This is a genomic window from Caulobacter sp. RHG1, assembly GCF_013181195.1.
In the GTDB taxonomy this organism is placed as follows: Bacteria; Pseudomonadota; Alphaproteobacteria; order Caulobacterales; family Caulobacteraceae; genus Caulobacter.
Window position 1 is genome coordinate 167,384 of record NZ_SMZP01000008.1, and the last position, 111,737, is coordinate 279,120.

General features: G+C 67.7%; 103 protein-coding genes and 5 pseudogenes (2 of these 108 running past the window's edge). 49 read left to right on the forward strand and 59 right to left on the reverse strand.

The genetic code is table 11. From position 1 onward, the window contains the following. From E1H18_RS21130 to E1H18_RS21185, 12 genes are all read left to right on the forward strand, one after another. On the forward strand, window positions 1–443 hold the 3' portion of the coding sequence (locus E1H18_RS21130) for a hypothetical protein (protein WP_172272285.1). Its footprint begins 421 nt before the window's first position; only the last 443 of its 864 coding nucleotides appear in the window; the start codon falls outside the window, past its left edge; its stop codon occupies window positions 441–443. A gap of 85 nt (window positions 444–528) precedes the next feature. Beyond that, entirely contained in the window at window positions 529–1,086 is a 558-nt protein-coding gene (locus E1H18_RS21135; protein WP_172272288.1) for a recombinase family protein, read from the forward strand. A 1,154-nt stretch (window positions 1,087–2,240) separates the two neighbouring features. Continuing rightward, window positions 2,241–3,065: a hypothetical protein gene (locus E1H18_RS21140; protein WP_172272291.1), complete on the forward strand. Its 825-nt coding sequence runs from the start codon at window positions 2,241–2,243 to the stop codon at window positions 3,063–3,065. Window positions 3,066–3,103: 38 nt separating this feature from the next. Further along, window positions 3,104–3,634 carry a hypothetical protein gene (locus E1H18_RS21145; protein ID WP_241736146.1) on the forward strand — a complete coding sequence of 177 codons (531 nt, stop codon included), beginning with the start codon at window positions 3,104–3,106 and terminating at the stop codon, window positions 3,632–3,634. Between the two features lie 80 nt (window positions 3,635–3,714). After that, window positions 3,715–5,214, forward strand: a complete 1,500-nt coding sequence (locus E1H18_RS21150) for a class I SAM-dependent DNA methyltransferase (RefSeq protein WP_172272297.1) — start codon at window positions 3,715–3,717, stop codon at window positions 5,212–5,214. After that, window positions 5,204–6,388 (forward strand): restriction endonuclease subunit S, encoded by a 1,185-nt coding sequence (locus tag E1H18_RS21155; RefSeq protein ID WP_172272300.1) that lies wholly within the window; start codon window positions 5,204–5,206, stop codon window positions 6,386–6,388. The genes E1H18_RS21150 and E1H18_RS21155 overlap by 11 nt, the downstream gene beginning before the upstream one ends. Next, the gene (locus E1H18_RS21160) at window positions 6,385–7,209 is read left to right on the forward strand and encodes an abortive infection family protein (RefSeq protein WP_172272303.1); all 825 of its coding nucleotides are present in this window, start codon (window positions 6,385–6,387) and stop codon (window positions 7,207–7,209) included. Before E1H18_RS21155 ends, E1H18_RS21160 begins: the two co-directional genes overlap by 4 nt. Continuing rightward, window positions 7,206–10,250 (forward strand): type I restriction endonuclease subunit R, encoded by a 3,045-nt coding sequence (locus E1H18_RS21165; protein WP_172272306.1) that lies wholly within the window; start codon window positions 7,206–7,208, stop codon window positions 10,248–10,250. Before E1H18_RS21160 ends, E1H18_RS21165 begins: the two co-directional genes overlap by 4 nt. Beyond that, window positions 10,250–11,062 carry a M48 family metallopeptidase gene (locus E1H18_RS21170; protein ID WP_172272309.1) on the forward strand — a complete coding sequence of 271 codons (813 nt, stop codon included), beginning with the start codon at window positions 10,250–10,252 and terminating at the stop codon, window positions 11,060–11,062. The genes E1H18_RS21165 and E1H18_RS21170 overlap by 1 nt, the downstream gene beginning before the upstream one ends. Before the next feature lie 38 nt (window positions 11,063–11,100). Then, window positions 11,101–12,288: a DNA methyltransferase gene (locus E1H18_RS21175; RefSeq protein WP_172272312.1), complete on the forward strand. Its 1,188-nt coding sequence runs from the start codon at window positions 11,101–11,103 to the stop codon at window positions 12,286–12,288. 971 nt (window positions 12,289–13,259) lie between these two features. Next, on the forward strand, window positions 13,260–14,150 hold the full coding sequence (locus E1H18_RS21180) for a DUF5677 domain-containing protein (protein ID WP_172272315.1): 891 nt from the start codon (window positions 13,260–13,262) through the stop codon (window positions 14,148–14,150). 75 nt (window positions 14,151–14,225) lie between these two features. Then, on the forward strand, window positions 14,226–15,083 hold the full coding sequence (locus tag E1H18_RS21185) for a hypothetical protein (protein WP_172272318.1): 858 nt from the start codon (window positions 14,226–14,228) through the stop codon (window positions 15,081–15,083). On the opposite strand, the gene E1H18_RS21190 is transcribed toward E1H18_RS21185, so the two are convergent. The 5 genes from E1H18_RS21190 to E1H18_RS21210 all read right to left on the reverse strand — a co-directional run bounded on the left by E1H18_RS21190 (window position 15,076) and on the right by E1H18_RS21210 (window position 20,223). Continuing rightward, window positions 15,076–16,947 carry a recombinase family protein gene (locus E1H18_RS21190; RefSeq protein ID WP_172272320.1) on the reverse strand — a complete coding sequence of 624 codons (1,872 nt, stop codon included), beginning with the start codon at window positions 16,945–16,947 and terminating at the stop codon, window positions 15,076–15,078. The two genes, E1H18_RS21185 and E1H18_RS21190, sit on opposite strands and share 8 nt — an antisense overlap. 71 nt (window positions 16,948–17,018) lie before the next feature. Then, entirely contained in the window at window positions 17,019–18,413 is a 1,395-nt protein-coding gene (locus E1H18_RS21195) for a glycoside hydrolase TIM-barrel-like domain-containing protein (RefSeq protein WP_370526565.1), read from the reverse strand. A gap of 9 nt (window positions 18,414–18,422) precedes the next feature. Then, entirely contained in the window at window positions 18,423–18,863 is a 441-nt protein-coding gene (locus E1H18_RS21200) for an NlpC/P60 family protein (protein ID WP_194248143.1), read from the reverse strand. A 113-nt stretch (window positions 18,864–18,976) separates the two neighbouring features. Beyond that, complete coding sequence (locus E1H18_RS21205) at window positions 18,977–19,603, reverse strand: DUF2163 domain-containing protein (RefSeq protein WP_172272323.1); 627 nt, start codon at window positions 19,601–19,603, stop codon at window positions 18,977–18,979. Beyond that, window positions 19,603–20,223: a DUF2460 domain-containing protein gene (locus E1H18_RS21210; RefSeq protein WP_172272326.1), complete on the reverse strand. Its 621-nt coding sequence runs from the start codon at window positions 20,221–20,223 to the stop codon at window positions 19,603–19,605. Before E1H18_RS21210 ends, E1H18_RS21205 begins: the two co-directional genes overlap by 1 nt. A gap of 156 nt (window positions 20,224–20,379) precedes the next feature. Between E1H18_RS21210 and E1H18_RS21215 the strand changes: the two genes are divergently transcribed. Further along, the gene (locus E1H18_RS21215; protein WP_172272329.1) at window positions 20,380–20,844 is read left to right on the forward strand and encodes a DUF805 domain-containing protein; all 465 of its coding nucleotides are present in this window, start codon (window positions 20,380–20,382) and stop codon (window positions 20,842–20,844) included. A gap of 12 nt (window positions 20,845–20,856) precedes the next feature. Here the strand turns inward: E1H18_RS21215 and E1H18_RS21220 are convergent, their stop codons facing one another. The 11 genes and pseudogenes from E1H18_RS21220 to E1H18_RS27405 form a co-directional block, all read right to left on the reverse strand. Then, window positions 20,857–21,351 (reverse strand): phage tail tape measure protein, encoded by a 495-nt coding sequence (locus E1H18_RS21220; RefSeq protein WP_172272332.1) that lies wholly within the window; start codon window positions 21,349–21,351, stop codon window positions 20,857–20,859. Then, window positions 21,348–21,527, reverse strand: coding sequence for a phage tail assembly chaperone (locus tag E1H18_RS21225; RefSeq protein ID WP_172272335.1), 180 nt, complete (start codon window positions 21,525–21,527; stop codon window positions 21,348–21,350). Before E1H18_RS21225 ends, E1H18_RS21220 begins: the two co-directional genes overlap by 4 nt. After that, a complete protein-coding gene (locus E1H18_RS21230; protein WP_172272338.1) occupies window positions 21,524–21,808 on the reverse strand; it encodes a GTA-gp10 family protein in 285 nt (94 codons plus the stop codon). The genes E1H18_RS21225 and E1H18_RS21230 overlap by 4 nt, the downstream gene beginning before the upstream one ends. Next, complete coding sequence (locus tag E1H18_RS21235) at window positions 21,808–22,224, reverse strand: phage major tail protein, TP901-1 family (RefSeq protein ID WP_172272341.1); 417 nt, start codon at window positions 22,222–22,224, stop codon at window positions 21,808–21,810. The genes E1H18_RS21230 and E1H18_RS21235 overlap by 1 nt, the downstream gene beginning before the upstream one ends. A gap of 15 nt (window positions 22,225–22,239) precedes the next feature. Further along, complete coding sequence (locus E1H18_RS21240) at window positions 22,240–22,629, reverse strand: DUF3168 domain-containing protein (protein ID WP_172272344.1); 390 nt, start codon at window positions 22,627–22,629, stop codon at window positions 22,240–22,242. Continuing rightward, window positions 22,626–22,889 (reverse strand): head-tail connector protein, encoded by a 264-nt coding sequence (locus E1H18_RS21245; protein ID WP_172272347.1) that lies wholly within the window; start codon window positions 22,887–22,889, stop codon window positions 22,626–22,628. Before E1H18_RS21245 ends, E1H18_RS21240 begins: the two co-directional genes overlap by 4 nt. A gap of 149 nt (window positions 22,890–23,038) precedes the next feature. Next, window positions 23,039–24,265 (reverse strand): phage major capsid protein, encoded by a 1,227-nt coding sequence (locus tag E1H18_RS21250; protein WP_172272350.1) that lies wholly within the window; start codon window positions 24,263–24,265, stop codon window positions 23,039–23,041. A gap of 32 nt (window positions 24,266–24,297) precedes the next feature. Then, window positions 24,298–24,708: an HK97 family phage prohead protease gene (locus E1H18_RS21255; RefSeq protein WP_172272353.1), complete on the reverse strand. Its 411-nt coding sequence runs from the start codon at window positions 24,706–24,708 to the stop codon at window positions 24,298–24,300. Next, window positions 24,698–24,952: a hypothetical protein gene (locus tag E1H18_RS21260; RefSeq protein WP_172272356.1), complete on the reverse strand. Its 255-nt coding sequence runs from the start codon at window positions 24,950–24,952 to the stop codon at window positions 24,698–24,700. Before E1H18_RS21260 ends, E1H18_RS21255 begins: the two co-directional genes overlap by 11 nt. Next, window positions 24,949–26,101, reverse strand: a pseudogene (locus E1H18_RS21265) (phage portal protein). Before E1H18_RS21265 ends, E1H18_RS21260 begins: the two are co-directional and overlap by 4 nt. Before the next feature lie 27 nt (window positions 26,102–26,128). Continuing rightward, window positions 26,129–26,197, reverse strand: a pseudogene (locus E1H18_RS27405) (hypothetical protein); the annotation flags it as partial. On the opposite strand from E1H18_RS27405, the gene E1H18_RS21270 reads away from it, so the two are divergent. Then, on the forward strand, window positions 26,196–26,591 hold the full coding sequence (locus E1H18_RS21270; RefSeq protein WP_172272362.1) for an endonuclease domain-containing protein: 396 nt from the start codon (window positions 26,196–26,198) through the stop codon (window positions 26,589–26,591). The pseudogene E1H18_RS27405 and the gene E1H18_RS21270 overlap by 2 nt on opposite strands. 104 nt (window positions 26,592–26,695) lie before the next feature. On the opposite strand, the pseudogene E1H18_RS21275 reads toward E1H18_RS21270, so the two are convergent. Continuing rightward, window positions 26,696–27,901, reverse strand: a pseudogene (locus tag E1H18_RS21275) (DNA-packaging protein); the annotation flags it as partial. Beyond that, on the reverse strand, window positions 27,834–28,268 hold the full coding sequence (locus E1H18_RS27410; protein WP_172272365.1) for a hypothetical protein: 435 nt from the start codon (window positions 28,266–28,268) through the stop codon (window positions 27,834–27,836). The gene E1H18_RS27410 and the pseudogene E1H18_RS21275, both read right to left, overlap by 68 nt. 239 nt (window positions 28,269–28,507) lie before the next feature. Between E1H18_RS27410 and E1H18_RS21285 the strand changes: the two genes are divergently transcribed. The 3 genes from E1H18_RS21285 to E1H18_RS21295 all read left to right on the forward strand — a co-directional run bounded on the left by E1H18_RS21285 (window position 28,508) and on the right by E1H18_RS21295 (window position 30,978). Beyond that, on the forward strand, window positions 28,508–30,079 hold the full coding sequence (locus tag E1H18_RS21285; RefSeq protein ID WP_172272368.1) for an aldehyde dehydrogenase (NADP(+)): 1,572 nt from the start codon (window positions 28,508–28,510) through the stop codon (window positions 30,077–30,079). A gap of 102 nt (window positions 30,080–30,181) precedes the next feature. Continuing rightward, window positions 30,182–30,517, forward strand: coding sequence for a metalloregulator ArsR/SmtB family transcription factor (locus E1H18_RS21290; protein ID WP_172272371.1), 336 nt, complete (start codon window positions 30,182–30,184; stop codon window positions 30,515–30,517). After that, window positions 30,514–30,978 (forward strand): SRPBCC family protein, encoded by a 465-nt coding sequence (locus E1H18_RS21295; protein WP_172272374.1) that lies wholly within the window; start codon window positions 30,514–30,516, stop codon window positions 30,976–30,978. Before E1H18_RS21290 ends, E1H18_RS21295 begins: the two co-directional genes overlap by 4 nt. A gap of 148 nt (window positions 30,979–31,126) precedes the next feature. On the opposite strand, the gene E1H18_RS21300 is transcribed toward E1H18_RS21295, so the two are convergent. The 3 genes from E1H18_RS21300 to E1H18_RS21310 all read right to left on the reverse strand — a co-directional run bounded on the left by E1H18_RS21300 (window position 31,127) and on the right by E1H18_RS21310 (window position 35,147). Continuing rightward, entirely contained in the window at window positions 31,127–31,543 is a 417-nt protein-coding gene (locus tag E1H18_RS21300; RefSeq protein WP_172272377.1) for a cytochrome c, read from the reverse strand. A gap of 3 nt (window positions 31,544–31,546) precedes the next feature. Further along, entirely contained in the window at window positions 31,547–33,142 is a 1,596-nt protein-coding gene (locus tag E1H18_RS21305) for a flavin monoamine oxidase family protein (RefSeq protein ID WP_172272380.1), read from the reverse strand. Between the two features lie 331 nt (window positions 33,143–33,473). After that, entirely contained in the window at window positions 33,474–35,147 is a 1,674-nt protein-coding gene (locus tag E1H18_RS21310; RefSeq protein ID WP_172272383.1) for an ATP-binding protein, read from the reverse strand. Window positions 35,148–35,512: 365 nt separating this feature from the next. Here E1H18_RS21310 and rutB point away from each other — a divergent pair, with 365 nt between their 5' ends. From rutB to rutA, 5 genes and pseudogenes are all read left to right on the forward strand, one after another. Continuing rightward, window positions 35,513–36,190, forward strand: a complete 678-nt coding sequence (gene rutB / locus E1H18_RS21315) for a pyrimidine utilization protein B (protein WP_172272819.1) — start codon at window positions 35,513–35,515, stop codon at window positions 36,188–36,190. Continuing rightward, a pseudogene (locus E1H18_RS21320) lies at window positions 36,187–36,302 on the forward strand (hypothetical protein); the annotation flags it as partial. The gene rutB and the pseudogene E1H18_RS21320, both read left to right, overlap by 4 nt. Before the next feature lie 24 nt (window positions 36,303–36,326). Further along, window positions 36,327–36,716 (forward strand): pyrimidine utilization protein C, encoded by a 390-nt coding sequence (rutC, locus tag E1H18_RS21325; RefSeq protein WP_172272386.1) that lies wholly within the window; start codon window positions 36,327–36,329, stop codon window positions 36,714–36,716. After that, a complete protein-coding gene (rutD, locus tag E1H18_RS21330) occupies window positions 36,713–37,513 on the forward strand; it encodes a pyrimidine utilization protein D (protein WP_172272389.1) in 801 nt (266 codons plus the stop codon). Before rutC ends, rutD begins: the two co-directional genes overlap by 4 nt. A 3-nt stretch (window positions 37,514–37,516) precedes the next feature. Further along, entirely contained in the window at window positions 37,517–38,575 is a 1,059-nt protein-coding gene (rutA, locus tag E1H18_RS21335; RefSeq protein WP_172272392.1) for a pyrimidine utilization protein A, read from the forward strand. 122 nt (window positions 38,576–38,697) lie between these two features. Here rutA and E1H18_RS21340 read toward each other — a convergent pair whose 3' ends face one another. The 13 genes and pseudogenes from E1H18_RS21340 to E1H18_RS27415 form a co-directional block, all read right to left on the reverse strand. Further along, window positions 38,698–39,201 (reverse strand): FKBP-type peptidyl-prolyl cis-trans isomerase, encoded by a 504-nt coding sequence (locus E1H18_RS21340; protein ID WP_172272395.1) that lies wholly within the window; start codon window positions 39,199–39,201, stop codon window positions 38,698–38,700. A gap of 204 nt (window positions 39,202–39,405) precedes the next feature. Beyond that, window positions 39,406–40,050 carry a response regulator transcription factor gene (locus tag E1H18_RS21345; RefSeq protein WP_172272398.1) on the reverse strand — a complete coding sequence of 215 codons (645 nt, stop codon included), beginning with the start codon at window positions 40,048–40,050 and terminating at the stop codon, window positions 39,406–39,408. Next, the gene (locus tag E1H18_RS21350) at window positions 40,047–42,212 is read right to left on the reverse strand and encodes an ATP-binding protein (protein ID WP_172272401.1); all 2,166 of its coding nucleotides are present in this window, start codon (window positions 42,210–42,212) and stop codon (window positions 40,047–40,049) included. Before E1H18_RS21350 ends, E1H18_RS21345 begins: the two co-directional genes overlap by 4 nt. Before the next feature lie 132 nt (window positions 42,213–42,344). Continuing rightward, entirely contained in the window at window positions 42,345–44,453 is a 2,109-nt protein-coding gene (gene flhA, locus E1H18_RS21355) for a flagellar biosynthesis protein FlhA (RefSeq protein ID WP_172272404.1), read from the reverse strand. A gap of 190 nt (window positions 44,454–44,643) precedes the next feature. Continuing rightward, complete coding sequence (gene flbD / locus E1H18_RS21360) at window positions 44,644–46,017, reverse strand: sigma-54-dependent transcriptional regulator FlbD (protein ID WP_172272407.1); 1,374 nt, start codon at window positions 46,015–46,017, stop codon at window positions 44,644–44,646. Window positions 46,018–46,041: 24 nt separating this feature from the next. Beyond that, window positions 46,042–46,374: a flagellar motor switch protein FliN gene (fliN, locus tag E1H18_RS21365; protein ID WP_172272410.1), complete on the reverse strand. Its 333-nt coding sequence runs from the start codon at window positions 46,372–46,374 to the stop codon at window positions 46,042–46,044. Between the two features lie 15 nt (window positions 46,375–46,389). After that, complete coding sequence (locus E1H18_RS21370) at window positions 46,390–47,028, reverse strand: flagellar assembly protein FliH (RefSeq protein WP_172272413.1); 639 nt, start codon at window positions 47,026–47,028, stop codon at window positions 46,390–46,392. 13 nt (window positions 47,029–47,041) lie between these two features. Further along, window positions 47,042–48,064: a flagellar motor switch protein FliG gene (gene fliG, locus E1H18_RS21375; protein WP_172272416.1), complete on the reverse strand. Its 1,023-nt coding sequence runs from the start codon at window positions 48,062–48,064 to the stop codon at window positions 47,042–47,044. Beyond that, window positions 48,064–49,719 (reverse strand): flagellar basal-body MS-ring/collar protein FliF, encoded by a 1,656-nt coding sequence (gene fliF, locus E1H18_RS21380; protein ID WP_172272419.1) that lies wholly within the window; start codon window positions 49,717–49,719, stop codon window positions 48,064–48,066. Before fliF ends, fliG begins: the two co-directional genes overlap by 1 nt. A 244-nt stretch (window positions 49,720–49,963) precedes the next feature. After that, window positions 49,964–50,245, reverse strand: a complete 282-nt coding sequence (gene sciP, locus E1H18_RS21385; RefSeq protein WP_047410412.1) for a CtrA inhibitor SciP — start codon at window positions 50,243–50,245, stop codon at window positions 49,964–49,966. Between the two features lie 169 nt (window positions 50,246–50,414). Continuing rightward, window positions 50,415–52,223, reverse strand: coding sequence for a flagellar hook protein FlgE (gene flgE, locus E1H18_RS21390; protein ID WP_172272422.1), 1,809 nt, complete (start codon window positions 52,221–52,223; stop codon window positions 50,415–50,417). 126 nt (window positions 52,224–52,349) lie between these two features. After that, a complete protein-coding gene (locus E1H18_RS21395) occupies window positions 52,350–53,063 on the reverse strand; it encodes a flagellar hook assembly protein FlgD (RefSeq protein ID WP_172272425.1) in 714 nt (237 codons plus the stop codon). Between the two features lie 14 nt (window positions 53,064–53,077). Then, window positions 53,078–53,563 (reverse strand): annotated as a pseudogene (locus tag E1H18_RS27415) (flagellar hook-length control protein FliK); the annotation flags it as partial. Window positions 53,564–55,156: 1,593 nt separating this feature from the next. On the opposite strand from E1H18_RS27415, the gene E1H18_RS21405 reads away from it, so the two are divergent. The 7 genes from E1H18_RS21405 to E1H18_RS21435 all read left to right on the forward strand — a co-directional run bounded on the left by E1H18_RS21405 (window position 55,157) and on the right by E1H18_RS21435 (window position 60,912). Next, window positions 55,157–55,288 (forward strand): hypothetical protein, encoded by a 132-nt coding sequence (locus E1H18_RS21405; RefSeq protein ID WP_172272431.1) that lies wholly within the window; start codon window positions 55,157–55,159, stop codon window positions 55,286–55,288. Next, a complete protein-coding gene (gene flgK, locus E1H18_RS21410) occupies window positions 55,278–57,413 on the forward strand; it encodes a flagellar hook-associated protein FlgK (protein WP_172272434.1) in 2,136 nt (711 codons plus the stop codon). Before E1H18_RS21405 ends, flgK begins: the two co-directional genes overlap by 11 nt. A gap of 3 nt (window positions 57,414–57,416) precedes the next feature. Beyond that, entirely contained in the window at window positions 57,417–58,343 is a 927-nt protein-coding gene (locus E1H18_RS21415; RefSeq protein ID WP_172272437.1) for a flagellin, read from the forward strand. Between the two features lie 46 nt (window positions 58,344–58,389). Then, window positions 58,390–58,716, forward strand: a complete 327-nt coding sequence (locus E1H18_RS21420) for a GIY-YIG nuclease family protein (RefSeq protein ID WP_172272440.1) — start codon at window positions 58,390–58,392, stop codon at window positions 58,714–58,716. Window positions 58,717–58,919: 203 nt separating this feature from the next. Then, the gene (gene mnmA, locus E1H18_RS21425; protein WP_172272443.1) at window positions 58,920–60,131 is read left to right on the forward strand and encodes a tRNA 2-thiouridine(34) synthase MnmA; all 1,212 of its coding nucleotides are present in this window, start codon (window positions 58,920–58,922) and stop codon (window positions 60,129–60,131) included. A gap of 191 nt (window positions 60,132–60,322) precedes the next feature. Continuing rightward, the gene (locus E1H18_RS21430) at window positions 60,323–60,772 is read left to right on the forward strand and encodes a DUF4126 domain-containing protein (RefSeq protein WP_172272446.1); all 450 of its coding nucleotides are present in this window, start codon (window positions 60,323–60,325) and stop codon (window positions 60,770–60,772) included. Then, window positions 60,772–60,912, forward strand: coding sequence for a hypothetical protein (locus tag E1H18_RS21435; protein WP_172271884.1), 141 nt, complete (start codon window positions 60,772–60,774; stop codon window positions 60,910–60,912). The genes E1H18_RS21430 and E1H18_RS21435 overlap by 1 nt, the downstream gene beginning before the upstream one ends. A 3-nt stretch (window positions 60,913–60,915) precedes the next feature. Here E1H18_RS21435 and E1H18_RS21440 read toward each other — a convergent pair whose 3' ends face one another. Further along, on the reverse strand, window positions 60,916–61,416 hold the full coding sequence (locus E1H18_RS21440) for a helix-turn-helix domain-containing protein (RefSeq protein WP_172272449.1): 501 nt from the start codon (window positions 61,414–61,416) through the stop codon (window positions 60,916–60,918). A 234-nt stretch (window positions 61,417–61,650) separates the two neighbouring features. Here E1H18_RS21440 and E1H18_RS21445 point away from each other — a divergent pair, with 234 nt between their 5' ends. After that, a complete protein-coding gene (locus E1H18_RS21445; RefSeq protein ID WP_172272452.1) occupies window positions 61,651–62,838 on the forward strand; it encodes an acetyl-CoA C-acyltransferase in 1,188 nt (395 codons plus the stop codon). A 158-nt stretch (window positions 62,839–62,996) separates the two neighbouring features. Further along, window positions 62,997–63,266: a GNAT family N-acetyltransferase gene (locus E1H18_RS21450; RefSeq protein ID WP_172272455.1), complete on the forward strand. Its 270-nt coding sequence runs from the start codon at window positions 62,997–62,999 to the stop codon at window positions 63,264–63,266. On the opposite strand, the gene E1H18_RS21455 is transcribed toward E1H18_RS21450, so the two are convergent. Both E1H18_RS21455 and E1H18_RS21460 read right to left on the reverse strand, forming a co-directional pair. After that, on the reverse strand, window positions 63,263–64,645 hold the full coding sequence (locus tag E1H18_RS21455) for a M20/M25/M40 family metallo-hydrolase (RefSeq protein ID WP_172272458.1): 1,383 nt from the start codon (window positions 64,643–64,645) through the stop codon (window positions 63,263–63,265). The genes E1H18_RS21450 and E1H18_RS21455 overlap by 4 nt on opposite strands. Window positions 64,646–64,692: 47 nt before the next feature. Then, window positions 64,693–65,031, reverse strand: a complete 339-nt coding sequence (locus E1H18_RS21460; protein ID WP_172272461.1) for a helix-turn-helix domain-containing protein — start codon at window positions 65,029–65,031, stop codon at window positions 64,693–64,695. An 89-nt stretch (window positions 65,032–65,120) separates the two neighbouring features. On the opposite strand from E1H18_RS21460, the gene E1H18_RS21465 reads away from it, so the two are divergent. Continuing rightward, window positions 65,121–65,915, forward strand: a complete 795-nt coding sequence (locus tag E1H18_RS21465; protein ID WP_172272464.1) for an SDR family oxidoreductase — start codon at window positions 65,121–65,123, stop codon at window positions 65,913–65,915. 170 nt (window positions 65,916–66,085) lie between these two features. On the opposite strand, the gene E1H18_RS21470 is transcribed toward E1H18_RS21465, so the two are convergent. After that, the gene (locus tag E1H18_RS21470) at window positions 66,086–66,655 is read right to left on the reverse strand and encodes an OmpA family protein (protein WP_370526566.1); all 570 of its coding nucleotides are present in this window, start codon (window positions 66,653–66,655) and stop codon (window positions 66,086–66,088) included. A gap of 193 nt (window positions 66,656–66,848) precedes the next feature. Continuing rightward, window positions 66,849–67,718, reverse strand: coding sequence for a LysR family transcriptional regulator (locus E1H18_RS21475; RefSeq protein ID WP_172272467.1), 870 nt, complete (start codon window positions 67,716–67,718; stop codon window positions 66,849–66,851). Between the two features lie 200 nt (window positions 67,719–67,918). Between E1H18_RS21475 and bla the strand changes: the two genes are divergently transcribed. Next, window positions 67,919–68,707, forward strand: a complete 789-nt coding sequence (gene bla / locus E1H18_RS21480; protein WP_241736132.1) for a class A beta-lactamase — start codon at window positions 67,919–67,921, stop codon at window positions 68,705–68,707. Here the strand turns inward: bla and E1H18_RS21485 are convergent. The 3 genes from E1H18_RS21485 to carB all read right to left on the reverse strand — a co-directional run bounded on the left by E1H18_RS21485 (window position 68,704) and on the right by carB (window position 74,797). Then, the gene (locus tag E1H18_RS21485) at window positions 68,704–70,239 is read right to left on the reverse strand and encodes a serine hydrolase (protein WP_172272473.1); all 1,536 of its coding nucleotides are present in this window, start codon (window positions 70,237–70,239) and stop codon (window positions 68,704–68,706) included. The genes bla and E1H18_RS21485 overlap by 4 nt on opposite strands. Window positions 70,240–70,330: 91 nt before the next feature. After that, window positions 70,331–71,326, reverse strand: a complete 996-nt coding sequence (locus E1H18_RS21490; protein WP_206679110.1) for a purine nucleoside permease — start codon at window positions 71,324–71,326, stop codon at window positions 70,331–70,333. Window positions 71,327–71,506: 180 nt separating this feature from the next. After that, the gene (gene carB, locus E1H18_RS21495; RefSeq protein WP_172272494.1) at window positions 71,507–74,797 is read right to left on the reverse strand and encodes a carbamoyl-phosphate synthase large subunit; all 3,291 of its coding nucleotides are present in this window, start codon (window positions 74,795–74,797) and stop codon (window positions 71,507–71,509) included. A 465-nt stretch (window positions 74,798–75,262) separates the two neighbouring features. Between carB and E1H18_RS21500 the strand changes: the two genes are divergently transcribed. Further along, window positions 75,263–81,247, forward strand: coding sequence for a hypothetical protein (locus E1H18_RS21500; protein ID WP_172272499.1), 5,985 nt, complete (start codon window positions 75,263–75,265; stop codon window positions 81,245–81,247). Here the strand turns inward: E1H18_RS21500 and E1H18_RS21505 are convergent. Further along, the gene (locus tag E1H18_RS21505) at window positions 81,244–82,404 is read right to left on the reverse strand and encodes a patatin-like phospholipase family protein (RefSeq protein WP_172272502.1); all 1,161 of its coding nucleotides are present in this window, start codon (window positions 82,402–82,404) and stop codon (window positions 81,244–81,246) included. The two genes, E1H18_RS21500 and E1H18_RS21505, sit on opposite strands and share 4 nt — an antisense overlap. 133 nt (window positions 82,405–82,537) lie before the next feature. Here E1H18_RS21505 and E1H18_RS21510 point away from each other — a divergent pair, with 133 nt between their 5' ends. Further along, window positions 82,538–83,353 carry a hypothetical protein gene (locus tag E1H18_RS21510; protein ID WP_172272505.1) on the forward strand — a complete coding sequence of 272 codons (816 nt, stop codon included), beginning with the start codon at window positions 82,538–82,540 and terminating at the stop codon, window positions 83,351–83,353. Window positions 83,354–83,433: 80 nt separating this feature from the next. Here the strand turns inward: E1H18_RS21510 and E1H18_RS21515 are convergent, their stop codons facing one another. Beyond that, a complete protein-coding gene (locus tag E1H18_RS21515) occupies window positions 83,434–83,643 on the reverse strand; it encodes a cold-shock protein (protein WP_172272508.1) in 210 nt (69 codons plus the stop codon). Between the two features lie 287 nt (window positions 83,644–83,930). Here E1H18_RS21515 and E1H18_RS21520 point away from each other — a divergent pair, with 287 nt between their 5' ends. Further along, window positions 83,931–84,119 (forward strand): hypothetical protein, encoded by a 189-nt coding sequence (locus tag E1H18_RS21520; RefSeq protein WP_172272511.1) that lies wholly within the window; start codon window positions 83,931–83,933, stop codon window positions 84,117–84,119. Window positions 84,120–84,182: 63 nt separating this feature from the next. After that, window positions 84,183–84,335 carry a hypothetical protein gene (locus tag E1H18_RS21525; protein ID WP_172272514.1) on the forward strand — a complete coding sequence of 51 codons (153 nt, stop codon included), beginning with the start codon at window positions 84,183–84,185 and terminating at the stop codon, window positions 84,333–84,335. Window positions 84,336–84,363: 28 nt separating this feature from the next. Here the strand turns inward: E1H18_RS21525 and E1H18_RS21530 are convergent, their stop codons facing one another. Then, window positions 84,364–86,145, reverse strand: a complete 1,782-nt coding sequence (locus E1H18_RS21530) for an SLC13 family permease (protein ID WP_172272517.1) — start codon at window positions 86,143–86,145, stop codon at window positions 84,364–84,366. A 206-nt stretch (window positions 86,146–86,351) separates the two neighbouring features. Further along, a complete protein-coding gene (gene pgsA / locus E1H18_RS21535) occupies window positions 86,352–86,969 on the reverse strand; it encodes a CDP-diacylglycerol--glycerol-3-phosphate 3-phosphatidyltransferase (protein ID WP_172272520.1) in 618 nt (205 codons plus the stop codon). A gap of 163 nt (window positions 86,970–87,132) precedes the next feature. Between pgsA and E1H18_RS21540 the strand changes: the two genes are divergently transcribed. Next, window positions 87,133–88,791 (forward strand): sensor histidine kinase, encoded by a 1,659-nt coding sequence (locus E1H18_RS21540; protein WP_172272523.1) that lies wholly within the window; start codon window positions 87,133–87,135, stop codon window positions 88,789–88,791. 71 nt (window positions 88,792–88,862) lie between these two features. Then, window positions 88,863–89,459, forward strand: coding sequence for an NAD(P)H-dependent oxidoreductase (locus tag E1H18_RS21545; RefSeq protein WP_172272526.1), 597 nt, complete (start codon window positions 88,863–88,865; stop codon window positions 89,457–89,459). A 132-nt stretch (window positions 89,460–89,591) separates the two neighbouring features. Here E1H18_RS21545 and E1H18_RS21550 read toward each other — a convergent pair whose 3' ends face one another. Then, window positions 89,592–90,356: an MOSC domain-containing protein gene (locus E1H18_RS21550; protein WP_172272529.1), complete on the reverse strand. Its 765-nt coding sequence runs from the start codon at window positions 90,354–90,356 to the stop codon at window positions 89,592–89,594. 93 nt (window positions 90,357–90,449) lie between these two features. Here E1H18_RS21550 and E1H18_RS21555 point away from each other — a divergent pair, with 93 nt between their 5' ends. After that, window positions 90,450–91,670 (forward strand): YihY/virulence factor BrkB family protein, encoded by a 1,221-nt coding sequence (locus tag E1H18_RS21555; RefSeq protein WP_172272532.1) that lies wholly within the window; start codon window positions 90,450–90,452, stop codon window positions 91,668–91,670. 154 nt (window positions 91,671–91,824) lie between these two features. After that, a complete protein-coding gene (locus tag E1H18_RS21560) occupies window positions 91,825–92,352 on the forward strand; it encodes a GNAT family N-acetyltransferase (protein WP_172272535.1) in 528 nt (175 codons plus the stop codon). A 150-nt stretch (window positions 92,353–92,502) separates the two neighbouring features. Here the strand turns inward: E1H18_RS21560 and E1H18_RS21565 are convergent, their stop codons facing one another. Then, window positions 92,503–93,885 (reverse strand): PLP-dependent aminotransferase family protein, encoded by a 1,383-nt coding sequence (locus E1H18_RS21565; RefSeq protein ID WP_370526567.1) that lies wholly within the window; start codon window positions 93,883–93,885, stop codon window positions 92,503–92,505. 107 nt (window positions 93,886–93,992) lie between these two features. Here E1H18_RS21565 and E1H18_RS21570 point away from each other — a divergent pair, with 107 nt between their 5' ends. From E1H18_RS21570 to E1H18_RS21580, 3 genes are all read left to right on the forward strand, one after another. Then, a complete protein-coding gene (locus E1H18_RS21570; protein WP_172272541.1) occupies window positions 93,993–94,658 on the forward strand; it encodes a LysE family translocator in 666 nt (221 codons plus the stop codon). A 165-nt stretch (window positions 94,659–94,823) separates the two neighbouring features. Then, window positions 94,824–95,297, forward strand: coding sequence for a molybdopterin-dependent oxidoreductase (locus E1H18_RS21575; RefSeq protein WP_172272544.1), 474 nt, complete (start codon window positions 94,824–94,826; stop codon window positions 95,295–95,297). Window positions 95,298–95,358: 61 nt separating this feature from the next. Next, window positions 95,359–96,198 carry an alpha/beta hydrolase gene (locus tag E1H18_RS21580; protein WP_172272547.1) on the forward strand — a complete coding sequence of 280 codons (840 nt, stop codon included), beginning with the start codon at window positions 95,359–95,361 and terminating at the stop codon, window positions 96,196–96,198. A gap of 114 nt (window positions 96,199–96,312) precedes the next feature. Here the strand turns inward: E1H18_RS21580 and E1H18_RS21585 are convergent, their stop codons facing one another. Then, window positions 96,313–96,840 carry a DUF1993 family protein gene (locus E1H18_RS21585; protein WP_172272550.1) on the reverse strand — a complete coding sequence of 176 codons (528 nt, stop codon included), beginning with the start codon at window positions 96,838–96,840 and terminating at the stop codon, window positions 96,313–96,315. Between the two features lie 154 nt (window positions 96,841–96,994). Here E1H18_RS21585 and prfA point away from each other — a divergent pair, with 154 nt between their 5' ends. Both prfA and E1H18_RS21595 read left to right on the forward strand, forming a co-directional pair. Next, window positions 96,995–98,065, forward strand: a complete 1,071-nt coding sequence (gene prfA / locus E1H18_RS21590; protein ID WP_172272553.1) for a peptide chain release factor 1 — start codon at window positions 96,995–96,997, stop codon at window positions 98,063–98,065. Further along, on the forward strand, window positions 98,065–98,829 hold the full coding sequence (locus E1H18_RS21595; protein ID WP_172272556.1) for a pseudouridine synthase: 765 nt from the start codon (window positions 98,065–98,067) through the stop codon (window positions 98,827–98,829). The genes prfA and E1H18_RS21595 overlap by 1 nt, the downstream gene beginning before the upstream one ends. Window positions 98,830–98,975: 146 nt before the next feature. Here E1H18_RS21595 and E1H18_RS21600 read toward each other — a convergent pair whose 3' ends face one another. The 7 genes from E1H18_RS21600 to E1H18_RS21630 all read right to left on the reverse strand — a co-directional run bounded on the left by E1H18_RS21600 (window position 98,976) and on the right by E1H18_RS21630 (window position 107,077). After that, complete coding sequence (locus E1H18_RS21600; protein ID WP_172272559.1) at window positions 98,976–99,422, reverse strand: MaoC family dehydratase; 447 nt, start codon at window positions 99,420–99,422, stop codon at window positions 98,976–98,978. Between the two features lie 9 nt (window positions 99,423–99,431). Beyond that, window positions 99,432–100,532 carry a glycosyltransferase family 87 protein gene (locus E1H18_RS21605; protein ID WP_172272562.1) on the reverse strand — a complete coding sequence of 367 codons (1,101 nt, stop codon included), beginning with the start codon at window positions 100,530–100,532 and terminating at the stop codon, window positions 99,432–99,434. 41 nt (window positions 100,533–100,573) lie between these two features. Continuing rightward, window positions 100,574–101,713, reverse strand: a complete 1,140-nt coding sequence (ispG, locus tag E1H18_RS21610; RefSeq protein WP_172272565.1) for a flavodoxin-dependent (E)-4-hydroxy-3-methylbut-2-enyl-diphosphate synthase — start codon at window positions 101,711–101,713, stop codon at window positions 100,574–100,576. A gap of 168 nt (window positions 101,714–101,881) precedes the next feature. Further along, complete coding sequence (locus tag E1H18_RS21615) at window positions 101,882–102,952, reverse strand: RodZ family helix-turn-helix domain-containing protein (RefSeq protein ID WP_172272568.1); 1,071 nt, start codon at window positions 102,950–102,952, stop codon at window positions 101,882–101,884. A 161-nt stretch (window positions 102,953–103,113) separates the two neighbouring features. Then, entirely contained in the window at window positions 103,114–105,378 is a 2,265-nt protein-coding gene (gene ptsP, locus E1H18_RS21620; protein ID WP_172272571.1) for a phosphoenolpyruvate--protein phosphotransferase, read from the reverse strand. 243 nt (window positions 105,379–105,621) lie between these two features. Further along, on the reverse strand, window positions 105,622–105,966 hold the full coding sequence (locus E1H18_RS21625) for a glycine zipper 2TM domain-containing protein (protein WP_172272574.1): 345 nt from the start codon (window positions 105,964–105,966) through the stop codon (window positions 105,622–105,624). Window positions 105,967–106,141: 175 nt separating this feature from the next. Continuing rightward, complete coding sequence (locus E1H18_RS21630; RefSeq protein WP_172272825.1) at window positions 106,142–107,077, reverse strand: DMT family transporter; 936 nt, start codon at window positions 107,075–107,077, stop codon at window positions 106,142–106,144. Window positions 107,078–107,224: 147 nt separating this feature from the next. On the opposite strand from E1H18_RS21630, the gene E1H18_RS21635 reads away from it, so the two are divergent. Further along, window positions 107,225–107,599, forward strand: coding sequence for a hypothetical protein (locus tag E1H18_RS21635; RefSeq protein ID WP_172272577.1), 375 nt, complete (start codon window positions 107,225–107,227; stop codon window positions 107,597–107,599). Window positions 107,600–107,606: 7 nt separating this feature from the next. Here E1H18_RS21635 and E1H18_RS21640 read toward each other — a convergent pair whose 3' ends face one another. From E1H18_RS21640 to E1H18_RS21650, 3 genes are all read right to left on the reverse strand, one after another. Next, complete coding sequence (locus E1H18_RS21640) at window positions 107,607–108,341, reverse strand: AraC family transcriptional regulator (RefSeq protein ID WP_172272580.1); 735 nt, start codon at window positions 108,339–108,341, stop codon at window positions 107,607–107,609. An 18-nt stretch (window positions 108,342–108,359) separates the two neighbouring features. Further along, the gene (locus tag E1H18_RS21645) at window positions 108,360–108,824 is read right to left on the reverse strand and encodes a hypothetical protein (RefSeq protein WP_172272583.1); all 465 of its coding nucleotides are present in this window, start codon (window positions 108,822–108,824) and stop codon (window positions 108,360–108,362) included. Between the two features lie 223 nt (window positions 108,825–109,047). Then, window positions 109,048–110,295: an aspartate kinase gene (locus tag E1H18_RS21650; RefSeq protein WP_172272586.1), complete on the reverse strand. Its 1,248-nt coding sequence runs from the start codon at window positions 110,293–110,295 to the stop codon at window positions 109,048–109,050. A gap of 168 nt (window positions 110,296–110,463) precedes the next feature. Between E1H18_RS21650 and ubiG the strand changes: the two genes are divergently transcribed. Together ubiG and E1H18_RS21660 are read left to right on the forward strand one after the other, a co-directional pair. Then, a complete protein-coding gene (gene ubiG / locus E1H18_RS21655; RefSeq protein ID WP_172272589.1) occupies window positions 110,464–111,225 on the forward strand; it encodes a bifunctional 2-polyprenyl-6-hydroxyphenol methylase/3-demethylubiquinol 3-O-methyltransferase UbiG in 762 nt (253 codons plus the stop codon). Between the two features lie 125 nt (window positions 111,226–111,350). Then, window positions 111,351–111,737: the start of a glycine zipper domain-containing protein gene (locus tag E1H18_RS21660; RefSeq protein ID WP_172272592.1), read on the forward strand. 624 nt of this gene lie beyond the right edge of the window; the window shows 387 of its 1,011 coding nt (coding positions 1–387); it begins with the start codon at window positions 111,351–111,353; its stop codon lies off the right edge, out of view.

The following is a 111,737-nucleotide window of genomic DNA, read 5'->3' on the forward strand; positions in this document are numbered from 1 at the left end:
GGATTCTGACCGGCGAGGAGATGTTCACCACTGGGATGCGGGGTGTCGCAATTAAGAAGATGGGGTGGGATGAGGATCAGTTCACCGCAATCTACGCCTATCTTTCTGCCCACGCCCATTCCGCCCCGGTAAGCTTCATGCGTATGCGCGAGCATCAGATTGATTACATGGCGCCGAGCGAGACGCAGATGGAGACCTTGGCAATCTCCATGCAGGTCGCGATTTCATGCCTTCGGCGCGTACTGGTGCGTCAGATCGATCTGCAACCGGATCAAGTCGGCGAGTATCAGCCAGACCTCCTTGCCGAAGCGCGGACGGAAGACGCGGCATGCCCCTTCTTCAATCGCCGCCCTGTGAGCATTAGCAGACAGCCCGACGCAGGCGCTCCAATACCGCCCGCTGTGCCAATAGACCTTGGCCGTGTGACAGGTAAGCAACCATGAGCAAGAGTGTGCCGCACGGGTCGAATTGACATTTTGGCACCATTGTGCCACAATATCTAACGATTTTTGGCACAAGGTTTAGGACATGGGAGCACTCATTGGTTACGCGCGGACATCGACGGCTGATCAACACGCCGGTCTCGATGACCAGATCGCTGAACTTCAGGCCGCAGGCTGCACAAAGATTTTCAGCGAGAAGGTGTCCGGTGTGGACGCTGACCGTCCACAGCTACGGGCCGCACTCGACTACCTTCGCGATGGCGATTCCTTCATCGTCTGCAAACCCGACAGGCTCGCCCGCTCGACTCTTGACCTGTTGAACATCGTCAAGAGGCTGAAGGAACGCGGCGTCAACGTGGTGATCCGGTCTATGGGTCTGACGACCAATACGGCCACAGGCGAGCTGATCCTGACAGTTCTTGCGGCCGTGGGGTCCTTCGAAAGGGCCATAATGCTCGAACGCCAGAGGGTCGGGATCGCAGCCGCAAAAGCCGCTGGCAAATATGTCGGTCGGGCACCCACGGCCCGTAACAAGTCCAGCGAAATCCTAAAGCTGAAGGCCGAAGGAAAGAGTGTTGCCGAGATAGTCAAGGCCACGGGGGTCAGTCGGCGGAGTGTCTACCGGATAACTGCGGACGGGTGATTTAGCGCCCAGAAGACGGGCGTTTCAGGCTGGGGCTGGCGAAGCGAAGAGCTCGGCCAGTCGGGTGAAGGACCTGTTCTCGTCACGTTGATTGTCATCGGCGCGGATAAATACCTGAAACCCCACAGCCGTGCCCCTTCATGTCCCCCTCCCCCGACTACCCGTCGCGAACCTACTACTTGATAGATTACGCCGATCTACGCCGGTCGCAGGTCGTCTACGCGCTGGGGCCGATGTGCTACGAGCAGGCTGCGCGCGCCGCAGAAGTCGCGCTTTGGCAAACCAGCGGCGTCGCCCCGGCGGCGGGAGAGCGAATTCGCGTTAGCGGCCCCTATCTGGTCGAGCAGGGCCAGAGCCGCGAGTTCGTTGTCGTCGAACCTGCGCGACCTCGCACGGAAACAGTGCCTCAGTAAGCCATGCTCGCCGTCTGGACCATCAGCCGCAGCGAGCCGTGCTGGCTGAACCGTTTGATTTTCGAGCCAAACGCAGGCCCAAGCCGAGAGCTTCACGCGCCCGATTGAGGTTAGTTTCCTTTACAAATGTGCCTGCATCGAACGCCATGATCGCGGCGGTTTGGGGTAGAAACCTTTACCGCGACGTTGCTCGCGAGGGTCAAAACACATCGTCCGGCCCAAACGTCTGCAGAACCTCACGCTGCGCTCTGCGCGCCCGTCGAAGTAGATCGGCAATCCACAAGTCGAGCTCCCCGTCCGGCAGGGATCGACTGGCATCTGGCCGATCTGGTCGCCCCCAGCCAACATTGGCGAACTGAGGATGTCGGCTCTCATGGCCGTTCGGATCGGGCGTCATATTGTTGCCCAAGGCAAGCGTCTGTCCGGGCGATCTGGCCAGAGGAGCATCCGCAGGACGCATGCGGCCAGAAAGTAGCGCCGGTGGTCAATCAGGAGCCGTATCAGCCGCACCATGGCGGCGTCTGATGGAAGGCGGTCGCCGCGTAAGCAAGCATAGTTGGGCGCGCCACCGAGCCAGAAAGTGCTGAAGTGGCGGTATGATTGAGTCAAACCCCGTGCTCGGAGCAAGGTGAAGAGCTGTTCCATGAATCTATTTATCTGAGGGCGTGGTAGCGGTTGCGACCGCTTCTGTCGAAGGCGCTACCGATAAGGCGAACTGCAGTTTTCCATGGGGGAAGAACGGTGCGGATCATTTTTAGCCGGAAGGGCTTCGACAGCGCCTCTGGCGGCTGTCCGAGCCCGATTATAGATGGCCGTCCGGTCTCGCTACCGATCCCGACGCGCCAGCCGACGGTGACGAGATATCGCGATCTGAGTGGCCCCTACGCCGCCTTGGTGACGGACCTGACCAAGGGGCGCTTGACGGGCGATAGCCCCTGCCACACCGATCCTGACCTCATCCACGACACCCTGCCCCGCGCGTCCGGCTGGCGCGGAGCACTGGGACAGATCGCGTCGTCGCAGGGCCATCTGGCTAAGCACGGTGTCGGCGCTGGCGATCTATTCCTGTTCTGGGGGCTATTCAGGCCTGTCGCGTTCAACGGCCGCTGGCGCTTCACCGGGAAGTCGGAACACCGCATCTGGGGCTGGCTTCAAGTCGACGATGTGATCACCCTTGGCGTCGATGGTTCGCATGCGGAAGCGACGCACCCATGGCTCAAAGGTCATCCGCACGTCAGCGACGGCTGGAGCCGGTCCAACACCCTCTACGTCGCAACGCCACAACTCCAGCTCAACGGGACCGAGATGAACTTGCCCGGATATGGCGTATTTCCGGCAGGTCTCCGACTGAGCGCCGATGAACCTCAATTGTCGATCTGGCGCGCGCCGGACTGGCTGCACCCCCAGACCGACGGGTGCGGCATGACCTACCACCCCGCCCATCGCTGGGGGGCGGACGGAAACGTCCGTAGCGCCGGGCGCGGACAGGAATTCATCGCAGCCCCAGATGGGGACCCGCGAGCGATAGGCTGGCTAAACGACCTGTTCGCGCAGGTCACCGCATGAGCCGCGTTTGGCGCTATGTTCTCGCCGCTGACAACGGCATGGCTCCGTGCGTCCACGGTGGCGTGTTGTCTTTGGCCTGCTGCAAGCCCGGCATACGGAAATCCGCCCAGAGGGGTGATTGGGTGATCGGCTTCATGCCGAAGTCGTATGGGCGCGGCCTTGTGGCTTGGGCGGGTGAGGTCGATGAAGTGGTCAAGCTCGGCGCCTATCAGAAAAGCCATGCCCGGCGGCCAGACGCCATCTATCGCCTCGATGGGCACACAACCGAGGGCGCTGAAATCCTGACACCGCTGCGTCACGACTATCATTGGGACGGCGTCAGTCGGGGGCGCGACAAGCGCGGTCAAAACGCCGTTCTGTTCCGGCGGTTTTGGTATTGGGGCGGTCAACCGGTCGCAGCGCCCGAGGAAATCGCTGTTCTCGCCCACTACTTCGTCGGCCAATCCAGCGCCGGTTCGTCGCCAGAAATGGTGGACAGCCTGTCGAACTGGCTGATGTCCGTGGCGACGCCGGGGGCTCATGGTAGCCCGCGCGACCAGCGGCTGACGCGGTCGATGTCGCGCTGCTGATGACTTGACCCTAGCGCGACATCTCGATCCAACACACTTTGAAGGCGCGCCAAAAGTGCGGCGCGATTATGGGGCGATCCGTGGCGACACTCTCTCAATCCGAGCTGGAAACCCACCTCTGGAAGGCGGCAGACATCCTGCGCGGCCACGTCGATGCAGGGAAATTCAAGGACTACATCTTCGGTTTGCTTTTTTTCAAACGTCTCTGCGACGTTTGGGATGAGGATTTCGAGAGGCTGCTCGCCGAGACGGGCGACCGCGAAGAGGCGGCCGAACCGGACGAGCACCGCTTCCATATTCCGGCCGAGCACCGCTGGGACGCGGTGCGAAAGCATTCCACGCAGATTGGTCAGCACCTCAACATCGCATTCAAGGCGATTGAAGACGCGAACATGCGGCTGCGCGGTGTGTTCGGCGACATCGACTTCGCCAATCAGGAACGCTTCCCGGACGCCCGATTAGAGTCGCTTCTCGCCCACTTCGAGAAGCATCGGCTCCGAAACGCAGACGTGCCAGCCGACATGCTCGGCAAGGCATACATGTATCTAATCAAGAAGTTCGCCGACAGCGCAGGCAAGGCGGGCGGCGAATTTTACACCCCGACAGAGGTCGTCCGCGTCATCATCGAATGCCTCCAGCCCCAGCCCGGCATGTCGATCTACGACCCGACGTGCGGCTCGGGCGGCATGCTGCTGGAAGCCGCGCAATACGTAAAAGACCACGGGGGCGACACCCGAAGCCTGTCCCTCTTCGGACAGGAGAAGGAACTCGACACTTGGTCTATCGCTGAGATCAACCTGTTCTTGCACGACATTGACGACGCCTTCATCGCCAAGGGCGACACGCTGCTGGCGCCGAGACGGTATGACCCAACGGCTAAGGAGTTCGTCGCGGGCATCGGCGCCTACGACCGAGTGTTGGCCAATCCGCCTTTCTCGGTGAAGGAATGGGGCCACGACATCTGGTCAAACGGCGACCCGTTCGGCCGCGACAAATACGGTTGTCCGCCGAAGGGATACGGCGACCTCGCCTTCGTCCAGCACATGGTGGCCTCGCTCAAAGATGACGGCATGCTGGGGGTTGTCGTGCCGCACGGCGTGTTGTTCCGGAGCGGCGCCGAGGGCCGTATCCGCGAGGCGATGTTGAAGGCCGACATCATCGAGGCGGTGATCGGGCTGGTGCCCAACCTCTTCTATGGCGCGGGCATTCCGGCAGCGATCCTCATCATTCGGAAGAGCAAACCAAGGGATCGGAAAGGCAAGGTGTTGGTCGTCAATGGCGACGCGACCTTCCAGCCGGGCAAAGCCCAGAACGCCCTCACCGACGCGAACGTAAAGACACTCGCCGAGGCGTTTCACGGCTTCGCCGACATCGAGAAGCTGGCTCGCGTCGTGCCTGTGGAGGAGATCGAGGCAAACGGCTTCAATCTCAACATCAGCCGCTACGTGCAAACCGGCGCCGACGCGGAGGTCGTCGATGTCGCCGCCGAAGTCGCCAAGCTGCAAGACCTGATCGCCAAGCGGAACGAGGCCGAGGCGGTTATGGTCGAGCACCTCAAGAGGCTCGGCTATGCGCGGTGATGGCCCAGTAACCACCAACTTCAACGTTGGGGAACTGACCGAGATTCTTTCGGGCTTCGCGTTCAAGTCCGAGCAGTTCACCACTGAACCCTCCGAGGGGATGCCACTAATACGAATCCGCGATCTCAAGTCCGATGAGACGGTTTGCCGATACGTTGGTGACTTCGACCCTGCTTACATCATCAGGAAGGGCGACATCGTAGCGGGGATGGACGGCGAGTTCTTGGCTGTTCGTTGGGCTGGCGAAGATGCGCTTTTGAACCAACGGGTGTTGAGGCTCAAATCGTCTCGACCAAACGTCTTGGACAACGAATACCTCTTCTATCGCATGCAGCCCGAACTTAAGCGCCTTGAGCAGGCGATCACAGGCACTACGGTCAAACATCTATCGACCAAAGACATTAAGCGCCTCGTGTGGGACCTCCCGTCGCTCGATGAGCAGCGGCGTATCGCCGAAGTGCTGCGGTCGATGGATGCCGCGATTGCGACAACGGGTTCGGTCTTAAGCGCGGCGTCAGCGGTTAGACAGAGCGCATTGGATGCAATGATGCAGGCCATCGTGGAAGCCGACGGGGGCGATCACGTGCTGTCTGACGTCGCCGAGGTTCGCACCGGCATCGCGAAAAACAAGAACGCCGACGGAAGACACGTTCAACTACCCTACTTGCGCGTAGCCAACGTGCAGGATGGCTGGTTCGACTTATCCGAAATGCAGGAGATCGCGGTCGAAGCCGATAAGGTGGACCGCTATTCACTCAAGGACGGCGATGTTCTACTGACCGAGGGCGGTGACTACGACAAGCTCGGCCGTGGTGGTGTTTGGAAAGCGCAGGTCCATCCTTGCCTTCACCAAAACCACGTTTTCTGTGTTCGAAGTGACCAAATGCGGCTTCTTCCGGCGTTCCTTGCGCTGGTAACTCAATCCTACTTAGGCCGCGCCTACTTCTTGTCCTGCGCGAAGCGCACAACAAATCTGGCATCAATCAATTCGTCTCAGCTAAAGGCCCTGCCCGTTCCGCTTCCCGATCTGGAAAGGCAGGGTGCCGTGGTTGAGGAGATCGGTTGCATAGACGCGCTGATCGAGCATGAGCAGGAAAAACTAAGGTCACTGCGACGGCTTCGCTCAAGCCAAGCGACCGAACTTCTATCAGGCAGAGTGCGCGTGCCCACATGAGGCTCGGAGAAGGTGCAATCGCCAACCTCGCTACGATTGCCTACGACACCGGCATGAACAGCACGCGGCTGATCGGGTTCTTCAACTCTTTCGGCCTCGATGAACCGGTCGTGCGTATGCTTGAGAACAAAACTTCGTTTGCCGAACAGGCTTGGCGAAAGCTCAACGGGACCGATCAGATCGCCGAAGCGATCAATCAAATCATGAGCCCGCATTTCTACCCCGGTGTGGGCGACCGCGAAAACCGGATCGAGGCTCTCCGCCGCTGTGTCGCTCGCGACGGCTTCGACCTAATCGATGACGGAAATAGGCTCGATTTCGTACCAAAGTCTGGTGCCGCTGCGACAAACGTTCTCCAACACCTTCGCGCGCATGGCGAAAAGATCAGTCACGAGAATGTCCTATCGCGCATTCGTAACATCGAGCGCACTTGCGAGAGTAGCCCGGCAGACGCAATTGGCTCGGCCAAGGAGCTAATTGAAGCGGTTTGTAAGGACATCATCGAGCGATCGGGCGAGGCTTTCGACAAATCAGCGAGCCCGTCGGCGCTCGTGCGGCAAACCCTGAAATGTCTGCACCTCGCGCCGGACGACATTCCTGAGCGAAGTCGAGGCTTGGACGCCATCAAAGCGACCCTCAACGGCCTCGGCAACATAGCCCATCAGATGGATGAGCTTCGTGCGCTGTATGGTTCGGGACATGGAAAGCCGAGTTCAGCCCGAGGCCTCACCTCTCGCCACGCCCGCCTCGCAGTTGGTGCCGCCGGAACGCTCTGCCTCTTCTTGATTGAGACCTATGAAGCAGGAGGCCGCCAGCCATGAGCGAATACCGCCTCGCCGAAAAGCCGACCCTCGATGCGCTCGCCACGCTCGGCTACCAGCCGCTCTCGCCCGAAGCGGCCATGGCGATGCGGCAGGAGGAAAACCGTGTCATCCTCAAGCCAGTTCTGGTCGAGGCGCTGCAATCCCTGAACGGTATGAGCGCGGCCGACGCCGACGCTATCTATGCCGAGCTCTCAACCCTTTCCGACAATGAGGAATGGCAGAAGAGGCTGCGCGGCGCCTACACGCGAAAGCTTACCGGCGAGGCTCAGGGGCGGAACATCGCCCTGATCAACTTCAAGCAGCCCGAGCGAAACCGCTTCCACGTCGTCCGCCAGTTCCGCGTCGCCGCCCAACGTTCGCGTATTGCCGACATCGTGGTGTTCGTGAACGGCATCCCGCTCGTCGTGATCGAGGCCAAGTGCCCGTTGAAGGCCACGGCCAAGGCCGAGGAGGCGTTCGAGCAGATCAAGCAATACGAACGCGACGTCCCGCGCCTGTTCTATTCCAACGCCTTCAACCTCGTGACGGACGGCATCACCACGCTATACGGCGCTACCGGTAGCCCTTCGCAGTTCTATGCCCCGTGGCCTGATGCGTGGCCCCGCCAGCGAGCCGACTTTCCCGATGACCTCGCCAAGGACCTCTGGTGCCTGCTGGAGCCTTCGCGGTTGCTGGACATCTTGGCTCACCTCATCGTCTTCGAAACCGACCCTGAGAGCGGCCGGAAGATCAAGAAGGTCTGCCGCTACCAGCAGTTCCGAGCAGTCAACAAGGCGGTTGCCCGTGTCGCCGAGGGCAAGCTGAAGAAGGGGCTGATCTGGCACACTCAAGGCTCGGGCAAGAGCCTGACCATGGTGTTCCTTGCCCTGAAGCTGAAGACCCACCTGACGCTGGATGCGGACACGCTTCAGAACCCCAACATCCTCGTCCTGACCGACCGCATCGACCTCGACGACCAGATTTCCAAAACCTTCGTTGCCTGCGGACTGCCCAATCCCAAGCAGGCGGCGTCGGTCGGCGAACTGCGCGAGGCCGTGGCGCGCGGCGGCAACGGCCAGATTTTGATGTCCACGATCTTCAAGTTCGCCGGATCGAAACACCCGATCCCGAACTCAGACAACTGGATCGTGTTGGTGGATGAATGCCACCGAACGCAGGAGAAAGACCTCGGCGCCTTCCTGTCGGCGACGCTGCCGGATGCCCGGTTTTTCGGCCTCACCGGCACGCCGATCAAGAGCACCGACAAGGACACCTACGCCCGCTTCAGCGAGCCCGGCGAAGGCTATCTCGACAAGTATGGGATCGACGACGCCGTGCGCGACGGCGCGACCGTCCCGATCCTTTATGAAGGCCGGAAGACCGACTGGTCGATTAACGAGGCCGAGCTCGACATCCTGTTCGACCGTTGGTTCGTCGATTTGCCCGACGAGAAGCGCGAGAAGCTGAAGTCCAAGGGGCTGACGCTCGCCACCCTCGCCAAGCACCCCGAGCGCGTTCGGCTGGTCGCCTTAGACATCTGGGAGCACTTCAAGCAGGTCTGCCGACCGGACGGCTTCAAGGCCCAAATCGTCGTCGTGGATCGTGAAGCGGTCGTCCTCTACCGCATGGCCTTGGCCCATGTGATCGCCGCCGACCTGATGAAAGGCGGCATGGACAAGGCTGACGTGAAGGCCAAGGCCGACGCCATGATCGCCTGCGTCTTCTCCAAATCGCAGGAGGACAACAAGCCGTCAGAAGACCCGGATGTCGCCGCCCTGCGGGCCGAGCTTGAAGGCTGGTATCTGGATGATGCGGCCGAAAAAGAGGCTAAGAAGCGGTTCAAGGCTTTCGGCGAGGAGCCATCCTTCCTGATCGTCTGCGACAAGCTGCTGACCGGGTTCGACGCGCCCATCGAGGCGGTGATGTATTTGGACAAACCACTGAAGGAGCATGGACTCCTTCAGGCTATCGCCCGCACCAACCGGACCTGTTCGCTAAAGCGACCGGACGGTGTGGAGATCGAGAAACCCCACGGCCGGATCGTGGACTACATCGGGGTCACCAATCACCTCGATGAGGCTCTGGCCTCCTACCGCGCCGAAGACGTGCAGAACGCTCTGCGCGACATCTCCACCCTTCGGAACGACCTAAAGGAAGCCCACGCCCGCTACGCCCGCCAAAAGCGGCTGATGGGCCTCGACGGCATGGACGAGAAGGCAGCGGCCTACGCGGTCGGCAAGTTGGCGGCCGAAGACCGCGAGGACGACTGGTTCGAGCTTCAGCGGCTCGCCCGCAATTTCATCCGCGTCTACGGCGACCTGTCGCCCGATCCGGCGATCTTGGAGTTCACCGCCGACGTGAAGTGGGCGGCGGCTTTCCTACGGCTGGCGACACAGGTGATCTCCAAAGACGAGAGCGTCGATCACAAGAGCTACACCGGGAAGATCAGGGACATGCTGGAAGAGCATGTCCACGTCACCGGCCTATCGACCACCATCCGCCTGCGCTCGATCACCGACCCAAACTTCGGCGACGACTTCGAGGTCGAGGAGAAGACCGAGGAAGAGCTTCAGGAGGCGTTTGTCCGCAAGTCGGCCGAACTTCGCCGCGTCACCCGTGAGCTGGTGGACAAGAACCCGGCCCAATACGGGCGGTTTTCAGAGAAGGTGCTGGAAATCATCCGCCGGTTTGAGGAGGGGCAGATCGCCGCCGCCGAGGGCCTGCGGGACTTCGAAGACCTGACCGGCGGCATCAACGCCGAACAAGGCGCCCACGCCGATCTTGGCATGGACGAGCGGGCGTTTTCGATCCTGCGGATCGTGGAAGCGTTGGCGCCAGATGTGGACCATGCCAGCCTGCAGGCCGCCGCCATTCAGATCGGCGACCTTTATGTAGCGGCCCTGCGCGACCAGCCCTCTTGGTTCTTCATGGATGGATACCGGAAGGACCTGCGGAAGTCCGTCCGACCCATCCTGCGCGCAAATGGGGTCGCGGACGCGGCGGCGGTTTGCGAGAAGATCGAAGAGTTCGCGATTCACGCCTACGCCGGATCGTCCTGATGCCCAGCCTCCGCATCGGCCAGACCGAGATCGCCTATGAACTTCGACGAACCGCCACGGCGGCGGAGCGCCGGATCACGGTGACGCCCGGCTATGTCGAGGTCTTGGCCCTGACTACGGACGACGACGCGGCCATTGAAGGCTTCCTCGACCGCAAGCGCCAATGGCTCTTCGAAACCATACGCGAGCTTGAAGAGCAGACCGCGACCCAGCACGTCGTGCCGCGTTTCATGACGGGTTCGAAAATTCCCTTCCGGGGGCGAATGTCTTCCCTGACGGTTCGGCGTCATGACGGCGCGGGTGTTCAGGTCACGCACAAAGCGGGCTTCCTCGTTGACCTACCCTCGTGGGTCGAGGCCGAGACGGCCGACGCCATCGTGGCCCTGCACGTCAAGCTATGGCTCAAGCGGCAAGTGCGTCAGGACGTAAACGCCATCGCTGCCGCCTATCAGAAGCGGCATGGTCTTAAGCCACGTGCGATCCGCGTCGCTGACATGAAATCCGGCTGGGGCTCGTGCGGCGCCGAGGGCGCTATCCACATCAACTGGCATCTGGCTTTCGCACCCAGACGGGTGCTGGAGTATGTCGTCGTCCATGAGCTGGCCCACCTGAAGCATCGCTCCCATGGCGAGGCGTTCTGGGCGTTCTTGGCATCGATCCTACCAGACTACCAACGCGCCAAGGCTTGGCTCGACCGGCATCAGGCGTCTTTGGATTCTGGGTTCTTGGATGCTCCAGCGCGCCGCACGGCACCGGCTCGATGCAAGCTTGAGGTCTCGCATTCCAGCCTGACAGAACCGCTGCCCGCATAACATTCGAGTAAAGGTTTTTGCTCTATTTTTGGCTCGACATGCCGTTCGACGCCGCCCAAAAAGTCAACGAAACTGCCACCCCCGTCGGGGCCGAGGGCCTTGGGGCGAGCCTGCGAGCGCTTCGACGCCACCGCCGCCTCACCCAGCTTCAACTGGCGACGTCCGCCGCCATGGACATCGCCACCGTCCGACAACTGGAGGCAGGCGGAGGAACTGTCGCTCCGCTCCTGCGCGCGACAGGCATTCTAAACGGACGCTTCGTCGGCCAGCCCCCTGAAATGGCGCTCGGGGCTTGGATCGCGGCCGCCCGGAAGGCCGCCGGACTGACCCAGTCCGCACTCGCCGCGCTCGTGGGCGTGAGTAAACCGACCGTTGTCCAGATCGAACACGGCCAAGGCTCTATCAGGAGCCTGACCGGCGCGATGACGTCGCTCGGGTTGGCACCGGAACTGACGCCTCGATCCGCGCTCGGCCTCGGTATGCAGCTCTACGAGGGCGATTGCCTCGACATATTGCCGCTCCTTCCCGACAGGTCGGTGAATACGATTATCACCGATCTGCCCTATGGCTCGACCGAGTTGGATTGGGATCAGCCTATCCCGCTCGAACCGTTGTGGGACCAGTTTCGAAGGCTGCTGACGCCTAATGGCACCGTGATAATGACGGCCAGCCAGCCATTCACGTCGCACCTGATCACCAGCAATTTGGCTTGGTTCAAATATAGTTTGGTCTGGGAGAAAACCCGGCCAACCGGCTTTTTGCATGCGAAGCATATGCCGCTAAAAAAGCACGAGGACGTCTGTGTGTTTTCGCCCGGCGTCGTTGTCGGCAGGCACCGCAGCGAGCGGCAGATGACCTACCATCCGCAAAATCTGGAACCGCTTCCGACGCCAAAACACAGAGCCAACGGCTATACCCACGGCACGTTCATCGGCAGGAAGCTGGGCGCGTCCACAGTCCAGACACATACCGGCTATCCGACGTCGATACTGCGGTTTGCCTCTGAAGCCGCGCCGATCCACCCGACCCAAAAGCCTATCGATCTCATGCGCTATTTGGTCCGAACATACAGCCACCCCGGCGACACGGTGATGGATGTTTGCATGGGGTCCGGCACTACCGGCGTCGCGGCCGTTCTGGAAGGCAGGCAGTTCATCGGCATTGAGCTTGATGCTGAGTATTTTCAGGCAGCATCAATGCGGCTGGCCCAATGCCTCAAGCCTTAGAAGTAGAGGTAATGAGGTCCGCCTGCCGGTTTTGAACTTAACCATCCAAATGCTCCCTTAGGGGCATACCGAGGAAACGTTTTAGCGCGCGAGCTTCGCTCACGCGGACCTCAGCGACCGCTTCGGCTGTCGCCTTCGCTTCTCGCCTTCGGTCGGTTTTCAATCAATCCAATCAAATATGGTGTGCAAGCGATGTTGTTGGCTTCTCTTGCGCTCAGATTAGCTTTTATCCCCCCTGTTCCTCACCCCCCTCTGCCTGAGAAGCGGTTCAGGCAGAGGGGGGTGAGGAACAGGGGGATTGTAACTTTCTCGGACGAGTCAGCTTCTGTAGGAGGCGTTTGGTTGTTACACCGCGAGTGGTTTCCCGAGACCTCGCAATTACCTCGACTTCCCGACCCCACAGCACCGACTTCGTTCCACCTGAAGGTTGGAGCTTTGGGGACTTGGACTGCGATGTCGCTTTCGCATTTTCATCGGCCCGCCTTGCACTCCCGGTGAACGATACATCTGGCCGCCCCATCGTGTGGGACGTTGCTGCTTGAACTGGGTCGAAACGGTTCGTTGCCACCGGCCACGGTGACAACTGCACTGCCGGGCTCTACAGACCGCACGGCAGTCGCCTTGGCTCCCATCGGTTCGGGTGGACCACGACTTCTATAATCTGGCGTGGATACCAACCCACACGTGGCCCCTTCGGGCCTTACGGACGACCGGGACCGATCCCGTTCCGGTGGCGCTCCCTACGCCATTCCTGTGCCGGTCACGAGTTTACGCCCAGCCTTTTCCAGTTTTGCGGTGGGGTCCGCTTCATGACCGCCGATGGCGATCCCCCGAGAGACACGGTCGCTGATTGAGCAGGGCCGCTGGGCGGTCCACATTGGTATTTAGCCAGCGACGGAAATTCCCGTCCATATCCGCGTCACCGGGAGCATGACGACACCACGCAATTTTCGGTAGAATTGCCGCATGCCATGACCTACCTCCACACGATGACCGACTACAAAGAAGCCTTCTCCAAGCACGGCTTTTTGGCAAAAGAAATCCAAGGCCACGTGCCCACGATCCGTGCAGCTAACGCGGATTGGTTCGCCTTTGCCGACAAACTGAACGACCGCCTCCAGATCATCGCTATCGACGGTTCAGAGCAGATCACCGGCGCCAAGCGCGGTGGGTCGCAGAGCCCCGAAACGGTAGCCACAATGTTGATGTGGCGTTGCCTTGGGAATTATCAGGGCATGGTCTTGATGGCTGAGCGCGGGATGAACGCCGAAGCGGGCATCCTTGCTCGCAGCCTGCTGGAAGCCTGCTTCCAGTTGGCAGCGATGACTGCCGACACGCCGGAGGCCTTGGACCTGATCTGGTTCGACGCCGCGAAGTCGCGGCGTGGGCTCTACAAGTTCATCCTCGAAATGGACAACGTGGACCCGATACAGCGAACCGCCATCGAAGCCAAACTGGCCGAACTCAACGCGCGGATCGACAAGCAACTTGCCGAGCGTGCCATCCGCCTTGCTTTGGACCCGACAGGCCGCAGACTTCCGGACACTGGCGTGAAGACATTCGCAGACAAGGGGCCACTCAATACGCAATATCTACACTACAAGCATCTATCCGATGAGGCGGCACACCCGTCTTTATCGTCTATGCACAAGCACTTGAACATCGCGCCTGACGGTAAGTCGTGGAGCAATTTTCTGATTGGCCCCAACGAGGATGGCGGCATCAAACAGACGCTCGCCCGCGCTTCCAAATTCATGTTTTACGTCGGCGTGGCTTACGCCGAGATCACGAACATCGACTTTGTCGATGCGTCGGACATCGGTGCCGAGTTGGAAGAGCTGAATAGCAAACTTGCCCGTTGAACTGCGGCGTCGCAGCTTGAGCGTGGCCGCGATCACTGGAACGACGTGTTTGGCCGACGAGGTAGGGACATCGCCGTGGAAGTTGACTTGATCGCGTTTGCGAAATGGCTGGGCATCCCGGTGTTCAGTGGACTGGCGGCATGGGTTGCGGCTTACAGCTACCTCAAGTTTGCGGGCGAGAAGGCTATCGAGAACGCCCTTCAGAAGGACCTAAAAAAGTTCGAGCATGGACTGACGAGTGACATCGAGAAGTTCAAGGCCGAAGAGGCCCTGAAGAATGAGGTCTTCAAGGCGACCCAGACCGACAAGATCGAGCACTTCCGGTTCGACGTACTGGTGTCATTGGATCGGACCACCAAGCTCCACGAGCAGGAGTTCAAGGTGCTGCCCCGAGCATGGCACCTTCTCCACGTAGCCGGTGGCGCCACAGGCAAGATATCGCCGCGCAACGTCGCAGGCCGCCCCATTGTCGAGAATCTGGAGCCCGACGTGTACTCGCGCTTCCTCGACACCTACCAGTTCTCGGAGATCGATAAGGACAGGCTGCGTACACTCGTCGGCAGAGAACGACAGGACGAGTTCGTAAAGGGGGTGGAATTCCTCGAACTTCAGGCCGCAAGAAAGGCCCACTCCAAGTTCAACAACTACCTTCTGTCGTTCGGCATCTTCGTTCAGAAGCCGTTGCGTGATCGGTTCAAAGAATTCTCCAGCCTGATCGGCGCGGCGAACTCCGAGGCGGCGTTTGAGCGCGAGCTGGGCCGGATACCGGGCGCTAACCAGCGCGAGGCCCGAGACGCCTTCACCGTCGAATGGTCCCCAAAGATTGCGGAATTCGAGGCCGACGTTCAGCGCCGTCTCTGGGAAGCACGCCTACCCAGTATCGATCAGCGCGATCCAGAAGTTGGCGTAACAGAGAACCCCGCAACTAACTGATGGCCCCAATCGGGATGCCCGCGAACCGAGACGCGATCTTGCGGCCTTCACGCCAGTCTGGGCCATAGGCCTCTTCCATCTCGGCGGCGTCCTGCTCATCCATCCGCCGCTTTTCTTCCTCAACATAGCGCTCGTAGAACAACCGGGCCTTTTCCCTATGCGTCGGTGTCGGCGTGTTGGGTGCGGCGAGCGCACGCGCAATCTTGTGAATGGCGCGCAGGCCCGAGGGATCATCACCCTCGCTCAGATCGCCGAACTCGTTGGCGCCGACCATCCGAACGATGTCGAGGGACTTGGTGACCTCGCCACGATTGCCGATCCAGAACACCGCAGCGCCACGAGCGACAACCATCCTGTACAGCCGCTCGCCACCGGCAACGTGACAGGTCACCTTCACCGGCATCGCCCTCAACGCCTCGGCGACCTTCATTCGCGCCTGTGTCCGGGTCTCCTCGTCGTCCACATCCAACAGGTCGCGGACCTCGAAAACGCGCCGCTGATGCTCGGCCGGATCGACCGCACCTCGTGCTCGATTCAGGCGCTTTTGGGCGTCCTCGACCGCAGCCTTCAGCTTGCCGATCTCCCGTTCCAGTTCATCGACGCGGACTTGATAGCCCGGAATGTGCGGGTTCTTAATCGACAGGTTGATCGCGGACGCCTGCTGCTCGACGGCATCCTTCAAATCCTTCTCGATTTGGGCAAGCTCGATCACCAGACCGATGGTCTCACTGCCCTTGGTGAAGTATCGATCATCCAGCGCGAGGTGCAGCACCTCTTTCAACGCCGATTTCTCGAACGGGGCGTAAGCGAACATCTGCCGCTGTGTGCAACCACGGCGCTGCATGGCATTCCGGCACTGGAACAGACCCTTCCGCAGGACGCTGGTCGGCGAAAGCTTGCTCGACTGGCGGGGGCGGAGCGTCATCGGCCCACCGCAGCAACCGCAGTAGATCGATTGGGCGAACAAGTTGGTGGACAGGCGACGATAACGCCCGCCCGTGCCGCGCCGACCATCGGATGCGGCCCGGGCCGCAGCAACAAGCGACGGGTCAACGATACGGTCGAAATACCCGACGATGCGCTCGCCCGTGCCGGTCTTGTTGCTGGCGCCGGGGATGTAATCACCTTCGACCGCCGGGTTGTGAAGCAGCAGGCCAATATACTTGTCGGTCCACTTCACACCACGCCCACCGAAGCTCGGGACCGCCTGATCGTTGAGGTAGGCGGCGATCATGCGATTGCCCTGCCCCTCAGCGCTCCAGCGGTAAATGTCGCGGACGATGTCAGCCTTCAGATCGTCGATCTTCCATTTGCCCTCGTCGGTGACAGTCATCCACGCCGGAGTGCGGCGGGAGATAATCTTGCCCTCTTTGGCGCGCTCGAATCGACGTTGCCAGTTGTCGCTGTTCAGGCGCGACTTGCGTTGCGAGTGCTCGTGCGCGACCTGAGCCTTGATCAGGATCATCAGGATATTGGTAATAGCGTCGGGGCCGCGTAGGGCGTGCTCGTCGTAGACCTTGTCGCCATCAACCGTGGCGATCTTCAGCCCGATCTCGCAGAGGTCTTCCATCCACCGTTGCGCGCTCCGAGGGTCAAGGCGCGACAGGCGGTCGAGTTGTTCGACAACGAGAATCGAGCCCGGCTCGATCTCTCCGTTGCGGACGCGGGCCGCGAACTTCCCCAGCTTGCCGGATCGAAGGTGGTCGCCCTTCCACGCCGACTTACCCTTGTCTTCCACGATTTCGGCTACTGTCCAGCCGTGGCGCGTGCACATGTTCTCGCACAGTTCGCGTTGCCTCTCCAGCGACGCGCCGTGCTCTTGTTGAGGCGTGCTGAACCTCGCGTATAGGTAGGCTTTCGGCATAGTTAGAACCCTCACTACATGCCTTAGCTGTCGATGCTTAACATCCACCTATTCGGACCAGTGCTACGGCGTTAGTCGCAGTAGCTAACAGCGAAATACTTGCTCCAGTCGGCAGCGTAGCCCAGCCGGGTCGCCGGACCGACCACCGCCCGCACCTCGGCCGCCAGGGCCTTCAGCTTGGTCACCGCCGGATAGGCCCCGCCCGCGCCGCGCACCGTGGTGACGCCGCGCAGCTCCGAGCCGATGACGAAGCCGTCGACGCCGCCGGCCTGGGCGGCCAGCGCGGCCTGGTGCAGCACCATGCGGCGCAGGCCCCATTCGCCGTCGAAGAAGGCGTTGACCTGGGTCGCCGCCGCGGCTGTGCCGTCCGCCCCCGCCGCGCAGGTGATCCGGCCACGCCAGGGATAGGTCGGCGTGTCCATCAGGATGAACGGATACAGCACCACGCGCAGCCCGCGCCGCTTCAGCTCGGCGATGGCCTGCAAGACCACCGCGTCGGCCGGCGTGCCGCCATAGGCCGGGGCGCCATCCTTTAGCGAGACCACATGCGCGCCGGCGCGATCGACGCCGGCTACGCTCCAGGAGAACGGCAGCGTCTCCTTGGCCAGGTGCTCGACGCCCGGCTTGATCTGGCACTGGCCGCAGCGCAGGTCGGTCCCGAACCAGCTGACGACCAGGGTCACCTCCTCGACGGCGGGCAGTTGGGCCTGCAGTTGATCCAGCGCCACCACCAGGTCCGGCCGCCCTTCGCCATTGTGGATGCTCTCGGACGCCGTGCGGGTCAGGCCTTCACGGCGCAGCACCGCCTGCGTGGCGTAGACGAACTCGCCCGCGCCAGGGATCAGGCAGACGCCCTTCAGCCGCTCCTCCAGCCCGACGGTCCCTGGAACGCGCGGCCGGCGGAAGACCTCGAACGACAGCTGCGGCGGGCGATTGCCATAGGGCTCGAGCGGCAGATCCTCGAACACCACATAGGCCACGCCGCGATAGGCCGGAGCGTCGCCCTGAACGGCGACGATGAGAGGGTCCGGCAGCTGATCCTCGGTCCCGCGATGCAGGCGCATAGTCACGCCGGTCATGTCCATGACCTTCCCGTCGGCCCAGATCCGGCCGACGCCGTCGATCGGCCCTTCGGCCACGGCGACGGCGAATGACAGGCTGTAGGCGTAGGCAGTCGTCTTCTGGCCCTTGGAGCCGCCGACGCGACCCTCGACCCGCTTCTCGCGAAACCGCGCCGCCCAGATCACCTGGCCGCCGACGCGCGCGCGACCGAAGACGCAAGGGATCGCCGCCCCCTCCGCCGCCCCAGTCAGGCGCAGTTCGGGGATGCGCGGCCCGATCTGGCGAGCCGGGCTCAGGGCGCTGACCAGCGCCTGGTCTGCCATCGCCCCCAGCGTGGCGCCGGCCACCGCCCCGAGCGGTCCGCCGATCGCCGCGCCGACGCTGGACAGGATCATCTGGGCCATGGCGGCCTCCTATGCGGGGAAACGAAAGACGGCGACCAGGCGCTCGCGCCACCAGCGGCCCAGGGCGCTCTCGACGCAGGCCCGGCCCCAATAGGCGTGGATTATCCGGTCGGGACCCGACTGGATCGCGCAGTGCTTGGCGACCGCGCCGGGGGCCATGCGGAAGACCAGGACGTCGCCGGGGCCGGCGGTGCTTGGCGCAACAGGCAGCAGCCAGCGACCGAACGCCTCCAGCAAGAGTTCCCGCCCGCCGGTCTCAGCCCAGTCGGGGCGATACGGCGGCGGGGCCTCAGGCTCGGCGCCGTTGAGCGCACGCCAGACGCCGCGGACGAGCCCCAGGCAGTCGCAGCCGGCCTGGAGGGTCGAGGCCTGGTGGCGATAGGGCGTGCCCAGCCAACGGCGGGTTTCGGCAACCACGAGCGCCCCCTCCGTCTCGCTGCGTATCCGCAGCGATCCACCTCCCCCGCACGCGGGGGAGGATGGGGCACCTTCTCCTCCCTCGTGAAACGGGGGAGGTGGCGCGGCGCGGATACGCGCCGTGACGGAGGGGGCGCTGACCGCCTTCACCGCCGCCCCCCATCATTCCGCTCGCCCTCGACGGGGTACAGGGTCAGGAAATCCTCGCCCGGCGCCGTTGGGAAGCCGCGGAAGTTCACGCCGTTGGCGAACGTCCCGACGCACGTCGCCCAGCGCTTGTCGCAAGCCGCGCCGGTCTGCGCCACGATCCCGCACCGTTCATCGCCCAGCCGCGCGTCGCACAGCCGGGTGAAGGTGCGTCCCGCCATCCGCTCCAGATCCGCCGCCGGTCCGGCCAGGGTCGCCTTGAAGGCCTCGCCCTCGCAGGCGACCGAAGCGATGCTGGCGGTCCACAGCCGCACCACGCGATGCGGCGCGCTCCAGTCCACCCGCAGCGCGGCCACCTGCGCCCCATCATAGAGACCCGCCGCGAGATCCGCCTCGCTGAGGCCAGCGTCGTCCAGAACGCCCAGCGCCGCCGCCTGCCCAGGCGCATAGCCGACCGCGGCGTCGCTGGCGCCAGGGCTCCAGCCGCCGCCGGCCCTGCAGGTCACGCCGTCGACCACCAGATCGCGATCGTGGTCGGTGAAGCCCAGTCGCGCGCCGTCGCTGCGCACCACGATCCAGGCCCAGCAAAGGCGGGCGACATCCAGCCCCTCGGGCAGGGCGCGCATCAGACCCGCACCTCGACCAGGGCGCAGGCCGTGACCCGGCCGGCGGCGAAGCCCTCCAAGGTGACGTCCAGGCGGTCGGTGTCGAAGCGCGCCGGCGCATCGAACTCGAAGCCGGCCTTGACCGCCGCGCCCGCGGCTGGCGCGACGTTCAGGGTCACGACGCCGGTCGTCGCCTCCACCGTGAAGGCGCTGGCGGCCAGAACCACGCCGGCCACCGAGACCTTGACCGTGCCGACGACCGGCTTGGCGATCGTCCGCGACACCGTCCCGTAGGCCTTGACCAGCTGGAACGCCTTGCGCGCGCCATCGCCCGCGCCGATCGCCTGATCGCCCGCCGTCGTCACGCCCGAGGGCGCGCATGACTTGAAGTCGGCCGGATCCCTGAACCGAAACCCCGCCAGCCGCCCGCCCCGCGCCTCGAAGAAGGCCAGCAGCTCGGCGATCTCATCCAGCGGCCGGGCGGCGGTGGCGATCAGCCAGCGGCGGCGGCCCTGGCTCCACGGACTGGTGCGGCGCTCGAACCCCGAGGCCAGGGTCACGACCTCGGTGCGCCGCTCGATCCCGCCCGTGCAGCCGAACGCCAGGCGCGCGGGCAGGCGCACCTCGTGGAACTCGCTCATGGCGATCTCTCCGGGTTCACGAAAAGGTTTGCAGAAAATTTGACGCGGAAGCGGAGCTGTTCGCGGCGAATGCGATTAAGTCTGCGTCATGACCCGCTTTTCACTTCATCGGCGGGTCGTCGGTCCCTACGTATGGGGTCGAGATTGGAGAACACGATGGATTGGAAGACCCTGTTCCTGTCGCCGGAAGGCCGCATCGGCCGCCAGGCGTTCTGGATCGGCTGGCTCGTCCTGCTGGGCGTCAACGTGGTGGCCGGCTGGCTCCCGCTGATCGGCTGGGCCATCTCGCTGGCCACGATCTACGCCAGCGTCTGCATCCATTCCAAACGCCTGCACGACATGGGTCAGACCGGCTGGTGGCAGGTGCTGCCGTGGGTGCTGGGCCCGATCCTGGTGTTCGGCGCCGTCGCTTCGGTCGGCCTCTCGGCCCTGGGTGCGGCCTTCAACGGCGGCGAGCCCAGCATGGCCATGCTGGCCAGCATCGGCGGCCTGCTGATGTCGATGTTCATCGCCTTCGCCGTCTGGCTGGCCTTCACGCTCTGGGTCGGCTGCAGCACCGGCTTGCCCGGCGACAACAAGTACGGCGCCGCGCCGATCAACACCGCGGCCGTGGTCCTCTAAAGACGCCCAATTCTACAGACGGCGGGCGCCAAGGCTCACGGCGCGCGCCAGGGCCTGGGCCAGCTGGGCGTCCGAGCGCACCAGGCTCGCGACCTCGCCGCCCTGGACGTTGACGGTCACGGACACCCCGCCGGCGGCTCCCGCCGGCTCGATGCTCCCGGCGCCGTGCGGCCGGAATACCTCCGGCCCGCGCTCGCCGACCAGATAGGCGCCGCCCGGCAGCACGGGGCCGCCATCGGCCCTCGCGCCCGAGAAGCTCTTCGACAACGCCGCCCCGAGCCCGGCGCCGGCCGCGCCCAGCACGGCGCGCGCCAGTTCGGCCAGCGACACCTCGCCGTCGGAGGCCGCGCGCGCCAGCGAGCGGGCCAACGACGTTCCGGCCCTGGCGAAGGCGTCGTCGATCGACCGCGCGGCCTGCTCGGCGGGGGCCTTCAGGGCCTCCAGCGACGCGGCGGCCTCGGCGGCGCGGGCGGGAACGGCGCCGAGGCCGTCGGTTTCCAGGCTCATGGGCAAGGCTCCTCGTCGGGATAGCGGGCGATCAGGTCGGTCAGGTCGGCGCGGGTCAGGACCGGTCCCGACGGCGCTTCGGTCAGGGCCCGCCATTCGACCAGCGACAGCCGCCAGAAGGCTTCGGGCGGAACGCCCATCTGCAGCGCCAGCCGCAGCGGCGACGTCCAGCTCATGCGCTGGCGGCCAAGGCGGCGGCCAGGGCGCTGGCGGCTTCGGCGACCGTGGCGCGCGCGGCGATAGCCGGATCCTCGCCGCCGCCGTCCAGCAGCGCGGCGAGCACGGCGGAAAGCTCGCCGGCGCTCAGGGTCGCGATCCGGTCCGGCAGTTGCGCCCAGTCCGTAAGCCCCAAGGCTCCCTCGATCCGCGCCAGGGCGCCGAGGGTCAGGCAAAGACGCCGCGGCGCTCCAGCCAGGCTCACCACGACCTCGCCGCGCGCGGGGTTGGCGGTCAGCATCAGAGCGCCGTGAACGTCACGGCGCCGGCGCTGGCCAGGCTGAGCGCGAACGCCGCCTCGCCATCGTGCTCGCCAGCATATTCCAGAGCCGCGACCAGAAACGCGCCCTCCAGCTGGCCGAAGTCGGGGATCACCAACCGCCACACGCGGGCCGACTGGTCGAAGAAACTGGTGCGCACCTGGGCGTCGGACGCGGCGTCGCGGAACACGCCCGCGCCCGACACGGCGACCGACTTGACCCCCGCCCCGGCCAGCAGCTCGCGCCAGCGGCCGGTGCTGTCGCTGTCGGTGGCGTCGATGGTCTTGGCGTTCAGGCTGATGGTCCGGGCGCGCAGCCCCGCGACGGTGTGGAAGGTCGGGGTCGCGGCCCCGTCGCTGATCTTCAGCAGCAGGTCCTTGCCGGCTTGGGCGGCCATGGGATTCTCCGGGATCTAGAGGGGTTCGGTGACCGCCCGCACGCGGACGATCCCCAGCGTGGTCTCGCGATCGGCGCCGGCGAAGACATCGGCATAGGGCGTGCGCAGGGTGACCAGGCGCCGTCCGGTCAGCGCGGGCCTGGCCTCGTGCAACGCCGCGCGGACGGCCGCGACCAGGGCGCGGGCTTCCTCGGGACCGCCGAAGCGGCTGGCGCAGGTCAGGGTCAACAGGTGCTCGATCGTCTCCCCCTCGACGGGGCGGCCTTCCGACCGGGTGACGACAACGCACGGATAGGTCGGCATGCGCGGCGCGGCGGCATGGATCCGCGCGCCGGCGATGGCGGTGACGGCGGGCGCAGCCTTGAGCAGCGCGACCAGGGCGTCGATCAGGGGCTTGTCGGTCACAGCCGCGGCTTTCGGTAGGGGGCCAGCCAGGGTTCCACGAGGGCCAGCGCCGGTTCGGCGCGATGTTCGTAGGCGTGGGCGACCAGGATCAGGATGGAGAGCCGCAGCGGCGCGGGGCTGGCGGGCGTCAGGGCGACGCCGGCGGCCGTGGCGACACGCGCCTCGGCGGCGTCGATCAGCAGTGTAAGGACCGCGTCTTCCGACGTGTCAGGCACGCGCAGGAACGCCCTGGCCTCGGCCAGGGTGAGGGATTGGGGCATGGGGGATTTCCTGGATGAGGATCACTTGCCCCCTCCGCGCTGCGCGCTCCTCCCCCGGAGGGGGAAGACGGGGGACGCCGTCTGTCCCCTCCGGGGGCGGACGACCTGCGCAAGCAGGTCAGGTGGGGGCAAGTGACCGGGTCAGACGACTAGCTCGCCGCGAACTTCAGCAGCTTCACGGCGTCGAAGTTCTGCACGCCGCCGCCGACGCGCTTGGTGGTGTAGAACAGCACGTGCGGCTTGGCGGAATACGGGTCACGCAGCACCCGCACGCCGGCGCGGTCGACGATCAGATAGCCCTTCTCGAAGTCGCCGAACGCCACGGCCAGGGCGTTGGCCGCCACGTCCGGCATGGCCTCGATCTCGGTGACCGGGAAGCCCAGCAGGCTGGCCGACTGGCCCGGCTGCAGCGCCGCGTTCCAGATGTAGTTGCCCTGCGCGTCCTTGAACTTGCGCACCGCGCTGACCGTGCGGCGGTTCAGCACGAAGCGGCCGTTCTGGCGGTACTGGGTCTTGGTCGCGTAGATCAGGTCGATCAGCTTGTCGGTCGGATTGGTCGCCGTCCAACCGCCCGCCACGCCGGTGGCCACATAGCCCAGTTGGCCCCACGTGTAGGTCGCGTCGGGCGCGGCGGTATAGGCCAGCAGGCCCTTGGGCTTGTTGACGCCGTCGCCGGTCACGAAGGCCGTGGTCTCCTGGGCGGCAAAGGCGTCCTGCACCTCCTCGGCCAGCCACTCGTCGATGCTGACATAGGCGTCGTCCAGCAGAGCCTGGGTGGCGGCCGGACTGGCGTAGAGCTCGCCGGCCGGGAAGTCGATGACGTCCAGGGTCGGGGCGGTGGTCTCCGGACGCACCGCCGTCTCGGCCACCCAGGCGGCGGCCAGACCGGTCGGCGACACCGGCTTGCGGAACGTGCCGGCGCCGATGGTGCGCACCTGACAGATCTCGCGCATCGGGCTGGTGGCCGCCAGGCGACGCAGGATCAGCCGCTCCAGCTCTGGCGGGGCGACGTAGCCGCCGGCGGTGGCCACGCCTTCCGACAGCCCCTTGGCCTCAAGCAAGGCGGCGGGCGTCTCGCCGGTCTTCACATAGCGATCGAAGGCGGCCTTGCGCTCGTCGACCGCATGCGCCAGCGGCGCATCACCCGAAAGCGAAGGCCTCCGCAGGTCGCTCATCAGACGATCGAGCCGGTCCTGGGCGCGGCCGACGGCCTCGTCGATGCGGCCGACCTTCTCTTCCAGCAGGACATCGGCCCGCTTGGTCTCGATGGCGGCCAGTCGCTGGTCGTTGGCGGCCTTGAAGCTCTCGAACGCCGACAGGACGTCCGCCAGCGCCGCGCGGGCCTCGGGCGAGGCCGCGTGTTTGGTTTCCTTCATGGGAATCTCCGGGTTTTGGGAGCAGAAATCCGCTAGAGAGCGGATCGGGTCAGCCGCGCGCCGGGAAGCATCGGGAAGGTCACGATCGACACCTCCCACAGCTCGACGCGGGACAGCACGCGCAGGCGGCCCTGGGTGCGGGCCTTGACCTGTCGGAAGCCGATGGAGAGGCCGTCCAGGGCGCCGGCCTCGACCAGCGCGGCGACCAGGCGGCCACGGGGCGTGGAGCGCAGGATCCGGCCACGGACGAACAGGCCCTTGGCGTCCTCGACCACCTCGTCCCAGACGCCGACGGGCTCGGCCTCGTCGTGCTGGTGCAGCATCACGACCGGCGCGCCGGCGGCCAGGCTCTCGGCGAAGGCGCCGGCGGCCGTGACGTCGTCATTGAGGTCGCGGGTCCAGAACAGCGACGCGTAGCCTTCGATCTTGAGATCATCGTCCATCGCGGCGCTCCAGGCGGGCTTCGATACGGATCAGACTCTGGCGCGAGGCTTCGGCCTGGGCCTCCAGCCGCGCCAGGCGTTCGGCGACCGGGGCCTGCGCCTCCAGCCGCCGCTGCATCTCGTCGATCCGGGCCGAGGCCTTGCCGGCCCACAGCAGGGCGGCGGCGGCCTGCAGGGCCACGGCGACCAGGACGGCGGCCGACACCTGGCGGTCCAGACGCCAGCGGTTGGCGGGAGCGCTCAATGCTCCAGCCCCGCCAGGCGCCGGCGTTCGTCGTCGGTCAGGAAGCTCGCCGCCTGCAGCCGGCTCCAGAGGGCGTCGCGCTCGGCCGACAGGGCCGGCACGGCGTCCAGGTCCGGGGCGATCCGCGCGCCGGGGAACTTGGCGGCGAGCCAGCCGGTCAAGGCGCGCGCCGCCCGCTCGGCCAAGGGCGCGACCGTGCCGCGCCAGAACGCGGCGTTGGCCTCGCGATAGTTGGCGTAGGTGTTGTCGCCGGGAATGCCCAGCAGCTGCGGCGGCACGCCGAACGCCAGGGCGATCTCGCGGGCGGCGGCGTGCTTGCCCTCGGTGAAGTCCATCTCGGCCGGGGTCAGCGACATGGCTCGCCAGTCCAGGCCGCCCTCCAGCAAGAGCGGCCGGCCGGCGTTGGCGGCCCCGGACTGGGCGGAGGCCAGTTCGGTCTTCAGCCGCTCGAACTGTTCGTCGGTCAGCCGGTCGCCGGCGTCCTTGGAAGAGTAGACCAGCGCCCCCGACGGCCGCGCGGAGTTGTCCAGCAGCGCCTTGTTCCAGGCGCTGGAGGCGTTGTGGACGTCGATCGCGAACGCCGCCGCCTCGAGGGGCGAGAAGCCGTAATGGTCGCTGGTCGGGTTGAAGAGCTTCAGGTGCAGCACCGGCAGCCAGCCATCGGCGTCCCGGGCGATCCGCACCGTGCGCCCAGCGGCCTGATAGTCATAGGCCAGCGGCCAGCCGCGCGGGCCCGGGACCAAGGTCATCCGGTCGGGCCGCAGGGCGTAGAGCTCGGTGGGCGCGGCGTCGCCGGCCGCTTCCAGATAGGCGTTGCCGGCGACCTGCAGGCCGCCGAAAAACGCCTCCATCAGGTCGGGTCCGCCCTGCTCGGGATTGGGCCGATCAAGGAGGCGTTTGAGCGGGTGATCATCGGCCCGCCGACCGTCGACGAACACGGCCAGCGGCGTGGAGGCGGCCGCCTCGGCGATCAGCCGCGTGCAACGATAGGCGACGGGGTTCTTGGCGAACCCTTCGGCCGCCAGGGCGCCGTAGTCGCGCGGCGTCCACTGCGGCCGACCGCCGGTGGTCAGGGCGATGAGGCGCGCGGCGCGCGAGTCTTTTCGCTCCGGCGCGCGGGGCTTGAAGAGGGGCATTGACGCCTCCCATGATTGAGAACAAATTGGGAACATTACTCCTCCTCCCCTTTGAGGGGAGGGGGACCGGCGAACGCCGGTGGAGGGGCCAGCACCGGAGATCCGGGATGGAGACTACACGCGAGACTGTGCTCAACGCCCGCCGCCTGCGACGGCGGATGTCACCGCCAGAAGCTCGGTTATGGAGCGCGTTGCGAGGTGGTCAGCTCGACGGTTTGAAGTTCCGACGACAGCATCCGATCGGACGATGCGTGCTGGATTTCTACTGTGCGCCCTTAAGGCTCGCGGTCGAGATCGACGGTTATGATCACTGCATCGATGGCAGACCGGAGCGCGATGTCGCGCGTGATCGGTGGCTGATGACACAGGGCGTTCGGACGCTGCGGATTCCCGCGCAGCATGTGATGACTTCGGTGGATGGGGCGCTCGGGCAGATCCGCATGTTCATCGCGGAGAACCTGCGAAGGCCCCTCCACCGCCGTTCGGCGGTCCCCCTCCCCTAAAAGGGGAGGAGAGACTTCTCCCCCGAACCGGAGGCGTGATTTCTCCACCCCCTCCGGGGGCGGACAGACCTGCGTAGCAGGTCAGGTGGGGGCTTGTACGGCGCCTAGAGACTTCGCAATCTCGGCCTCCCCCTCACCCCCAGCATCAACTCACTCACCGCCCACACCAGCGCGTCCGCGCGGTCCGGACTGTGCTCCAGATCCCCCGAGCCCAAGGCCATCAGCTCCTCCTCCAGCGCCGGAAACGCGCCGCAGTGGAGCACCCTGCCCTGCTCGTACAGGGCCGCCACCGGCTCGGCCCGCGCGCGCTTGCCGACGCTGGCGCGAACCAGCCTGATCCGGCACGGCGGCTCGGCCTGGGCCAGCACGCTCCGCACCATGTCGCCGCCCTGGTTGGCCTCGGCCACGAGGGCGTCGGCGGTCCAGGCTCGCGCGGCGGCCACCGCCCGCGCCGCCCAGCCGGCGGGAGACAAACCCCGCGCGGTCTCGTCGGCCAGCACGAAGGCGCGGTCGTCCCGGCGTCCGACCACCACGATCCCGCAGGCGTCGCCGGTCGCGGTGGCGGGCGGGTCCACCGCCACCACCACGCGGTCGAACCTTGCCGGCTTGCCCGCCCGGCACCGCGCCAGGTCTTCCGCCCGGAACAGGCCGCCGTCCGTCTCGACAATGATCCCGTCCAGCTCCTGGGCGGCCAGGCGCGTGCCGCCATACAAGCCCTCCAGCGTCCGCAGGAACGCCGGCGCCAGGTTCTGGGCATTGGCGGCCGTCCCCGCGCGGGTCACGTGCACGCCGGGCTCGGCCATCAGGGCCTTCAGCGCCTTGATCGGCCGCGGCGTCGAAGTGACCGCCAACCGCGGATCCCTCCCCAGCCGCAGGCCGAAGCGCAGCATGGCCAGGGTCTCGGCGGGCTTGGGCCAGGCGCAGAACTCGTCGGCCCAGGCGGCGTGGAACTGTGGCCCACGCAGGCTGTCGGGGTCCTCGGCCGAGAAGGCGTAGGCGCAGGCGCCATTGGGCCAGACCAGCCGCCGGCGGGAGGCTTCCCAGCGGGGGCGAAACAGCGGCCCGCCCATCGCCTTCAGGCCCGACGGCCCTTCGATCATCACCTCGCGCACGTCGTGCAGGGTGGGACCGACCAGGGCCAGGGTCGGATGCCACAAGGCGTTCAATGTGATCCAGCGCGCGCCCGCGAAGGTCTTGCCCGCGCCGCGCCCGCCCAGCATCAGCCAGGTGGTCCACAACTCATCAGGAGGGGCCTGCTGGTGCTTCAGCGGACAGGCCAGCATCGCGCTGAGCACACGCTGGCGATCCAGCGTCTCCGCGTCCGTCCAGAGCCTCGCGTCGCTTTGTTTCGATGAGCTCGGCCACGTGAGCGAAGCGCTCGGCCAGAGCGGCGTGAAGCTCTTCGGGATCGTCGGGAATGCCGTCATGCATGGGGGCCTCCTCGTCTTCGGCCGCCGGACGGGCGACCGGCTTGGCTTTCGGCTCGGGGACCATGGTGTCGACCGCTTTCACGGTGCGGGCGACGGTCATGTAAGCCTTGGTGATCTTCTCGACCTCGGCGACGACCGCCAGATCGGTGTTCTCTTTCAGGCGTGCGATCTGGGCGTCCACCAGACCCTTGAGCGTGTTCTGGTGCGTCTCGCCCCAGCCCGTCTGCTCTTCGCTTCTTCCGGCCATGACACAAAGATACGGCGCCAGCGGGCGCGGATGATTGGGACCGGCGTAAAAGTGACAAGCCGTTGATTTTGCCGGTTTCGGTCTCGCGAACGCCGAGCATTCACCGGCGCGAATGCCCGTGGTCGAGGCTCCGGTCGCTTTTCCCCAGGGAAAACCCGGACAATTCCCGGGCGCGCATGGACTTGTCATGGTCGCGGTCCCATTTAGGCCGCTCCACGGAACACGACGGGACGACGACCATGACTTTGACGGGCGAGCTTCTGATCGGCGGCGAGCGCCGCTTCGGGACCAACGGCGAGATCAAGGGCGTCAATCCCGCCAGCGGCGAGACCCTGGAGCCGGCGTTCGGCGGCGCGACCAAGGCCGATGTCGACGCGGCTGCGGCCCTGGCCCAGGAGGCCTTCGCCAGCTACCGCGCCCTGCCCTACGAGACCCGCGCGACCTTCCTGGAAGCCATCGCCGAGCATATCGAGGCGATCGGCGATGATTTGATCGTCCGGGTGATGGCCGAGACCGGCCTGCCGCGCGCGCGCCTGGAAGGCGAGCGCGGACGCACCACCGGCCAACTGCGCCTGTTCGCCAGCGTGCTGCGCGACGGCGGCTTCCTGGAAGCGCGGATCGACCCCGCCCTGCCCGAGCGCAAGCCGCTGCCGCGTCCCGACCTGCGCCTGCGCAACGTGCCGCTGGGTCCGGTGGCCGTGTTCGGGGCCAGCAACTTCCCGCTGGCCTTCTCGGTGGCTGGCGGCGACACCGCCAGCGCCCTGGCGGCCGGCTGCCCGGTCATCGTCAAGGCGCACCCGGCGCATCCGGGCACGTCGGAGCTGATGGGCCGCGCCATCCAGGCGGCCGTCGCTTCGGTCGGCCTGCACCCGGGCGTGTTCTCGCTGATCCACGACAGCGGCTATGAGGTCAGCCAGGCGCTGGTCGCCGATCCGCGCGTCAAGGCCGCCGGCTTCACCGGCTCGCGCCGCGGCGGCCTGGCGTTGGCCGCCATCGCCCAGGGCCGGCCCGAGCCGATCCCGTTCTATGCCGAGATGAGCAGCATCAATCCGGTGATCCTGCTGCCGGCGGCGCTTGCTGCGCGCGGTCCGGCCATCGCGGAAGGCTTCGTCGGCGCCCTGACGCTGGGCGCAGGCCAATTCTGCACCAATCCGGGCCTGATCCTGGCCATCGACGGGCCGGAACTGACCGCCTTCGTCGAGGCCGCCGGCAAGGCGGTCGAGGCCGCGCCGGCCGCGGTCATGCTGACCCCGGGCATCTGCCAGGCCTTTGCGCATGGGGTCGCGGCCCTGAACGACGCGCCGGAAGTGACCACCGTGGCGCGCGGCCTCACCGGGGTCGGCCACACCGGCCAGGCGGCGCTGTTCAGCGTCTCGGGCGCGGACTTCCTGGCCAATCCGCACCTGCACGAAGAGGTCTTCGGCGCCGCGTCGATCGTGGTGCGCGCCGCTGATCAGGCGCAGCTGGAAAAGGTCATCGCCGCCATCGAGGGTCAGCTGACCATCGCGATCCACATGGACGAGGCCGACCACGGCCTGGCCGGCGACCTGCTGCCCGCGCTGGAACTGAAGGCCGGCCGCATCCTGGTCAACGGCTTCGGCACCGGCGTCGAGGTGGCCCACGCCATGGTCCACGGCGGTCCGTTCCCCTCGACCAGCGACGGCCGCACGACCTCGGTCGGCAGCCTGGCCATCGCCCGCTTCCTGCGCCCGGTCAGCTACCAGAACCTGCCGGAAGCCCTGCTGCCGGCCGAGCTGAAGACCGACAACCCGCTGGGCGTCGTGCGCCGGGTGGACGGCAAGATCGGCTGATCCGACAGCGAGAGCCCGCCGTCTTCGGACGGCGGGCTTTTTCTTCGCGCCAATAGTTAGGCAATTGCTTGACTATCCAGGCACGCGCCGATACTTAAGCCCATGCCTAACCAACAGCCCTCGCTCGACCTGATGTTCCAGGCCCTGGCCGACCCCGCCCGGCGCGGCATGGTCGAGCGGCTGAGCCGGGGCCCGGCCTCGGTCAGCGAGCTGGCCCGGCCGCTGGACATGTCGCTGCCGGCGGTCATGCAGCACCTGGCCATGCTGGAGGCGGGCGGGATCGTGACGTCGCAGAAGGTCGGGCGGGTGCGCACCTGCGCCCTCCAGCCCCAGGCGCTCAGTCTCGCCGAGCAATGGATCAACCAGAGGCGCACCCAGTGGGCGCAGCGCCTCGACCGGCTGGGAGACTTCCTGGCCGCCGAAGAGGAAACCCAATGACCCCTCGCAACGCCGTCCACGCCACCTTCGTCGTCGAGCGGACCTATGCCGCCTTGCCCGCCCGGGTGTTCTCCGCCTTCGCCGATCCGGAGAAGAAGGCCCAGTGGTTCAAGGGGCCGGACGAGTGGGGTCCCGGCGACATCGGCTTCGACTTCCGGGTCGGCGGCGAGGACCACAGCATCGGCGGCCCGCCGGGCGAGCCGCCGCACCGGTTCTACAACCGCTATCTGGAGATCATTCCGAACGAGCGGATCGTCTATGCCTACTGGATGCACCACGGCGAACCGCTGGCCTCGGCCTCGATCGCGACGCTGGAGTTCAAGGCGGAGGGGGACAAAACCCGGCTGGTGATCACCGAGGTCGGGACGTTCCTGGACGGATACTACGACGCCAAGGGGCGGGAAGAAGGGACGCGGTGGTTGCTGGAGAGCATTGCGCCGTTGGTTGAGGCGGAAGGCTAGCCGTCCTTCCGCCCCCTTCCGGGGGCGGACGACCGCGCGCTGGCGCGCGGTCAGGTGGGGGCGAGTAAGGTGAGTTCTCGCTGACTTGCCCCCTCCGCGCCTGCGGCGCTCCTCCCCCGGAGGGGGAAGACGGTTCGACCCCGTCCCCTCAATGCCCCCCAGGCGCCGGCGGACGCGCGATCTTCGCCACGTCCGCCTCCGTCACCGGCTTGGCGTAGCTGTTGCCGAAGTGCGTGCGGATATAGGTCACCGCCTCGGCCATCTGGGCGTTGGACAAGGTCCCGCTGAACCCCGGCATGCCGCCCTTGCCGCCCGCCACGACCATGATCGGATAGGCCGCGCCGGCCAGTTTCGGATTGGACGCCAGGGCCGGGATCTCACCCGCGCCCTTGCCGCCTTTCGCATCCGCCATGTGGCAGGCCTGGCAGACCGCGCCATAGACCTGCTCGCCAGTCACGGGCTTGGGTACGCGGACCACGCCGCCGCCGGTGTCGCCGCCGCCGGACGTCTGGGCCGTGGCCGAAGACGCCGCCAACAGCGCTGCCAGAATTAGGATCTTACGCATCGGTCAAGCCTCCAGCGCGCGCTTGTGCAGACGGGTGATGGCGTCGATGGACGACAGCAGCGCGCCCTCCATCCAGCAGCCGACGTAAGAGGCGTGCTCGCCGGCCAGGACGATGCGGCGGTCCATGCCGACCAGGGTCTGGTAGTGCTCCTTGCGCGTCTCGTCGTTCCAGCGGGCGCAGCAGCCCATGGCCCAGGGCACACGGCTCCAGGCCACCGAGGCGCCGTTGGAAAACTCCTTGCGATAGCTGGCCGGGTGCAGCACCGAGCCCTGCTGCAGGGCGACCTCGATCCGCTGCTCGGGCGTCATGCCGGCCAGGCGATAGGCCCCCATCTCGCGGGCGAAGGCGCCCAGCAGCACGGCCGGACCGTCCTTGAACATGTTGTTGTTCGGATAGGAGATCAGGGCGATCTCCTGGTCGGTGAAGCTGTGGCCGCCGTAGATCGACTCGTCCTCTTCCCAGAAGCGGCGCTTCATCTCGAGGCCGATCTTGACCTGGCCCGAGTAAGGCACGGCCTTGATGGCGGCCATCATCTCGTCGGTCACCTGCAGGTCCATCTGGCCCAGAATGCTGAGCGGGATCGTACAGACGCACCAGTCGGCCTTGGCGTCGGTGGTCTTGCCGGTGGCGGTGTCGGTCCAGGTCACCGCGACGCCCTTGTCGTCCTGGGCGACCTTGCTGACCTTGGCGTTATACGTGATCAGGCCTTCCACCTGCTTGGCGAAGCCCTTGCCGATCATGTCCATGCCGCCCACCGGCTGGAACATGGTGGTCTGCATCTCGTGGCCCATGAAGAAGCCGATCGAGGTCCAGACCTGCGGGTCCAGCACGTCGTGCAGGCTGTTCAGATCCTTGGACGCGATCGGCGCGCCGTTGATCCCGCCGCCGGGCGGACGGTCATAGCCGCGGTGGGCCGAGGCGCGCAGGCTGGAGACGTACTTGTAGTCCTTGTCCAGCATGCCCCAGCCCTTCAGGGCTTCCAGCAAGCGCTCGCGGTCCTCCAGGGTGACGGCGTCGTCCAGGGCCTTGGCGTTGACCGACTTGGCCAAGAGCTCGGCGATGTTGCCCTCGAAGTCGGCGGCGGCGGTGTTGAACCGCACCGGCTTGCCGCCGAAGGCCTCGGACGAATGCATCCAGGTGTTGTGGTTGTACTGGATGAAGGGCTCCAGCGAGACGCCAAAGGCCTTGCAGTAGTGCAGCAGGGTGCGGTGATGGTGCGGGATCCGCCACGGGCCGGGGTTGAAGTAGTTGCCCGGCGCATAGCCGACCTTCTGGGTCGCCCCGCCCAGCTCGGTGTAGGTATCGCCGCCGCGCAGCGACCAGTTGCGGCCGCCGGGACGGTTCTGGAACTCCAGGATCTTCACCTTGTAGCCGGCCCGGGTCAGCTCGTAGGCGGCCAGCATGCCGGCCAGGCCCGCGCCCAGCACGATGACGCTGGAGCCGGGGCGCGCGCCTTGCAGATTGGGCGGGCCGTGGAACTGGGTCTCGGCCGCGTGGCCCAGGGTGGTCATGGCCTGGTAGAGCGCGGCCGTGCCGCCGACCCTGGCGATGGCCGAAAGAAGCTGACGCCGACTGGGCGCCCTGACACCGAAATCCATACCTGAAAGCCCCGAACCAACCGCCGGCCCTTTGGCGGTGCGGTGTTAAGGGGTAACGGCGGTCGACGAGCGCGCGAGGGGTTGTGTGGCGGCCAGGCCCAGGTCGTGGACGGGGCTCTGAATTATCGGCGCCCAGATCGTCCGGATGCGCGGGAAGTGGGCATGAAAACCCAGGCTAGAAGGTAGGGTTTGACGTCCCGTCTGCCCTCCCGGGGGCGGACGACCGCGCGCTGGCGCGCGGTCAGGTGGGGGCAAGTGAGGGAGTGCGCTCTGACTTGCCCCCTCCGGGCCTTTGGCCCTCCTCCCCCGGAGGGGGAAGACGGGCGCCGCCCTACCCCACCACCCGCAGCGTTGGCCGATCCGCCGCCGCCTGGGTCAGGGGCACGGTGAAGTAGAAGCACGAGCCCTGGCCGGGAGCGCTGATCACGCCGATATTGCCGCCCATCAGCTCGACCAGTTCGCGGCAGATCGACAGGCCCAGGCCCGCCCCGTCGTGGGCGCGGGTCAGGCTGTTGTCGACCTGGGAGAAGGTCTTGAACAGGTGCGGCAGGTGCTCGGCGGCGATGCCGACGCCGGTGTCCTCAATGTCGAAACGCAGGCCGTCCTTGCCGGCGTGGCGCACGCGGACCGTCACCCGGCCCTCGTTGGTGAACTTCACCGCATTGGCGGCCAGGTTGCCCAGCACCTGGCGCAGGCGGGTCGGGTCGCCCGTCCAGCGGCCGCGCAGGTCGGGCGCGATGTCGACGTGCAGCTCCAGGTCCTTGGCCGCGGCCGCGCCGGAGAAGGCCGCGCAGCTGGCCTCGACCATGCCGGCCAGGTCGAAGATCTCGGCCCGCAGCTTGACGGCGCCGCCTTCCAGTCGGGCGATGTCGAGGATGTCGTTCAGCAGGGTCAGCAGCGAGCGGCCCGACTCCTCCAGGATGCGCAGGCGGCGGGCCTGGCGGTCGGTCAGGATGTCGGCCGCCATCACCTGGGCCATGCCAAGGACGCCGTTCAGCGGCGTGCGGACCTCGTGGCTCATATTGGCCAGGAAGCGGGTCTTGGCGGCGTTGGCGGTCTCGGCCTCTTCCTTGGCGGCGACCAGGGCAAGACGGCCGGCGCGCAGCTCGCGCAGGGCCTCGCGCACCCGCAGCAGCAGCACCGCGGCGGTGACGCCCAGCATCAGGAAGGCGGCGATGACCCAGCCCGCCACGCTCTTCAACAGCGACAGGCCAGGGTTCTCCGGCGCCCAGGCCAGGGCCCCGATCGGGCGGCCATCGATGTCGCGCAGCACCACGCGCGGCTCGCGGCCCTCGACCGAGTCCGACAGGGCCAGGCCCTTCAGGCCCAGGTCGTCGGACAGCTCGCGCACCAGCGGCGGGCTGACCAGGCGCGCCGACACCAGGACGGCGGTCGGGCCGGTATAGGTCTCCGCCACCGCCCGGGAGTCGGGCGTCACGGCGGCGAAGGCTACGACATAGGCCGCGCCGTCGACGTTCATGAATCCGACCCGCGTGGCCTCGGCGGCCAGGCCCAGATGACCGTCGGCCTCGTTCGCGCGGCTTTCGGCGGCGACGTCGGCGGCGATGCGGGTCACACGGCCGGGGAAGTCGCCCAGGGCCGCGACCGGCGCACGGACGCCGTTCTTCGACGCGTAGACCACCTGGCCCGAGCGCATGATGAAGGTCAGGTCGTGCTTGAACTGGCCGCGGTAGTAGGCGGCCAGATTGATGTCGATCCAGTGCGGGTTCAGCGTCCAGCCCGTGGCCTTGTAGGCCTCGTCCCAGATGGCGGCCGAGGCCAGTTCGCGCTCGGTGCGGACCTGGGTGCGCGAGATGATCCGGCTGACCAGAGCGATGTCGTCGGCGGCGTCGTGGCGGTCGACCTCGCGGGCGGCCAGCAGCATCAGAGCCAGGGCTCCGACGATCGAGATGGCCACCAGCGCCGCGGCCGCGCCGACGATCCCCAGGATCAGTCGCATCGGCCGCGCGTCGGGTCCCATGAAGGTGAGTTTGCTTCGCGCCATGGAAAGAAGCCTTGGGCCCGGATGGCTAGCGATGTGTAAAAAGCGGCGCTTGGTCGCTGCGACAACTTGGCCGCGTTTTTGAAGGCCTGCGCAACTGCGATCGCATGCGGCAAAGCCTTGTACGGCAAGGCTTTGCCATCGATCTTCGGCGCCGCTGGAACGTCGCGTTCTGCCTGCGAAAGGCCGGGTGCGGCGGATCGCCGCCTAGCGCTTGCGCGGTCGCTCCGCGCCTCCAGGCGCATGCATGGTTGAGATTGCGTCGTTCGTCGAAGTGGCGTTTGCTGCGTCCTCGATTGAAGGACGCTGCGTTGACGACCTCTCCGATCACCCCGCTCTCGCCGCCCTCCTTTGGACCTGGCGCCGTCATGCTGCCGGCCCGGCCAGAGCCCCTGCCCGTCGATCCCAAGACCACCGCGGTGATCGTCATCGACATGCAGAACGCCTACGCCTCCAAGGGCGGCTACCTCGACCTGGCCGGCTTCGACATCTCGGGCGCGCAGGGCGTGATCCAGAAGACCAAGGGCGTTCTGGAAACGGCCCGCGCGGCCGGCATGACCGTGATCTACTTCCAGAACGGCTGGGACGACCAGTATGTGGAGGCCGGCGGTCCCGGCTCGCCCAACTGGTGGAAGTCCAACGCCCTGAAGACCATGCGCGCCCGGCCCGAGCTGCAGGGCAAGCTGCTGGCGCGCGGCCAATGGGACTATGAGCTGGTCGATGAGCTCAAGCCCGAGCCGGGCGACATCCAGCTGCACAAGACGCGGTATTCCGGCTTCTTCAACAGCCAGCTGGACAGCGTACTGCGGGCGCGCGGGATCCGGCACTTGGTGTTCGTGGGGATCGCGACCAACGTCTGCGTGGAGTCGACGCTGCGGGACGGCTTCTTCCTGGAATATTTCGGGACCGTGCTGGCGGACGCGACGCACCAGGCGGGGCCTGAATTCGTGCAGCAGGCGGCCCTGTTCAACATCGAGACCTTCTTCGGCTGGGTCTCGACGACGGCGGATTTCAAGGGGGCGTTCGGGCAGCTGGCGCCGGGCTGAACCGCCGTGCGTCCTTCGAGGCTCGACTGCGCCTCGCACCTCAGGATGAGGACGCTGCTACTGAATTCCTCATCCTGAGGCGCCCGCAAAGCGGGCCTCGAAGGACGCAGGGCCTTTCAAATTAGGGAGTAAACCGATGCCCAAGACCGTCATCACCCCGCCCGGCACGGGCACGCCGATCGCCCCGTTCTCGCCCGGAACCCTGGCCGACGGCATCGTCTACGTCTCCGGCACCCTGGCCTTCGACAAGGACAACAACGTCGCCTTTCCCGACAACGCCGAGGCCCAGACCCGCCAGGTCCTGGAAACCATCAAGTCGGTGATCGAGACCGCCGGCGGGACCATGGACGACGTGACCATGAACCACATCTTCCTGACCGACTGGAGCCACTACGGCGCGATCAACAAGGTCTATGCCGAGTACTTCCCGGGCGACAAGCCGGCCCGCTTCTGCATCCAGTGCGGCCTGGTCAAGCCCGGCTTCGTGGTCGAGATCGCGACCATCGCCCACGTCGGCAAGTCATGACCTCAGGCACGGTCGACGGCCTCCACTACGAACTGCACGGCGGCCCCGTGGCGGGCCGCGAGGTCGTACTGCTGTCGTCGGGCCTGGGCGGGTCGGGCGCGTTTTGGGGGCCGCAGATGGAGGCCCTGACCGCGCGCTGGCCGGTCGTCCTCTACGACCATCGCGGCACGGGGCGCAGCGTCCGCCAGCTGCCGCCGGACTACACGGTCGCGCACATGGCCGACGACATGGTCAAGGTCATGGACGCCCTCGGTCTCGCCAAGGCCCATGTGGTCGGCCACGCGGCCGGCGGCAACGCCGGGCTGCAGCTGGCGCTGGACCACGCCGACCGCCTGGCCAAGCTGGTCGTCGTCAACGGCTGGAGCCGGCCCGACCCGCACATCAGGCGCTGCTTCGACACCCGCATCCACCTGCTGAACGACACCGGCCCGGAAGCCTACGTCCACGCCCAGCCGATCTTCCTTTATCCGGCCGACTGGATCTCGCGGAACCACGCCCGGCTGGAAGCCGAGGAGGTCCACCACGTGGCCGGCTTCCCACCGCGCGAGGTCATGCTGGCCCGGATCAACGCCTTGCTCGCCTTCGATGTCGACGCACAGCTGGAGGCGATCACGCACCGGGTGCTGATCTCGGCCAGCGCCGACGACATGCTGGTGCCGATGAGCTGCTCGCAGCGGATGGCCGGCCGTCTGCCCAACGCCGCGTTCCAGCAGGTCGCCTGGGGCGGCCACGGCTTCACCGTCACCGATCCCGAGACCTTCAACGAAGGCCTCATCCAATTTCTAGCGGGGGAATAATCCATGCAGGTCGGCGTCTTCATCCCCATCGGCAACAACGGCTGGCTGATCTCGGAGACCTCTCCGCAGTACATGCCAAGTTTCGAGCTCAATAAGGAGATCACCCAGAAGGCCGAGAAATACGGCTTCGACTTCGCGCTCTCGATGATCAAGCTGCGCGGGTTCGGGGGGAAGACCGAGTTCTGGGAGCATAACCTCGAGAGCTTCACCCTGATGGCGGGCCTGGCGGCCGTGACCAGCAAGATCAAGATCTTCGCCACCGTCGCCACCCTGACCATCCCGCCGGCCATCGTGGCGCGCATGGCCTCGACCATCGACTCGATCGCGCCGGGACGGTTCGGCATCAACCTGGTCACCGGCTGGCAGAAGGCGGAGTACAGCCAGATGGGCCTGTGGCCGGGCGAAGAGCACTATACCGACCGCTACAACTATCTGGCCGAATATACGACCGTGCTGAAGGGCCTGCTGGAGACAGGGGTTTCGGACTTCAAGGGCAAGTACTTCACCATGGACGACTGCCGGGTCAGCCCGCACCCGCAGGAGACCAAGCTGATCTGCGCCGGCTCGTCCGACGAGGGCCTGGCCTTCACGGCGCAATATGCCGACTACAGCTTCGCCCTGGGCAAGGGGACCAACACCCCGACGGCCTTCGCCGGGGTCAACAAGCGGCTGGAAGCGGCGGCGGAGAAGACCGGTCGCGACGTGCAGTCGTTCCTGCTGTTCATGATCATCGCCGACGAGACCGACGAGGCGGCTTTCGCCAAGTGGCAGTCGTATCGGGATGGCGCCGACCAGGAGGCCCTGGCCTGGCTGACCAACCAGGCCGCGCCCAACGCCAAGGCCGGGGCGACGACCAACACCACTCAGCTGGCGGCGCCGGAGTCGGCGGTGAACCTGAACATGGGCACGCTGGTGGGCAGCTATGAGAGCATCGCCCGGATGATGGACGAGATCGCCGCGGTGCCGGGCACGGCGGGTGTGCTGCTGACGTTCGACGACTTCGTGAAGGGGGTGGAGGCGTTCGGGGAGCGGATTCAGCCGCTGATGAAGTCTCGGCAGTAGTCGGTCACTTGCCCCCACCTGACCGCTTCGCGGTCGTCCGCCCCCGAAGGGGGCAGACGGTGATGCATCGTCTTCCCCCTTTGGGGGAGGAGCGCGAAGCGCGGAGGGGGCAAGTCGGCTCGTTAGTCGACCGCCAACATCCCAACCAGCTGCAGCCGGAACACCAGCACGCTATCGGGCGGGATCTCGCCCATGTCTCGCGGGCCGTAGCCCAGCGAGGACGGGATATACAGCGTCCACTCGTCGCCCACCTTCATCAGCGGCAGGGCTTCCAGCCAGCCCTGGATCAGGCCGTCGGCCGGCATGATCGCCGCCTTGCCGCGCGCGAAGCTGCTGTCGAACACCGTGCCGTCCAACAGCTTGCCTTCGTAGTGGACCTTGATGATGTCGCCGATCTTGGGCGACGGGCCGGCCTTCGGGCCGCTGGTGGTGATCTTGTACTGCAGGCCCGAGGGCAGGCTGACCACGCCCGGGGCCTTGGCGTTCTTCTCCAGGAAGGCCTTGCCGGCGATCGCCCCGGCCGACGGGCCCGCGTTCAGCTGCGGCGGGGCGGTCGGCGTCACCTGGGCGTGAGCCGCGCCGGCGGCGAGGAAGGCCGCGAGGGCCAGAAGAGCGAGAAGGCGCATCGAAGGGTCTTTCGGATCGTGTCGTTAGCGACACCCTAGCGATCCTTGAGCGGAACTTCGCGGCGAAATTTGGGGAGCGCCCCCTCCGGCCCTCCGGGCCACCTCCCCCGTTTCACGGGGGAGGAGAAACTCCCCTCTCCTCCCCTGCGAAGCGGGGGAGGTGGATCGCTGCGGATACGCAGCGAGACGGAGGGGGCGCTCGCCCTAAACCAACCCCCGCCGCTGCGCCTCCAGCGCCGCCTCCGCCCGCGAGCAGATGTTGAGCTTGCGGTAGATGGCCTTCACATACCCCGCCACGGTCAGCTCGGTGACGCCCATGACCTTGGCCGCCTCGCCCGAGCGCAGACCGCGGCCGATCAGGCGCAGGACCTCGGTCTCGCGCGGGGTCAGGGCCGCTTCGGGCTCGGCGGCGGGCGAGGGCTTGCGGAAATAGTCCAGCATCCGACGGGCCACGGCCGGCGACAGCGGGGTCTCGCCGGCTTCCAGGCGGCGCAGGTAGCGCACCAGGTCCGCGCGATCCATGTCCTTGAGCAGATAGCCCCCCGCCCCGGCCGCGATGGCGTCGAACAGGTGGGCGTCGTCGGCGTAGATCGTGACGACGACCGACCGCGTCGCCCCGCCCGAGCGCTCGGACAGGTCGCGCAGGAAGTCGACGCCGCGACCGTCCGGCAGGGCCAGATCCACGAGCGCCAGGTCCGGCGCGCCCCCGTTCAGGAACGAGCGCGCCTCGGCCAGGTCCGCCGCCCCGGTGGCTACGACGCCCGGAAACGCCTCGGCCAGGGCGGCCAGCAGGTGCTCGCGGGTCTCGGTCTGGTCCTCCAGCACGAGCGCAGTGACGGGGATACTCATGCTTCAGCGCTCGCACGGATGGGGGCGGAAAGCCGGATCACCGTGCCCCGCTCGGTGTCGGGGATCTCGACCGCCCCGCCGATCTCGCCCAGGCGGCGCTCCAGGTTGGCCAGACCGCTGCGGCGGCCGCCCGGCTCGCGCGGCAAGCCGACGCCGTCGTCGCTGAGGGTCAGCTCCAGCCGGCCGTCGGCTTCGTGCACGGTGACCGCCACGGTCGCGGCCCCAGCGTGGCGGATGGCGTTGGACACCACCTCGCGCACGGCCGAAGTCAGGTTCTTGTAGACCCGGTAGGGCGCGGTGACGTCAGGATCGGCAAGCTCGACCGGCGGCCAGTCCAGCGTCAGGCCAGCCGCCTCCAGCCGCTCGGCGGTCTCGTGGCGCAGGTCGGCCAGCACCGCCTCCAGCGGCAGATCGTGCCCCGACAGGCCCGAGACGATCGAGCGCAGGTCGCCGATCGCCCCGCGCATGGCCTCGCGGGTCTGGTTGAGGTCCTGGCGGTGCAGGCCCGACAGCAATCGCGCCCCGACATCGTCGTGCAGGTCGCGGGCGATGCGCAGGCGCTCCTCGACCACGCCGCGGGCATAGGCGTCACGGCCTTCCTCGATCTGGGCGAGAAGACCGACAAGCTGCTCGGCCAGCTGGACCTGGGCCGTGCCGAACAGGCCGCGGCCGCGGAACGGGAAGCGCAGGGTCAGGGCCGTGGTCCCGGCGGCGGCGGGCAACCCCAGGCCCACGCCCTCCTCCAGGATCTCGACGGCGGCCTGGGTCGGACTTCCCGGCGTGACCTCCAGCGGCTCATAGACCTTGGCCAGCAGCGCCTTCCAGGCCTGGCCGCGGGCCTCGACGCCGTGGATCAGCGCGACGTCGGCCACGGCGGCGAACATCTCGTGGTCCTTCATCGTCCGCCGGCCGATGGTCAGCCGCCACAGCACGTCGCGGAACGGCAGATAGACGAAGGCCACGATCAGCAGCGACACGCCCAGGGCGGTCTGGGCGCTGGTCCCCAGGGCCGCGATCAGCAGGCCGTCCAGCACCAGCAGGGCCGCGCCGGCGCCCAGGTAGAACAGGATCCGGAACGCCCATTGGTCCAGCTGGAACAGCTTGTGGCGGCGCAGGCCCACGGCCATGCCGACATAGATGATGACGAAGAAGCCTAGCGAGAACCGCGGGTCCAGGAACGGCGCGCGGCCTAGAGCGATCGGCACGGCGACATTGCCGATGAAGGCTCCGGCCCCGATCACGACCGACAGACCGAGCCAGCGGGTGGCGGCCATGGCGGCTGGATCCTTCCGGCTGGCAAAGGCCTGGATGGCGATGGCGACGATGATCAGCGCCATCTCGATCGAGGTCGCCGCCTGGCCAGTGGTCTCGCGGGCCGGATTGCCGGGCAGCAGCGGCGTCAGCGCCCACAGCAGAACGCAGATCGGCGCCAGCAGCATGACCGGCAGCCTGGTGACGCGCTTGGGATAGGCCAGGAAGAAGGCGATCATCGCCCCGCCATAGGCCACGGCGCCGGCCATGTTCAGCCAGGCCACCGTCATGGCCGTCGCCTGATCCTGCACCAGCTCGACGCTGGCGTGCACCGCCCAGCCGAAGGTGAAGGCCAGCATCGAAAGCCCGGTGAGGGCGAACAGTTGGGTCGCCAGGTCGCGCGGCCGCAGGGCCCAGACCCAGCCGACGATCAGGGCCGCGACCAAGCCGAACATCAGATTGGCCCAGAACTCCGCGCCCAGTTGCGTCAGCGGGCGGGTGCGGCCGTCCAGGGTCACGGCCCGCTGGACGCCGTCGGGCCCCGCCAGGCGCAGGACCAGCGGCCGGGCTTCCAGGGCCTTGGCGAACAGGCCCTGGCGACGGTGCTGCTCGTCGGACGCCGCCTGGGTGTCGGGCGCGTTCAGTCCGCCGATCTCGTCGATATGCAGGGCCGCCGCAGGACCGTCCCCCACCATCGCGACGCCGGCCAGCCGCTCGCCGACCTTGGCGCCGGCGCGGTCCAGCGGCCCATCGGGGGTCAAGGCGGTGATGACGATGGCGCCGCCCGGCTTGCCCTCGAAGGCGGCCCCCAGCCAGGCCGGAGACGTCGCCATCCAGACGCCGGTCAGCGCCGTGGCCACGCACAGCAGGATGACCCCGAGCAACAGGGTGGTGGGAGACGAAACGCGCATCGCCCGCACAGCTTGAGCCAGGACAAGCGCTGCCGCAACCTTGGGTGAACGCCGTTCTGGGGTCGAGACACCCCCAGGGTTGGGGGTTGCACGGGCGCTTACCCGGGTTCTGGGGGTTGCGGGCGCTTAGCCCTACACCATCCCGACGGTTTTGAGCCTGGCGCGCGGGTGGATCTCGTTCTGGCTCATCACCACGGTCTGGCCGCGGAAGCGTTCGATGATCGAGCGAACATAGGGGCGCACGCCGGGGCTGGTCAGCAGGACCGGAGCCTCGCCGGCCAGGGCGGCGCGTTCGAAGCTGTCGCGGACGCCGCGGATGAAGTCCTGCAGGCGCGAGGGCGGCAGGGCCAGCTGCTTGTCGTCGCCGGGGCCGATCAGGGCTTCGGCGAAGGCCTGCTCCCAGTCGGCCGACAGGGTGATGATCGGCAGGGCGCCGTCGTCGCCGCGGTTGGCCCAGCACAGCTGGCGGGCCAGGCGGGCGCGGACCTGCTCGACCAGCTGGGTCACCGAAGCGGTGTGCGGGGCGGCCTCGCCGACGCCTTCCAGGATCTGCGGCAGGTCGCGGATCGAGACGCGCTCCTTCAGCAGCGACTGCAGCACGCGCTGGACGGTGGTGGCGGTGACCGTGCCCGGGATCAGGTCGGCGACCAGTTTCTGCTGCGCTTCGGGCAGTTCCTTCAGGAGCTTCTGGACCTCGGCGTAGGACAGCAGGTCGGCCATGTTCTCCTTGAGGATCTCGGTCAGGTGCGTGGTCAGCACCGTGGCCGGGTCGACGACGGTATAGCCGCGGAAGGTGGCCTCTTCGCGCAGGTCGTCGGTGATCCAGGTGGCCGGCAGGCCGAAGGCGGGTTCGCGCACGTGCTCGCCGGGCAGCTCGACCTGGCCGCCGCGCGGGTCCATGGCCATCAGGCTGCCCAGGCGCACCTCGCCTGCCCCGGCCTCCATCTCCTTGATGCGGATGGCGTAGCCCTGGTTGGACAGGCGCATATTATCCAGGATGCGAACCGGCGGCATGATGAAGCCGAACTCGCCAGCCAGGGTCTTGCGCAGGGCGCGGATCTGGTCGGTCAGCTTGCGGCCGTCCAGGTCGTTGATCAGGGTCAGCAGGCCATAGCCCAGCTCGATCTTGACGTCGTCGATGGCCAGCGAGGCGCTGATCGGCTCTTCCTCGGCCTCGGCGGGCGCGCCCGCGGCGGCGTCCATGTCGGACAGGTCGATCGGCTTGGGCTTCTTGGCGTCCTGCACGCGCTTGTAGGCCAGGGCGCCGGCGCCGATGGCCAGGGCGGCGAACGGCAGGATCGGCATGCCCGGGATCAGGGCGATGATGCCCGACGAGGCCGAGACCATGCCCAGGCCGGCCGGGTTCATGCCCAGCTGGGTCATCAGGGCCTTGTCGGCCGAGCCTTCGACGCCGGCCTTGGATACGACCATACCGGCGGCGATCGAGATGATCAGGGCCGGGATCTGGCTGACCAGGCCGTCGCCGATGGTCATGATGGTGTAGGAGGACGCGGCTTCCCCAATGGGGATCTTGTGCTGCACCACCCCGATGATGATGCCGCCGACGATGTTGATGCCGGTGATGATCAGGCCGGCGATCGCATCGCCCTTCACGAACTTGCTGGCGCCGTCCATGGCCCCGAAGAACGTGCTTTCCTGCTCCAGCTCCTTGCGGCGCAGCTTGGCCTGTTCCTGGTCGATCAGGCCGGTCGACAGGTCGGCGTCGATGGCCATCTGCTTGCCCGGCATGCTGTCCAGGGTGAAGCGGGCGGCGACTTCGGCGATGCGGCCCGAACCCTTGGTCACGACCATGAAGTTCACCACCACCAGGATGATGAAGATGATCACGCCGATGACGAAGTTGCCCTGCATCATCAGGTGACCGAAGGCCTCGATGACCGCGCCGGCCCCGCCGGTGCCTTCCTGGCCGTGGCCCAGGATCAGACGGGTCGAGGCGACGTTCAGGCCCAGGCGATAAAGGGTCGCCACCAGCAGGACAGTCGGGAACGAGGTGAATTCCAGCGGGCGCTTGATCAGCACCGCGGTCATCAGGATCAGCACCGAGCCGGTCAGCGACACGGCCAGCAGCACGTCCAGCAGGACGGGCGGCACGGGCAGGATCAGCAGGACGATGATGCCGACGACGCCGATCGCCAGGCCCATTTCACCGCGCATGAAGCCGTCCAGCAGCGACTTGGCGCTGGGGACGGATCGAGCGGTCGGGGCGGCGGCGTCAGCCATGCGAAACCTTGGTGCCGTGGATGAAAAGCTGGACCAGCGCTTGGAGCGATTTGCCGCTGGCCGCCATCTCCTTAAAGAAAATTAGCCATGTTCGGCGCCGGACGGAGTGTCGCGGCGCCGCGACATGTTGGCCCAACCTTATTGTCATCCCGGACGGCCAAAGGCCGATCCGGGATGACAGATTGAGGCATCAGGCCGCGGCCCCCACCCCGCCCTGCGGCGGCGGCACGGGAACGCCGGCGTCGCCGTATTCCTTGAGCTTGTTGCGCAGGGTGCGGATCGAGATGCCCAGGATGTTGGCCGCATGGGTGCGGTTGCCCAGGCAGTGCTCCAGGGTGTCGATGATCAGCTTCTGTTCGACTTCAGCCACGGTCGATCCTACGAAAGTGCGAGAAACAGCGTCGGCGGCCATCTGGGCGCCGCGCGCCATGGCGACGTCGGGGGCGGGTGCGGGGGCCAGTTGCTGGCCGTCCGGCAGGCGGATGGCGAACTCTTCGATCTCGTCGCCGGTCGACAGCAGCACCGCGCGGTGCATGGCGTTTTCCAGCTCGCGGACGTTGCCCGGCCAGCGGTGGGCCAGCAGGCGGCGCTTGGCTTCGGCCGAGATCGGCTTTTCCGGCATGCCGTTGGCGGCCGAGTACTTCTTGACGAAGAACTCGCACAGGCTGAGGACGTCGCCCGGACGCTCGCGCAGCGGCGGCAGGCGCAGGTTCACGACGTTCAGGCGGTACAGCAGGTCTTCGCGGAAGACGCCGTCCTTCACCGACTGGGCCAGGTCGCGGTTGGACGTGGCCAGGATGCGGATGTTGACCTTGACCGGCTTGGAGCCGCCGACGCGGTCGATCTCGCGCTCCTGGATGGCGCGCAGCAGCTTGGCCTGCAGGCGGACATCCATTTCCGAGATTTCGTCCAGCAGCAGGGTGCCGCCGTCGGCCTCCTCGAACTTGCCGATGCGGCGGGCCATGGCGCCGGTGAAGGCGCCCTTCTCGTGGCCGAACAGCTCGCTTTCCAGCAGGTTCTCGGGGATGGCGGCGCAGTTGACGCTGATGAACGGCGCCTTGGCCCGACGGGACTTGCCGTGGACGTAGCGGGCCATGACCTCCTTACCCGAACCGCTTTCGCCGGTGATCAGGATCGAGGCTTCCGACGGGGCGACCTGGTCGGCCAGCTTCAGGACCTGCTCCATGGCCGGGTCGCGCACGACCATCGGCTTGTCGTCGTCGGTGACGGCGGCCAGGACGGCGGCGATCAGCTCGGCGTCCGGCGGCAGAGGGATGAATTCCTTGGCGCCGGCCTTGATGGCCGAGGCCGCGCGCATCGGGTCGGCGTCGACGCCGCAGGCCACCACCGGCACCCGCATCCGCTCGGCCTCGTTGGCGGCGATCATGCCGGCGATGTCGAGCGAGTACTCGACCATCAGGAGGTCGGCGCCCTGTCCGGCCCGCAGCGCGTTGGTCGCCTGCTCCGTGGTTTCGACGTGCGAGACCTTGGCCCCCGCGTTCATCGCCATTTTCACGGCGACCGAGAGCTGTCCGTTCAGTTTTCCGACGACGAGAAGCCGCATGGTTCTACTCCTTCAGACCCGGGCTTAGCCCTGGTCGCCGTCCTTGATGATTTCCGTCATGGTCACGCCCAGGCGCTCGTCGACGACGACGACCTCGCCCCGGGCGACCAGGCGGTTGTTGACGTAGATGTCGATCGCCTCGCCGACCTTTCGGTCCAGCTCCAGGATCGAGCCCTGGCCCAGCTGCAGCAGCTGCGCCACCGACATGTTGGCGCGGCCCAGCACGGCCGAGATGTTGACCGGCACGTCGAAGACGGGCGCCAGGTCCGATGCGGTCTTGTCGCTCAGCTCGATCGGCATTTCGGAGGCCAGCATCGAGCCGCCGAATTCGTCCAGGGTCAGATTGTCTTCGGCCATCTCAGGTCAGCCTTTTCAAGAGAACATCGGTTCGGCGTGGAGACCTTCGGCGGCGATGGCCGCTTCCAGCGCTTCGGCGACACGCAGGGCGGCGCCGTCGGGATCGAAGGCCGCACGCCCCTCGCCCCAGTCGAAAGTAAAGGCCGCGGGGACCATGGCGCCGTCGGCGCGGGCGACGATCTGGCCCTGGTAGCCGATCTGGGCCGCGACGTTCTCCAGCGCCAGCTGGGTGCGTTCCTCCAGCTCGGGCGACACGCGGACGAAGATGCGCGGCGCGGCCTCGACCTCGCGGGCCAGACCCTCGAGCGCGGCCATGACCGGGGCCTCGGGGAAATGGTGCAGGGCCGCGTCGGCGATCTTGCGGGCGCAGGCCAGGGCCAGCATCGCCGCGCCTTCGCGGTGTTCGTGAGCGACCTGGGACAGACCGCCGAACGCCTGCTGGATCGCCTGGGCGACCTCGTTCAGGGCGTGGGCGGCTTCCTGTTCGGCGCGGGCCACGGCCGAGCGCTCGCCCTGGGCGTAGCCTTCGGCGCGCGCGGCCTCGACCTCTTCGATCGTGAAGGTCTTCTTGACCTTCGGCGGAGTGTACGCGACGCCGCCGCGGTCGTCGAAGACCGTGTCGAAGGCGAACTTGCGGTGGGGGGTGTCCATCATGATGTCATCTCCCTCAGTAGATCAGCTCGTCGTCGCCGCCGCTGCCGGCCAGCATGATTTCGCCCTTGGCGGCCAGGTCCTTGGCGACCTGGACCATGCCGACCTGGGCCGCATCGACGTCCTTCAGGCGCACGGGGCCCATGCTGTCCATGTCCTCGCGCATGATCTTGGCGGCGCGCTCGGACATGTTGGAGAAGAACATGTCGCGCAGCTTGTCCGAGGCGCCCTTCAGGGCCAGGGCCAGCTGTTCCTTCGGCGTGCCGCGCAGCAGGGTCTGGATGCCGCCCGGGTCCAGCTTCGAAAGGTCTTCGAAGACGAACATCAGGGCGCGGATCCGCTCGGCGGCTTCGCGGTTGCGCTCTTCCAGCGCGGCGATGAAGCGGGCCTCGGTCTGGCGGTCGAAGTTGTTGAAGATCTCGGCCATCATCTCGTGGCTGTCGCGCTTGGACGTGCGCGCCAGGTTCGACATGAATTCGGTGCGCAGGGTCATCTCGATCTTGTCGAGGATCTCGCGCTGCACCGGCTCCATCCGCAGCATGCGGGTGACGCATTCCAGGGCGAAGTCTTCCGGCAGGCAGGCCAGCACGCGGGCGGCGTGGTCGCTCTTCACCTTGGACAGCACCACGGCGACGGTCTGCGGATATTCGTTCTTCAGATAGTTGGCGAGCACCGCCTCGTTCACGTTGCCCAGCTTGTCCCACATGGTTCGACCCGCCGGACCGCGGATCTCTTCCATCAGCTGGTCGACCTTGTCCTGCGGCATGAACGACGCCAGCAGGCGCTGGGTCTGCTCGTAGGAGCCCATGATCGCGCCGGTCGAGCTCATGCCCGAGACAAACTCGACCAGCAGGTCTTCCACGACCGAGGCCGAGACCGTGCCCAGGCCGGCCATGGCCTGGGAGACTTCCTTGATTTCCTCGTCGTCCAGAGCTTCCCAGATCTTGGTGTGCTCTTCACCCAGGGCGAGCAGCACGATCGCGGCCTTTTCGGGCCCCGAAAGCTTGGTGACGTCGTTGACCGCGACTTTCATGGCCATCAGGTCGACTCGTGCAGCCAGTTACGCAGGATCGCGACGGACTCTTCGGGGTGCTTTTCGACGAACTCCGAAACCCGCTTGATCGACGAGGCCTTAACCTGACCCTCGATCTTGGCGATGTCGATACGCTGATCGATGTCGCTGGCCGGACCGGCGATGGCCATCGGCTCGCCCGACTGGTCGACGACGACCTGCTGCTGGGTGCCGTCCGACAGGGTGACCAGGCGGGTCACCGGCTGGCCGGGGCCGGCCAGGGCCAGCTGGGCGGGGGCGGGCGACGTCAGGTTCTTGATGAACGGGCGGACGGCGAACAGCAGGACCAGCAGGGCCACGACGCCCAGGATGCCCAGTTCGGCGAAGCGCATGATGTCGTTCTTGTCGAAGCCCGACAGCAGGCCCTGCTTCTCCAGGCCCTGGTCCTCGGGCTGCGGGAACTTGATGTTGGTGACCTTGACCTGGTCGCCGCGGGCCGCGTCGAAGCCGACGGCGGTCTTCACCAGCTCTTCGATCTGGGCGATCTCCTCGGCGGTGCGCGGGGTGTAGGCGCCCGGCTTGCCGTCCTTGCCCATCGGGGCGGTGATCCCGTCGATAGCCACGGCGACGGCGACCTTGCGGACGGTGCCCGGCTCCTGGACGGTGGTCTTCACCGACTTGGAGATCTCGTAGTTGGTGACGCTCTCGTTGGCGTTCGACCGCGAGCCCAGTTGCTGGAAGCCGGGGTTGGCGGCCTGGCCGGGGACGTTGGCGGTGGCGGTGACGCCCGAGGTGTCGTCGTTCTTGGTTTCGCTGTTGCCCGACTCGTTGGTGCTTTCCGAGCGGATGACCTGGCCATCCGGATCGAAGCGCTCTTCCTGGGTCGTGATGCGGTCCAGGTTGATGTCGGCGGTGACGTTGACGCGGGCCTTGCCGGCGCCCAGGACGCCCTCGACCATGTCCTTGACGGTCTTGGCGATGCGGGCCTCGGCCTCGGTCTTGCGGTCCTGGGCCAGCTTGCCGGCCATGCTCTCGTCGCTGGGGGCCGACAGGGTCTTGCCGTGCTGGTCGATGATGGCGACCTTCTCGGCCTTCATGTTCGGGACCGACGAGGACACCAGGTTCTGGATGGCGCGGACCATGTCGGTCGACGGCTCGCGGGCGCCGACACCGATGGTCACGGCGGCCGAGGGTTGTTCGGCGTCTTCCTCGAACAGCTGGCGCTTGGGCAGCACCAGGTGGACGCGGACGCTGTTGACGCCCTGCATGGCCTTGATGGTGCGTTCCAGTTCGCCCTGCAGGGCGCGCTGGCGGTTCAGCTGCTGGACGAAGTCGGTCTGGCCCAGGGCGCTGGAGCTGTCGAAGATTTCGTAGCCGATGTTGCCCGAGCTCACGAGGCCCTTGCCGGCGATCATCAGGCGGGCGCTGGCGACCTTGTCGCGCGGCACCATGATGGTCGAGCCGTCGCCCTTGGCTTGGTAGGGGATCTTGGCCTGGTCGAGGGCCGCGGTGACTTCCGAGGCTTCCTTCAGGTCCAGGTTGGAATACAGCAGTTCCTGGGGCTCCTTGCCCATGAACATGACCAGGGCCACCAGCACGGCGACAACGCCGGCGCCGACGCCGAGCATCGCGGCCAGACGGCCAACGCCAAACTGCTTGATCGAACCCAGAAAGCTTTCCAAGCCTCACCCCTGCATCTGCCGACGAAGCGGGGAGAGCCGCCCGTCGGTAGGCAGGATTTACCCAGTGCAAGGTAAACGAGCCGTTTATATTTGGGTCTGGAAGGGGGCGCGGATGGCGCCAAAACGTCGCGGCCGCCCCCTTTCGGGAGCGGCCGCTGAACGTCTTCAAACCCTTTTGGCGCAAGGCCTAGAGGGGATTTTGAAGCTTCGGGAGCGAGCCAAGAGGTCGCACCCCGAAGAGGTCTTAACGGTACTGCTGGATCCGAGTGGTCCGCAGGCCCGCCAGGCCGTGTCGATCGATCGATTGCTGCCAGGCGAGGAATTCCTCGTTGGTCAGCTTGTAACGATCGCAAGCCTCGTCGAGCGAGAGGAGACCCCCGCGGACGGCGGCCACGACCTCGGCCTTGCGGCGGATGACCCAACGCTGGGTCTCCGGCGGCGGCAGATCGGACAGGGTCAGAGGCGCACCGGTCGGACCGATAACGTACTTTTCACCCCGGCTGTTCGTGCGCTGCTGTTGCAACATGGCTTTACGCCTTTCCCACAACCATCACTGTTGAGAGCTCACTATAGGCGCCGCGCAATAACAGCGGCTTAATTCCAATAGTAAAGATCCTCTAAACAGGCGGCCCTATCCAGTACTCGAAAGTGTATCGAACTGACACACAAGAATTAAACAGCGTTAATCCCTAGGATTAGCGCTTAATATTCAGAAGCTCTTCCAGCATCTGATCTGCAGTCGTGATGATTTTCGACGAAGCAGAGTAAGCACGTTGCGTCGTAATCAGGCCCGTGAACTCGGTCGACAGGTCCACCGTCGAAGCTTCCAGCGTCGAAGGGGCCAGCGAACCGGCGCCGCCCTGGCCCGGAGGCTTCAGGCTGTAGGTGCCGCTTTCGTTGGTGACGCGGTAAGCATTGCCGTTGACGCCCTTCAGGCCGTTCGGATTGCTGAAGGTGGCCACGGCCACCTGGGCGATCCGGCGGGTGACGCCGTTGTCGAAGATGGCCGAGACGTAGCCGTCGGTGTCGACTTCGATGTTGGTCAGGTTACCGAAGGCCGTACCGTTGGTGTTGACCGACTGGACGACCGACTGGCTGTTGTACTGGGTCAGACCGCCGGCGGCGCTGGCCAGGTCGACCTGGACGTCCTGGGTGTCGATGCCCAGGCCCTTGGCCCAGACCGGCGGCTGCGGCAGCTGCGCGGCCGGCGGGGCCGGCTGGGTGACCAGCGGCGTGCCCGACGCCTGGATGTTGATCGCGGTCGGCGTGCCCGTGAACAGGTTGCCCGTGCTCATCAGCTTGCCGTCGGTGGTGAACTTGACGATGCCCGTGCTGATCAGGCCATTGGCGTTGTTCTCCAGGTCGCCCGGCTGAGCGCGCAGTTCGGCATACCACTCGTTGGGGCCCGGGGCCTTCAGCAGCGACATGGTGACCGTGCGCTGGCCGCCCTTGGAGTCCGACAGCGGGATCTGGATCTCGAAGTCGGGCTTGACGCCTTGCGGCTTGGTCGTGGTGTCCTTGGTCGCCTGACGCAGGGCGTAGGTCGACATCGAGTTGGCGGCCGGATCGTACAGCGCGCCCTTGTTGACTTCGTCGGCGTCGGTGGCCGGGGCCGCAGCGCCGGTGGTGATGCCCAGGTCGGCCAGATCGACGGTGGTGCCGGCGGCGATCTCGACGTCGTTGAGCGAACCCGTGGCGGTGCCGCCCGGATAGGTCAGGGTCGAGCTGGCGATGGCGCCGGTGGTCGGATCGTAGCCGACGGTGCCCGAGATCTTGACGACGCCGTTCTCGCGGATCTCGACGTCGAACTTGTTATAGGCCGGCGTGCCCTGCGGGTTGGCGACGCCGGTCGACTTATAGGTCACGTCGTAGTTGTGGGTGGCCAGGGTCGAGTCCGGCACGGCGGTCTTCGACGGGGCGCCGGCGGTGCCGACCTTGTACGAGACGTTGGCGGCGACCGGCTGCTCGGAGCGCAGGTTGGCGTTGACGCCGACGCGGGTGGTGCGCTCGGCCGTGCCGCCGACGGTGCCGACATTGATCGCCGACAGCTGCATCAGGTCCGACGGGTCGGGCGTGATGATGCCGCTGACCGGATCGGCCAGCCAGCCTTGCAGATAGAGGCCGGCGTCGTTCTTCAGATAGCCCAGGCTGTCCAGCTGAAACGAGCCGGCGCGGGTGAACGAGCGGGTGTCCGACGAGGTCAGGCCTTCCGGCTTTTCCGTGGCGACGAAGAAGCCCGAGCCCGAGATCGACAGGTCCAGGTTCGACGTGGTCGACTGGTTCAGGCCCTGCTGGCTGACGAACTGGTGGGTCTGGGCCTTCACGCCGCCGGCGCTGTAGGCGGTGTTCTTGCTGCCGCCGGTGACCAAGGTCGAGAAGTTGGCGGTCGAACGCTTGTAGCCGACGGTGTTGACGTTGGCGATATTGTCCGAGATCGCGGCCAGGGCCGACGAGTTGGCGATCAGGCCCGAGACGCCCGAGAGCATGGCGCTGTTGATGCTCATGACTGAATTCCTGCTTCTAAATGGGGTTCGAAGGGTTCAGCGCTGTTTGCGTTTGGGTCCGGGGGAAGACCGTCTTCCGGGGGACCGCGTCGGCGTCATTCTGACGCCCGTTCGATAGGAATTGGATTAGGCGGCGGCCGAGGTGTCCGTCTCCGCCGCCTTGGTGACGGCGGTGACGCCGATGACGCTGTCGATGGGCACTGCTTGACCGTTGATCATGACCTTCGGCTGGCCGGTCGAGTTGTCGACGGCGGTGACGACGCCCTCGATGCGGCCCTTGATGTTGGTGACCTTCAGATCCTTGCCGTCGCCGCCCTTGGCCACGACGTTGATGCCGTAGACGCCGCCGTCGGAAAGCTGGGCGCCGCTGTCGTCCTTGCCGTCCCAGGTGAGCGTGTGGGCGCCGCTCTTCTGGTCTTCCGGGGTCAGGGTGCGGACGACCTTGCCGGCGGCGTTCTTGATCTCGACGGTCAGCGAGGTCGACTGGCCCGGCTGGCTCCAGGTGAAGGTGGCCTTGCCGTCCTGCAGGGTCGAGGTGTCGCTGGTCGCCGTGACCTGCTTGCCGATCATGTTGACGCCTTCCGACAGGCCCGAACCCGTGTTCATGCCGACCAGGGCGGCCAGCAGGTCGTTGGTGACCAGCTGCTGCTCGACGCCCGTCATCTGGGTGATCTGCTGGGTCATCTGGGTCGTGTCGGTGGGCGACAGCGGGTCCTGGTTCTTCAGCTGCGTGGTCAGCAGCTTCAGAAAGGTCTCGGTGTTGTTGGCCATCGACGTGCGGCCGTTGTTGATCCGGTCGAGGACGGACGAGGTGTTCGCTGAGGAGACGGCGGTAGCCATGGCTCGTTGCTTCCTTAGATCCGGATGTCCAGGCCGCTGTCGGCGGCCACTTTCAGGCCGGGCAGCAGGTCGGGAAGGAGGGCGATGTCTTCTTCACCGGTCAGGGTGTTCTGGAAGGCGCGACCGGCGAAGGCCTGGCGGCCCTGGTCGTGGAAGCCTTCGAAGGCGAAGAAGGGATTGTTGTTGTTCTGGCCGTTGTTCTGGCTGGAGACATCGAACGACAGGCCATTGTCGGCGACGTTGAAACCGGCGTCGTTCAGGGCCTGGCGCAGTTCGTTGGCCTTGCCGCGCAGCTCCTGGGCGGCGTGGACCGTGTCGAACTTCATGGCGGCGGTCATCACGCCGTCGCGGCCGATCTCGATCCGCACGTCGACCTTGCCCAGGGCGTCCGGGGTCAGGACCATGTCGAAGCGGGTGGCCTTGCCGATGGTCTTGATGATCTGGGCCGACAGGGCCGCGACCGTCTCGGGCGAACCGCGGACCGGCGCCTTGGCTTCGGCCTCGACGGCGGCCTTGGCGTCCAGCGCCTGGGCGGTTTGGGCCGGAACGACGACCGGGTTGGCGTCGACGGCGGCTACGGCGGGAGCCTCGACCGCGGCGATCGTCGCAGCGGCGGTGTCGGTGGTGGTCTTGGTCTCGACCGAGGCGTCGCTGCTGGCGGCGACGGCGGTCACGGCCTGAGCGGTCTCGACGGCGACGGCGCCGGCGGCTTGCGCCTGGGCGGCCTGGACAGTCGGGGCGGCCTTCGGGGCCTCGACGGCCTTGGCCGCGCCAGCCTTGGTGTCGACCGGCGCAGCTTCGACCGGGGCGGCCTCGACGGCGGCGACGGCTTCGGCGACCTGGACGGCGCTGGCGACGGGCTCGGCGACGACCGGCGCGGCGTCGGCGACGACCTGGGCCTGGACGGCGACCTGAGCAGCTTGCGGCGCGGCGGCCTGCGGGGCGACCGGAGCGGCTTGCGCCTGGACGGCCGGCTTGGCGTCGGCAGCGATCTTCGGCGCGTCCGTCTTGGAAGCGGCTTGGGGCGCGGCCTGGGCGGTCAGGTCTTCGGCGGCGAGCGGCGCGGTCTCTTCGGCGACGGCCAGCTGGGCCAGAGCCTCGAGGGCGGCGGCGTCGACGGCCTGGCCTTCCGGCGCGGCGATCGTCTGAGCCTGCTGGGCGACGGCGGCCGGCTGAGCGGCTTGCGCCTGAGCCTGGACTTGAGCGGCCTGCTCGGCAACCGGAGCCTGAGCGACCTGGACCGCGGCGGCGAAGTCGGCGGTCGCGTCGACGGCGGCGGCGTCCACGGCCGGCGCGGCCTCGACTTCACCTTCGACCGGAGCGGCGACCGGCGCAGTCACGGCGGCCTGGGCGGCGATCAGGGCGGCGGCGGCCTGGTTGGCGGCGTCTTGATTGACGGCGACGTCGGCCTGGACCGGAACTTCGGCGGCGTCGGTCTTGTCCGAGGCGGCGGCCTTGTCTTCGCCGGCCTTGTTGGGGGCGACGTCGCCTTTGTCCGAGGCCTTGTCGGCCGTCTCGACCGTCTTGTCCTTGGGGGCGTCGGCGCGATCAGCGGACTTGGCGTCGCTCTTGCTTTCGGTGCGAGCCGGCTTGTCGGCCGTCTTCACGTCGCGGGCTTCGGTCTTGTCGTCCGAGCGGGCCGCCGAACGCGCCGGAGCGCGATCGGCGCTCGTGTCGCCACGGCCTGCGATGTTCAGCAGGGCATCGAAGCCTTCGCCCGAAACCTTGACGCCAGCAGCGGCCGGAGCCGGGTTGGCGGAAGGAGCGGCGGTAGATGCGGCGATCGCGGTCATTCGCAGTCGTTGCTCGGCTCGGTTGGGTGGGACGGCTCATGACGAACCGCCTTGTCGCCGATCCTCTGAGCAACGGTCGGGCCAACTCGGCAAAAACAGGTCAAGTCTTTGTTTTTACTGATATTAACAGCTTGTTTACGAAGCAAAAATGCGCCCGATGCGGCGCTTTTTGCCGGGTGTCGGCGCCCCGACAGGACGGGAGTTGCCGCGTCCGGGCGTCACAGCCCCCTCGCCGCTCAAGTTGGCGCCGTCCTTGCGCAGTGGTCCTTGTCGAATTTCCGACCACCGGAACATATCGCCATGAAATTCAATGGCTTGGCACATAACCGGGGACTGATCCCCACCGCGACCCGGCAAGTTTCGCCCGGCAAGGACGCATTGTGCGTTGCGCGGTTTGCCGAGCTAGAAGGGGCCTATCGCTATGTCGCTTAATGCGATCATGAGCACGGCGACGTCCGGCATGATGGCCGCGCAGACGGGTCTGCGCGTCACCTCGGACAACATCGCCAACGTCAACACCACCGGCTACGTCCGCAAGACGATCAGCCAGTCGAACCTGCTGTCGAACGGCATGGGCGTGGGCGTCAATATCGACGCCATCAAGCGCGCGACCGATCGCTTCCTGCAGTCGGCCAGCCTGAACTCGGCCTCGGACAGCGCCCGCGCCTCGGTGGTGGCCTCGACCCTGAACAGCGCTCAGAAGCTGTTCGGCGACCCCAGCGTCGACGGCAACTTCTTCTCGACCCTGGACGACATCTTCACGGCCTTCTCGGCCGCCCAGGACGATCCGACCTCGGCCCTGCTGCGCAGCCAGGCCCTGACCCGCGTCGAGGACTTCCTGGCCGACTCCAGCCGGATCACCTCGTCGCTGTCCAAGCTGGGCAAGGACGCCGACGCCCGCATCTCGGGCGATGTCGAGCGCGTCAACGACCTGCTCAGCCAGATCGACGCCCTGAACATCGACATCACCCGCGCCAAGGTGGCCGGGGCCGATAGCACGGGCGCCGAGAACGTCCAGAGCGGCATGATCGACGAGTTGTCGAAGCTGATGAACGTCCAGGTCTCGCAGCGCACCCTGGGCGGGGTCGTGGTGCGGTCGACCGAAGGCCTGAGCCTGGCCGGCGAAGGCGCGGCCAAGGTCACCTACCAGACCTCGCCGACCGCGACCGGCTATCTGACGGTCCAGCTGGCCAACGGCTCGATCAACCCCACCGCCCTGAACATCACCAACGGCGAGCTCAAGGGCCTGCTGGACGTGCGCAACACCGAGCTGGTCAATCTGTCCGACCAGCTGGGCGAGTTCACCACCCGTGCGGCCGAGGCGATCAACAAGGCGGCCAACGCCAGCTCGTCGGTCCCCGCCCCCGCCACCCTGACCGGCCGCAACACCGGCCTGGACGCCGAGGCGGCGTTCCGCGGCTTCACCGGCCAGACCACCATCGCCCTGACCAACGGCGACGGCGTCATCCAGCGCAAGATCGACATCGACTTCAGCACCAACTCGATCAGCGTCAACGGCGGCGGCCCGTCGGGCTTCTCGCCGGCCAGCTTCCTGGCGGATCTGAACACCGCCATGGGCGGCATGGGCTCGGCCAGCTTCACCGGCGGCGCGCTCAGCCTGTCGGCCGGCAGCGGCCTGGGCGTGGCCGTCGCCGACCCCACGCCCGACGCCACCGCCATCCCTCCCGTCGTGGCCTCCAACAAGACCGGCAAGGGCTTCAGCCAGTACTTCGGCCTCAACGACATCATCCGCACCAACAGCTATTCGCCGTACGAAACCGGCCTGAAGGCCGCGGACGACCACGGCTTCACCTCGGGCGCGATGACCATCCGCCTGACCGACGTCGAGGGCGGCCGGATCCGCGACGTCGTCGTCGAGCCCCCCGCGGGCGGCACGATGCAGGACATGCTGAACGCCTTGAACTCGCGCGCCACCGGCGTGGGCGTCTACGGCCAGTTCTCGCTGAACGACAACGGCCAGATGACCTTCCAGTCGAGCAGCAGCTCGCCGGTCAGCATGTCGATCCTGGGCGACACCACCGAGCGCGACGTCGGCGGTCCTTCGGTCAGCCAGCTGTTCGGCCTGGGCCCGGCGGAGCGCAGCACCCGCGGCGAGAAGTTCTTCGTCAATCCGGCGTTCGAACAGACCCCCAAGCTGCTGCCCTTCGCCCAGCTGGACCTGAAGCAGACGGTCGGCGGCTCGCCGGCCCTGGCCGTGGGCGACGGCCGCGGCGCCCTGGCCCTGGCCAAGGCCGGCGAGACCACCATGGCCTTCTCGGCGTCCGGCGACGCCGTCGCGGTGAACATGTCGCTGTCGCGCTATTCGGCCGACTTCAGCGGCTCGGTCGCCCGCAAGTCGGCCACCGCCGAAAGCCGCAAGGACGCCGCCGCCGCGGTCTCCACCGAGATCGACAGCCAGCGCCAGTCCGCCGAGGGCGTGAACCTCGACGAAGAACTGATCAACCTGACCACCTATCAGCAGGCCTTCAATGCGTCCGCTCGCCTGATCCAGGCCAGCAAGGACATGTTCGACGTCCTCGTCGGAATTATGGGGTAAGCCATGACCCGCGTTTCCACCGTCCAGAACTACAACATCATGACGTCCAACCTCATGAAGGCGCAGGTGCGCCAGAACGAGGTCGGAGGCCAGGTGTCCAGCCAGAAGGTCGCCAACGACCTGAAGGGCTACGCCAAGAACGCCGAGATGCTGACCGCCATGCGCGGCACCCAGACCCGTATCAACGGCCTGGTCGAGCAGAACAAGCTGGTCAACAACCGGCTCGAGATGCAGGACACCGGCATCGGCAAGGTCGCCGACTCCACCAAGAGCGCGCGCGACGCCATCGCCAACTCGCTGGCCGCCGGCAACGCAACCACCTTGATGCAGGAGTTGCAGGCCGCGTTCGGCAACATCGTCCAGGGCCTGAACACCAAGTCGAACGGGCTCTACGTCTTCTCGGGCGCCAGGACCGACACCGCCACGACCTCGGCGACCACCATGTCGGACCTGACCACCGCCCCGGACGTCACCGACCTGTTCCACAACGACCAGTACATCACCACCAACCGGGTCGACGAGCAGACCAGCGCCAAGACCGGCGTCCTGGGCGACAACCTGGGCAAGGACGTGTTCGCGGTCTTCAAGGAGATCCAGGCCCGCGTCGACGCGCTGGGCCCGTTCGCCGGCAACCTGGACGACGCCACCGTCACGTTCCTCAAGGATCGGATGACCGACCTGGACAAGGCCTACAAGGGCGTCGTCGACACCCAGGGCAAGAACGGCGTCACCCAGAAGCGCTTCGAGAGCGCCACCACCGATCTGTCGAACCAGGCCGACACGCTGACCGTCATGGTCGGCGGCGTCACCGACGTCGACATGGCCGAAGCCGTCACCCGTCTCCAAGCCGCCCAACTGGCGGTGCAAGCCTCGGCCCAGGTGTTCTCGAGCCTGCAGCAGTCGTCGCTGCTGAACGTGCTGCGGGCTTAGGCAATCCTGGATTGAGTCGTTTAAAAGTATCGCGCAACCATGACTCATGGTCCCGCGCGACGCTTCCATCGCCGTCTACATGATGACGAACAGGCCATACGGCACGCTGTACATTGGCGTGACGAGCCTGTTCGAAGCCCGGCTCGTCCAGCACCGCGAGAAACAACTGAAGGGCTTTACGCAAAGGCACGGCCTGACGCGGCTGGTCTGGTACGAAACCCACGACGAGATGAGCATCGCCATTCACCGCGAAAAACGGCTGAAGGAATGGCCCAGGCAGTGGAAGATCAACCTGATCGAGCGGGACAATCCGCATTGGGATGACCTGTATGATCAGCTGGTGAACTGGACGCCGGTTCCCCGGCAATTCTAGCGCCAAGACCAACCCAACCCGTCATCCCGCGCTTTATGCGCGGGACCCATGGTTCAGCTTCTATGTGAGCGCTTTAGGTCCGCACTTCACTTGCGGCGGACAAATGGGTCCCGCGCATAAAGCGCGGGATGACGATGAGGTGGGTTGACGCGCCATATCCCCCGACCTCGCAAAACCGCCCCTTCCGCGCTATATCCCCGGCGATGAACGCCGACCTGCTGATCCCTGCCGCCCCCTCGCCCACCGACGCCCTCATCGCGCGCGCGGTGGAGCAGGTGCGGGCGGCCGTGGGCTTGCCCGAAGGCGCGCGGATCGTGGCGGCCATGTCGGGCGGCGTGGATTCCACCGTCACCGCGGCCCTGCTGGCCAAGGCCGGCTACGACGTCGTCGGCGTGACCCTGCAGCTCTACGACCACGGGGCGGCGATCACCAAGAAGGGCGCCTGCTGCGCTGGCCAGGACATCCTGGACGCCCGCATGGCCGCCGAGCGGATCGGCATCCCGCACTATGTGCTGGACTACGAGAGCCGCTTCCGCGAGCAGGTCATCGAGGACTTCGCCGACGCCTATCTGCGCGGCGAGACGCCGATCCCCTGCGTGCGCTGCAACCAGACCGTCAAGTTCCGCGACCTGCTGGACGTGGCCCGCGACCTGGGCGCCGAGGCCATGGCCACCGGGCATTATGTGCAGCGCGGGTTCACGGGCGGCTCCAACCGTCCGCAACTGCGCCGCGCCGCCGACCCGGCCAAGGACCAGAGCTATTTCCTGTTCGCCACCACGCGCGACCAGCTGGACTTCCTGCGCTTTCCGCTGGGCGGCATGGACAAGCCAACCGTGCGCGCCGTCGCGTTCGGCCTGGGCCTGTCGATCGCCGACAAGCCCGACAGCCAGGACATCTGCTTCGTCCCCGAAGGCAAATACACCACGGTCATCGACCGCATCCGCCCGCAAGGCGCGGAAGCCGGCGACATCGTCCACCTGGACGGCCGCGTGCTGGGCCGCCACGAGGGCGTGACCCGCTACACCATCGGCCAGCGCCGGGGGCTGAACATCGCCGTCGGCGACCCGCTGTTCGTCGTCCGCATCGACGCCGATCAGCGCCAGGTGATCGTCGGCCCGCGCGAGGCCCTGCTGACCGCCGCCCTGACTCTCAAGGAAGGCAGCTGGCTGGGAAGCCAGGACAGCCTGGAAGCCGCGGCCGAGGACGGTCAGCCGGTTCTGGCCCGGGTGCGCTCGACGCGCGAACCGGTCGCCGGCCGCCTGGCGGTGACGAACGGCGCGGTGTCGGTGGTGTTCGACGGCGTGGAAGAGGGCGTCGCGCCGGGCCAGGCCTGCGTGCTGTACGACCCGGCCGATCCCGAGCGCGTTCTGGGCGGCGGCTTCATCGCCGGGACCACGCGGGCGATGGACCTGTAGCCCCCTTCACCGAGCTTCCCCGCGAAGGCGGGGACCCAAGCTGAGTCCGCAGGCTGCACACTGGCCTCGCTAGTGTCTGAACCTCGGCTTGGATCCCCGCCTTCGCGGGGAAACTCGGTTGAGGGTTAGCGGATCAAAGAGGGCCAGACGGGGTTGTTGTGATCAAGACCTCACAACCCGGAAAGCGCCCCATGCTCCGCTCCCTGCTCATCGGCCTGTCGGCCGGCTCCCGTTCGATGACGCCGCTGGCGGCCGTCAGCGAGGCCGCGCACGGCGGACATCTCGACGCCGCCAACCCCTCGGCCCAGCTGCTGGGCCACCCGCTGGTCGCCGCCGGGACCAAGGCCCTGGCCGCCGGCGAGCTGTGGGGCGACAAGATGAAGTCGGCGCCCGACCGGATCGTCCCCCTCGGCATCGCCGCCCGGGTGATCACCGCGGGCTTCACCGGCGCGGCCCTGGCGCCGCGCAAGAAGATGCTGCTGGGCGGCGCGCTCGCGGCCGGCGCGGCGGTGGCGGCGGCTTACGTCACCTTCCACTTCCGCATGAAGGCCCTGGATCGCTTCGGTCAGACCAGGAGCGGCCTGGTCGAGGACGCCCTGACTGTCGGCGCCGCCCAGTTGGTCACGCGGGCGCTGCGCTGATGGACCGCAAGGACAAGAAGCCGGTCGAGCCGGAAATGACGCCGACGACGCCGGATATCGTCGAGGGCGTACGCCAGCAGCGCGAGCACATCGAAGAGCTGGACGGTGAGGACCCGCTGCGCGGAGGAGTCGCGGACTAAATCCTACTCCGCCGCGATCTTCGCCGCTTCCAGGGCTTCGCCGACGGTCAGCGCCTGTTCTTCAGGGAGCACGCGTTCGATGTCGCGGCGTTGCGCGACCTCGCCGCAGGCCTCGCAGGCCAGCACCGGGTGGAAGGCGCAGCCGCAGGTCTTGTGGCGGAACATCACCGGCGACTTGTCGCGGCCATAGACGTGCTGGTCGCCCCACTCGGCCATGGTCAGCAGCACCGGCGAGAGGGCGAGGCCCTTCTCGGTCAGCCAGTATTCGTGACGCGGCGGGCGTTCGGAATAGCGGCGGGTCTCCATGACCCCGTTGGCCACCAGGCTCTTCAATCGCGCGGCCAGTACATTGCGGGCGACGCCCAGGCGTTCCTGCCACTGCTCGAAGCGCTTCACCCCATTGAAGGCGTCGCGCAGGATCAGCAGCGTCCACGGATCCCCGACCACCTCGAGGGTGGCGGCGACCGAGCAACGCTCGTGGGTATAGTCAGCAGTGCGGCCCATTTGCGCAGGGTGAGGCGTTCCGCGAGGGAAAGCAAGAGAAGGTTGCGTTTGAAGATGAACCCTACTAGGTTTTTATTCGCAATTGACTCTCTCGGTTATTGCACACCTGGCGAGCGGCCCCTTCCATCGACGGCGGCCGCTCGCCCTCTTCCCGCACCAACTCGCAAACCGCTTGCTTGACGTCGCGCGAAGGGGGCCTATTCCGCCCCAAAATCCTCATTCAGGGAGCTGACCATGTCCGCCGCCGATCCTGTCGTCATCGTCTCGTACGCCCGCACGCCGATGGGCGGCTTCCAGGGCGCGCTGGGCGGGGTGAAGGCCACCGACCTGGGCGCGACGGCGGTCAAGGCCGCCATCGAACGCGCGGGCGTGGCGGGCGACAAGGTCGAGCAGATCATCATGGGCTGCGTGCTGCCCGCGGGCCTGGGTCAGGCTCCGGCGCGGCAAGCGGCGCTGGGCGCCGGGTTGCCGCTCTCGGTGGAAGCCACCACCGTCAACAAGATGTGCGGCAGCGGCATGCAGGCGGCCATTCTGGCTTTCGATTCCCTCGCCGCGGGCTCGGCCGACGTCGTGGTGGCCGGCGGCATGGAGAGCATGACCGGCGCCCCCTACCTGCTGTCCAAGCACCGGGCCGGAGCCCGCATCGGCCACGACCAGATGTGGGACTCGATGTACCTGGACGGCCTCGAAGACGCCTATACCCCCGGCAAGCTGATGGGCGCCTTCGCCGAAGAGACGGCCGCCGAGTACCAGTTCACCCGCGACGACATGGACGCCTACGCCACGCGCGGTCTCTTGAAGGCCAAGGCGGCGATCGAGAGCGGCGCCTTCAAGGCCGAGATCACCCCGGTCACCGTCGTCACCCGCAAGGGGACCGAGGTCGTCGACACCGACGAGCAGCCCGGCAAGGCCGACCCGGCCAAGATCCCCACCCTGCGTCCGGCCTTTGCGCGCGACGGCGGCATCACGGCGGCCAACAGCTCCTCGATCAGCGACGGCGCCGCGGCCTTGGTGATGACGCGCGAGAGCGTGGCCAAAACCCTGGGCCTGCCGATCGTCGCCCGCGTCGTCAGCCACGCCGCCCACGCCCACGAGCCGGGCCTGTTCACCACCGCCCCGGTGCCGGCCATGAAGAAGGCGTTGAAGAAGGCGGGCTGGGAGGTTTCCGACGTCGATCTCTTCGAGGTCAACGAGGCCTTCGCCGTGGTCGCCATGATCGCCCAGAAGGAGCTGGGCATCCCCGACGATAAGCTCAACATCAACGGCGGCGCCTGCGCCCTGGGCCACCCGATCGGCGCCTCGGGCGCGCGCATCCTGTGCACCCTGATCGCGGCGTTGCAGGCGCGCGGCGGCAAGAAGGGTCTGGCGAGCTTGTGCATCGGCGGCGGCGAGGCCACGGCGATGGCGGTGGAGCTGGTGTAAGGCCATATAAGATGCTCCCCCGCGATGCGGGGGAGCTGTCACGGAGTGACTGAGGGGGCTAATGCGGCAAGCATCCAGCTCGCCCCCTCCGCCCCTCTGGGCCACCTCCCCCGCATCGCGGGGGAGGATCAGATCATCATAAGGCGCGTTCACTCATCATGACCGAACCCTTCCGCCACAACCCCGAACTCAGCCGCTACGAGCTCGAAGAGGACGGCCTGCTCGCCTGGGCCGACTACCAGCGCTCGGGGCACCGCCTGGTGATCCCCCACGTCGAGGCCGACCCCGCCCTGCGTGGCAAGGGCACGGCTGGTCGGCTGATGACCAAGGTCGCCGAGACCGCGCGCTCTGAAGGGATGAGAATTACGCCCCTGTGCGGCTATGCGGCGGCGTGGCTGAAGCGGAACGATCCGGACCTGATCGCCTAGGGCTTGGGGACGGGCGCCGGGCTCTCGAAGCTGCCCGCCGCGCCCGGGAACACCACCGGGCTTTCCCAGCCGTCGGCGCTGACCGCCGACACCCCGAAGAAGTAGTCGTCGATCACCAGTTCCTTCAGGGTCGTGGCCTCGCCGGCCGGGACCCAGCGGTTGAAGCGCCACGCAGGGTCCGTCGTCACGCGCCACCACACGCGGTGGCCGGCCGCGCCGGGTGTCGGGGCCCATGAGACCTTGGTGTCGGGGCTAACCGCGCCGGCGATCTTGACGTCAGACGGAGGGGCTGGCGCGGCGGCCAGGCTGGCCATGGCGATCGCGTTCAGCCGCGTCACCTGGGCCAGGTAGGCGAAGTCGACGCCCTCGATCACGTCGCCATAAGGCTTGCCGTTCTCGGTCCGCAGGTCTTGGTGCTGGCGGTCGTAGTTCTCGACAGCCTCGGTCACCCGCACGGCCGGATAGCCGGCCTCCAGCAGCGGCACCTGGTCGCCGCCCCGGCCGTAGCGGTCCGTGCGATAGACCATCACCACGTCGAAATTGGTCAGATAGCGGTCGGCCAGGCCGTCCAGATAGCGGGCCAGGTTGCGCGAGGGGCTGTCGACCTCGCCGCCATTGTAGCGCCGGCCGTTGGCCTGCTCGGGCGTCTCGACGGCCTTGATCCCTTCCGAGAAGACACGGACGTGGGTGTTGTCCACGACGCCGCTCTGGCCGCGGCTGTTGCCGACGATGTCGTTGTTGAGGTCGGCCTCGACCTTCCAGCCCTGGGCCCGCGCATAGTCGGCCAGCACCTTGCCGCCCAGCAGGCCCTGCTCCTCGCCCGACAGCACCGCGAAGACGAGCGTGGCCGGGAACTTGTGCTTGCTCAGCACCCGCGCCGCCTCGATCACCGCCGCCACGCCCGAGGCGTCGTCATTGGCGCCCGGCGCGTCGCTGGTGAAGTTCATGATGTCGGTGACGCGACTGTCGATGTGACCGGCGATGATGATCACCCGCCCCGGATCGGTGGTCCCCTTCTGGATAGCCAGGACGTCCACGACCTCGGTCGGATTGGGCACGCGCTTGTTGGTGAAGACTTGGGCCGGCGTCTCGACCGTCAGGCAGCCGCCGCAGTCCTTGCCGATCGCCTCGAGGCGGGCCTTGGCCCAGCGACGGGCCGCGCCGATGCCGCGCTTGTCCGACTTGGTGTCCGACAGGGTGTGCCGCGTGCCAAAGCCGACCAGCGAGCGCACCGTGCTTTCCAGCGCCTTGGGGTCGACGTCGGCCGCGATCGCGCGAAGCAGCGGCTGGTCCCCAGAAGGCGCTTGAGGCGAGGGGGCCTGCTGGGCGTGAGCGGCGCCCGCGATCATGACGGCGGCGAGGACGATCGGCAGGCGCATCGAGGGGGACTCCGGAAACAGCCCGCGAGCTTTGCCGCCCGTCGCGCCTAGCCGCAAGCCCTGGCCTCCAGCGGAAACCACTGCCGCCCAAACCCGTACATCGCCGCCAGCACGGGCTGGAAGTCGCGTCCCATCGCGGTCAGCACATACTCATGGCGCAGGGGTCGTTCGCTGTAGGCGCGCTTCTCGAGCAAGCCGTTTTCGACAAGCGCCGCCAGCCGCTTGGTCAGGATATTGGGCGCGACGCCCAGGCTCTTTTCGAACTGGTCGAAGCGGGTCAAGCCAAAGCCTGCGTCGCGCAGGATCAGGAAGGTCCAGCCATCGCCGATCCGGGCCAGGGTGCGGGCGACCGGACAAGGACTGCAAGCGCGTTCAGAACTGCTCATGACGAAAGATTTGGCCACTCACTTGCGGAATGCAAGCCACTCCATAGCTAGAGCCCAGACCGCATCGCGGCATCGAAGAGGAACCTGACATGAGCGACTCGAATAAAGGCGCAGCCCTGGTCACCGGCGCGTCGACCGGCATCGGCGCGGTCTATGCCGACCGGCTGGCCAAGCGCGGCTACGACCTGATCCTGGTCGCCCGCGACGAAGCCCGCCTCGCCGCCCTGGCCGAGCGCCTGCGCGCCGAGGCCGGCGTCAAGGTCGAGGTGCTGAAAGCAGACCTGACCGACCGGGCGGACCTGGCCAAGGTCGAGGAGCGCCTGGCCTCGGACACCGCGATCACCCTGCTGCTGAACAATGCCGGCGCGGCGCATTTCGGCGGCTTCGAGACCGTCGACCGCGACGCCCACGAGAAGCTGATCGCGCTGAACGTCCTGGCCGTCACCCGCCTGGCCGCCGCGGCGGCGGCCAATTTCGTGCCGCGCGATACGGGCACGATCATCAATATCTCGTCGGTCGTCGGGCTGGTCCCCGAGTTCAAGTCGCCCGTCTACGGCGCGACCAAGGCTTTCGTGACCTATCTGACGCAAGGGCTGCGCGTCGAATATGCGGACAGCAAGCTGCGCCTGCAGGCGGTGCTGCCGGGCGCGACGCGGACCGAAATCTGGGAACGCTCGGGCGCCGACCTCAATGCGGCCGATCCAGAGACGGTGATGGACGTCAACGACCTGGTCGATGCGGCGCTGGTCGGGCTGGACCAGGGCGAGCTGATCACCATCCCGTCCCTGCCGGACGCAGGCGACTTCGACGCCTTCAACGCCGCCCGCCTGAAGATGGCCCCGAACCTGTCGCGGCGCACGCCGGCGGCGCGGTTCAAGGCTTGAACGAGCGGAAAGCTCGCCGGCGCGGCGCTCACTCCCACGCCGGCGAGTCCGCCCTGATCGCTCTACCCGGGTTGATGCGCACCGGGTAGAGCGACCTGGAACTCTAAACACTGTCACGCGACGGACGCCGAAAGCGGCTTCCGCTTTCGGCTGTCGCGCTTACGCGAAACTTACGAAAGCACCATCACGACGACGCGGCGGTTCTGGGCCCGGCCTTCGCGCGTCTCATTGGCCGCCACCGGAGCTTCCTGGCCGTACGAGATCGTGGCCATGCGGTTCAGGGCGACACCGTGGGTGCTGAGGAACTTGCGCACGGTCTCCGCGCGCTTCTCGCCCAGCTCGTCGTTGTATTCCTTCGAGCCGGAATTATCCGTGTGACCCTGGATTTCCAGGTACACGTTCTTGTTGTCGGTCTTCAGCTTCTCGGTGAATTCCGCCAGGCGCGTTTCGGCTTCCGGCGACAGGTTCGCGGCGTTGACCGGGAACTTCACGGAGTCGTCGCTGAGGACCAGTTGGTACTGGAACTTGCCTTCCGCCAACTTGCCGGCGGCGGTGGCGCGATCCAGGGCTTCCTTGGCGGTGCGGTCCAGCTCGCCGATCTGGGTGTCGTGCCCGCTGACCCGGGCGTCGACCTGGCCGACCTGCTGGTTGACGTACTTCTTGGTCGCGCAGCCGCTGACCGAAAGACCACCCATCACCAGGGCGGCGGTAATCATCAGGGTCTTGGTGCTAGCTATCACTTTGTGCCTCGTCCGTAGTGGGTGCGGGCGTCCTGCAACGCTCGCCGGAGGCAACACCGCGAGCCAAACTGGGCTAAAGATAGGCGCGATTTCGGCGCTTCCGGGCCAAGCTAGACCATTGATCCAGCTCGACAATTGGCCGACTTAATACTGCGCGCAAGCGCCGTGTCCGGACTTTGGTTCCAAAGATTCTTTATTCGCCCGAAGTGCCGGAAAGCCACGCCTGGAAGGCCAGGAGGGCCGGACTCGGGGCCCTGGATTTCAGCCAGGTCAGCCAATATCGGCCGGCGCTGACCTGAGTCTCGAAGGGGCGAACCAGCCGCCCCTGCTGCAGGTCGCGAGCAAACATCATCGGCGGCGCCAGGGCCACCCCGAAACCTTGCAGCGCCGCCTCGACCATCACCCACGAGCTGTCGAACACGGGGCCGCGCACCGGCGGCGGGGGCAGGCCCGCGGCGGCGAACCAGTCGGGCCAGTCCGCGGCGCGATAGCTGCGCAACAGGGTCTCGGCCAACAGGGCGGACGGTTCGGTCAGGCGCTCGGCCACCTGCGGCGCGCACAGCGGGCTCATCGGCGCCTCGAACAGCGGCGCGGCCTCGGTGCCGTGCCAGGCGCCGTCGCCGAACCGCACCGCGCAGTCCAGCCCCTCCCCCGCCAGGTCGGCGCGGTTGTTGTTGGTGAAGAGCCGCAGGTCGACGAATGGGTGGGCTTCCAGGAACGACGGCAGGCGCGGCAGCAGCCAGCCCACGGCAAAGGTGCCGACCACCCCGACCCGCAGCACCTCCAGCACCCTGCCGCCCTCGAAGCGATCCAGCACGTCGCCCAGCTTGTCGAACGAGTCGCGGACGCTGGGCAGCAGGGCCATCCCCTCGTCGGTCAGGGCCAGGCCCCGCGGCAGGCGGCGAAACAGGGTCGCGCCCAGCCGCGCCTCCAGCCCCTTCACCTGATGGCTGACCGCGGCCTGGGTCACGCACAGCTCGATGGCGGCCCGGGTGAAGGACAGATGCCGGGCCGAGGCCTCGAAGGCGCGCAAGGCGTTCAGGGGCAGTTGCGCGCGGCTCATACGGATAAGACCCAAATTCAACTAATGGCTCAGCCAAGGTATCGTCGTTTGCGGCCGGCGCCAGCCCCGGGCAGTTTCCGTTGGCAAGGAGACCCCACATGCTCGATCGCAGAACGCTGATAACGGCCCTGGCAGCCGCCCCTACCCTGCTGCCCACCATGTCGCATGCAGCCGCGCCGTTAACACACCTTAATTCAAGTATGGCCAAAGTCGAAAAGCGTAGTGGCGGACGCATCGGCGTGGCTGTCCTCGACCTGCAGACCGGCCAGCGTTTCGCCTGGCGCGGCGACCAGCGCTTCCGCATGTGCAGCACCTTCAAGATGCCGCTCAGCGCCGCCATCCTGCGCCGCGTCGACCAGGGCCGCGAGCGCCTGGACCGGGTCATCCCCTACGGCCCCGAGGTACTGATGGGCAATTCGAACGCCACCAAGCAGAACCTCGGCAAGGGCATGACGGTCGGCGCGCTGTGCGAGGCCACCACCATCTGGAGCGACAACGCCGCCGCCAACCTGCTGCTGGACGCCCTGGCGCCGAAGAAGGGCCCAGAGGCCATGACCCGCTTCCTGCGCGCCATCGGCGACCAGACCACCCGCGTCGACCGCTACGAGCCGGAGATGAACACCGGCCCCGAGAGCGACCTGCGCGACACCACCACCCCCACGGCGATCGTGGCGACCTGGAAGGCCCTGCTGGTCGATGACGCCCTGTCGCCCGCCTCGCGCCAGCAGCTTACCGCCTGGGTGCTGGACAACCGCACCGGCGACAAGCGGCTGAAGGCGGGCCTGCCGCGCGGCTGGAAGGTCGGCGACAAGACCGGCAACAATGGCGAGAGCATCACCAACGACATCGCCATCGCCTGGCCGCCGGGCCGCAAGCCGGTGTTGATCGCCGCCTTCCATGACCGCGGCTCGTCCGACGACGACAAGCGCAGCGCCGTGCTGGCCGAGGTGGCGCGGACCCTGGTCGCCGGCGGGTTCGGCAAGGCCTAGTCGGTCTCGACGAACACGAAGTCGGTCTGGCCTTCGCGGATCGTCAGGGTGCGCCGGTCGCCGGCCTTTCCGGGCGTGAACGGGAAGGTCGGGCTGGGGGCCATGGCTACGAAGATCGGCGCCCCGTCCGCGCCGGCGCGCGAGGCCACCGGCGTCGTCCAGGCGTCGAAGGCGAACACGGTCTGGCCGGCCGCCTGTTCGACCTTCAGGCCGCCCAGGATGGCGTTGCGATAGCGTGGGGCCAGGGCGGCGACCGCCGCGGCGTCGGCGGGATAGCGCACCGCCTGGCGCGAGGTCTCGCGGCGCTGGCGGTCGGTCGCGGCCGCGGCGGCGACCATGCCGTCGGCCAGCGGCCGGCCGTCGAACAGCACCTCCAGCAGCTTGCGCGGCAAGGCCTCCATCAGCACATTGCCGGTGCTGGCGTTCATCAGGATCACCACCCCGACGCCGTGCTCGGGCAGCCAGATGGTGTCGCCCCGGAAGCCGTACAGCCGCCCGCCGTGATAGCGCACGGTCACGCCGCTGGCCGTCGTGGTGTCCAGCCCCATGCCGTACCAGGAGGCCGCGCCGGTGCTGACCTGGGCGTCCGAACGGGCCTTCAGCGCCGCGCTGGAGATGTAGCGCGTTCCGTCCGGCAGCAGGCCGTCGGCCAGCTCCATGCGGACATAGGCCAGCAGGTCGTTGACGCTGCTCCAGGCCCCGCCCGTCGGCCGCACCGCATGCATCTGGCGATTGCGGGCCGGATCGACCTCGGCGAGCTCGCCCAGCGGGTTCACCCCGTAGGCGCGGGCGTAGTTGCCCTGCATGGCGCGGTCGAAGTCGAAGGTCGAGCGGGTCATGCCCAGCGGACCGAACACCCGCTCGGCCATCGCCCGGTCATAGGCCCAGCCCAGCGCCAGCTCGGGATGGGCGACATGGCCGCCGACAAAGCCGCCGGCCGCGGCGATCGGGTTGGAATAGGAATAGCTGGAGCCGAACGGGCGCGCCGAGCTCATCCGGCTCAGAGTGTCGAACGCCAAGGTCTCGGGCGCGTCCGGCGGCGCGAACTCCCAGTCCAGATTGCGGTACGGCAGGCCGGTGCAGGCGCAGAGCAGGTGCTTGACCCGGACCTTGCCCGTGGTCTCGGCGTCGGCCAGGCGGAAAGCCGGCATCAGGTCGGCGACCGGGGTCTCCCAGTCCAGCCGCCCCTCGTCGACCAGCTTGGCCAGCATCAGCGTGGTCAGCGGCTTGGTGTTGGAGGCCACCAGATAGAGCGTGTCGGCGTCCGCCGCCTCAGGACGCCCCTGCTCGCGCACGCCGAACCCGCCGGCGAACAGGGTCTGGCCGTCCTGCACGATCCCCAGCGAGACGCCGGGCACGCCCAGGGCCTGGCGCGAGGTCTCGACGAAGTCGGTCAGGGCCTTCAGCCTGGCCGCATCCAGCCTGTGCGCCTTGCGGCCGGCGAAGCTCTCGGGGGCCTGGGCGACGGCGGGGGCGGCCAGCCCCATGAACAGGCAGCCGGCGATCACGGCCCACAGCCCTCGAACCCGCATCGCGCCCATCCCCGAACCCAAGACGGGTTCGCGAGTCGCACGGACGGCAGAAGCGCGCAAGCCGTCGCGTAACGAAGATCTCCGAGACGCTTCAGAGCGGCGGCGGACCGTTTCGCCACTGCGGCCAGTCGGCGACGATGCGGTCGACGACCCGCGACCCCACCGCGCCGATATTGGCGACGGTCTCGGCGAAGCCGCCCGCCGTCTGGCCCGGCGCCGGGTCAAGGTGCTGCAGGGTCGTCTCCCCCGGCGCGCCCTGGTCGAAATTGACCGCGCCGCGCAGGCTGAGGATCCGCCCGGTCCCCCACTGGCGCTGGATCACCAGGGCCAGGGCGGCGGCCTCCATCTCGGTGATGACATAGTCATCGGCGCCGTAGAGCTTGGCGATGTGCTGGGCCTCCTTCGACAGGCCCGGGCCGTGGAAGAACGTATCCCCGGTCATGTGCGTGCCGACCGAGACCGAAGGCGCCGCCCGCGCCCGCGGGTCGGCGTAGCGCAGACGGTAGCGGCGGGCGTCGTCGCTGTCTTGCAGCTGAACGTCCTTCGACAGGCGAACCGCCCAGCCCACCAGGGTCGGGTCCAGCGGGAAGCGGCGATAGGTCTCGTAGCCGGCTCGCGGCATGAAGGTCGGCGCGCCGGGCGTGTTCTCCGCCGGCGCCCAGCGATGGCCCAGGTCGTAGTCGACCAGCCAGGTTCCCCATGAGACGTCGCCGATCGTGCCGCGCGACGGCGGGGTCCCGCCAACGCCGCTGAGGATGAAATAGGCCTGGGAGAAGTCGTAGGCCGGGTCCAGCAGAATGGCCTGCATCGAGGCCGAGGCATTGACCTTGCCCATGCCCAGGGTCGAGCCGCAGACGCCCTCGGGATTGCAGAAGACCGGCTTCAGGGCGCCCCGCACGGTCCGGGGCTCGCTCTGACGCCAGTAGCGTTCGTACCAGGGCTGGAACTCGCCGGCCCGGTCGCCGGTGTTCTCGCCGATCTCGAACATGGCGGCGACGAAGACCTTCACCTTGATCGGGCCTGGGGCTTGCGCCTGGGCGCCGCCGGCGAAGGCGAGCGCGACGAGAAGGACGGCCAGCAGTCTCACAGCGTCTCCAGGTTCGGATGGTCCTGGCGAACGACTAGGACCTGGCCGGCGCGCCGCCAACCACAAGCGCCGCCATCCCGGCCGAAAGCCGAAGACTGCGTGCGACTTGGCCAGGTCGCGCCCGTCGGCGCCCATAAGAAAAACCCCGCCTCCCTTTCGGAAGGCGGGGTTTGGTCAGGCTCAGTAGCTCTGCAGCGGCCGGACGTCCAAGGCCTCGTCCGGCGCGCCGGCGATGGCCTGGGCGGCGGCCAGGGCCCCCGCGGACGTCGTGTAGTAAGGCACCTTCATCATCAGCGCCGTGCGGCGGATGTCGAAGCTGTCCTCCAGGGCCTGCTTGCCCTCGGTGGTGTTGAACACCAGCTGGACGCCGCCGTTCTTCATCACGTCGACGATGTTCGGACGGCCTTCCAGGACCTTCTTGACGTGGTCGACCTGGACGCCCTGCGTGGCCAGATAGGCCCGGGTGCCCTCGGTCGACAGCACCGTGAAGCCAGCCTGTTGCAGCAGCTTCACCGGCTCGACGATCCAGGGCTTGTCGCTTTCCTTGACCGAGACGAACGCCGTGCCCTTGCGCGGCAGCTTCACGCCGCCGCCCAGCTGGCTCTTGGCGAAGGCGCGGGCGAAGGCCGGGGCCATGCTCGTTTCGCCGTCACGCTTCCAGTCCAGGCCCATGACCTCGCCGGTCGAGCGCATTTCCGGGCCCAGCACCGTGTCGACGCCGGCGAAGCGGGCGAACGGGAAGACCGCTTCCTTGACCGCGATGTGGTCGTAGGGCTTGTCGACCAGGCCAAAGCCGGCCAGGGGCTCGCCGGCCATGACCTTGGCGGCGATGGCGGCGACGGGCTGACCAATCGTCTTGGCCACGAACGGCACGGTGCGCGAGGCGCGCGGGTTCACTTCCAGCACATAGATGCGCGGGGCGTCCGAGTGCGGTTCCTCGATGGCGAACTGCACGTTCATCAGGCCGCGCACGTTCAGGGCCAGAGCCATCTGCACCGTCTGGCGCTTCAGCTCCTCGATGGTCTCGGCCTTCAGCGAGAAGGGCGGCATCGAGCAGGCCGAGTCGCCCGAGTGGACGCCGGCTTCCTCGATGTGCTCCAGCACGCCGGCCACGAACACGTCCTTGCCGTCGCACAGGGCGTCGACGTCCACTTCCGTGGCGCGGCTCAGATAGTGGTCCAGCAGGATCGGGTGCTCGATCGAGATGTCGCCAGCGTTGGCGATGTAGCGCTCGAGGTGATCGTGGTCGCGGATGATCTCCATGCCGCGGCCGCCCAGCACGTAGGACGGACGCATCACGAACGGGAAGCCGATCTTGTCGCCTTCGGCGCGGGCTTCATCCCAGGTGCGGGCGATGGCGTTTTCCGGCTGGGCGATGTCCAGGCCGTTCAGCAGTTGCTGGAAGCGCTCGCGGTCCTCGGCCAGGTCGATGGCGTCGGGGCTGGTGCCCAGGATCGGGATGCCGGCCTCTTCCAGCGCATGGGCCAGCTTCAGCGGGGTCTGGCCGCCGAACTGGACGATGACGCCGGCCAGCTCGCCGCTGCGCATCTCGACATGCAGCAGTTCCAGCACGTCCTCGGCCGTCAGCGGCTCGAAGTACAGGCGGTCGGAGGTGTCGTAGTCGGTCGAGACGGTCTCGGGGTTGCAGTTGACCATGATCGACTCGATGCCGATCTGGTCCAGCGCGAAGGCGGCGTGGCAGCAGCAATAGTCGAACTCGATGCCCTGGCCGATCCGGTTGGGACCACCGCCCAGGATCACGGCCTTCTTGCGGTTCGAGGGCTCGCTCTCGCACTCGGGGATCTGGCCAAGCGCGCCCGTCTCGTAGGTCGAATACATGTAGGGCGTCGAGGCCAGGAACTCGCCGGCGCAGCTGTCGATGCGCTTGAAGACCGGGCGGACGTGCAGCTCCTGGCGCAGGCTGCGCACGGCGCTCTCGGTCGAGCCGACCAGCTTGGCCAGGCGGGCGTCGGAGAAGCCTTGGGCCTTCAGGGCGCGGAAACCCTGAGCATCCGTGGGCAGGCCGCCGGCCTTCACCCAGCCTTCCTGGCGGACCAGCTCGGCGATCTGGCGCAGGAACCAAGGCTCATACGAACAGGCGGCGTTGACCTCTTCCACGGTCAGGCCGTGGCGGAAGGCCTGGGCGATGACGCGCAGGCGGTCGGGGGTCGGGGTGCCCAGGGCGCGCACGACGGCGGCCTTGCCGGTGTCGGGATCATCGGCGCCGACGATTTCCACCTCGTCGAAGCCGGCCAGGCCCGTCTCCAGGCCGCGCAGGGCCTTCTGGACGCTTTCCTTGAAGGTGCGGCCGATGGCCATCACTTCGCCGACCGACTTCATGGCCGTGGTCAGCAGCGGCTCCGAACCCGGATACTTCTCGAACGCGAAGCGCGGGATTTTGGTGACGACGTAGTCGATGCTGGGTTCGAACGAGGCCGGGGTCGCGCCGCCGGTGATGTCGTTCTTCAGCTCGTCGAGCGTGTAGCCGACGGCCAGGCGGGCGGCGACCTTGGCGATCGGGAAGCCGGTGGCCTTCGAGGCCAGGGCGGAGCTGCGCGACACGCGCGGGTTCATCTCGATGACGACCATGCGGCCGTCGGCCGGGTTGACGGCGAACTGGACGTTCGAGCCGCCGGTCTCGACGCCGATCTCGCGCAGCACGGCGATCGAGGCCGCGCGCATCCACTGGTATTCCTTGTCCGTCAGGGTCAGGGCCGGGGCGACGGTGATCGAGTCGCCGGTGTGGACGCCCATCGGGTCGATGTTCTCGATTGAGCAGATGATGATGCAGTTGTCCGCCGTGTCGCGGACCACTTCCATCTCGTACTCTTTCCAGCCGAGGACGCTTTCCTCGATCAGGACTTCCGTGGTCGGCGACAGGTCGAGACCGCGTTCGACGATCTCCTCGAATTCCTCGAGGTTATAGGCGATGCCGCCACCGGTGCCGGCCAGGGTGAAGCTGGGGCGGATGATCGCCGGCAGGCCGACGAAGGCCAGGCCTTCGCGGGCCTCGTCCATGTTGTGGGCGGCCTTGGACTTGGGGCTTTCCAGACCCAGCTTGTCCATGGCGTCGCGGAACTTCTGGCGGTCCTCGGCCTTGTCGATGACCTCGGCCTTGGCGCCGATCATCTCGACGCCGAACTTCTTCAGCACGCCCTGCTCTTCGAGCGCGAGTGCGGTGTTCAGCGCGGTCTGGCCGCCCATGGTCGGGAGCAGCGCGTCGGGGCGCTCCTTCTCGATGATCTTGGCGACCATCTCCGGGGTGATCGGCTCGATATAGGTCGCGTCCGCCACGTCCGGATCGGTCATGATCGTGGCCGGGTTCGAATTGACCAGGATGATGCGGTAGCCCTCAGCGCGCAGAGCCTTGCAGGCCTGGACGCCCGAGTAGTCGAACTCACAGGCTTGACCGATGACGATGGGCCCAGCGCCGATGATCAGGATCGAGGAGAGATCGGTACGTTTGGGCATGGCTAACTCGCGCAAAGACACGGTCGCGCACATCCGCGCGCCCGCTGTCGACCATCTTGCAGGTTAAGTCGCCCGTGTAGAGACGGAGTCGGTTTTCCGCAACCCCGCATCTTATGAAGGGGTTAACGGGGCCTTCCGGCGAGCGGCGTTCGCCGTGACGCGCCGCTTCAGCAAAAGTTATCCACAGAAAAGTCCACTACCCGACACAACGCCTTGAGCCTGGTCAAGGCGGCCCCAGACGGACGCCTCCTCAGCAAGTGTTAACGACCTAAAACGCTGGAATTCTTCGAATACAAAGGTTTGCACGCCTCATATCGGGGTCGTTAAGACACCTTAACCGAGGGAAACGTCCGCCCCCCAATCACCCTGCGACTCCTGCGTCAAAGACGCAGGGTTCACACCCTCCGGTCGCTGGCTATGAACGCTGCGGGGGGCTGCTGGTCCCGGGCTTAGAGGCGGGACGAGATGGCTTATACCTACGAGCAGCTGACCAAGGCCTATGCGGCCGTGCATGGCGGCATCGCCCCGACCGGAGACGCCGCGACCCGTCTGCTGCAGCTGACCGACGCCGCGTTCAGCGACGCCGACCGGCTGAACTACATCCTCAACAGCGCCGACGACAGCACCGCCGTGGCCGTGCTGACCTACCAGTTCTTCACCGGCAAGAGCCCCAAGGCCGACGGCATCGCCTGGCTGCTGAACTCGGCCGACAACGCGACCGACCTCAACGACGCCGCCTTCGCCGAGTTCAATCTCGAGCACCGGTTCATGAACTTCGCCGCCAGCCTGGCCATGTCGGGCGACGGCAAGGCCGCGTTCGACGCCCAGTACGGGTCGCTGACCTATGCCGGCTATGTCGCCTCGATCTACAACAGCATCATCGGCACGGCTCAGGCCCGCGCGGCGGGTCTCGACCCCGACAAGATCATCCAGGACATCATCGGCCGCCAGGACCTGATCCTGGCCTCGGCCCGCGCCGCCGGCATGATCGGCCCCAACGCCACCGCCGCCGAGATCGACCTGGCCCTGAAGACCGCCACCGCCGCCTATCTCCTGGCGGAAGGCATCAAAGCCGACATCGGCATCTACGCCGCGGCCACCAACAACTTCATGCTGGGCCTGGCCAAGGGCGACGCCGTCTACAACACCGACATCACCCAGACCTATGCGGCCAACACCAACGGCGGCTCCAGCGGCACGGGCAAGGCCGTCGACAACCCGCCGCCGGTCCAGAGCCTGCCTGGCGCGCCGCCGCTTCCGCCTGCGCCGCCGACGCCCGAGCCGGAACCTGAACTGCCCGCCCCGCCCCCGCCGCCGTCCCACCAGAGCTTCACCCTCACCACGGGCGCGGACAAGTTCACCGGCGGGGTCGGTAACGACACCTTCACCGGCACGCATCTGACCTTCAACGACAGCGACGTCCTGGACGGCGGCGCGGGGAACGACACCCTGACGCTCACGGCCACAGGCTTCATCGGCAACGCGTACGCGCCCAACGCCACCACCACCGGGATCGAAACCCTGGTCGTGACGTCCGACGGCGGCGTGAACTTCTACACCCCGGACCTGGTCGGCCTGACCAAGCTGACGGCGACCGCCGGCAAGGGCACGAGCAACATCACCTCGAATTCGGCCGTCGAGACCAGCCTGACGGTCACGGGGCAGGCGGACCAGACCATCGGCGTCTACGGCGGTTCGGACGTCAAGGTGGCCAGCACGGGCGCGACGACGGGCACGATCACGGTGGGCACGACCGCCAACTGGGCCGGCGAGATCACCGGCGACGTCGTCGTCACCCGCGAACTGACCGGCAACAGCGCCGGCGGCGCCATCACCGTCACCGGCGGCAAGACCGTCAGCGTCACCCAGACCGCGGCGACCACCTACAACTCGGTCCAGACCAACGGCGCCGTCACCGTCAATGGCTCGGCTCTGACAAAACAGGTCACGATCAAGGCCACCGCGGCGTTCACGGATGGCCAGGCCGAACTGACGGCCAACACCGTCGCGATCAACGACGCGGCGGCGGCCGACAAGGTCGGCACGATCACCAAGGCGACGATCGACGGCTACACGACCGCCACCCTCAAGGCCAATGCGCTGTCCACGCTAAGCCTGGCGCACGGGTCCGGCAACATCACGATCGACAACGCCAGCGCCCTGGCGTCGGGCGACAAGACCACGACCCTGAACCTGGCGCTGAACGGCGTGACCGGCGGCGTGCTGGACGACGCCGACGTCTACACCACCCTGAACCTCACGACGGGCGCGACGGCCTCGACCCTGGCCAACATCACCGACACCGCGCTGACGACCCTGAATATCGCCGGCGACAGCGCCCTGACCCTGACCAGCACCGCTGGCATGACCGGCCTGACGACGGTGGTGATCAGCGGCGCGGCCGGGCTGACGGCCACGCTAGGCAACCTCAAGCTGACCTCGGTAGACGCCTCGAAAACGAGCGGAAACAACACCGTTACGATAACTGGGACCAGGACGGACTTCACCGGAGGCTCCGGCTCCGATTTCGTTACCTTCAGCTCGGCAGGCCTCGGCAAGACCATCGCGCTGGGCGACGGCGACGACATGGTGACCTTCGCCGCGGGCACCTCCAACTTCACCAGCACGATCACCGGCGGCGACGGCATAGACACCCTGAAGATGGCGGCCGCCACCGCCTTCACGATCAGCCAGCAGGGATCGACATTCGCGACCAAGGTCACCGGCTTCGAGCGCCTGCACCTGACGTCATCGGGCGGCAACAAGACGATCGACCTGGCCAATCTCGGCACGCAGCAATGGCTGACCACCGACGGCTCCAACGGCTCCTTCCACAACATGACCAGCGGCGGCACGCTGGAACTGACCAGGGCCAGCATAAGCTTCGACGTGTCCAACAACGCCTTCAGCGCGGGCGTCAACGACACGATGAACCTCAGGCTCGTCAACGGCACGGGCGCGACCGTGGCCTATGCCTCGAGCGGGATCACCGCCACGGGCGTCGAGACCTTCAACATCACCAGCATCGATACGCGCGACGCGCCGTCGGGGACCTTCAACAATACGGTGAAGCTGAACGGCAGCAGCCTGAAGACCGTCACCGTCAGCGGCGACGCCGGCCTGACCCTGACGGCGGCCAGCACGGCCCTGACCGGCCTCGACGCCAGCGGGCTCACCCTGGGCGGCTTCGCCTGGACCTCGGGCGCCCTGACCGCCGCCGCTACGGTCAAGGGCTCGGCCACCGGGACCAACACCATCGACCTCAGCGCGGCGACGGGCGGCGCCGTCACCTATACCGGCGGGACCGGCGACGACGTGATCACCGGCGCCAACGGCAAGAACAATATCGTCAGCCTGGGCGCGGGGAACAACAGCTACACCGGCGGCTCGGGTAACGAGACCATCACCGTCGGCGCGGGCGCCAACAGCATCGACCTGGGCACGGGTGCCGACACGGTCAACATCACCGCCGCCAACGCCTCCAGCGCCAGCGTCTTCACGACGATCACCGGCTTCGGCGCAGACGACAAGCTGACCATCACGGCTCAGGGCGGGGCCGCCGCGGCGACCAGCCTGGGCGCGAAGATCACCGGCCAGGCCAGCCTGGCGGCCTATCTGGACGCCGCCGCGGCCGCCGATGGCCACACGACGGCGCGGATGAACTGGTTCCAGTTCGGCGGCGACACCTATGTCGTGCTCGACAGCGCGGCCGGCGCGACCTTCACCGGCAGGACCGACACCGTCGTCAAGCTGGCGGGGACAGTCGATCTGAGCCACTCGACCGTCGCGAACGGAACGCTGACCTATGGCGCGCCGCCGACCAGCCAGACCTTCGTCCTGACCGCCGGCGCGGATGCGTTCACCGGCGACTTCCCCGAAGACGCCTTCACCGGCACGCATCTGACGTTCAACGATGGGGACGTGCTGAACGGCGGCGCGGGCGCTGACAGCCTGACCATCACCGCCACGACCGGCGCGACCTACGCCCTGCCCAACGCCAGCGTCACCGGCATCGAGACCGTCACGGTCAGCAACGACGCCGGCCTGTCCGGCGCCCTGAGCAGCTGGACCGACGTCACCCAGGTGAACACGACCTCCTCGGGGTCCTACGAGCTGTACCTGTCCGCCTCGGCCAACCTGAAGGCCGCTGTCACCGCGCAGGGCTCGGGCCTCTTCGCGCTCGAGGGCGGCAAGGACCTGGACGTGACCATCACGGGCGCGACCACCGCCGCCTTAAGCATCGGCGCCAGCACCGCCGCGACCGGCGCGATCAAGATCTCGCGCGAGACCACGGGCGCCGTCGTCGCCGGCCAGATCGACGTCACCGGCGGGACCACCGTCAGCATCACCCAGACGGCGACCAACGCCGCCAACACCACCCAGACCCACGGCGCCGTGAAGGTCGTCGGCACGGCCGCGACCACAGAGGTCACGGTCAAGGCGACCAAGGCCGCGAACGCCGACGGCTCCACCGCCGGGATCACCGCCAACACCGTCACGATCACCGACGCGGCGTCGGCGACCACGGTCGGCTCGATCACCAAGGCGACGGTCGACGGCTATACGACCCTCGACATCACGGCCAACGCCCTGTCCACATTGAGCTTGGCCCGCGGGTCCGGCAACGTGAGCCTCACCAACTCGAGCAGCCTGGCGTCGGGCGACAAGACCACCACCCTGGACCTGACGGTGAACGGCGTCACCGGCGGCCGACTGCAAGATTCCAGCGTCTATACGACCCTGAACATCACGACGGGCGCGGCGGCCTCGACCCTGACCAACATCCACGCTGCCGGGGTGACGAGCCTGAACATCGCCGGCGCCAGCGGCCTGACCCTGAACAGCGCCACCGGGCTGAACACCCTGACGACGGTGAAGATCACCGGCTCGGCCGGCCTGAAGGGCACGTTCGCACAGACGACGCTGACCTCGGTGGACGCCTCGGGAACCAACGGCGCCAACACCCTGACGCTCAATCCGCAGAAGGCCGACTTCACCGGCGGCTCCGGCGTCGATGTCGTCACCCTCTCCTCGAGCAGTGTCAACAAGACCATCGCGATGGGCGATGGCGATGACATGCTGTCCCTCAATCAGAACACGACCGCCCTCAGCGGCGCGATCAGCGGCGGCGACGGCATAGACACTCTGAAGGCCTCGACGGTCGATATCCGCGCGATCAGTTCTTCGACCACCTATTCGGCCAAGATCACCGGCTTCGAGCGCCTGCTGCTGTCGAACGGCGCCAGCCAACCCGTCAACCTGGCCAATCTGGGCATCCACTGGGTCACCCTCACCGGCACGAACAGCGGCTTGACCTTCAACGGCATGGCCAGCGGCGGCACGCTGGAACTGACCGCGGCCGGCACGAGCTACACCATCGTCAACAGCGCCTTCACCGCGGGCGCCAGCGACACGATCAACGTCAAGCTCACCAGCGGCGCGGGCGCGGGCGTGGCCTTTGCTTCGACCGGGATCGGCGCGGCAGGCGTCGAGACGATCAACCTCACCAACACCGACACGCAAGCCACGCCGTCGGGAACCTTCAACAACACCGTGACCCTGCTGGGCAACGATCTGAAGACCCTGACCATCACCGGCAACGCCGGCCTGACCCTGACGGCGGCCAGCACGGCCCTGACCAGCCTCGACGCCAGCGGGCTCACCAAGGGCGGCTTCACCTGGACCTCGGGGGCGATCGCCAACGGGTCGACGGTCAAGGGCTCGGCGACGGGCGCCAACATCATCAACCTGTCGGCGGGCGGCCGCGTGACCTATACCGGCGGCGCGGGCGACGACCAGATCACCCTGGGCGACAACGGCTTCGGATCAGAGCTGAACCTGGGCGGCGGCGCCAACACCGTCACCTCCGGCACGGGCGGCATAACGATCACGGCGGGGGACGGCGACGACACCGTCACGGTCGGCTCGGGCAACCACACCGTCAATCTTGGCAACGGAACCAACGCCTTCACGATGGAGGCCAACGCCTACATCCTCTACACCGGGGGCACGGGCGCCGACACCATCACCGTCGGCAACGCCGGCCACCAGATCAGCCTGGGCGGGGGCGCCGACAAGGTGATCATCACCAGCGCCGGCTTCACGGACGATATGGTCCACGCGTCGATCAGCGGCTTCGATTCGGACGACCAGCTGACCCTCATGCCCGCCTCGGGCGTCAACGCCGCAACCGGCTCCATCGGCGCCAAGATCACTGGTCAGACGTCGCTGCAGGGCTATCTCGACATCGCCACGGCGGGCGATGGCGGCACGACCTCGATCATGCGCTGGTTCCAGCTGGGGACCGACACCTATGTCGTCCTGGACAACAGCGCGAACCCGACCTTCCAGAGCGGCGTCGACAATGTCGTCAAGCTGGTCGGCCTGGTCGACCTCACGGGTTGGGGCGTCTCGGGCGGCGTGCTGTCCGCCCTGCCCCCGCCGCCCTAAGGCTTGCGCGCCGCGGTCTCCTCAGGGACCGCGGGCGCGACCCAGGCGCTTCCGTCCAGGGCCTTCTGCTCGCCCAGCTGGAACAGGGTCTCGCGGTTGGCGGCGCTGAAATCCAGGCCCGAGGTGTCGCCCGGGGCGTCGTCGGGGATGGCCGCGTACTGCATCGTCCCGCCGCTCTGGCGCACGAAGGCGGCGCTGGCGGTCAGGTGGGTGCGGGTCAGGGCCTTGCTCATGGTCAGCCACGAGCGGCCGACGATCGACAGGGTGCCGCCCTTGGTAAAGCCGAACGTGCCGCCAACCTTGCCGTTGACGATCACGTGCACCCGGCCCGGCCGCGCCTCGCCGCCGGCCGGCGGGGCCCACAGCAGCAGCGATTCCGGCGCGACGAAGAACGGGATCGTCACCCCGCCGTCGACATGCATCTCCGACAGCCGCCGGCCTGCGCCCTCGACCTCGATCAGGGTGGGCGGGAAGACGCCGGGGATGCTGGCCGAAGCCACCAGCACGTCGCGGAACAGCTCCAGCGACTCCTCGCCGCCGCGGGCGGCGATGGCGCCCATGTCCCAGATCACCGTCTGCTCGGTGTCCAGATTGGTGGTGGCGATCAGCAGGCGCCGGCCCTTGGAATGCTCCATGGCGATCGCCCACAGCAGCGGCGGATCGACGTATTTCTCGACCAGGGCGCGCAAGGCCTTGGTGTCGTACACGCCCGGCCGGAAGAACATGTCCAGCCCGCGCCGCGACAGGATCTTGTCGGCCGCGTCGCTGGTGTAGGCCTGGGTCAGGCGGCGGTCCCAGTCCTTGCCCAGAAAGGCGAACGGCGCGGTCAGGGCCCCGGTCGAGACGCCGGTGACGATGTCGAACTCGGGCCGCTCGCCGGTGCGGGTCCAGCCGACCAGGATCCCCGCGCCATAGGCTCCGTTCGAGCCGCCGCCCGAGATGGCCAGCACGTCGAAGGTCTTCTGGTGGGCGCGACGGGTGCGGGCGCCCTCGGCGAAGCGGATGCCGGCCGCGGCGTCGCTGGCGTTGAAACGGATGTCGTTGAGGCCCTTGGGGGCTTCGGCGCCCAGGTCCGACGCCGTGAACGGATCGCGCGGCAGCGAGCCGCAGGCGGTCAGCAGCAGGGCGGACATCAGGACGACGAGAAGTCTGGCCATGAGGGGGGAAAAGCCTCGCACGCGCGACCGCGTCAACCCCGGCGCGCATTCCGACAAGAGAACGCCGTTCTTCGACATGGACACCACCGTCCGATCGGTCATAGTCGCCCCGTCGTCTTGCCGGGGGGAAGACATGCCGTATCGCCATGCATGGCTGTTCATCATCGCGCTGATCGGCGCGACCGTCTTCGCTTTCTGGCGCAGCTATTTCAGCGTCCTGTCCACATCCTCGACCGGGTTCCACATCCACGGGGCCACCGCCACGCTCTGGATGCTGCTGCTACTGGCCCAGAGCTGGACGCCGCACCGCGGCCAGCTGGCCGCACACCGCCTGGTGGGACGCGCGACCTTCATGGCCACGCCGCTGTTCGCCGCGGGGGGCCTGGCGGTGATGCACTCGATGGCGGCCGGCACGATCGGCGGCAATCCGTTCTACGCCCTGTGGGGCGTCAAGCTGAGCGTGCTGGATGCGCTGGCGTTCGGCGCCGTGCTCTATGCGACCGGCATGGCCCTGCGCCATCGCCGCCAGGTGCGGCTGCACGCCGGCTGGATGCTGTCGACCGCCCTGCCCCTGGTCAGCCCGGTGCTGGGCCGGGTGTTCAACCAGACTGTCCCCGGCCTGATCGTGCGCGGACCGCAGGACTTTCCGGTGTTCGGAGGCGGCGTTCAGCTGGCCAATCTGGTCGCCGGCCTGATCGCCCTGTGGCTGTGGCGGCGCGACCCGCGCCATGGCCAGCCGTGGGCGGTGGCGCTGGGGGTGATCGTGGTCCAGATCGTCGCCTTCCAGCTGATTCCCGCCGGCGAGCCGTGGACGTCGGCGTTCGGGCTGATGGCCGCCCCGCCGCTGACCGTGCTGCTGGCCCTGGGCCTGGCGATCGGCGCGGCGAGCGTGTGGGCAGGCTGGACGACGCCGGCGGATCGTCGAAAGGCGCAGCCGGCGGCGGCCTAGCGCCCAAACGAAAAACGGGCCAGCGCTTGCGCACTGGCCCGTTCGATCGTTCGACGAAGGTCGTCCGACTGTAAGAGGTCTTAGACCGCTTGCAGTTGGCCGGCCGAGGTCTTGCCGCTGCGGCGGTCTTGCTCGAGCTCGAACGCGATCTTTTGACCTTCGTTCAGCGAACCCAGGCCGGCGCGCTCGACGGCCGAGATGTGCACGAACACGTCCGCGCCGCCGTTGTCGGGCTGGATGAAGCCAAAGCCCTTGGTGGCGTTGAACCACTTCACGGTGCCGGTAGCCATAATCAGTATCCTTGTAGACAGGTGTGGTCGATCGCCCGGCGTATCCCGGGGCGACGATCAAATTTCGTTGGAAGTTCGGGTGGCGCGTCCGGCGCTCCGGCGTCCGGAGCAAGGAATAGCAGGCCGATCGGCAGCGAATTCGATGAGGCTTTATCCGCTCTCACCTGGAGAAGATCAAGGAAAAACTTTTCGACGACTTTGAACTCTCTTTGGACCCTAAGCTTTGCCTGGTGCGTTTTGCCTTGGTGAATCCGTCAGAACCGGCGGAGAAAACTGGAGTTCGCCGAATGACCTTGCTGGAAAAGATCCCCACCCTTGGCGACACCGAGCTCAACAATCTGCTGGCCAACGCCCGCCGTCTGGACGTCACCGGGACCCCGGCCCAACGCCGCGCGGTCGACGAGGTGCTGGTCCCGCTGGAACGCGAAGCCTCGCGCCGCCGCGCCGTCGGCCGTGCGAAAGTCCTTAAGCGCTAAATCGCGCTTGCGAGACTCCTAAATGCAATTCATTCTCAGAAACATCATCGCGAGGAGACGACGATGGTTCTGAGAATGACGGGCGCCAGCTGGCTGGCCACCATGATGCGTGCAAGCCGCGACCGCGACGAGCCGCAGGACGAAACCGACTGGCTGCTGCACGGCCCGACGGACCCGGACGTGGTCGAAACCGACCGACGCCCGGCGAACGATTGAGGACCCTCCCTCGCGATGCGAGGGAGGATCAGCTGGCGAACCGCCAGACCCAGGCGATCAGCCAGGGCGCGACCAGCAGGATCATCACGCTCAGCGGCGCGCCCAGTCGCGCGTAGTCGCCGAACCGGTAGCCACCCGGTCCCAGCACCAGCGTATTGCACTGGTGGCCGACGGGCGTGAGGAAGTCGCAGCCCGCCCCCACCGCCACAGCCATCAGGAACGGGTCGGGAGAGAGGCCAAGCTTCTGCGCCACGCCCATGCCGATCGGCGCGGCGATCAGCACCGTGGCGGCGTTGTTCAGGAACGGGGTGGCGGCCATGGCCACGGCCATCATCGCCGTCAGGGTGGCGATCGGCGGCAGGCCGTTGAACGCCCCCGACAGCCCGCTGGCGATCAGGTCGGCGCCGCCGGTCTTCTGCACCGTGTCGCTGACCGGAATCAGGGCCGCGACCAGCACCAGCACCGGCGCTTCCAGGGCCGCATAGGCCTCGCGCATGCGCAGGGTGCCCGACGCCACCACCAGCACCGCAGCCCCCAGGAAGCCGGCCGCCACCGGCACGACGCCCGTGGCCACCAGCACCATGGCCGCCACCAGGATCGCGACCGGCAGGATGGCGTGGCGCACCCCGCCCAGCCGCACCTCGCGTTCCGCCAGCGGCAGAAGACCTAAGGCTTGCAAAGCGCCCGGCAGCGACTGCTCGGCGCCTTGCAGCACGACGATGTCGCCCGACTTCAGGCGGATGGTCGCCAGGCGTCCGGCCATGCGGTGGCCGCTGCGACTGACGCCCAGCAGGTTCACGCCATGGCTGTCGCTGAGCGTGACGCTGCGGGCCGACTGGCCGATCAGGTCCGACTCCGCGCCGATCACCGCCTCGACGACCCGGACCTCCTCGGTCGGTTCGTTCATGGTCACCGGCCGCAAGGCGTCGCGCAGGCGCAGCTTGGTCTTCACGATCAGCTGATTGAGGTTCTCCTGCTCACCCTCCAGCAGCAGCACATCGCCCGGGTGGAGCTTCAGATTGGCGTGCGGAGCCTGGGTGCGCTTGCGGCCGCGCAGCAAGGCCACGACCGTGACCGAGCCCTCGGCGGCGGCGCGGACCCGGCCGATCCGGCAATCCTCGAACGACCAGGCCTCGGGCACCTCGACCTCGGTGACATAGGCCTTGGCCGCCAGGGCCGCGTCGATGTCGATGGCCGCGGTGCGCTCCTTGGGCAGCAGCCGGTAGGCGAAGGACAGATAGGCGACGGCCAGCACGGTCAGCACGCCGCCGACCGGCAGGAAGTCGAACATCCGGAACGGCTGGCCCAGGGCCTCCTGGCGCACCTCCGAGACGATGATATTGGGCGAGGTGCCGACCAGAACGGCCAGGCCGCCGACCAGCGAGCCGAACGCCATCGGCATCAGGATCCGGCCAGGCGGCACGCCGGTGCGGCGGGCGATCTGCAGGGCGCTGGGCATCATCAGGGCCAGGGCCCCGACGTTCTTGGTGGCCATCGACAGGATCGCCGTGGTCCCGGCCAGGACGGGGACCTGGGTGCGCTCGTCCTTCAGCCTGGGCAGCAGCGGAGCCATCACCAGGTCGACCACGCCCGAGCGGGCGACGGCGGCGCTCAGCACCAGGGCGCTGGCGATGATGATGACGATGTCGTTGGAAAAGCCGGTGAAGGCGTCCTTCACCGAGATCAGCCCCAGCGCCATCCCGCCCACCAGGGCGCACAGCGCGATCAGGTCGTACCGCCACCGCCCCCAGACGAACGCGGCGATCGTCGCCGCGATGAGACCGAACGACAGGGCTTGTGGCAGCGTCACGTGTGTTGGTTCCCCGAAGCTGTGCTGGAGGGGAACGGGGGGGATGAGGGGTTGGTTTCCCAAGCGCATCAAAAGCGCCCCCTCCGGCGCTTCGCGCCACCTCCCCCGCTTTGCGAGGGAGGAGAGGAACTTCATCCTCCCCCGTGCAACGGGGGAGGTGGATCGCTGCGGATACGCGGCGAGACGGAGGGGGCGCTAAGCCGCTCCTAGTTCAGCGCCTTGCGCGCCGCTTCCCAGTATTGCGCCCCGGTCACCAGGGTCACCAGCGTCGCCAGCCACAGCAGGCTGTGGGCCACGATCGTGAAGCCGCCCATCACGCTCGGCTCCGGCGACAGGCCGAAGGCGCCCCACGAGGCCAGGATCATCTCGGCGCCGATCGCGACCAGCTGCAGGGTGGTCTTCCACTTGGCCAGCAGGGTCACCGGCAGCTTGACGCCCTTGCCCGCGCCGACTTCGCGCAGGGCGCTGACGGTGAATTCGCGGAACAGGATCAGGCCGGCCGGCAGCACGACCATGGCGTTGGGGCCCAGGGCCATCAGGCCCAGCAGGGCGCCGCAGACCAGGATCTTGTCGCCGATCGGGTCCAGGATCGCGCCCCAGACGCTGACCGCATCCAGCTTGCGGGCCAGCCAGCCGTCGAAGAAGTCGGTCACCGCCGCCACCACGAAGGCGTAGAACGCCCAGCGCTCCAGCCGCAGCTGGCTTTCGGCCGTCAGCTGATCGCTGAGAAACGGCACAGCGCCGGCCGCCGCGGCCAGGGCCACGAACATGAACAGCGCCATCACGAGGCGCGAGCTGGTCAGGATGTTGGGCAGGGCTTTCATGGTTCCCTCATAACGCACAATTGCGCGAAGAGGCCATGGCTCAGCCTGCGGTGTCAGCGTTAACCGAGATAGCGGATTTTACTGACGCGCAGGGCGAGCGCCTTCGCTATACAGACGGTGAGGGGGCGATGCGACGCCCTCGTGGTCGCGGGCGTACGCGGGAATGACACGGCAGGGATCGGGACGCGGTCGCTTCAGCTCGGTGCGCAGCCGGCTCGTGCTGCTGACCGTCAGCCTGCTGGCCCCCGCCCTGCTGGCCATGGGCTTCCTGCTGGTCAGCGCCGATCGCGAATCCCGCAGCCAGCTCTACCAGCAGCTGGTCACCACCGCCCGGGCGCTGTCGGGCGCCGTCGACCGCCAGGCCGCCGTCGGCATCTCGGTGGCCGAGACCCTGGCCACCGACCAGGCCCTGATCAATGGCGACTGGGCCGCCTTCCACGCCCGCGCCCAGCGCGTCGCCCAGCGGCGGCCGGGCTGGATCGTGGTCTCCGACATCAGCGGCAAGCAGATCCTCAACACGCTGAAGCCCTACGGCCAGCCCCTGCCCACCGTGCCGCGCGCCAACGAGCTGACCACCGCCCTGCTGGCCGGCCGCAGCAAGATCTCCGACCTGCGCGAGGGCAAGGTCACCGGCCGGCCGGTGATCACCGTGGCCACGCCGATCCAGGTCAAGGGCCAGCCCTACGTCCTGTCCTATGTGGTCGAGTCCAGCTCGTTCACCTCGGTGTTCCGCCAGCAGCGCGTGCCCGAGACCTGGATCGCCACCGTCATCGACAACAACCGCCGGGTCGTCGCCCGCTCGCGGCTGAACGAGAAGTTCACCGGCAAGCCGACCACCCGCGACATGGCCCGCAACCTGGACCACTCCACCGAGGGCGTCAGCAAGAGCACCTCGCTGGACGGCGTGCCGACCATGGTGGCCTACACCCGCTCGCCCCAGACCGGCTGGACCATGGTGGTGGCCGTGCCCCGCGCCGAGCTGGCCCGCACGATCAACCGCTCGGTGATCACCGGGGCCGGGGTCTTCGTGCTGCTGCTGGGCATGGGCCTGGCGCTGTCCCTGGCCTATGCCCGCCGGATCAATGGCGAGATGCGCCAGCTGATCCTGGACGCCGACGCCATCGGCCGCGCCGAGAGTCTGCCGCCCGCCGACCCCGACACCCTGGACGAGATCGCCGCCGTCCACGCCGCCCTGCGCACCGCCTCCCAGGAGCTGAAGATCCGCGAGGAGCGCCAGGGGGTGATGATCAACGAACTGAACCACCGGGTGAAGAACACCCTGGCCACGGTCCAGGCCCTGGCCCGTCAGACCTTCTCCAAGACAAAAGACGCGCCGGTCGAGGTGTTCACCGACCGCCTGATCGCCCTGTCCGCCGCCCACGACCTGCTGACCCGCAGCGGCTGGCGCGAGGCCGACATGGGCCAGTTGGTCGAGGCCAGCCTGGGCGCCTATGCCGACCGGGTCGACGGCTCCGGCCCCGCCGTCGCCCTGGCCCCGCACACCGCCGTGGGCCTCTCGATGGTGTTCCACGAACTGGCCACCAACAGCGCCAAGTACGGCGCGCTGTCGGTCCCCGCCGGCCGGGTCTCGGTCACCTGGCGCCTGGACGAGGACAGCGGCGACCTGGCCTTCGCCTGGCGCGACACCGGCGGCCCGCCGGTCACTCCGCCGGCCTCGCAGGGTTTCGGCACGCGCCTGATCGAGAGCTCGATCCGCCGCGAGCAGAAAGGCAGCGCCCGCTTCGACTTCCAGCCCGACGGCCTGGTGTTCGAGGCGACCCTGCCGCTGCCCAAGACGGTGCGGTGGAGCAATACGTTCTGAGGGCCTGACCCAGATCAAGGCGGCGGCCGCTGAAGGGCGCGATGACGGCGGGGTTCTCAAGGAGCCCGACCATGCGGATCGCCCTCATCCTCGCCCATCCCTCGCCGCTGAGCTTCGGCGTGACCCTGGCCGGCGACTGCGCCGAGGTGCTGCGCGCGGCCGGCGTCGAGGTCGTGGTGCGCGATCTCTATCGGATGGGCTTTGATCCCTGCCTGGCGGCCGAGGAGTTGCCGGGCGCAAAAGGACCGCGCGCCGATGTCGTCGCCGAGCGGGCGATGCTGGCCGAGGTCGACGGCTATCTGCTGGTCTATCCGCTGTGGTTCAACGCCCCGCCGGCCATGCTCAAGGGCTATGTCGACCGGGTGCTGAGCGGCGGCTTCGGTTTTGCGCCCACCGCCCACGGGGCCGATCCGCTGCTGGTCGGCAAGACCTTGATCAGCGTCACTACCTCGGGCGCGCCGGACGCGCACCTGGACAGGACCGGCGCGCTGAACATGCTGACCCGGTCGTTCGACCTGCACCTGTGCGGCATGACCGGCCTGCGCTTCGTCGACCACCAGCACATCGGCGGCGTGGGTCCCGACATGAGCGAGGCCTATGCGGAAGACCGCCGCGGCCAGGTGCGGGCGATGCTGGCGCGGGAGGTGTTGGGCGCGGAAGCGGACTGAGCGCCCCCTCCGTCACGCGGCTTCGCCGCGCGCCACCTCCCCCGTTTCACGGGTGAGGAGGGAAACAACTCATCCTCCCTCGCCTGCGGGGGAGGTGGATCGGCGCGGATACGCGACGAGACGGAGGGGGCGCTAGGCCGCCAAACCCACCACGTCGCCCTCCGCCACCGCCCCGCCCTGCGTCACGTTCAGGTAGATCCCGCAGAACATGTGGCCGTAGTTGTCGAACAAGGCCTTCACCAGATCCACGTCGCGCTGCGCCGTCGTCGGGTCGACGTGGGTGGCGGCGCAGCGGACGATGGGTTTCAGCACCTCCGCCACCGCGCTGCCGACCTGCAACGCCCGGCCGGTCCAGTCGTTCTCGGCCCAGGCCGGCCAGCCGTCGACATAGAGGTTGGCGCGGAAGCGCAAGGGGTCCAGGTCCATGCCGACCTTGGCCGACAGGTCGCGCACGCTGGCCAGGTTGACGATCGAGACATAGCCCGAGCGGCTGTCCATGAAGCGATAGGCGCCCGGCCCATCGATCACCTTCAGCGGACCGCGGATGTCGCCCTCCAGCAGCGCCGAGAGCCAGGCCTCCAGCCCCGCACGGCCGCCCGCCGAGGCCAGGTCGCCGGCGAAGTCGGGCTGGCCCTCGGCCCGGGCGGTGAAGATCCCCGTCGCCTCGTCATAGGCGGTGCGGGCCCTGGCCACGGCCGGGATCTTGGCCAGCACCGTGAACTTCATCTTCGAGATGTGGGCGGGCTCTTGCGACTTGAAGCCGCTGGGGCCGTCCTCGACCGCGAACAGCCGATCGCAGGGGAAACAGGCGCCGGCCTCCAGGCTGGCGCTGGCCAGGCGCTCGGGCGTGAACCCCTTGACGGGGTGGCGATAGAGCGAGGCGATCCGGGCGTTCATGACCTGCGAAAATCGGGGACGACTCGCCCCCTGGCAAGGCTTGGTTGGAACTGAGACTCCCGCCCGGGGTTTTGCTGCTCTGGAGGGCGTTTCATGACCGACGCTTCGCCGCGTCCGATCCTCAAGTGGTTGAAGTCGCGTCCGTATCACCTGACGCCGTGGATCGTGCTGCTGGCGGCCGCGCCGTTCGCGTTCCCGAAGAAGCCAGCAGCGCCCGACGAGACCCTGATCGAGGCCCCGCCGGGCCTGTCGGAAGACCGCGCCATGCCGCCGGACCAGTTCGACGAGGCCGAACCGCGCCGGGGCCGCGCCGCTCGCCTGCCCCACCACATCCCGCTGCTGGGCTGGCGCGACATCGTCTGGCGCACCTGGCGTGAGATCGGCGTCGACCGCCTGCCGGCCGTGGCCGGGGGCGTGACCTTCTACACCCTGCTGGCCCTGTTCCCGGCCATCGGCGCCTTCGTGTCGCTGTACGGCCTGTTCGCCGACGTGCGCACGGTCGAGCAGCAGCTGCGCGAGATGTCGGGCATCTTCCCCACCAGCGTCGTCCAGATCGTCGGCGAGCAGATGCTGCGTCTGGCCAGCCAGGAGCAGGCCAAGCTGGGGGTGGCCTTCGGGGTGTCCCTGCTGCTGTCGATCTGGAGCGCCAACGCCAGCATGCGGGCGCTCTTCGACGGGCTGAACATCGCCTATGACGAAGAGGAAAAGCGCGGCCTCGTCCGCAAGACCCTGCTCTCCTACGCCTTCACCTTCTGCGCCCTGCTGTATGCGGCGGCGTCCTCGGCCCTGCTGATCGTCACGCCGTTCCTGCTGGAGGCCGCGCGTCTGTCGGCCCTGGACGCCTTCTGGGCCCCGATCCGCTGGCTGATCGTGCTCTTCATCACCGCCTTCGCCTTCGCCGTGCTGTACCGGTTCGGACCGAGCCGATCGCGGCCGCGCTGGCGCTGGGTGCTGATCGGGGCGGTGACGGCGGCGGCCGGGTGGCTGCTGGGCTCGCTGGGCTTCTCGGTCTACGTCAACACCATCGCCCACTACGACGCCACCTACGGCCCGCTGGGGGCGGTGATCGCCTTCATGGTCTGGGTGTGGTTCTCGATCATGGCCATCCTGGTCGGGGCCGAGCTGAACGCCGAGATCGAGCACCAGACCGCCGTCGACTCGACCACCGGCCCCGAGCAACCGATGGGCTCGCGCGGCGCGGCCATGGCCGACACGGTGGGGTTGGCCTTCCATCCCTGGGAGATGATCAAGCGCGAGGCGGGAATGGTGAAGCGGGTGACCGGCGGGGTGTGGAACAAGGTGCGGCGGAAGTAGATCCTCCCCCGCGATGCGGGGGAGGTGGCCCAGAGGGCCGGAGGGGGCGAGCTCGGCCAACATCCAGTTAGCCCCCTCAGTCGCTCCGCGACAGCTCCCCCGCATCGCGGGGGAGCATCTTTTCCGGCGCCCCCGCCTGACGTAGACCTTGGCCATGACCCATCTCGCCCCCTACGCCGACCACGACCTCGCCGACCTCGCCGACCTGGTGAACTCGGCCTATCGCGGCGAGCTGGCCACCCAAGGCTGGACGCATGAGAGCTACCTCCTCGGCGGCCAGCGGACCGACGAGGCGTCCCTGCGCGCCGACCTCGCCGCCAAGCCGGGCGCGACGATCCTGGTGCTGCGCGACGCGCCCGACGCCAAGCCACACGCCTGCGTCTGGGTCGAGCCTGCGGGCGGGAACGCCTGGTACGTCGGCATGGTCACCGTCTCGCCCCTGCGCCAGGCCGGCGGTATCGGCCGCATCATGCTGGACGCCGCCGAGGCCCACGCCCGCGAACGCGGCGGCGCGTCGATGCAGATGACCGTGATCTCGGTCCGCGACACCCTGATCGCTTGGTACGAACGCCGCGGCTACGCCCTGACCGGCGAGACCCAGCCGTTTCCGTACGACGACGAGCGGTTCGGCGAGCCGCAGCGGGACGACCTGGCGTTCGTGGTGATGCGGAAGGCGTTGTAGCCCTTCACACTCCCAAACCCTCACCGTCATCCCGCGCTTTATGCGCGGGACCCATGGTTCAGCTTCTACGTGAGAGCGTGAGCTTGCACTTCACTGGCGGCGGACAGATGGGTCCCGCGCATAAAGCGCGGGATGACGGGTTTGGGGTTCTCAGATCACCGCCCGCGAGCGTTCCGACACTTCGCTCGACAGCGCCCCGGCCACGATTTCCAGGCCTCGCCGCAGCGTCACGCGGTCCTCGGTCGAGCCCAGGCAGATGCGGACGCCATTCTCCAGGCCCGGCTCGACGATCGGGGCGCCGGGCGGGGTGACCTCGGCGCCGCCGCGCAACGCGCGGCCGGCCAAGCGCTCGGCCTCCAGCTCGCTCATCGGCAGCCAGACGTGGGGCGAGGCCTCCGAGCGGGCCGGCTCCATGGCCGGGCCCAGGAGCTCGCGGGCCATGGCCAGGCGCGCGGCGCCCTCCTCGAGGGCCTCGGCCAGGATGATGTCGGCGGTGCCGTCCTCGATCCACTGGGTGGCGATCAGCCCGCCGAAGGCCGGCGGGGCGTAGGCCATGACCTGGACTCCGGCCAGCACGCGCTCGAAGCCGGCCGCGTCGGGGGCGACAAGAAAGCCGGCGCGCAGGCCCGGCGCCAGGGTCTTGGACACGCCCGAGACGTGGAAGGTGCGCTCGGGCGCCAGCATGGCGAACGGCGGCGGGGCGTCCTTCACATAGGCGCCGTAGATGTCGTCCTCGACGATCGTCAGGCCGTGTTTGCGGGCGATCTCGACGATGGCCTCGCGGCGGGCGCGGCTCATGATCCGGCCGGTGGGGTTCTGCAGGGTCGGCAGCACGGCCAGGACCCGCGCGCCGGTGGCGGCGATGGCGGCCTCCAGGGCGTCGGGGCGCAGGCCCTCCTCGTCCATGGCCAGACCCCGCATGCGCCAGCCGCGGTGGGCCGCCAGGGCCTTCAGCCCATGATAGGTCACCGCCTCGGTCAGCAGCACGTCGCCCGGCGACAGCACCGTGCCCAGGGCCAGGGCAAGGCCCTGCTGGGCGCCGGCGCAGCAGACCAGCCGCCGCCAGTCCACCGCCGCATAGCTACTGGTGCGAGCCAGCCACGCCGCCCCCGCTCGCCGCTGGGCCTCGTGCCCGGCCATCGGCGAATAGCCCAGGTGCTCCAGCAGGTCGGGACGCTTGCGCAAGCGCGCCAGAGCCTCGGACAGCCGCGAGGCGGCCGGGGCCGACGGCGAGATGTTCTGGGCCAGATTGATCGGCCCTTCCCGTTCGGCGAAGCGGTGCGAGGCGGGCGCGTTGACGAAGCTGCCCCGGCCGACATGGGCGCTGACCAGCCCGGCCTTCTCGGCCTCGACATAGGCCCGTGTCACGGTGCCCAGCCCGACGCCCAGCCGATAGGCCAGATCCCGCTGCGGTGGCAGGCGCGTCCCGGTCGCCAGAGCGCCGCCGGCGATATCGGCGCGCAGCACCGACAGCAGCCGCTCGTACAGCGGCGCCGCGCCGTCGGGAATGACCGGGGTCCAGGCCTGCGCCACGGATGTCTCCTTTATTGTCACCATATCAATATGCCGTTTGACTCACGATACAATGAAAATCAACACAATGACACCTCGGCCCAACCTCTGGAGACAATGAGGCTGCAATGACTCCCGACCTGCTGCTGGCTTTCGTCCTGTTCTGCTTCGCCACCGCCGGCACGCCCGGCCCCAACAACATGCTGCTGCTGGCGTCGGGCGCGAACTTCGGCCTGCGCCGCACGCTCTGGCACATCGCCGGGATCAGCTGCGGCCTGGCGATCATGGTGCTGGCGATGGGCTTCGGGCTGGGCGGGGTGTTCCGCGCCTATCCGGTGCTGCACGAGATCCTGCGTTGGGTCGGGGCGGCCTACATGCTGTGGCTGGCCTGGAAGATCGGCGGCTCTCGCTCTGTCAGCGACCGCGACCTGGCCAAGCCCATGACCTTCCTGCAAGCCGCGGCGTTCCAGTGGGTCAACCCGAAGGCCTGGGCCATGGCGCTGGGCGCGGTGACGACCTATGCGCCGGAAGGCAGCGGCTGGACCATCGTGCCGCTGCTGGCCGGGACCTTCATGCTGGTCGGCGCGCCGTGCAGCGCCGCCTGGGCGGGCTTCGGCCAAGGCCTGCGGCCGTTCCTGGACAAGCCGGCGGTGCTGCGGGCGTTCAATGTCACCATGGCCGTGCTGCTGGTGGTGTCGCTGTATCCGCTGGTGGTGGATCACAAGGCCAGGCCGGTGAGCCTGGAGGCGCTGGCCGATGTGCCGGCGCCGCCGACGATGCGGTCGCACGGGTAGGCCCAAGAGCGCCCCCTCCGGCCCTTCGGGCCACCTCCCCCGTTTCACGGGGGAGGAGAACACTCTTCCTCACCCGCATCGCGGGGGAGGTGGCCCGGTGCGGATACGCACCGTGACGGAGGGGGCGCTTAGCGCTTAGGATCGCGTCCTCACGAGGACCTCCCCATGCGCCTGCTGCTCGCCGCCTTCGCCGCTCTTGCCCTGCACGGCGCCGCCCTCGCCCAGGACCTCAAGGTCACCGTCGCGGGCCGCGACACCGTCACCCTGACGCCCAAGGACCTCGCCGCCCTGCCCCGCGCCAAGGCGACGATCACCGTCAAAGGCGCGGCCGTGACCTATGAGGGCGTCCGCCTCGACGCCGTGCTGGCCCAGGCCGGCGTCGTGCATGGCGAGCGGCTGATGGGTCGCTATCTGAACCAGGTGGTGATCGCCCGCGCCGCCGACGGCTTTTTCAGCCTGCTGTCGCTGGCCGAGACCGATCCGGTCTATCGCGCCAATCCGGTCGTGGTCGCCGACACCGTCAACGGCCACAAACTGGACGACCGCGAAGGCCCCTATCGCCTCGTGGTCGACGGCGATCTGCGTCCTTCGCGGGCGCCGCGCCAGGTGGTATCGATCGAGGTGAAGCCGGCCTTCTGAGGGCGCTGGACAACCGGCGCGAACTTCGGAATTTTCCCGCCAAACGATTGTGGGGCTTTCCGTGACCAAGCTTATCCTGAACCGCCGCGGCCTGTTGGCCTGGGCTTTTGCCTTTGCCGCTGCGCCCGCTCTGGCGCGCATCTCAGCAACCTCGACCACCACCATCCAGGTCGCCGACCGCGACGTCGAGCTGACGGTCATCCGTCCCGACGCTGCGAAGGGCGTCGTCATCTTCTCGCACGGTGCGGGCGGCTGGCCGACGCACTACCAGACGCTGCTCGACCTGTGGGCCGCCGCCGGCTTCATGATCGTCGCGCCGCTGCACGTCGACTCGATGAAGCACCCCAAGCGCGACCAGTACAATCTGCAGAGCGCCTTCCCGGCCCGCCTGGCCGACCTGGCCGCCGCCACGACCTGGGCCGCCAAGGCCGCGCCGGGTCTGCCGATGGCCTCGGCCGGGCATTCGTACGGCTCGCTGATGTCGATGATCCGCGCCGGCGCCTTCCAGGGCATGATCCCGGCCCAGGACCCGACCACCAAGGCGGCCCTTTGCTTCTCCAGCCCCGGCGTCATCAAGGGCCTGGTGGGTCCGACCTCCTACCAGGGCCTGACCAAGCCGATGATGATGATCACCGGCGACCAGGACGTCGTGCCGGGCCTCGTGCCCGACTGGCATGAGCACCTCTACCCGTTCGACACCAGCCCCGCCGGCCAGAAGTACCTGTGGCAGGGCAAGGGCGTGAACCACGGCCTGGCCTACCACCCCGAAGTCCCCGCCTTCGCCGAGGCGGCGGCGCTGTCTGTGGCGTTCCTGAAGGCCAAGGTGCTGGGCGATGCGGCGGCCGAGGCGACGCTGGCCAAGCAGGGGTCGACGGAGTTTGCGGAGTGGAAGACCCGGTAGGCTCAGCACTGGCCCCCACCTGACCGCTGCGCGGTCGTCCGCCCCCGGAGGGGGCAGACGGCGCGTTCCGTCTTCCCCCTCCGGGGGAGGAGCGCCGCAGGCGCGGAGGGGGCCTTAAGCCGCCCGCACCCGCTCAGCCCCCAAATTCAGGAAGTCCCGCTTGCCCAGCGGCACGCCCTGGCTGCGCAGGATGTCGTAGGCCGTCACGACGTGGAACTGGAAGTTCGGCAGGGCGAACTCCAGCAGGTAGTCGGTCCCTGTGAAGCCCAGGGTCAGCGGCCCGGCGCCGAACACCACCTCACGGGTCTCCGCCCCCTCGAAGGCGTCGGCCGGCACGCTCTCGACATAGGCCAGGGTGCGGGCCACGCGGTCCTGCAGCTGGGCGAAGGTCGCCTCGTCGTCGGCCATGCCGGGCGCGGTCGTTCCCGTCAGACGCGCGAACACACCGCGGGCGCTGTCGGAGGCGCGCTGGATCTGGCCGGCCAGCGGCAGCATGTCGTCATAGAGCCGCGCCTGGACATAGGCGTCGGGGTCGGTCCCGGTCGCCTCCGCATGGGACTTGGCCTTGTCCAGCAGCAGGGACAGGGTTTTGAGACCGCGCGTGATCGCGGTCGCCGTGACGTGATGGATCGAGAGGGACATGGCCGCTTCCTCCTGGAGCTGGGCTACGGCCTAGCTAAGCGCCCTCAAGTCAGTTTTCAATCACTACTGATGACGATAACCGTCAGCAGGGTGCATTCCGTTCGGAAAAGGCCTAGAGAGACCGACCCATTCTTTCAGCCTAGCGACCACACCCTTGCGACTGCCCCAGGCCCGCCTCGACCAGGTTCTCGACCGCTTCCGCGAAGTGGAGGCGCGCATGGGCGCGGCCACCGACGGCACCGAGATCGTCAAGCTCTCCAAGGAGCACGCCGAGCTGCGCCCGGTTGCTGAAGCGGTGGAGCGGCTGGCCAAGCTGTCGGCCGAGCGCGCCGAGCTGGACATCATGGCGGCCGATCCCGAGATGGCCGACATGGTCAAGGACGAGATCGTCGCCCTGGACGAGCAACTGCCGATCCTCGAGCGCGACCTGGCCCTGATGCTGGCCCCCAAGGACAAGGACGAGAACGCCTCGGCCATCCTGGAAGTGCGCGCCGGCACCGGCGGCGACGAGGCGGCTCTGTTCGCCGGCGACCTCTTCCGCATGTACCAGCGCTACGCCCAGCTGCAGGGCTGGCGGGTCGAGATCGACAGCATCTCGGAAGGCGAGATGGGCGGCTTCAAGGAAATCGTCGCCTCGATCACCGGCGACGGCGTGTTCGGTCGGCTGAAGTTCGAGAGCGGCGTCCACCGCGTGCAGCGCGTGCCGGCCACCGAGGCGCAGGGCCGCATCCACACCTCGGCCGCCACCGTCGCGGTGCTGCCCGAGGCCGAGGACGTCGAGATCGAGATCAAGGAAAGCGACCTGCGGATCGACACCTACCGCTCGTCGGGCGCTGGCGGTCAGCACGTCAACAAGACCGACTCGGCCGTGCGCATCACTCACTTGCCGACCGGCGTGGTCGTGACCTCCTCGGAAAAGTCGCAGCACCAGAACCGCGCCCGGGCGATGAAGAACCTGAAGGCCCGCCTGTACGACATGCAGCGCGAGGCCCTGGACACCGCTCGCGCCGACGCCCGCAAGAGCCAGGTCGGCAGCGGCGACCGTTCGGAGCGCATCCGCACCTACAACTTCCCGCAAGGCCGGGTCACCGACCACCGCATCAACCTGACGCTTTACAACCTGTCGCGGGTGATCGAGGGCGACAATCTGGACGACGTGATCAATCCGCTGATCGCCGAGGATCAGGCCGAGCGCCTGGCCAGTCTGGAAGAGAGCTTCGGCTGATGGCCTGGACCTGCACCTACGACGAGGACGAGCCCCAGCGGGTCAACAAGTGGCTGGCCCAGAGCGGCGTCTGCTCGCGCCGCGAGGCCGAGGCCCTGATCGCGGGCGGCCTGGTCTCGATCGACGGCGAGGTCGTGGAAGACGTCGGCCGCAAGATCCTGCCTGGCCAGACCCTGGTCCTGGCCGACCAGGCGACCGCCAAGCTCGACTCCACCTTCACCTACATGATCCACAAGCCGGTCGGCGTGGTGTCGGCCCAGCCCGACCCCGGCCAGGTCCCGGCCGCGCGCCTGCTGACGCGTCAGAACATCTGGGGCGGCGTGCCCGCGCCGATCCCGCAGTCGGGCGACCTGCTGCCGCCGATCGGCCGCCTGGACAAGGACTCGCGCGGCCTGCTGCTGCTGTCGCAGGACGGCGTGGTGGCCAAGGCCGTGATCGGCCCGCAGTCGGACCTCGAGAAGGAATACCGCGTCGCCGTCATGGGCGAGCTGACCGAAGAGAAGATCGAGCTGCTGCGTTTCGGCCTCGAACTCGACGGCCGCGAACTGCGCCCCGCCGAGGTCGACGTAATCTCCGACCAGCGCCTGCGCATCGTGCTGCGCGAAGGCCGCAACCGCCAGATCCGCCGCATGTGCGAGCTGGTCGACCTGAAGGTCGTCGACCTGTTCCGCGTCCGCATCGGCCCGCTGACCCTGGGCGAAATGCCCGAGGGTCGCTGGCGTCCGCTGACCCCGGAAGAGCGCGCGGCGCTGGTGGCGGGCTGACAGCCCACTTCCGCTTCCCCGGCGAAAGCCGGGGCCCAGGTTCATCTGGGGCGGCTTGGGGTGATCCGAGACGCAGCCGGTCAGTCCGTCAGGCGCCTTGGATTCGATCTGGGCCCCGGCTTTCGCCGGGGAAACGGATCAAAAGCTCAGATCTTCTTGCGCCGCCGCGGCACGCGCACGACCGCTTCGCCATCCATGATCAGGTCTTCGCCGACATAGCCGGCGCAGCGCAGGGTGACGCGGGCGCTCTCGGCGTCGATCTCGGAGACGGTGACGCGAGCGGTGACGACGTCGCCGATGCGGACCGGCCGGTGGAAGGCCAGGGTCTGGGACAGGTAGATCGCGCCGGCGCCCGGCAGGATGGTGCCGACCACGGCCGAGCCGAACGAGGCCGACAGCAGGCCGTGGGCGATGCGGCCGCGATAGGCGGTCTTGGACGCGAAGGCCTCGTCCATGTGCACGGGGTTGAAGTCGTCCGAGGCCTCGGCGAACTGGCCGATGCGCTCTTCGGTGACGGTGACGTGCTTTTCCGCCGTCATGCCGACGGACAGTTCTTCGAGAATATAGCCGCCGGAGGGGTGACGTTCGATCATCCCCCGGCGTTAGCGGTCACGGGCCGTCCTGGCCAGGGAAATGTGACGAAAGCCCGTCCCCACGAACGGCAGCGCCAACGCCGCCAGCAGGGCCAGGGCGCCCGTCATGCCATTCATCGCATAGAGGGCGGCGAGGCCGGCATAGGCCATCCAGAGGCGCTCGTCGGTGCGGGCCAGATAGGCCGCAACCGCCGGGGCCAGCAGGGCCAGCTCGTAGTTCATGGCGTAGGGCGACAGCAGCAAGGCCCCGCCCAGCAGGCCGATCAGGCGATCGGGCCAGGATGCGTCCTGGCGGAAGGCCTTCCAGACGCCCCAGACGGCCAGCGGCGCCAGCAGCCAGGCCCACGCGCCGTTCAGGCCGTGGGCGACCAGCCAGGCGTGCGGCGTGATCATGTCGTCGAGCAGACCGCGATCGGCCATCACCACGGCCGAGAAGCGCGAGACGGCAGCCAGCCAGTCCAGCCAGGCCTGGACGCCGAACAGCCCCGCCGACAGCCCGCACAGGACCAGGGCGGCGACGCCCGTCGCCAGGATGGTCAGCCAGGCGCTCTGGGCGGCCAGGGCCAGCGGCAGCAGCACCAGGACCTGCGGCTTGATCACGCCCGCGATGGCGAAGCACAGGCCGGCGATCCAGGGCCGGTCGCGCAGGCTCAGACCCAGCAGGACGAGGCCGGCGATCAGCAGGGTGACCTGACCGCAGAAGACGGCGAACGGGACCATCGGCAGCACGACCAGCCACCACGGCGCGCCGATCCGGCGGGCGCCGGCCAGCAGCGTCGCCAGGCTGATCAGCATCAAGGCTGCGTAGGCTGCCACGAACGGCAGGCGAGCCAACGGCGCCAGCAACAAGAGGGCGGACGGCGGATTGACGTAGGGCCGCAGCACCTCGGGCGGCAGGCTCAGGCCCTGCAGGGCGGTGACATGCGCGAAGTCGTAGATCCGACCCGGCTCGGTCAACGCCACGCGCCCACCGGCCCACAGCGCCAGGAAGTCCAGCCCGGCCGGCTGCGCGCCTAGGTCATGGACCAGCGACAGACCGCTCACGGCCGCCAGCGCCGCCAGCAGCACGATCAGCAGGGTTCTGTAGTTCGGCTGGCCGGCCTGGGTCATGCCCCGACGATCGCAGGGGCGGCTGTGCAAATCGCTAACGGCTACTCGGCCGCCAGGGCTTTCGCCGCTTCGGCCGCTTTCAGTTCCTCGGCCTTCTTCTCGACCAGCTCGACGATGTGATCGATCATGCCTTCGTTGGACTGTTTATGGTCGGGCTTGCCGGCCATGTAGACCATGCCCGCCCCGGCCCCGCCGCCGGTGAAGCCGATGTCGGTCATCAGCGCCTCGCCCGGACCGTTGACGACGCAGCCGATGATCGACAGCGACATCGGCTGGGCGATGTGGGCCAGACGCTCCTCCAGGGCCTCGACGGTCTTGATGACGTTGAAGCCCTGACGCGCGCACGACGGACAGGCGATGATGTTGACGCCGCGGTGGCGCAGGCCCAGCGACTTCAGGATGTCGAAGCCGACCTTGATCTCCTCGACGGGATCGGCGGCCAGCGACACCCGGATGGTGTCGCCGATGCCGGCCCACAGCATCGAGCCGATGCCGATCGAGGACTTCACCGTGCCCGTGCGCTGAGCGCCGGCCTCGGTGACGCCCAGATGCAGCGGGCAGTCGATGGCCTCGGCCAGCTGGTAATAGGCCGCCACGGTCATGAACGGATCGGACGCCTTCACCGAGATCTTGAACTCGTGGAAGTCGTGGTCCTGCAGGATGCGGGCGTGGTTCAGGGCGCTCTCGACCATCGCGTCCGGGCACGGCTCGCCGTACTTCTCCAGCAGCTCGCGCTCCAGCGAGCCGGCGTTGACGCCGATGCGCATCGAGCACCCGTGGTCGCGGGCGGCCTGGATGACGTCGCGGACGCGATCGGGCGAACCGATATTCCCCGGATTGATCCGCAGGCAGGCCGCGCCGGCCTGGGCCGCCTCGATGCCGCGCTTGTAGTGGAAGTGGATGTCGGCCACGAGCGGGACCTTGGCCTCGCGGGCGATGGTCTTGAAGGCGGCCGTCGAGTCGGTGTCGGGGCAGCTGACCCGCACGATGTCGGCGCCGGCCTCTTCCAGCTGGCGGATCTGGTTCAGCGTCGCGTTGGCGTCGCTGGTCAGGGTGTTGGTCATCGACTGGACGGTGATCGGCGCATCGCCGCCCACCTCGACATTGCCGACGCGGATCTTGCGCGACGGGCGGCGCGTAATCATGCGCCAGGGACGGACGTGCGTGTGGTCTGCGGCCATGGCGCTAATCTAGAGGGTCTGAGGCGGAAACTGAAGGGTCCCGATACCCTACAAATACCGCTCATCCCCGCGAAAGCGGGGACCCAAGCCGAGTCAGCAGACCGATCGCAGGCCGCGCCGGTTCTGAAAGCCAGCTTGGGTCCCCGCTTTCGCGGGGATGAGCGGTGATTATTGGGGAGCCGGAGCCTTCGGCGCCGCCGGGACCAGCTTGCCCAACGCGGTCGAATTAGTCTGCAGGCGGCCCGTCAGCACGCCGTTGGCGTAGACGTCGAACACCGCCGGATCCGAGACGTCGGCCGTCAGGCCGGGCGTGCGCGGAACGCGATAGGCTTCGCCGGCCGCCAGGGCGCGGGCGAAATAGACCTGGCCGTCGCCGCGGACCACCAGGGTGGCGCCCCTGCGAGCCTGCAGGACGACGCCCGAGCTGTCGGCTGGCGCCGCGCCCAGGATCGCGCCCTTGGGCTTGAAGACCGACCCCAAGGCGATCTGCTTGGACGGATCGACGATACCGGCGCGGGCCTCGGCCTCGGCGCGGGCCTTGGCGGCGATCTTGGCGGCGTCGACCGAACCGCCATTGGCGGCGGCGTCGTCCAGGCCAGGAGTCTTGTAGGGCTCGGGCGTGGTGCTCTCGACCGGGGCCGGCAGCGGCGCGCCCAGCGAGACCGAACCATCGCCGGCATTGGCGCCGGCGTTGCTGGCCTGCGGCGTCGCGGCGGCGGAGGTCGTGGTGGAGGTGACGACCGACTGGGCCACCTGCGCGGGCGGCTCTTCCTTGGTGATCGCGCGCTGGGCGACGTTCCACAGCAGGATGGCGCCCACGACCAGCAGGCCGCCGGCCAGGATCAAGGCCAGGCGCGGGTCGCGCTCGCGGCGCACGCCGATCGGGGCGCGCAGCTCGACGCCGTCATCGGGCGCATCGTCCTTGAAGCGCGACACGGCCGCATCGCCGTCCAGGCCCAGCAGGCCGGCATAGGCGCGGACATAGCCGATGGTGAACGGGCGCGACGGCAGGTCTTCGAGGCGCATGTCCTCGAGGGCTTCGATGTAGCCCTGGCGGATGCGGGTGGCGTCGGCGACGTCCTGGGTCGTCAGGCCGCGGAACTCGCGCGCCCCCTTCAGGGCCAGGCCGATGTCCGCGCCGTCGGTCAACGACGGTTGCGACGCGGCGATCGGCGTATCGTCGACATCGGCGTCCGTGACGAGATGCAAACGCCTGACGTTGCCCGTATCCAGCGGCATGACAGCTAAACGGCCCCCAACCAACGGCACACGCTGAGCGGGCGCCGCAATCCCCCTGCCTCCGTATCGCACGGAAGTCTTAACAAGTGTTTGTGGATATCAAACTAAGTAGCCGGATTCAATGTACTAAACAGTGACGCTTGGTTAACGGCAAGGTTTTGTCACACGGCTACGTAGAGCTTGCGCGCCAAGGTTTCGATCTCGCTGCGCAAGGATCCGCCAGCGCCCTTCAGTAGGGCCTCGACGTTGCGGCGCGCGGCCTCGCGATCCAGCGACAGGACCATCTGCTTGACCGGGCCGATGCCGGCCGGCGGCATGCTAAGCCCTTCAAATCCCAGAGCGACCAGGGCGAAGGCCTCCAGCGGACGACCCGCCATTTCCCCGCACACGGACACCGGCGTGCCGGTGTCGGCGCAGGCCTGCTGGATGGTCTTCAGCGCCCGCAGGGCGGCCGGCGACAGCGGGTCATAGCGGTCCGAAACCTTCGGATTGCCCCGATCGGCCGCGAACAGGTACTGCATCAGGTCGTTGGTGCCGACCGAAACGAAGTCGGTCATGGGCAGAAGTGCGTCGAGATGCCACAGCAGCGACGGCGCCTCGACCATGGCCCCCACGTCCAGGCGCGAGGGCGCGGGCCGGCCGCGCTTCTGGGCCCAGGCCACTTCCTGGTCGACGAACGAGCGCGCGGCGCGGAACTCGTCGACATTGGCCACCAGCGGGAACATCACCTTCAGCGGCCGACCGTTGGCGGCCTTGATCAGGGCGCGGATCTGCATGCGCAGCAGGGCCGGACGGTCCAGGCCCATGCGCACGGCCCGCCAGCCCAGGGCCGGATTGTCCTCGCGCTCCAGCTCCATGTACGGCAGCAGCTTGTCGCCGCCCAGGTCGAGCGTGCGGAAGGTCACCGGCATGCCGTTGGCGGCCTCCAGCACCTTCTCATAGAGCGCCGTCTGGGCCTCCAGGCGCGGCAGCTCCTCGGCGACCATGAACTGGAACTCGGTGCGGAACAGGCCGATGCCCTCGGCGCCCGTCTCGGCCAGGATGTCCAGGTCGACGGCCAGGCCGGCGTTCATCAGAAGCGTGATCTTGGCGCCGTCCTTGGTGATCGGCGGCGTGTCGCGCAGGCGGGCGAACTCGGCCTTGCGCTGGGCGCGGACCTCCATCCGGGCCTTCAGCGCCTTGACCACGTCGACGCGCGGCCGCAGCCAGGCTTCCTGCGTCTCGGCGTCGACCACCACGGGGTCGCCCTCGCTGACGCGGTCGCGCAGGCCGGCCAGGCGGCCGACGCACGGGATGTCCAGCGCCCGGGCGACGATGCCGGCGTGGCTGGCGGCCGAGCCTTCCTCGAGCAGGATGCCCTTCAGCTTGGTGCGGTCGTATTCCAGCAGGTCGGCGGGCCCCAGGTTCCGGGCGATCAGGATGGCGTCGTCGGGCAGCTGGCGCACGGCGTGGACGTCGCCCGACAGGTGGCGCAGCAGCCGGTCGTTCAGGTCTTCCAAGTCGTGCAGCCGCTCGCGCAGATAGGGGTCGCGGGCCTGGCCCAGGCGGGCGCGGTGCTCGGAGCGCACGCGTTCGACCGCGGCCTCGGCGGTCAGACCCGAGCGCACGGCCTCGTTCAGCGACCGATTCCAGCCCCGGTCATGCGCGAACAGGCGGTAGGTTTCCAAGACCTCGTATGACGCGCCGACCAGGCCGTGCTGGCCTTCCAGCATCTGGTCGATCTGGGTCTGCAGCGCCTCGATGGCGTAGGAGAGCCGGGCTTCCTCGGCCAGGGCGTCGTCGGACAGCAGGGTCTCGGGGACCACCGGCTGCTCGTGCAGCACGGCCACCCCGTACGCCAGACCCTCGGCGAAGCGCGAGCCCTTCAGCCGCTCGGGCTTGTGCGGGGCCAGCTCGACGTCCTTGAGCTCGTCGGCGCCCAGCAGCTCGCTGGAACTGACCATCTCGGCCAGCACCATGGCGATGATCTGGAGGTCCTCGACCTCCTCCTCGTCATAGTTGCGCTCGGTGCGGTTCTGGACGACCAGCACGCCGATCGCCCGCCCGCCGCGCAGCAGCGGCACGGCCAGGAAGGCGTGGTACGGGTCTTCGCCGGTTTCCGGGCGATACGAGAACGACGGGTGGCTGGCGGCGTCCGACAGGTTCAGCGGCCGGCCCAGACGCATGGTCTCGCCGACCAGACCCTCGCCCGGCATCATCCGCGTGACGTGGACGGCTTCGGGCGACAGGCCCTCGGTGGCGAACAGTTCGAGATCGCCCGACGCGCGGCGCAGATAGATCGAGCAGACCTCGGCCACCATCGACACGGCGATGGTGCGCACGACCATGTCGAGCTTGTCCTGGGCGGGACCGCCGCCGGCCATGGCCTCGCGGATCTGCCGAAGCAGGCTGCGGGGTCCTCGAACGGCGATGCCGGTTGCCGCCATGTGCCTGCAGCGTGCTCCCTAGGTTTCGAAGGAACGGTCTAGCCCAGCTTGTGAGGCCGTGGGTTAAGACCGCTCAAGTCTCAAGATTGGGGCTACCGCAGATTTCGCAATGGCGATAGCCGCCGCGTCAACCGAACGACGATTAGGTGAGCGCGCACGAAAAAGCGCCGCCCGGTTGAAACCAGGCGGCGCAGTCATGCTCGCTAGGGGAGGGATCGGAACGCTAGCGAAGCGAAACCGGGCTTAGCGATAGTAGCCGTAGCGGCTGTTGTAGCGGTCGTTGCGATAGCCGCCGCGGTCATAGCGGTTGTCGTAGTAGCGGCTGTTTTCGTAGCGGGGGTTGCTGCGATAGCCGTAACCGTAGCGGTCCTTCTTCTTGGCCGTGGTGGCGCCCAGGGCGGCGCCGGCGACGGCGCCGATGGCGACCGCTTCGGTCTTGCCGTCGCCGATGGCGGCGCCGGCGACACCGCCGATCACGGCGCCCAGGATGGCGCGCTCGGTCTTGCTGGCGGCGAAGGCGGCCGAAGCGGGGGCGACCAGGGCGCCGACGGTGGCGACGACGATCGCGGTCTTGGTGAACTTGTGCATGACAGTCTCCTTTTCCGGTGGCGTCGCCCCCAAACAGTTCTGGGCGGCGCTGTTGATGTCCGTTGTAAGGGGGCCTGCCTGAACCCGACTTGAACCGCGCCGTTCAGATTCCGGTCATGTTGAAAAAAGTTTGCCCCTTCCGTTTCCCCGGCCTTCGCCGGGGAAACGGGTTTGGTTAGGCCAACTCCACCTTCGGCCGATGCAGCCGCACCGACCAAACCACCCCGGCCAGCATCAGCACGATCGCCGCCGTCTCCAGCCCATGCGGCCAGCGGCCCTCGTGCAGGAAGCCGTACAGCAGGGCGAACAGGGTTTCGAACACGATCATCTGGCCCGACAGGCTGAGCGGCAGGTAGCGGCTGGCGGCGTTCCACAGGCCGTTGCCGATCACCGAGGCCCCGATCGCCACCGCGAAACTGACCATCCAGAACCAGCCCCAGGCAGAGGGGACATGCGCCTTGCCGCCCAGGAAGAACGCCGGGACCAGCACCAGCGACAGCAGGCCCGTGGCCACGCCGGTCAGCAGCGACCACTCGTGGCTGGTGAACTTCGGCGTCGCGGCCAGGCGGCGGGCGTTCCAGACGGCGTAGACGGTCCAGACCCCCAGGGCCAGCAGCGCGCCCAGCAGGCCGATGAGCTGCTTGCCCAGGCCCACGCCCTGGTTCTGGGTGAACACCGCCACATTGATGCAGACCCCGCCGGCCACGACCAAGGCCAAGGGCGCGATCAGCTTGCGGATCGGAACCCCCTCCCCCGGCTTCGCGCCGAGCAGGGTCACTGTCACCGGCAGCAAGCCAATGACCAGCGAGGCCAGGGCCACGCCCGAGGTCTGCACCGACACCGCCAGGCCGACGTAGTAGATCAGGTTGCCCAGCAGGCTCAGCAGGAAGAGGTCGCGCCAGTCACGCCCCTCCATCTTGCCCATCACGGTCCGCCACACCGGCGCCAGCAGCGCCACCGAGGCCAGGCCGTAGGCGATGTAGCGCCCCGCCGTCATCTGCAGCGGCGTGAAGGCGTCCAGCAGCTTGGGAGCCAGGAACACCCCGCCCCAGAACGCGCCGGCGACCAGCCCGCACAGCAGGCCCAGGAGAAGATTGCGGGAGGTGTTCATCGCCAGCGGATTAGCAGGTCGCGCCAAGCGGGGCTTTGGCGAAAGCTGCTGAGCCTTTGGCGAATGCTCCTGACCGCTCGCCCGCCAGTTGACTCCCAGGTAGAGCGATGAGCTAATTCAATCTCCGGTATATCACAGGAGGGTAGAATGAAATCTCGCCGTGAATTGGTTTTCGGCGCCGCAGGCGTCGGCGTGGGTGCGCTGATGGCAGCCACGGCCGCCCAGGCCCGGACGCTGTCGGCCAGCGCCTCGCCCACGATCGTCGACGTGACGGATTCGAGCTATTCGGCGCCCGTCACGGTCACCGTCAGCGGCGGTGTCGCGCCCTACAGCTACCTGTGGACGCAGGTTTCGGGCTCGACCAACATCATGATCTCGGATCCGACCAGTCCGGTGGTCGAGTTCGGCTGGGTCGGGCCGTTCAACGGTCCGCCGCGCCTCTCGGGCTGGGTCTGCCATGTGACCGACGGCGCCAACGAGACCGCCAGCACCGGCGTCGTGCGCGCCGCCTACAGCTCCTGAAACCCGCCTAGGTCCGACCCTTGCGCCATGCGGCCGGGGTGACGCCCAGCGTCGCCTTCATCCGCTTGGTGAGACCGCTTTGATCGCCGTGCCCCGTGCGTACGGCGATCTCGGCGATCGACAAGGCGGTGCCCGCAAGCAGCCGTTGCGCGGCGCGCAGGCGCGCGTCGCTCAACGCGCCGTGTGGGGTGGCGCCATAGGCTTGCGAGAACTTGGCGAAGAAGCGGCTCTGGCTCATGCCGGCCTCACTGGCCAGGTCACGGACGGTCAGCGGCTGGTCATAGCGCGCCTCGATCATCGCCGCGGCGCGCGCCAGGCGCGGGTCCACGGCGATCGGGCCCGCGGACAGACCGCGCAGCAACAGCGGCGTCCAGAGACCGGCGACGCCGTCGTCGACCCCGCCCGGAGCCTCGCCCGACAGGAACGACAGCAGGCCGTGCACGGGTCCGGTCACCGAGGCGAACGGCCTGTCCCGCAGGCGCTCGAAGGGTCGCATCAGCGAGTCGCCGATGTCGGCCACGACGAACAGGTTCTCGCCGTCGGCGGCGCAGACATGGCGCGTGCCCGGCGGAATGACCGCGGCGCTGCCGGGATCGACCCGGCCGCCCTTGCCGTCGATCTCGATCTCAAGAACCCCGCGGCGCGGCAGCACGATCTGGTCGAAGTCATGGGCGTGCGAGATCGCTTCGACGCTGTAGCGACGGAAAGACAGCTCGGCCGGGGCGGTCAGGTGGTGACCCATGACCTCACTATAGCGCGATCAGCCGTGCCCCGGCAGGGCCAGGGGCTCGTCGGCGTCCTGCACCAGGCGGCGGGCCTGCTGGAGGGCGGCGTCGATGTCGGTCTCGATGAACTCGACCTCGAGGTCGGTCAGCGGGTGCGGCGCGGCGATGACGTTGCGCAGATAGGCGCGCTTTTCCAGCGCGTTCATCGTCCACCAGCCGACGGTGTGACCTTCCTCGATGACCGCGTCGCCCATGGCCAGCAGGTCGTCGGTGTCGAAGATCGGCTGGCCAGGCTTTTCGGGGAACCACTGACCGTCGTCCGGCAGGGCCTGGTCCAGCTGGTTGAGCAGCGCGGCCAGCCAGGGGCTGATCAGCAGCGGCTTCTCGTAGCCATCGCCGAACTTGGCGCGCAGCAGCAGGTCGTAGAGCAGGTCGAGACCGGCGTCGCCGTGGAAGGTGACGGTCTTGGCGTCGGGATCGAACTTGAAGACGTCGGGCATGGGGAATCTCGGGAGCTGTGCGGTCGCCTTCTTAACGTCAGAACACGACGTTTGGACAACGGCGTTTGAGCGCCCCCTCCGTCTCGTCGCCTATCGGCGCCGATCCACCTCCCCCGCTTCGCAGGGGAGGAAGAGGCCGGTTCTCCTCACCCGTGCAACGGGGGAGGTGGCGCGCTGCGGATACGCAGCGTGACGGAGGGGGCGTCCCTCCGTCCTGAGAGCCTTACAGCTGGTCCAGCCCGTACACCGCGTGCAGCGCCCGCACGGCCAGTTCGGTGTAGGCCGCGTCGATCAGGACCGAGATCTTGATCTCCGAGGTCGAGATGACCTGGATGTTGATGTTCTTCTCGGCCAGGGCCGCGAACATCGACTGGGCGACGCCGGCGTGGCTGCGCATGCCGACCCCGATCACCGAGACCTTCGAGACGTCCTCGTCGACGGCGACGTCCTCGAAGCCGATCTCGGCCTTGGCGGCCTGGACGATCTCGACGGCGCGGGCGGCGTCGCGCTTGCCGACCGTGAACTCCATGTTGGCGGTCTCGGCGGTGCGCGCCCGCGACTGCACGATCATGTCGACGTTCACATTGGCGTCGGCCAGACGGCCGAAGATCTGCGAGGACACGCCCGGATGGTCGGGCAGGCCCAGCAGGGTGATCTTGGCTTCGTCGCGGCTATAGGCGACGCCCGAGACGATGCGCTTTTCCATGATTTCTTCCTCGTCGCAGACGACCGTACCTTGACCGGGGGCCTCCCCGGGTTCGACGAAACTCGACAGCACCCGCAGCGGGACGCGATGGGCCATGGCCATCTCGACCGAGCGGGTCTGCAGCACCTTGGCCCCCAGCGAGGCCATTTCCAGCATTTCCTCGTACGAGATCTTGGCCAGCTTGCGGGCCTTCTTCTCGATGCGCGGATCGGTGGTGTAGACGCCGTCGACGTCCGTGTAGATGTCGCAGGCGCCCTTGACGGCGGCGGCGATCGCCACGGCCGAGGTGTCCGAGCCGCCGCGGCCCAGGGTGGTGATCCGCTGGTTGCTGGTCACGCCCTGGAAGCCGGCGATGACGGCGATCTCACCGGCCGCGAAACAGGCTTCCAGATTGGCCGGCGGAATGTCCTCGATGCGGGCGCTGCCATGGGCCTCGTTCGTGAGGATCGGCACCTGCCAACCCAGGAACGAGCGGGCCTTGTGACCCATGTTGCGCAGGGTCATGGCCAGAAGGCCGGCCGTGACCTGCTCGCCCGAGGCGACGATGGCGTCGTACTCGTCGTCAGACTCCGGAAGACCCGCCGCGGCGCGTCCGGCGCCGTCGGTCCAGGCGACCAGCTCGTTGGTCTTGCCCGACATGGCCGACACGACCACCGCGACCTGCTTTCCCGTCGCCACTTCGGCGGCGACCAGGCGCGCCACACGGCGGATGCGCTCCAGGTCGGCCACCGAGGTGCCGCCGAACTTCATCACCAGACGTGACACGTCCTTGGTACCTCGACACTTGGTTATTTCTTGCGCCCGCGCGGGCAGATCGCTCCCCCTCGCGCAAGCCCCGGCCTTCTAGCGGGGGGATGGCGCAACGGCAATGTCGCGGCGGTGTCTTTTTTCACGGATCGTGGCGAGAGGAACCGCGCGTGATAGACAAGCCCCATGACTCAAGCCGCTGAAGCCGCCCCCTCCTCCTGGAGCATCGACCCCGCCGACGTGGCGCGGTTCTCGGCGATCGCCGCCGAGTGGTGGGATCCCAAGGGCAAGTTCGCGCCGCTGCACGTGTTCAATCCCTGCCGCCTGGCCTTCATCCGCGAGCAGGCGCTGGTGCGGTTCGGCCGCGACGGCGCGGCGCGTCAGCCGTTCCAGGGCCTGACCTTGCTCGACATCGGCTGCGGCGGCGGCCTGCTGTCCGAGCCGATGGCGCGCCTGGGCTTTGAGGTCACCGCCGTCGACGCCTCGGAAAAGAACATCAAGACCGCCGCGACCCATGCGGCCGAGCAGGGCCTGACCATCGGCTACCGCCCCGCCACCGCCGAGCAGTTGCTGGCCGAGGGCGCGGGGCCGTTCGACGTGGTGCTGACCATGGAGGTCATCGAGCACGTGGCTGATCCGGGCGAGTTCCTGCGCACCTGCTCCAAGCTGCTCAAGCCCGGCGGCCTGATGATCGTGGCCACCCTGAACCGCACGCTGAAGGCCCTGGCCCTGGCGAAGATCGGGGCCGAATACGTGCTGCGCTGGGTGCCGGCCGGCACCCACGACTGGAACCAGTTCCTGAAGCCCGAAGAGCTGCGCGCCTTCCTCAGCAGCGAGCCGGTCGAGATGCAGGGCCCGTTCGGCGTGGCCTACAACCCGCTGACCGGCCGCTGGAGCCGTTCAAGCGACACAGACATCAACTACATGATGACAGTGACCAGGGGTTGAACCGTACGCCTTCCGGGAACTTCGCCGCTGCGCGGGCTTTCTGCTCGACAGGGACAAAGCACCCGGATTGACGGCCCGTGTCGGGGTCGGACGTCGATCCGTTCGAAAAGGGAACGGAGCCTCTCATGACTTCCAAGACGCTTGCAGCAGCGCTCGCCGCCACCGTGGCGTTCGGCGCGATCGCGCCCGCCGCCTTCGCTCAGGACTCGGCCTACCAGCAGAGCCTGCGCAACTACGACAACCAGCGCTCCAACTATTACGAGCGCGTGGCCGAGTATCAGGACCGCCAGGACGCCTATGAGCGCGACCGGGCCAACTACATGCGCACTCGCGACGACTATGACCGCCGCTATGGCCGCGGCGCCTATGACCGCCGCAATCCCAGCTATGCCGAGCGCTATCGCGTCGCCCAGTATCGCGACAGCGCCGCCTACTACGCCGAGCAGGCCGAGTTCGAGCGTGGCCGCGCCACCTACGAACGCGCCCGCTACGACTACGACCGCCGCTATGGC

Excerpts from the sequence above, each read along its gene's own strand:
- E1H18_RS21135 (WP_172272288.1), top strand. The coding sequence starts at position 529 with ATGGGAGCACTCATTGGTTACGCGCGGACATCGACGGCTGATCAACAC.
- E1H18_RS21145 (WP_241736146.1), top strand. The coding sequence starts at position 3,104 with ATGGCTCCGTGCGTCCACGGTGGCGTGTTGTCTTTGGCCTGCTGCAAG.
- E1H18_RS21155 (WP_172272300.1), top strand. The coding sequence starts at position 5,204 with ATGCGCGGTGATGGCCCAGTAACCACCAACTTCAACGTTGGGGAACTG.
- E1H18_RS21160 (WP_172272303.1), top strand. The coding sequence starts at position 6,385 with ATGAGGCTCGGAGAAGGTGCAATCGCCAACCTCGCTACGATTGCCTAC.
- E1H18_RS21165 (WP_172272306.1), top strand. The coding sequence starts at position 7,206 with ATGAGCGAATACCGCCTCGCCGAAAAGCCGACCCTCGATGCGCTCGCC.
- E1H18_RS21170 (WP_172272309.1), top strand. The coding sequence starts at position 10,250 with ATGCCCAGCCTCCGCATCGGCCAGACCGAGATCGCCTATGAACTTCGA.
- E1H18_RS21175 (WP_172272312.1), top strand. The coding sequence starts at position 11,101 with ATGCCGTTCGACGCCGCCCAAAAAGTCAACGAAACTGCCACCCCCGTC.
- E1H18_RS21180 (WP_172272315.1), top strand. The coding sequence starts at position 13,260 with ATGACCTACCTCCACACGATGACCGACTACAAAGAAGCCTTCTCCAAG.
- E1H18_RS21190 (WP_172272320.1), bottom strand. The coding sequence starts at position 16,947 with ATGCCGAAAGCCTACCTATACGCGAGGTTCAGCACGCCTCAACAAGAG.
- E1H18_RS21195 (WP_370526565.1), bottom strand. The coding sequence starts at position 18,413 with ATGGCCCAGATGATCCTGTCCAGCGTCGGCGCGGCGATCGGCGGACCG.
- E1H18_RS21205 (WP_172272323.1), bottom strand. The coding sequence starts at position 19,603 with ATGCGCGCCCTGCCCGAGGGGCTGGATGTCGCCCGCCTTTGCTGGGCC.
- E1H18_RS21210 (WP_172272326.1), bottom strand. The coding sequence starts at position 20,223 with ATGAGCGAGTTCCACGAGGTGCGCCTGCCCGCGCGCCTGGCGTTCGGC.
- E1H18_RS21215 (WP_172272329.1), top strand. The coding sequence starts at position 20,380 with ATGGATTGGAAGACCCTGTTCCTGTCGCCGGAAGGCCGCATCGGCCGC.
- E1H18_RS21220 (WP_172272332.1), bottom strand. The coding sequence starts at position 21,351 with ATGAGCCTGGAAACCGACGGCCTCGGCGCCGTTCCCGCCCGCGCCGCC.
- E1H18_RS21225 (WP_172272335.1), bottom strand. The coding sequence starts at position 21,527 with ATGAGCTGGACGTCGCCGCTGCGGCTGGCGCTGCAGATGGGCGTTCCG.
- E1H18_RS21230 (WP_172272338.1), bottom strand. The coding sequence starts at position 21,808 with ATGCTGACCGCCAACCCCGCGCGCGGCGAGGTCGTGGTGAGCCTGGCT.
- E1H18_RS21235 (WP_172272341.1), bottom strand. The coding sequence starts at position 22,224 with ATGGCCGCCCAAGCCGGCAAGGACCTGCTGCTGAAGATCAGCGACGGG.
- E1H18_RS21245 (WP_172272347.1), bottom strand. The coding sequence starts at position 22,889 with ATGCCCCAATCCCTCACCCTGGCCGAGGCCAGGGCGTTCCTGCGCGTG.
- E1H18_RS21250 (WP_172272350.1), bottom strand. The coding sequence starts at position 24,265 with ATGAAGGAAACCAAACACGCGGCCTCGCCCGAGGCCCGCGCGGCGCTG.
- E1H18_RS21255 (WP_172272353.1), bottom strand. The coding sequence starts at position 24,708 with ATGGACGATGATCTCAAGATCGAAGGCTACGCGTCGCTGTTCTGGACC.
- E1H18_RS21270 (WP_172272362.1), top strand. The coding sequence starts at position 26,196 with ATGGAGACTACACGCGAGACTGTGCTCAACGCCCGCCGCCTGCGACGG.
- E1H18_RS27410 (WP_172272365.1), bottom strand. The coding sequence starts at position 28,268 with ATGGCCGGAAGAAGCGAAGAGCAGACGGGCTGGGGCGAGACGCACCAG.
- E1H18_RS21285 (WP_172272368.1), top strand. The coding sequence starts at position 28,508 with ATGACTTTGACGGGCGAGCTTCTGATCGGCGGCGAGCGCCGCTTCGGG.
- E1H18_RS21290 (WP_172272371.1), top strand. The coding sequence starts at position 30,182 with ATGCCTAACCAACAGCCCTCGCTCGACCTGATGTTCCAGGCCCTGGCC.
- E1H18_RS21295 (WP_172272374.1), top strand. The coding sequence starts at position 30,514 with ATGACCCCTCGCAACGCCGTCCACGCCACCTTCGTCGTCGAGCGGACC.
- E1H18_RS21300 (WP_172272377.1), bottom strand. The coding sequence starts at position 31,543 with ATGCGTAAGATCCTAATTCTGGCAGCGCTGTTGGCGGCGTCTTCGGCC.
- E1H18_RS21305 (WP_172272380.1), bottom strand. The coding sequence starts at position 33,142 with ATGGATTTCGGTGTCAGGGCGCCCAGTCGGCGTCAGCTTCTTTCGGCC.
- E1H18_RS21310 (WP_172272383.1), bottom strand. The coding sequence starts at position 35,147 with ATGGCGCGAAGCAAACTCACCTTCATGGGACCCGACGCGCGGCCGATG.
- rutB (WP_172272819.1), top strand. The coding sequence starts at position 35,513 with ATGCTGCCGGCCCGGCCAGAGCCCCTGCCCGTCGATCCCAAGACCACC.
- rutC (WP_172272386.1), top strand. The coding sequence starts at position 36,327 with ATGCCCAAGACCGTCATCACCCCGCCCGGCACGGGCACGCCGATCGCC.
- rutD (WP_172272389.1), top strand. The coding sequence starts at position 36,713 with ATGACCTCAGGCACGGTCGACGGCCTCCACTACGAACTGCACGGCGGC.
- rutA (WP_172272392.1), top strand. The coding sequence starts at position 37,517 with ATGCAGGTCGGCGTCTTCATCCCCATCGGCAACAACGGCTGGCTGATC.
- E1H18_RS21340 (WP_172272395.1), bottom strand. The coding sequence starts at position 39,201 with ATGCGCCTTCTCGCTCTTCTGGCCCTCGCGGCCTTCCTCGCCGCCGGC.
- E1H18_RS21345 (WP_172272398.1), bottom strand. The coding sequence starts at position 40,050 with ATGAGTATCCCCGTCACTGCGCTCGTGCTGGAGGACCAGACCGAGACC.
- E1H18_RS21350 (WP_172272401.1), bottom strand. The coding sequence starts at position 42,212 with ATGCGCGTTTCGTCTCCCACCACCCTGTTGCTCGGGGTCATCCTGCTG.
- flhA (WP_172272404.1), bottom strand. The coding sequence starts at position 44,453 with ATGGCTGACGCCGCCGCCCCGACCGCTCGATCCGTCCCCAGCGCCAAG.
- flbD (WP_172272407.1), bottom strand. The coding sequence starts at position 46,017 with ATGCGGCTTCTCGTCGTCGGAAAACTGAACGGACAGCTCTCGGTCGCC.
- fliN (WP_172272410.1), bottom strand. The coding sequence starts at position 46,374 with ATGGCCGAAGACAATCTGACCCTGGACGAATTCGGCGGCTCGATGCTG.
- E1H18_RS21370 (WP_172272413.1), bottom strand. The coding sequence starts at position 47,028 with ATGATGGACACCCCCCACCGCAAGTTCGCCTTCGACACGGTCTTCGAC.
- fliG (WP_172272416.1), bottom strand. The coding sequence starts at position 48,064 with ATGGCCATGAAAGTCGCGGTCAACGACGTCACCAAGCTTTCGGGGCCC.
- sciP (WP_047410412.1), bottom strand. The coding sequence starts at position 50,245 with ATGTTGCAACAGCAGCGCACGAACAGCCGGGGTGAAAAGTACGTTATC.
- flgE (WP_172272422.1), bottom strand. The coding sequence starts at position 52,223 with ATGAGCATCAACAGCGCCATGCTCTCGGGCGTCTCGGGCCTGATCGCC.
- E1H18_RS21395 (WP_172272425.1), bottom strand. The coding sequence starts at position 53,063 with ATGGCTACCGCCGTCTCCTCAGCGAACACCTCGTCCGTCCTCGACCGG.
- E1H18_RS21405 (WP_172272431.1), top strand. The coding sequence starts at position 55,157 with ATGAAATTCAATGGCTTGGCACATAACCGGGGACTGATCCCCACCGCG.
- flgK (WP_172272434.1), top strand. The coding sequence starts at position 55,278 with ATGTCGCTTAATGCGATCATGAGCACGGCGACGTCCGGCATGATGGCC.
- E1H18_RS21415 (WP_172272437.1), top strand. The coding sequence starts at position 57,417 with ATGACCCGCGTTTCCACCGTCCAGAACTACAACATCATGACGTCCAAC.
- E1H18_RS21420 (WP_172272440.1), top strand. The coding sequence starts at position 58,390 with ATGGTCCCGCGCGACGCTTCCATCGCCGTCTACATGATGACGAACAGG.
- mnmA (WP_172272443.1), top strand. The coding sequence starts at position 58,920 with ATGAACGCCGACCTGCTGATCCCTGCCGCCCCCTCGCCCACCGACGCC.
- E1H18_RS21430 (WP_172272446.1), top strand. The coding sequence starts at position 60,323 with ATGCTCCGCTCCCTGCTCATCGGCCTGTCGGCCGGCTCCCGTTCGATG.
- E1H18_RS21435 (WP_172271884.1), top strand. The coding sequence starts at position 60,772 with ATGGACCGCAAGGACAAGAAGCCGGTCGAGCCGGAAATGACGCCGACG.
- E1H18_RS21440 (WP_172272449.1), bottom strand. The coding sequence starts at position 61,416 with ATGGGCCGCACTGCTGACTATACCCACGAGCGTTGCTCGGTCGCCGCC.
- E1H18_RS21445 (WP_172272452.1), top strand. The coding sequence starts at position 61,651 with ATGTCCGCCGCCGATCCTGTCGTCATCGTCTCGTACGCCCGCACGCCG.
- E1H18_RS21450 (WP_172272455.1), top strand. The coding sequence starts at position 62,997 with ATGACCGAACCCTTCCGCCACAACCCCGAACTCAGCCGCTACGAGCTC.
- E1H18_RS21455 (WP_172272458.1), bottom strand. The coding sequence starts at position 64,645 with ATGCGCCTGCCGATCGTCCTCGCCGCCGTCATGATCGCGGGCGCCGCT.
- E1H18_RS21460 (WP_172272461.1), bottom strand. The coding sequence starts at position 65,031 with ATGAGCAGTTCTGAACGCGCTTGCAGTCCTTGTCCGGTCGCCCGCACC.
- E1H18_RS21465 (WP_172272464.1), top strand. The coding sequence starts at position 65,121 with ATGAGCGACTCGAATAAAGGCGCAGCCCTGGTCACCGGCGCGTCGACC.
- E1H18_RS21475 (WP_172272467.1), bottom strand. The coding sequence starts at position 67,718 with ATGAGCCGCGCGCAACTGCCCCTGAACGCCTTGCGCGCCTTCGAGGCC.
- bla (WP_241736132.1), top strand. The coding sequence starts at position 67,919 with ATGGCCAAAGTCGAAAAGCGTAGTGGCGGACGCATCGGCGTGGCTGTC.
- E1H18_RS21485 (WP_172272473.1), bottom strand. The coding sequence starts at position 70,239 with ATGCGGGTTCGAGGGCTGTGGGCCGTGATCGCCGGCTGCCTGTTCATG.
- carB (WP_172272494.1), bottom strand. The coding sequence starts at position 74,797 with ATGCCCAAACGTACCGATCTCTCCTCGATCCTGATCATCGGCGCTGGG.
- E1H18_RS21500 (WP_172272499.1), top strand. The coding sequence starts at position 75,263 with ATGGCTTATACCTACGAGCAGCTGACCAAGGCCTATGCGGCCGTGCAT.
- E1H18_RS21505 (WP_172272502.1), bottom strand. The coding sequence starts at position 82,404 with ATGGCCAGACTTCTCGTCGTCCTGATGTCCGCCCTGCTGCTGACCGCC.
- E1H18_RS21510 (WP_172272505.1), top strand. The coding sequence starts at position 82,538 with ATGCCGTATCGCCATGCATGGCTGTTCATCATCGCGCTGATCGGCGCG.
- E1H18_RS21515 (WP_172272508.1), bottom strand. The coding sequence starts at position 83,643 with ATGGCTACCGGCACCGTGAAGTGGTTCAACGCCACCAAGGGCTTTGGC.
- E1H18_RS21520 (WP_172272511.1), top strand. The coding sequence starts at position 83,931 with ATGACCTTGCTGGAAAAGATCCCCACCCTTGGCGACACCGAGCTCAAC.
- E1H18_RS21525 (WP_172272514.1), top strand. The coding sequence starts at position 84,183 with ATGGTTCTGAGAATGACGGGCGCCAGCTGGCTGGCCACCATGATGCGT.
- pgsA (WP_172272520.1), bottom strand. The coding sequence starts at position 86,969 with ATGAAAGCCCTGCCCAACATCCTGACCAGCTCGCGCCTCGTGATGGCG.
- E1H18_RS21540 (WP_172272523.1), top strand. The coding sequence starts at position 87,133 with ATGACACGGCAGGGATCGGGACGCGGTCGCTTCAGCTCGGTGCGCAGC.
- E1H18_RS21545 (WP_172272526.1), top strand. The coding sequence starts at position 88,863 with ATGCGGATCGCCCTCATCCTCGCCCATCCCTCGCCGCTGAGCTTCGGC.
- E1H18_RS21550 (WP_172272529.1), bottom strand. The coding sequence starts at position 90,356 with ATGAACGCCCGGATCGCCTCGCTCTATCGCCACCCCGTCAAGGGGTTC.
- E1H18_RS21555 (WP_172272532.1), top strand. The coding sequence starts at position 90,450 with ATGACCGACGCTTCGCCGCGTCCGATCCTCAAGTGGTTGAAGTCGCGT.
- E1H18_RS21560 (WP_172272535.1), top strand. The coding sequence starts at position 91,825 with ATGACCCATCTCGCCCCCTACGCCGACCACGACCTCGCCGACCTCGCC.
- E1H18_RS21570 (WP_172272541.1), top strand. The coding sequence starts at position 93,993 with ATGACTCCCGACCTGCTGCTGGCTTTCGTCCTGTTCTGCTTCGCCACC.
- E1H18_RS21575 (WP_172272544.1), top strand. The coding sequence starts at position 94,824 with ATGCGCCTGCTGCTCGCCGCCTTCGCCGCTCTTGCCCTGCACGGCGCC.
- E1H18_RS21585 (WP_172272550.1), bottom strand. The coding sequence starts at position 96,840 with ATGTCCCTCTCGATCCATCACGTCACGGCGACCGCGATCACGCGCGGT.
- E1H18_RS21595 (WP_172272556.1), top strand. The coding sequence starts at position 98,065 with ATGGCCTGGACCTGCACCTACGACGAGGACGAGCCCCAGCGGGTCAAC.
- E1H18_RS21600 (WP_172272559.1), bottom strand. The coding sequence starts at position 99,422 with ATGATCGAACGTCACCCCTCCGGCGGCTATATTCTCGAAGAACTGTCC.
- E1H18_RS21605 (WP_172272562.1), bottom strand. The coding sequence starts at position 100,532 with ATGACCCAGGCCGGCCAGCCGAACTACAGAACCCTGCTGATCGTGCTG.
- ispG (WP_172272565.1), bottom strand. The coding sequence starts at position 101,713 with ATGGCCGCAGACCACACGCACGTCCGTCCCTGGCGCATGATTACGCGC.
- E1H18_RS21615 (WP_172272568.1), bottom strand. The coding sequence starts at position 102,952 with ATGCCGCTGGATACGGGCAACGTCAGGCGTTTGCATCTCGTCACGGAC.
- ptsP (WP_172272571.1), bottom strand. The coding sequence starts at position 105,378 with ATGGCGGCAACCGGCATCGCCGTTCGAGGACCCCGCAGCCTGCTTCGG.
- E1H18_RS21625 (WP_172272574.1), bottom strand. The coding sequence starts at position 105,966 with ATGCACAAGTTCACCAAGACCGCGATCGTCGTCGCCACCGTCGGCGCC.
- E1H18_RS21630 (WP_172272825.1), bottom strand. The coding sequence starts at position 107,077 with ATGAACACCTCCCGCAATCTTCTCCTGGGCCTGCTGTGCGGGCTGGTC.
- E1H18_RS21635 (WP_172272577.1), top strand. The coding sequence starts at position 107,225 with ATGAAATCTCGCCGTGAATTGGTTTTCGGCGCCGCAGGCGTCGGCGTG.
- E1H18_RS21640 (WP_172272580.1), bottom strand. The coding sequence starts at position 108,341 with ATGGGTCACCACCTGACCGCCCCGGCCGAGCTGTCTTTCCGTCGCTAC.
- E1H18_RS21645 (WP_172272583.1), bottom strand. The coding sequence starts at position 108,824 with ATGCCCGACGTCTTCAAGTTCGATCCCGACGCCAAGACCGTCACCTTC.
- ubiG (WP_172272589.1), top strand. The coding sequence starts at position 110,464 with ATGACTCAAGCCGCTGAAGCCGCCCCCTCCTCCTGGAGCATCGACCCC.